General features: G+C 58.9%; 99 protein-coding genes (2 of these 99 cut by a window edge). 44 read left to right on the top strand and 55 right to left on the bottom strand.

The window, feature by feature from the left end:
• The 4 genes in view from KI614_RS06720 to KI614_RS06700 are tightly spaced (at most 6 nt apart) and all read right to left on the bottom strand, a layout consistent with a single transcriptional unit that may run on beyond the window.
• Positions 1 to 127, bottom strand: partial view of an EAL domain-containing protein gene (locus tag KI614_RS06720; RefSeq protein ID WP_319002843.1) — the beginning only. Its footprint begins 1,991 nt before the window's first position; only the first 127 of its 2,118 coding nucleotides appear in the window; its start codon is at positions 125 to 127; its stop codon lies beyond the left edge, outside the window.
• Complete coding sequence (locus tag KI614_RS06710) at positions 124 to 2,850, bottom strand: ATP-binding protein (RefSeq protein ID WP_226408743.1); 2,727 nt, start codon at positions 2,848 to 2,850, stop codon at positions 124 to 126. The genes KI614_RS06720 and KI614_RS06710 overlap by 4 nt, the downstream gene beginning before the upstream one ends.
• Positions 2,847 to 3,389, bottom strand: coding sequence for a YfiR family protein (locus tag KI614_RS06705; protein ID WP_226408741.1), 543 nt, complete (start codon positions 3,387 to 3,389; stop codon positions 2,847 to 2,849). Before KI614_RS06705 ends, KI614_RS06710 begins: the two co-directional genes overlap by 4 nt.
• A 6-nt stretch (positions 3,390 to 3,395) precedes the next feature.
• Positions 3,396 to 5,438, bottom strand: coding sequence for a TonB-dependent receptor plug domain-containing protein (locus tag KI614_RS06700; protein ID WP_226408739.1), 2,043 nt, complete (start codon positions 5,436 to 5,438; stop codon positions 3,396 to 3,398).
• A 206-nt stretch (positions 5,439 to 5,644) separates the two neighbouring features.
• Here KI614_RS06700 and KI614_RS06695 point away from each other — a divergent pair, with 206 nt between their 5' ends.
• The 3 genes from KI614_RS06695 (at position 5,645) to ppk1 (ending at position 10,506) form a co-directional block, all read left to right on the top strand.
• Positions 5,645 to 6,937, top strand: a complete 1,293-nt coding sequence (locus tag KI614_RS06695) for a class I adenylate-forming enzyme family protein (protein ID WP_226408737.1) — start codon at positions 5,645 to 5,647, stop codon at positions 6,935 to 6,937.
• Entirely contained in the window at positions 6,934 to 8,274 is a 1,341-nt protein-coding gene (locus tag KI614_RS06690; RefSeq protein WP_226408735.1) for an isochorismate synthase MenF, read from the top strand. The genes KI614_RS06695 and KI614_RS06690 overlap by 4 nt, the downstream gene beginning before the upstream one ends.
• 150 nt (positions 8,275 to 8,424) lie before the next feature.
• Positions 8,425 to 10,506, top strand: a complete 2,082-nt coding sequence (gene ppk1, locus KI614_RS06685) for a polyphosphate kinase 1 (RefSeq protein WP_226408732.1) — start codon at positions 8,425 to 8,427, stop codon at positions 10,504 to 10,506.
• 73 nt (positions 10,507 to 10,579) lie between these two features.
• Here the strand turns inward: ppk1 and KI614_RS06680 are convergent, their stop codons facing one another.
• From KI614_RS06680 to KI614_RS06670, 3 genes are all read right to left on the bottom strand, one after another.
• On the bottom strand, positions 10,580 to 11,899 hold the full coding sequence (locus KI614_RS06680; protein WP_226408730.1) for an IS4 family transposase: 1,320 nt from the start codon (positions 11,897 to 11,899) through the stop codon (positions 10,580 to 10,582).
• A gap of 114 nt (positions 11,900 to 12,013) precedes the next feature.
• A complete protein-coding gene (locus tag KI614_RS06675) occupies positions 12,014 to 13,351 on the bottom strand; it encodes a DEAD/DEAH box helicase (protein ID WP_226408728.1) in 1,338 nt (445 codons plus the stop codon).
• A 103-nt stretch (positions 13,352 to 13,454) separates the two neighbouring features.
• Positions 13,455 to 13,865, bottom strand: coding sequence for a bacteriohemerythrin (locus tag KI614_RS06670; protein WP_226408726.1), 411 nt, complete (start codon positions 13,863 to 13,865; stop codon positions 13,455 to 13,457).
• Positions 13,866 to 14,066: 201 nt separating this feature from the next.
• Between KI614_RS06670 and KI614_RS06665 the strand changes: the two genes are divergently transcribed.
• A complete protein-coding gene (locus KI614_RS06665) occupies positions 14,067 to 14,675 on the top strand; it encodes a cytochrome c oxidase subunit 3 family protein (protein ID WP_226408724.1) in 609 nt (202 codons plus the stop codon).
• 3 nt (positions 14,676 to 14,678) lie between these two features.
• On the top strand, positions 14,679 to 14,984 hold the full coding sequence (locus tag KI614_RS06660) for a hypothetical protein (RefSeq protein ID WP_226408722.1): 306 nt from the start codon (positions 14,679 to 14,681) through the stop codon (positions 14,982 to 14,984).
• A gap of 3 nt (positions 14,985 to 14,987) precedes the next feature.
• On the opposite strand, the gene KI614_RS06655 is transcribed toward KI614_RS06660, so the two are convergent.
• Entirely contained in the window at positions 14,988 to 17,210 is a 2,223-nt protein-coding gene (locus KI614_RS06655) for a RelA/SpoT family protein (RefSeq protein ID WP_226408720.1), read from the bottom strand.
• 106 nt (positions 17,211 to 17,316) lie between these two features.
• Between KI614_RS06655 and KI614_RS06650 the strand changes: the two genes are divergently transcribed.
• Positions 17,317 to 18,201, top strand: a complete 885-nt coding sequence (locus KI614_RS06650) for a DMT family transporter (RefSeq protein WP_226408718.1) — start codon at positions 17,317 to 17,319, stop codon at positions 18,199 to 18,201.
• Entirely contained in the window at positions 18,201 to 18,980 is a 780-nt protein-coding gene (locus tag KI614_RS06645) for a zinc-dependent peptidase (protein ID WP_226408716.1), read from the top strand. Before KI614_RS06650 ends, KI614_RS06645 begins: the two co-directional genes overlap by 1 nt.
• Here KI614_RS06645 and KI614_RS06640 read toward each other — a convergent pair.
• From KI614_RS06640 to KI614_RS06620, 5 genes are read right to left on the bottom strand one after another with little or no spacing between them, the layout of a single operon-like run.
• Positions 18,914 to 19,687, bottom strand: coding sequence for an alpha/beta fold hydrolase (locus KI614_RS06640; protein WP_226408714.1), 774 nt, complete (start codon positions 19,685 to 19,687; stop codon positions 18,914 to 18,916). The genes KI614_RS06645 and KI614_RS06640 overlap by 67 nt on opposite strands.
• The gene (locus KI614_RS06635) at positions 19,684 to 20,538 is read right to left on the bottom strand and encodes an alpha/beta fold hydrolase (RefSeq protein WP_226408712.1); all 855 of its coding nucleotides are present in this window, start codon (positions 20,536 to 20,538) and stop codon (positions 19,684 to 19,686) included. Before KI614_RS06635 ends, KI614_RS06640 begins: the two co-directional genes overlap by 4 nt.
• Positions 20,539 to 20,575: 37 nt before the next feature.
• The gene (locus KI614_RS06630) at positions 20,576 to 22,897 is read right to left on the bottom strand and encodes a DNA internalization-related competence protein ComEC/Rec2 (protein WP_226408710.1); all 2,322 of its coding nucleotides are present in this window, start codon (positions 22,895 to 22,897) and stop codon (positions 20,576 to 20,578) included.
• Positions 22,898 to 22,954: 57 nt separating this feature from the next.
• Positions 22,955 to 25,246 (bottom strand): PAS domain-containing hybrid sensor histidine kinase/response regulator, encoded by a 2,292-nt coding sequence (locus KI614_RS06625; RefSeq protein ID WP_226408709.1) that lies wholly within the window; start codon positions 25,244 to 25,246, stop codon positions 22,955 to 22,957.
• Between the two features lie 2 nt (positions 25,247 to 25,248).
• Positions 25,249 to 25,998, bottom strand: a complete 750-nt coding sequence (locus KI614_RS06620; RefSeq protein WP_413464181.1) for a PhnD/SsuA/transferrin family substrate-binding protein — start codon at positions 25,996 to 25,998, stop codon at positions 25,249 to 25,251.
• A gap of 354 nt (positions 25,999 to 26,352) precedes the next feature.
• Here KI614_RS06620 and KI614_RS06615 point away from each other — a divergent pair, with 354 nt between their 5' ends.
• Positions 26,353 to 26,886: a DUF2062 domain-containing protein gene (locus KI614_RS06615; RefSeq protein ID WP_226408708.1), complete on the top strand. Its 534-nt coding sequence runs from the start codon at positions 26,353 to 26,355 to the stop codon at positions 26,884 to 26,886.
• Here the strand turns inward: KI614_RS06615 and KI614_RS06610 are convergent.
• The 4 genes from KI614_RS06610 to KI614_RS06595 all read right to left on the bottom strand — a co-directional run bounded on the left by KI614_RS06610 (position 26,876) and on the right by KI614_RS06595 (position 32,986).
• Entirely contained in the window at positions 26,876 to 28,891 is a 2,016-nt protein-coding gene (locus KI614_RS06610; protein ID WP_226408707.1) for a methyl-accepting chemotaxis protein, read from the bottom strand. The genes KI614_RS06615 and KI614_RS06610 overlap by 11 nt on opposite strands.
• A gap of 121 nt (positions 28,892 to 29,012) precedes the next feature.
• Positions 29,013 to 31,028: a methyl-accepting chemotaxis protein gene (locus KI614_RS06605; RefSeq protein ID WP_226408706.1), complete on the bottom strand. Its 2,016-nt coding sequence runs from the start codon at positions 31,026 to 31,028 to the stop codon at positions 29,013 to 29,015.
• A 37-nt stretch (positions 31,029 to 31,065) separates the two neighbouring features.
• The gene (gene lolD / locus KI614_RS06600) at positions 31,066 to 31,746 is read right to left on the bottom strand and encodes a lipoprotein-releasing ABC transporter ATP-binding protein LolD (RefSeq protein WP_226408705.1); all 681 of its coding nucleotides are present in this window, start codon (positions 31,744 to 31,746) and stop codon (positions 31,066 to 31,068) included.
• Positions 31,739 to 32,986: a lipoprotein-releasing ABC transporter permease subunit gene (locus KI614_RS06595; protein WP_203469342.1), complete on the bottom strand. Its 1,248-nt coding sequence runs from the start codon at positions 32,984 to 32,986 to the stop codon at positions 31,739 to 31,741. Before KI614_RS06595 ends, lolD begins: the two co-directional genes overlap by 8 nt.
• A gap of 75 nt (positions 32,987 to 33,061) precedes the next feature.
• Between KI614_RS06595 and KI614_RS06590 the strand changes: the two genes are divergently transcribed.
• The gene (locus KI614_RS06590) at positions 33,062 to 34,099 is read left to right on the top strand and encodes a hypothetical protein (protein WP_226408704.1); all 1,038 of its coding nucleotides are present in this window, start codon (positions 33,062 to 33,064) and stop codon (positions 34,097 to 34,099) included.
• Positions 34,096 to 35,784, top strand: coding sequence for a single-stranded-DNA-specific exonuclease RecJ (gene recJ, locus KI614_RS06585; RefSeq protein WP_226408703.1), 1,689 nt, complete (start codon positions 34,096 to 34,098; stop codon positions 35,782 to 35,784). Before KI614_RS06590 ends, recJ begins: the two co-directional genes overlap by 4 nt.
• A gap of 60 nt (positions 35,785 to 35,844) precedes the next feature.
• Here recJ and KI614_RS06580 read toward each other — a convergent pair whose 3' ends face one another.
• Entirely contained in the window at positions 35,845 to 36,321 is a 477-nt protein-coding gene (locus KI614_RS06580; protein ID WP_203466249.1) for a VF530 family DNA-binding protein, read from the bottom strand.
• A 103-nt stretch (positions 36,322 to 36,424) separates the two neighbouring features.
• Complete coding sequence (locus tag KI614_RS06575) at positions 36,425 to 37,396, bottom strand: AraC family transcriptional regulator (RefSeq protein WP_203466248.1); 972 nt, start codon at positions 37,394 to 37,396, stop codon at positions 36,425 to 36,427.
• Positions 37,397 to 37,611: 215 nt separating this feature from the next.
• On the opposite strand from KI614_RS06575, the gene KI614_RS06570 reads away from it, so the two are divergent.
• The 4 genes from KI614_RS06570 to KI614_RS06555 are packed head-to-tail and all read left to right on the top strand — an operon-like array spanning position 37,612 to position 41,926.
• A complete protein-coding gene (locus KI614_RS06570) occupies positions 37,612 to 38,070 on the top strand; it encodes a (2Fe-2S)-binding protein (protein ID WP_226408702.1) in 459 nt (152 codons plus the stop codon).
• A 10-nt stretch (positions 38,071 to 38,080) separates the two neighbouring features.
• Complete coding sequence (locus KI614_RS06565) at positions 38,081 to 40,339, top strand: xanthine dehydrogenase family protein molybdopterin-binding subunit (RefSeq protein WP_226408701.1); 2,259 nt, start codon at positions 38,081 to 38,083, stop codon at positions 40,337 to 40,339.
• 1 nt (position 40,340) lies between these two features.
• A complete protein-coding gene (locus KI614_RS06560; RefSeq protein WP_226408700.1) occupies positions 40,341 to 41,339 on the top strand; it encodes an XdhC family protein in 999 nt (332 codons plus the stop codon).
• Entirely contained in the window at positions 41,336 to 41,926 is a 591-nt protein-coding gene (locus KI614_RS06555; RefSeq protein ID WP_226408699.1) for an NTP transferase domain-containing protein, read from the top strand. Before KI614_RS06560 ends, KI614_RS06555 begins: the two co-directional genes overlap by 4 nt.
• Before the next feature lie 30 nt (positions 41,927 to 41,956).
• On the opposite strand, the gene KI614_RS06550 is transcribed toward KI614_RS06555, so the two are convergent.
• The 5 genes from KI614_RS06550 to KI614_RS06530 all read right to left on the bottom strand — a co-directional run bounded on the left by KI614_RS06550 (position 41,957) and on the right by KI614_RS06530 (position 51,025).
• Positions 41,957 to 42,967, bottom strand: a complete 1,011-nt coding sequence (locus KI614_RS06550; protein ID WP_226408698.1) for a dihydroorotate dehydrogenase-like protein — start codon at positions 42,965 to 42,967, stop codon at positions 41,957 to 41,959.
• A 1-nt stretch (position 42,968) separates the two neighbouring features.
• Positions 42,969 to 46,586, bottom strand: coding sequence for a pyruvate:ferredoxin (flavodoxin) oxidoreductase (nifJ, locus tag KI614_RS06545; RefSeq protein WP_226408697.1), 3,618 nt, complete (start codon positions 46,584 to 46,586; stop codon positions 42,969 to 42,971).
• A 192-nt stretch (positions 46,587 to 46,778) separates the two neighbouring features.
• On the bottom strand, positions 46,779 to 48,941 hold the full coding sequence (locus KI614_RS06540; RefSeq protein ID WP_226408696.1) for a putative bifunctional diguanylate cyclase/phosphodiesterase: 2,163 nt from the start codon (positions 48,939 to 48,941) through the stop codon (positions 46,779 to 46,781).
• On the bottom strand, positions 48,934 to 49,833 hold the full coding sequence (locus KI614_RS06535) for a nitrate- and nitrite sensing domain-containing protein (RefSeq protein ID WP_226408695.1): 900 nt from the start codon (positions 49,831 to 49,833) through the stop codon (positions 48,934 to 48,936). Before KI614_RS06535 ends, KI614_RS06540 begins: the two co-directional genes overlap by 8 nt.
• 7 nt (positions 49,834 to 49,840) lie before the next feature.
• Entirely contained in the window at positions 49,841 to 51,025 is a 1,185-nt protein-coding gene (locus tag KI614_RS06530) for a methyl-accepting chemotaxis protein (RefSeq protein WP_226408694.1), read from the bottom strand.
• A 262-nt stretch (positions 51,026 to 51,287) separates the two neighbouring features.
• Between KI614_RS06530 and prfB the strand changes: the two genes are divergently transcribed.
• Both prfB and KI614_RS06520 read left to right on the top strand, forming a co-directional pair.
• A protein-coding gene (prfB, locus tag KI614_RS06525) for a peptide chain release factor 2 (protein ID WP_226408693.1) occupies positions 51,288 to 52,392 on the top strand; the annotation gives its coding sequence in 2 pieces (ribosomal slippage) (positions 51,288 to 51,368 and positions 51,370 to 52,392; 1,104 coding nt in all).
• Positions 52,389 to 52,727, top strand: a complete 339-nt coding sequence (locus KI614_RS06520; RefSeq protein ID WP_226408692.1) for a cupin — start codon at positions 52,389 to 52,391, stop codon at positions 52,725 to 52,727. The genes prfB and KI614_RS06520 overlap by 4 nt, the downstream gene beginning before the upstream one ends.
• Here the strand turns inward: KI614_RS06520 and KI614_RS06515 are convergent.
• Positions 52,715 to 55,012 carry a response regulator gene (locus KI614_RS06515; RefSeq protein ID WP_226408691.1) on the bottom strand — a complete coding sequence of 766 codons (2,298 nt, stop codon included), beginning with the start codon at positions 55,010 to 55,012 and terminating at the stop codon, positions 52,715 to 52,717. The two genes, KI614_RS06520 and KI614_RS06515, sit on opposite strands and share 13 nt — an antisense overlap.
• 171 nt (positions 55,013 to 55,183) lie before the next feature.
• Between KI614_RS06515 and lysS the strand changes: the two genes are divergently transcribed.
• The 5 genes from lysS to KI614_RS06490 all read left to right on the top strand — a co-directional run bounded on the left by lysS (position 55,184) and on the right by KI614_RS06490 (position 61,367).
• Positions 55,184 to 56,689, top strand: coding sequence for a lysine--tRNA ligase (lysS, locus tag KI614_RS06510; protein WP_226408690.1), 1,506 nt, complete (start codon positions 55,184 to 55,186; stop codon positions 56,687 to 56,689).
• 110 nt (positions 56,690 to 56,799) lie between these two features.
• Positions 56,800 to 57,600, top strand: a complete 801-nt coding sequence (locus tag KI614_RS06505; protein ID WP_226408689.1) for a hypothetical protein — start codon at positions 56,800 to 56,802, stop codon at positions 57,598 to 57,600.
• A 1-nt stretch (position 57,601) separates the two neighbouring features.
• The gene (locus KI614_RS06500; protein WP_226408688.1) at positions 57,602 to 58,102 is read left to right on the top strand and encodes a hypothetical protein; all 501 of its coding nucleotides are present in this window, start codon (positions 57,602 to 57,604) and stop codon (positions 58,100 to 58,102) included.
• The gene (mnmC, locus tag KI614_RS06495) at positions 58,102 to 60,000 is read left to right on the top strand and encodes a bifunctional tRNA (5-methylaminomethyl-2-thiouridine)(34)-methyltransferase MnmD/FAD-dependent 5-carboxymethylaminomethyl-2-thiouridine(34) oxidoreductase MnmC (protein ID WP_226408687.1); all 1,899 of its coding nucleotides are present in this window, start codon (positions 58,102 to 58,104) and stop codon (positions 59,998 to 60,000) included. The genes KI614_RS06500 and mnmC overlap by 1 nt, the downstream gene beginning before the upstream one ends.
• Before the next feature lie 83 nt (positions 60,001 to 60,083).
• The gene (locus KI614_RS06490) at positions 60,084 to 61,367 is read left to right on the top strand and encodes an O-acetylhomoserine aminocarboxypropyltransferase/cysteine synthase family protein (protein ID WP_226408686.1); all 1,284 of its coding nucleotides are present in this window, start codon (positions 60,084 to 60,086) and stop codon (positions 61,365 to 61,367) included.
• Between the two features lie 63 nt (positions 61,368 to 61,430).
• On the opposite strand, the gene KI614_RS06485 is transcribed toward KI614_RS06490, so the two are convergent.
• The 5 genes from KI614_RS06485 to KI614_RS06465 form a co-directional block, all read right to left on the bottom strand.
• On the bottom strand, positions 61,431 to 63,158 hold the full coding sequence (locus KI614_RS06485; protein ID WP_226408685.1) for a putative bifunctional diguanylate cyclase/phosphodiesterase: 1,728 nt from the start codon (positions 63,156 to 63,158) through the stop codon (positions 61,431 to 61,433).
• Between the two features lie 101 nt (positions 63,159 to 63,259).
• Complete coding sequence (locus KI614_RS06480) at positions 63,260 to 63,505, bottom strand: hypothetical protein (RefSeq protein ID WP_203466230.1); 246 nt, start codon at positions 63,503 to 63,505, stop codon at positions 63,260 to 63,262.
• On the bottom strand, positions 63,502 to 64,317 hold the full coding sequence (locus tag KI614_RS06475; protein WP_226408684.1) for a type II and III secretion system protein: 816 nt from the start codon (positions 64,315 to 64,317) through the stop codon (positions 63,502 to 63,504). The genes KI614_RS06480 and KI614_RS06475 overlap by 4 nt, the downstream gene beginning before the upstream one ends.
• A gap of 10 nt (positions 64,318 to 64,327) precedes the next feature.
• Positions 64,328 to 65,446 (bottom strand): cell division protein ZapE, encoded by a 1,119-nt coding sequence (zapE, locus tag KI614_RS06470; RefSeq protein ID WP_226408682.1) that lies wholly within the window; start codon positions 65,444 to 65,446, stop codon positions 64,328 to 64,330.
• An 85-nt stretch (positions 65,447 to 65,531) separates the two neighbouring features.
• Positions 65,532 to 67,751 carry an EAL domain-containing protein gene (locus tag KI614_RS06465; protein WP_226408680.1) on the bottom strand — a complete coding sequence of 740 codons (2,220 nt, stop codon included), beginning with the start codon at positions 67,749 to 67,751 and terminating at the stop codon, positions 65,532 to 65,534.
• 140 nt (positions 67,752 to 67,891) lie between these two features.
• On the opposite strand from KI614_RS06465, the gene KI614_RS06460 reads away from it, so the two are divergent.
• Entirely contained in the window at positions 67,892 to 69,364 is a 1,473-nt protein-coding gene (locus KI614_RS06460) for an IS1182 family transposase (protein ID WP_226408679.1), read from the top strand.
• A 114-nt stretch (positions 69,365 to 69,478) separates the two neighbouring features.
• On the opposite strand, the gene lpdA is transcribed toward KI614_RS06460, so the two are convergent.
• The 10 genes from lpdA to KI614_RS06410 form a co-directional block, all read right to left on the bottom strand.
• Positions 69,479 to 70,903 carry a dihydrolipoyl dehydrogenase gene (gene lpdA, locus KI614_RS06455; protein ID WP_203466226.1) on the bottom strand — a complete coding sequence of 475 codons (1,425 nt, stop codon included), beginning with the start codon at positions 70,901 to 70,903 and terminating at the stop codon, positions 69,479 to 69,481.
• 76 nt (positions 70,904 to 70,979) lie between these two features.
• Entirely contained in the window at positions 70,980 to 72,206 is a 1,227-nt protein-coding gene (odhB, locus tag KI614_RS06450) for a 2-oxoglutarate dehydrogenase complex dihydrolipoyllysine-residue succinyltransferase (RefSeq protein WP_226408678.1), read from the bottom strand.
• A 24-nt stretch (positions 72,207 to 72,230) separates the two neighbouring features.
• A complete protein-coding gene (locus KI614_RS06445; protein WP_413464180.1) occupies positions 72,231 to 75,074 on the bottom strand; it encodes a 2-oxoglutarate dehydrogenase E1 component in 2,844 nt (947 codons plus the stop codon).
• Positions 75,075 to 75,174: 100 nt separating this feature from the next.
• Positions 75,175 to 76,473, bottom strand: a complete 1,299-nt coding sequence (gltA, locus tag KI614_RS06440; RefSeq protein WP_226408677.1) for a citrate synthase — start codon at positions 76,471 to 76,473, stop codon at positions 75,175 to 75,177.
• Between the two features lie 84 nt (positions 76,474 to 76,557).
• Positions 76,558 to 76,800, bottom strand: a complete 243-nt coding sequence (locus KI614_RS06435) for a succinate dehydrogenase assembly factor 2 (protein WP_203466222.1) — start codon at positions 76,798 to 76,800, stop codon at positions 76,558 to 76,560.
• Positions 76,800 to 77,510: a succinate dehydrogenase iron-sulfur subunit gene (locus tag KI614_RS06430; RefSeq protein ID WP_066882612.1), complete on the bottom strand. Its 711-nt coding sequence runs from the start codon at positions 77,508 to 77,510 to the stop codon at positions 76,800 to 76,802. Before KI614_RS06430 ends, KI614_RS06435 begins: the two co-directional genes overlap by 1 nt.
• Positions 77,511 to 77,522: 12 nt before the next feature.
• Complete coding sequence (sdhA, locus tag KI614_RS06425) at positions 77,523 to 79,307, bottom strand: succinate dehydrogenase flavoprotein subunit (RefSeq protein ID WP_203466221.1); 1,785 nt, start codon at positions 79,305 to 79,307, stop codon at positions 77,523 to 77,525.
• Between the two features lie 2 nt (positions 79,308 to 79,309).
• Positions 79,310 to 79,657, bottom strand: coding sequence for a succinate dehydrogenase, hydrophobic membrane anchor protein (gene sdhD, locus KI614_RS06420; protein WP_203466220.1), 348 nt, complete (start codon positions 79,655 to 79,657; stop codon positions 79,310 to 79,312).
• Positions 79,654 to 80,040, bottom strand: a complete 387-nt coding sequence (sdhC, locus tag KI614_RS06415) for a succinate dehydrogenase, cytochrome b556 subunit (protein WP_203466219.1) — start codon at positions 80,038 to 80,040, stop codon at positions 79,654 to 79,656. The genes sdhD and sdhC overlap by 4 nt, the downstream gene beginning before the upstream one ends.
• A gap of 138 nt (positions 80,041 to 80,178) precedes the next feature.
• A complete protein-coding gene (locus tag KI614_RS06410; RefSeq protein WP_226408676.1) occupies positions 80,179 to 80,934 on the bottom strand; it encodes a GntR family transcriptional regulator in 756 nt (251 codons plus the stop codon).
• Between the two features lie 199 nt (positions 80,935 to 81,133).
• On the opposite strand from KI614_RS06410, the gene KI614_RS06405 reads away from it, so the two are divergent.
• The 3 genes from KI614_RS06405 to KI614_RS06395 all read left to right on the top strand — a co-directional run bounded on the left by KI614_RS06405 (position 81,134) and on the right by KI614_RS06395 (position 83,926).
• Complete coding sequence (locus KI614_RS06405; protein ID WP_203466217.1) at positions 81,134 to 82,120, top strand: malate dehydrogenase; 987 nt, start codon at positions 81,134 to 81,136, stop codon at positions 82,118 to 82,120.
• An 89-nt stretch (positions 82,121 to 82,209) separates the two neighbouring features.
• Positions 82,210 to 83,193, top strand: a complete 984-nt coding sequence (locus KI614_RS06400) for an HpcH/HpaI aldolase/citrate lyase family protein (protein ID WP_226408675.1) — start codon at positions 82,210 to 82,212, stop codon at positions 83,191 to 83,193.
• A complete protein-coding gene (locus KI614_RS06395; RefSeq protein ID WP_226408674.1) occupies positions 83,186 to 83,926 on the top strand; it encodes a tRNA pseudouridine(65) synthase TruC in 741 nt (246 codons plus the stop codon). The genes KI614_RS06400 and KI614_RS06395 overlap by 8 nt, the downstream gene beginning before the upstream one ends.
• On the opposite strand, the gene KI614_RS06390 is transcribed toward KI614_RS06395, so the two are convergent.
• The 5 genes from KI614_RS06390 to KI614_RS06370 all read right to left on the bottom strand — a co-directional run bounded on the left by KI614_RS06390 (position 83,913) and on the right by KI614_RS06370 (position 88,125).
• Positions 83,913 to 84,353 (bottom strand): cyclic nucleotide-binding/CBS domain-containing protein, encoded by a 441-nt coding sequence (locus tag KI614_RS06390; protein WP_203466214.1) that lies wholly within the window; start codon positions 84,351 to 84,353, stop codon positions 83,913 to 83,915. The two genes, KI614_RS06395 and KI614_RS06390, sit on opposite strands and share 14 nt — an antisense overlap.
• 172 nt (positions 84,354 to 84,525) lie before the next feature.
• Positions 84,526 to 84,957, bottom strand: a complete 432-nt coding sequence (locus KI614_RS06385) for a hypothetical protein (protein WP_226408673.1) — start codon at positions 84,955 to 84,957, stop codon at positions 84,526 to 84,528.
• Between the two features lie 4 nt (positions 84,958 to 84,961).
• Positions 84,962 to 86,101, bottom strand: coding sequence for a porin (locus KI614_RS06380; protein ID WP_226408672.1), 1,140 nt, complete (start codon positions 86,099 to 86,101; stop codon positions 84,962 to 84,964).
• Positions 86,102 to 86,254: 153 nt separating this feature from the next.
• The gene (locus KI614_RS06375) at positions 86,255 to 86,743 is read right to left on the bottom strand and encodes an ankyrin repeat domain-containing protein (RefSeq protein WP_226408671.1); all 489 of its coding nucleotides are present in this window, start codon (positions 86,741 to 86,743) and stop codon (positions 86,255 to 86,257) included.
• A gap of 128 nt (positions 86,744 to 86,871) precedes the next feature.
• Positions 86,872 to 88,125 carry a nitronate monooxygenase gene (locus tag KI614_RS06370; RefSeq protein WP_203469247.1) on the bottom strand — a complete coding sequence of 418 codons (1,254 nt, stop codon included), beginning with the start codon at positions 88,123 to 88,125 and terminating at the stop codon, positions 86,872 to 86,874.
• A 176-nt stretch (positions 88,126 to 88,301) separates the two neighbouring features.
• On the opposite strand from KI614_RS06370, the gene KI614_RS06365 reads away from it, so the two are divergent.
• The 5 genes from KI614_RS06365 (at position 88,302) to KI614_RS06345 (ending at position 92,313) form a co-directional block, all read left to right on the top strand.
• The gene (locus KI614_RS06365) at positions 88,302 to 89,462 is read left to right on the top strand and encodes an NnrS family protein (protein WP_226408669.1); all 1,161 of its coding nucleotides are present in this window, start codon (positions 88,302 to 88,304) and stop codon (positions 89,460 to 89,462) included.
• A complete protein-coding gene (locus KI614_RS06360) occupies positions 89,462 to 89,914 on the top strand; it encodes a YaiI/YqxD family protein (protein WP_203469245.1) in 453 nt (150 codons plus the stop codon). Before KI614_RS06365 ends, KI614_RS06360 begins: the two co-directional genes overlap by 1 nt.
• Before the next feature lie 52 nt (positions 89,915 to 89,966).
• Positions 89,967 to 91,064 carry a 23S rRNA (adenine(1618)-N(6))-methyltransferase RlmF gene (rlmF, locus tag KI614_RS06355; protein WP_226408667.1) on the top strand — a complete coding sequence of 366 codons (1,098 nt, stop codon included), beginning with the start codon at positions 89,967 to 89,969 and terminating at the stop codon, positions 91,062 to 91,064.
• 84 nt (positions 91,065 to 91,148) lie between these two features.
• Positions 91,149 to 92,000, top strand: a complete 852-nt coding sequence (gene asd / locus KI614_RS06350; protein WP_226408666.1) for an archaetidylserine decarboxylase — start codon at positions 91,149 to 91,151, stop codon at positions 91,998 to 92,000.
• Between the two features lie 7 nt (positions 92,001 to 92,007).
• The gene (locus tag KI614_RS06345) at positions 92,008 to 92,313 is read left to right on the top strand and encodes a hypothetical protein (protein WP_226408665.1); all 306 of its coding nucleotides are present in this window, start codon (positions 92,008 to 92,010) and stop codon (positions 92,311 to 92,313) included.
• Here the strand turns inward: KI614_RS06345 and KI614_RS06340 are convergent.
• Together KI614_RS06340 and KI614_RS06335 are read right to left on the bottom strand one after the other, a co-directional pair.
• Positions 92,310 to 93,545, bottom strand: a complete 1,236-nt coding sequence (locus tag KI614_RS06340; RefSeq protein ID WP_226408664.1) for a GGDEF domain-containing protein — start codon at positions 93,543 to 93,545, stop codon at positions 92,310 to 92,312. The two genes, KI614_RS06345 and KI614_RS06340, sit on opposite strands and share 4 nt — an antisense overlap.
• Positions 93,546 to 93,558: 13 nt before the next feature.
• On the bottom strand, positions 93,559 to 94,662 hold the full coding sequence (locus KI614_RS06335) for an ABC transporter substrate-binding protein (protein ID WP_226408663.1): 1,104 nt from the start codon (positions 94,660 to 94,662) through the stop codon (positions 93,559 to 93,561).
• A gap of 250 nt (positions 94,663 to 94,912) precedes the next feature.
• Between KI614_RS06335 and KI614_RS06330 the strand changes: the two genes are divergently transcribed.
• Complete coding sequence (locus tag KI614_RS06330) at positions 94,913 to 95,293, top strand: cupin domain-containing protein (RefSeq protein WP_226408662.1); 381 nt, start codon at positions 94,913 to 94,915, stop codon at positions 95,291 to 95,293.
• 151 nt (positions 95,294 to 95,444) lie between these two features.
• Here the strand turns inward: KI614_RS06330 and acnB are convergent, their stop codons facing one another.
• Entirely contained in the window at positions 95,445 to 98,033 is a 2,589-nt protein-coding gene (gene acnB, locus KI614_RS06325) for a bifunctional aconitate hydratase 2/2-methylisocitrate dehydratase (protein WP_226408661.1), read from the bottom strand.
• Between the two features lie 414 nt (positions 98,034 to 98,447).
• On the opposite strand from acnB, the gene KI614_RS06320 reads away from it, so the two are divergent.
• The 9 genes from KI614_RS06320 (at position 98,448) to KI614_RS06280 (ending at position 106,365) form a co-directional block, all read left to right on the top strand.
• Positions 98,448 to 98,843: an HPF/RaiA family ribosome-associated protein gene (locus KI614_RS06320; protein ID WP_226408660.1), complete on the top strand. Its 396-nt coding sequence runs from the start codon at positions 98,448 to 98,450 to the stop codon at positions 98,841 to 98,843.
• 135 nt (positions 98,844 to 98,978) lie between these two features.
• Positions 98,979 to 99,614: a carbonate dehydratase gene (can, locus tag KI614_RS06315; RefSeq protein WP_226408659.1), complete on the top strand. Its 636-nt coding sequence runs from the start codon at positions 98,979 to 98,981 to the stop codon at positions 99,612 to 99,614.
• Between the two features lie 434 nt (positions 99,615 to 100,048).
• The gene (locus KI614_RS06310) at positions 100,049 to 100,822 is read left to right on the top strand and encodes an ABC transporter substrate-binding protein (RefSeq protein ID WP_226408658.1); all 774 of its coding nucleotides are present in this window, start codon (positions 100,049 to 100,051) and stop codon (positions 100,820 to 100,822) included.
• 13 nt (positions 100,823 to 100,835) lie between these two features.
• Positions 100,836 to 101,594, top strand: coding sequence for an amino acid ABC transporter permease (locus KI614_RS06305; protein WP_226408656.1), 759 nt, complete (start codon positions 100,836 to 100,838; stop codon positions 101,592 to 101,594).
• A gap of 36 nt (positions 101,595 to 101,630) precedes the next feature.
• Entirely contained in the window at positions 101,631 to 102,362 is a 732-nt protein-coding gene (locus KI614_RS06300) for an amino acid ABC transporter ATP-binding protein (protein ID WP_413464195.1), read from the top strand.
• Positions 102,363 to 102,414: 52 nt separating this feature from the next.
• Positions 102,415 to 103,815, top strand: a complete 1,401-nt coding sequence (locus KI614_RS06295) for a DcaP family trimeric outer membrane transporter (RefSeq protein ID WP_226408652.1) — start codon at positions 102,415 to 102,417, stop codon at positions 103,813 to 103,815.
• Between the two features lie 67 nt (positions 103,816 to 103,882).
• The gene (locus KI614_RS06290; RefSeq protein WP_226408651.1) at positions 103,883 to 104,479 is read left to right on the top strand and encodes a MarC family protein; all 597 of its coding nucleotides are present in this window, start codon (positions 103,883 to 103,885) and stop codon (positions 104,477 to 104,479) included.
• Between the two features lie 16 nt (positions 104,480 to 104,495).
• On the top strand, positions 104,496 to 105,431 hold the full coding sequence (rocF, locus tag KI614_RS06285) for an arginase (protein WP_226408650.1): 936 nt from the start codon (positions 104,496 to 104,498) through the stop codon (positions 105,429 to 105,431).
• A gap of 34 nt (positions 105,432 to 105,465) precedes the next feature.
• Complete coding sequence (locus tag KI614_RS06280; protein ID WP_226408649.1) at positions 105,466 to 106,365, top strand: DMT family transporter; 900 nt, start codon at positions 105,466 to 105,468, stop codon at positions 106,363 to 106,365.
• 36 nt (positions 106,366 to 106,401) lie between these two features.
• On the opposite strand, the gene KI614_RS06275 is transcribed toward KI614_RS06280, so the two are convergent.
• From KI614_RS06275 to KI614_RS06255, 5 genes are all read right to left on the bottom strand, one after another.
• The gene (locus tag KI614_RS06275) at positions 106,402 to 106,605 is read right to left on the bottom strand and encodes a tautomerase family protein (RefSeq protein WP_203469231.1); all 204 of its coding nucleotides are present in this window, start codon (positions 106,603 to 106,605) and stop codon (positions 106,402 to 106,404) included.
• Between the two features lie 309 nt (positions 106,606 to 106,914).
• The gene (locus KI614_RS06270; protein ID WP_226408648.1) at positions 106,915 to 107,088 is read right to left on the bottom strand and encodes a hypothetical protein; all 174 of its coding nucleotides are present in this window, start codon (positions 107,086 to 107,088) and stop codon (positions 106,915 to 106,917) included.
• 25 nt (positions 107,089 to 107,113) lie between these two features.
• Positions 107,114 to 108,337, bottom strand: a complete 1,224-nt coding sequence (locus KI614_RS06265; RefSeq protein WP_226408647.1) for a porin — start codon at positions 108,335 to 108,337, stop codon at positions 107,114 to 107,116.
• A 495-nt stretch (positions 108,338 to 108,832) separates the two neighbouring features.
• On the bottom strand, positions 108,833 to 109,174 hold the full coding sequence (locus KI614_RS06260; RefSeq protein ID WP_226408646.1) for a hypothetical protein: 342 nt from the start codon (positions 109,172 to 109,174) through the stop codon (positions 108,833 to 108,835).
• An 88-nt stretch (positions 109,175 to 109,262) separates the two neighbouring features.
• Positions 109,263 to 109,475 (bottom strand): hypothetical protein, encoded by a 213-nt coding sequence (locus KI614_RS06255; RefSeq protein ID WP_226408645.1) that lies wholly within the window; start codon positions 109,473 to 109,475, stop codon positions 109,263 to 109,265.
• Positions 109,476 to 109,567: 92 nt separating this feature from the next.
• On the opposite strand from KI614_RS06255, the gene KI614_RS06250 reads away from it, so the two are divergent.
• Positions 109,568 to 109,996, top strand: coding sequence for a hypothetical protein (locus KI614_RS06250; protein ID WP_226408644.1), 429 nt, complete (start codon positions 109,568 to 109,570; stop codon positions 109,994 to 109,996).
• Positions 109,997 to 110,255: 259 nt separating this feature from the next.
• Positions 110,256 to 110,513 (top strand): hypothetical protein, encoded by a 258-nt coding sequence (locus KI614_RS06245; RefSeq protein WP_226408642.1) that lies wholly within the window; start codon positions 110,256 to 110,258, stop codon positions 110,511 to 110,513.
• A gap of 237 nt (positions 110,514 to 110,750) precedes the next feature.
• Here KI614_RS06245 and KI614_RS06240 read toward each other — a convergent pair whose 3' ends face one another.
• Entirely contained in the window at positions 110,751 to 112,277 is a 1,527-nt protein-coding gene (locus KI614_RS06240) for an IS1182 family transposase (protein WP_226405325.1), read from the bottom strand.
• Positions 112,278 to 112,381: 104 nt separating this feature from the next.
• Here KI614_RS06240 and KI614_RS06235 point away from each other — a divergent pair, with 104 nt between their 5' ends.
• Positions 112,382 to 113,269 (top strand): phage exclusion protein Lit family protein, encoded by an 888-nt coding sequence (locus KI614_RS06235; RefSeq protein WP_226408640.1) that lies wholly within the window; start codon positions 112,382 to 112,384, stop codon positions 113,267 to 113,269.
• A 191-nt stretch (positions 113,270 to 113,460) separates the two neighbouring features.
• Positions 113,461 to 113,793 carry a membrane protein insertion efficiency factor YidD gene (gene yidD, locus KI614_RS06230; protein ID WP_226408638.1) on the top strand — a complete coding sequence of 111 codons (333 nt, stop codon included), beginning with the start codon at positions 113,461 to 113,463 and terminating at the stop codon, positions 113,791 to 113,793.
• 59 nt (positions 113,794 to 113,852) lie between these two features.
• On the opposite strand, the gene KI614_RS06225 is transcribed toward yidD, so the two are convergent.
• On the bottom strand, positions 113,853 to 115,343 hold the 3' portion of the coding sequence (locus KI614_RS06225; protein WP_226408636.1) for a TonB-dependent receptor family protein. It continues 639 nt past the right edge of the window; only the last 1,491 of its 2,130 coding nucleotides appear in the window; its start codon lies off the right edge, out of view; it ends in the stop codon at positions 113,853 to 113,855.

Below are 115,343 nucleotides of genomic sequence, written 5' to 3'. Positions count from 1 at the left end.
AGGCTTCTTCGGCCGATTCGGCTACGATCACGTCGAATTCATGCTGGGCGAGAACGGTCTGGGTGATGGTTCGCATCACCGGTTCATCGTCGACCACCAGAATGCGCTGTTTACCCGGTGAGTTCATGATTTTTCCTTCACAGCGTCGACCGGCGACAGGATTTTGCCGACAGCTGCCTTGACGACGGCAAAGTCGTGCACAACCCGCTCGATAAAGGCCTTGGTCCTATCCTGATCGCCACTCCGTGCGGCCTGTTCGGCCTCCTTGCACAGACCGGAAAAACCCATGATGCCGAGTGCAGCACTCGAGCTCTTGAGGTTATGGACAATCCGGGTGATCCGTTCGAGATCGAAGTCGCGGTCAACGTTGTTCAAGACCTTGATATGCGCCTCGCCTTCCCTCAGATAAGACGCCAGAACAACCGGAATGACGCGCTCCGACTCGGCCCCCAGGCTGCTGCGCAATTCATTCAAATCGATCAGTGGCACACTCTCGGCGGCACCACCCGGATTCTCGGCCTGCTGCGCCGGAGTGCGCCGGACCGAAGGCAGCCAGCGCGCCAAGGCCGAGGCAACCCGGTCGATGGTCACCGGCTTGGTGACGTAGTCATCCATCCCCGCTTGCAGACACATTTCCCGATCGCCCGCCAGCGCATTGGCAGTCAGTGCAATGATCAACTGTCGGTTCTGCTGATTGCTGCGCTCCATTTCGCGGATGATACGGGTGGCCTGCAGGCCATCCATCACCGGCATCTGGACGTCCATCAGCACCAGATCGAAACGTTCCGCTTTCAGGGCTTCGATTGCCAACTGGCCGTTCACTGCCAGTTTGACGCTACACCCCAGCGTCACCAGGATCTGTTCGAGAATGATCCGGTTGGTATCGTTATCCTCAACCATCAGCACCTTGGCATCGAACTGCAGAATCCCCTGCTCTTCCTCCTGCTGAGGAGCTTCGGCCAGGACACCCCAGATTTCAGCCAGCTCGCAGAACAAATCGAGGTCACTGAACGGTTTGCGCACATCCCCGGCCACCCATGCCGGCAACGGCGTGGCATCTCCCTTGTCGGTTTCAATATTGTGGATGACCAGCACGGGGATACCGGCAAAACATGCGCCATCCGAATGGAGCAAGGCTTCGAAGGCCGCCGTATCCTCAAGCAGCACGGCATCGGGATGCAATTCACCGAGCAACCCTTCAAGCAGCCCTGGCTCATGCGCCAGGCGGGCCTTGATTCCCCCCCAGTTCAATAGCGTCAGCCAGTAATTGGCACGATCGCCAGGCGTTGCGGCCAGAACCACCGAACGCCCGGCCAGAGGCGCCAGCCATTCGGGCAGGCTGCGTACCGCCTGGGCAACCTCCAGCGGCAAATCAATCGAGAACACCGACCCCTCGCCCGGCTTGCTGCTGGCGTGGATTTCACCGCCCATCAAGCCGATCAGGTCACGCACGATCGCCAGGCCCAGCCCACTGCCACCGAAGCGGCGGCTCATGCTGTTGTCGGCCTGACGGAAAGGCGAAAAAATATCTTCAAGTGCCGCATTGTTGACGCCAATGCCGGAGTCGCGAACGGTCAGCAACAGACGCTCCGAACCTCGGCCGAGCGTTTTGACCCGGCACGAAAGACGAATGCTGCCGACTTCGGTGAATTTGACTGCGTTGTTGACCAGATTGGTCAGAACCTGACCCAGGCGATATTTGTCGCCAAAGATGTAGCCGGGTACATCCGGGTCGATATCGAACCAGAGATCGAGGCCTTTCTTGCGGGCTGCCGGGGCGAAAACCGAAATGACCTGTTCTATCGTTTCGCGTACATCAAATGGAAAACGCTCCAGTTGCAAGCCGCCGGCCTCGATACGCGAAAAATCGAGGATATCGTTCAGCAGGTAAAGCAGCGTATCGGCCGAACTGCGCAAGGTGGTCAGCTGATACTGCTGTTTCGCGGTCAACGTGCTGGCTGCCAGCAAATCCGCCACACCGATAATGCCGTTCATCGGCGTCCGGATTTCATGGCTCATATTGGCCAGAAAAGCACTCTTGGCACGATTCGCCTCTTCGGCAACCTCCTTGGCCTGACGCAACTCCTGCGTCCGCTTTTCAACCACCTCTTCCAGATGCGCTCGATGACGTACCAGTTCGGTGTCACGGTCGGCAATTTCAACCAGCATGGTGTTGAAGGCATCGGCCAGCTGGCCGATTTCATCATCGGAATACTTGGTGGCGCGCTGCAGAAAGTTTTTCGATTCGGCCACATCCCGGGCCGTCTCAGTCAACGCCCCGAGGGCATTGAGCAGGGATTCCTGCATGCGCCGGGCAATCAGCAGGGCAAAAACAAAGGCCACCAGCGAACCGGCCATAAACCACAGAAAATCGAGCCGCGTATCGTGCCAGACACTATCAAGACTGGCCGTCAGCGATACGGAGCCGATAACGCCTTCGACGGTGCGAATCGGAACAACGACCGTGACATTCGAGAAATTGATGTAACTGGCCACATCAAGATGCGCCTGGTCGGCTTGGCGAGCCTGCTCGGGAACGGGAACAGCAAGCTGGCGATAGCGGTAGCTGAAGTCGCTATCCACGCCGCGCATCGTTGCGGCGACAATTTCGCGGTGCGGCACCAGCGATGAGAACAGGCGCTCAGCCCCGCCGATATCCTGAAACTCGACCACGGCCGAGGCATTGAAGGCGATGACCTCAGCCATCGAGCGCAATTCGGTCAATTTGGCATCGCGGCGGTGATCAACCTGACGCAGCGCGAAGAGCAGAAAGGTCAGGGCCAGGCCGACGCCGACCGAAGTGGCGATAATCGCTGCCAGACGACGCCGGATGGGAAGCTTGTGAATCATCGACCGCCCCCGCTCACCTGGCGGGCCAGACGCAGCATCTGGGAACTAGCCTTCAGTCCGGCGCGCCCCAGTGCATCGGTATTAATGTCAAATTGCAACCTGCCCTCCGATCGCACCAAAGCGATTACACCACCATCACGGGTAAAAATTTCGGCATCGCTGACCGTCAGGATCGCCTGCTTGTCGGACCAGCGCAGCACTGCGGCGAAACGCGACTCCTCGGTGTCTGGCACGAACAGCAACTGACAATCGGCCAATTGGTCAGGACTGGTCACCTTGCGAATGCGCAATTCCCTGCCGATAATCTGCCGGCCCTCGTAAGACGCCAGATAGGGTCCCAGACTATCACGGCCAAACAGGCAGATCGTCGCCGTCGACCGCGACGCCGGCCACTCGACATATTTGAGGAAATTAACCAGATAGGCGGCCTTCAACTGCCCTTCGGACGCCACTTCGCCAAAGCTCGACGAGCCGGCCAGGCTGAGCAAAAGCACGGCGGCAAGGCTGCGAAGTGTGGAAAGAAGCGTCAGAGTGCGCATGATCAGTCAGAACTTCCAGCGCACGGACAACAACAGGGAAGGTGTGACTTCACTCTGCGGACTCGGGATGTAATCCGAAATGAACTCGATACGACGCGGCCCAAGCAAATTGCGGCCGCTCAGGGCAAGCTCGACGTCCTTGCCGAACTTGCGGCCATAGCGCAGGTCCAGCGTCATGTATCCCGGCACGCGAACCAGCTCGGTATAAGGCGCATTGGCCCGGTAGAAACCGGCCGAGCCACGAATCCAGGCATCGAACTGCTGGATGGGCGAGATGTTCCATTGCGAGCGCAAGGCGCCGAAATGACGTGGCCCGCTTTTTTCATCATTTTCTGCCGTTGCATTCAAGGTTGGATTAGCCGACCGGTCAAACTCAAGCCGTGTCCAGGCATAGGAAAGCTGCAAACGCCAGACTGCAGAAACCAGCCAGTCGGCGCTGAATTCGGCGCCATTGCTCCAGGCTGCCATGCAATTGCATGTCTCGACATTCTGGATGATATTCAAGGGCAACATGCTGAAATCCTGGCTTACTGGCAGCCCGGAAACCAAATTCTTGTAACGATAGCGGTAGACCGCAAGATCCGTACTGAAGTTGCTTGTCAGTTGCTTGCGATAGCCGAGTTCGAAGCCTTCCACCTCCTCCGGCTTCAGCGTGCGCGGGGAAGGACGAGTTCTAAGAAAAACCGGCAAGCCCATCGATTCGGCCGATGGACGAACCACACCGGCAAAGATGGTGACATCGCGTTCGGCTCTCGCCGGCACTCTGGGTGCCCGGGCGTATTTCAACCACACGCTGTCGCTGCGACTCGGCGTCCACATCAGGCTGGCGCTGGGTGAAAAAGTATTGCCGCCACGCATCGGATGATCCCAGCGCGCCCCGGCGCCCAGAACGAGGCGATCGCTGATCAGCGTCCAGTCGTCATGAACGAAGACTCCGGTGCTGCGATCCGTATAGTCCGGATTGGCCATCGATACCACGCTGGTCGCAGAGATCACCGAATCCGACGTTGTCCGGTGGCTCCCGCCCCACAACAGGTCGTGCCCGGCAAATGCGTAGCGCGCCTGGTAGTCGAGATCGTAGGTTGTCCGTTCTTCCTTGAAATACTCGCTGATCTCGATCCCTGAGTCGGTCATGGCCATTTGTAGCGATGACTCGACACCGCTATCGGACAACCAGCGATAACGCCCCATCAAGCTTTGGCTCGTATAGCTTTGCTGGATCAGATAGCTGTTCATCCCGAGAAAGCTACCGCCTCCCGAATATTGCGGATTCAGGCGCCACTGATCGCCAAGCGAGGAACGCACGACATTGGCCCAGAGAGTCAGGTCGTGGCCGGCGCCCAGATCCTTGTCGAGACGAAAATCGAGCACGCCGTTGTTCAGGCGATCGACGTTCTCACCGCCTGAGGCATAAAGCTGCGACGGTTCGGCATGACGTCCCTGAACCGACATTTTCCAGCTGGTGTGTTCATCCAGTTGTCCGCCATAACGGGCGTAAAGGCCGGCCTTGCCCTGCGTTCCAAGACTGGCCACCGCCTCTCCCCCACCCTGATGGCGGGTGTGACGGCTGATGATGTTGATCACGCCATTGACGGCATTGACGCCCCACATCGCAGCCCCCGGCCCGCGAATGACCTCGACGCGCTCAATATCCTCCAGCGCGATCAGGTCGGCCTCCCACATCACCCCGGAGAAAATCGGGTGATAAACACTGCGACCATCGACCAGAACCTGCAATTTATTGGCAAAGCGGCCATTGAAGCCGCGGGCGGTCACTGCATAGCGTGCGCTATCGATCTGCGCTACTTCGATCCCAGGTACCATCCGCAGCACATCGGGCAAGGCCTGCGCACCGGAGCGCCGGATGTCTTCGGCCGAAATCACGAACGCCGCAGCCGGCACATCGGACAGACTCTGGCTCTTGCGGGAAACCGAGGTGATATCGGCCTTGGTCAGCTCCTCAAGACCCATCTCATCCACTGCACTGCCGGCCAGCACATCACCCCCCCAAGCCAGCAGCATAAGCGAAAGCACTTTTTTGCAGCGCATTTTCGTTCGCCGAAATTTATCGTTATTGATGTACTGATTTTCCCCACATTAAGCCTTGCAAGCAAGGTCAAGATATCCTTTTCAAACTTATTTCTGACATCGCTGCAATACCCGGTGAAATCAGCCAAATACAGGCAATGGAAGGCTCTTTTCCTTGATCTGCGTTATCCCGAAAAAACAATCTCACTGCGTATAATGGTTCGCTCATGAAGGATGCCATTTCACTCGCCGACAGCCTCTATCTTCACGCCCGCCATGGACAGGCTGCACCAGCCCTGATCGCTGCCGGCCAATCCTGGAGCTACGCCGAACTACTGGCCGATGCCCAAGCAGAACAAAGCAGCAAGACAGGCGCACCCAACGCACCACTGATCGCCTCAGGCAGCAGCCTGGCGCTGGCTCGACAAGCGTATCGCTGCGCCATCGAAAAATGTCCTTTCTGGCCCGTCGACCGCAACAATCCGGCCAGCATCGAGAAAAACCGGGCCGCACTGCAAAACGTCGAGCTTCCTGGCGAAACAGCCTTGATCATTTCGACCAGCGGCAGCGAGGGCGAAGCCCGGGCCGTATTGCTCGGCAGCACAGGCATGGCCGCGGCCGCCCGGGCATCCAACCAGCACTTGCCGCTCCATCCGGCTGACATCTGGCTCAACTGCCTGCCGCTCTATCACATCGGCGGCCAGTCGATCCTGTGGCGCTGCGCCCAGGCCGGCGCCAGCGTGCTGCTGCACGAAGGTTTTAGCATCGAGAATATTGCGGTCGACCTCGAAAAATACCCGGTTTCACATATTTCTCTGGTTCCGGCCATGCTGGCCCAATTGCTCGACAAGCAGATTACCGCCCCCACCAGCCTGCGCCACGTTCTGGTCGGCGGCGCGGCACTCGCCCCTGCGCTGTACGAAAAAGCCCTCGGCGCCGGCTGGCCGGTCTACCCCAGCTACGGCATGAGCGAAACATCGGCCCAGATTGCGACATACCATCCAACCGACGGCCCCTGGCAACAAGGTCTGGTTGGCAAAGCATTGACCGGCAGCGAAATTGCCATCGACACGAATGGCCGAATCCGGGTTCGCGGCCAGCAACTCATGCTCGGCTACCTCGATGGCAGCGGAATCGATGCCGACGGCTGGCTGACAACCGGCGACCTGGGCCGGATCGATGCGACAGGATGCCTGACCGTGACCGGCCGGGCCGATGACATGCTGATCAGCGGCGGACGCAACATTCACCCGATCGATGTCGAAGCCTGCCTCGCCGCTTGCCCCGGCATTATCGACGTTGCCGTCACCGGCCAGCCCGACCCGGTATGGGGCGACCTGGTCGTCGCGCTGATTGTCGGCACAGCCGGTGCCGAACAGATTACCCGGCATGCCCGTCAGCACCTGCCCTCGGCAGCCGTACCACGCAAACTGGTTTTTCTCGACCGATTGCCACGCAACCCGACCGGAAAACTGGTCAGGGCAGAATTGCGGCGCCTGGCCGGCGAAAGCGCGTCATGAAGTCACTTCTGCACAAACTGATCAACGATCAAAGCTGGGCAGCGCAACTCGAAGCGCTGGCGACAGGCGCGCCGGCCTCGGCGCCAATCAGCATCAGCCGGCCACTGGCTGGCACAAGCGCCGACTGGCTGAGCCTGCTCCCCGAAAATGCACCATTCTGGTATCGGGCCCGTCCGCAACAGGGCGAATTTCGGCTCGGCATTGGCCATGCACTGCATCTCGGCACAGCCGGCAGCAATCGCTTTGCCGCTCTCGACAATGCCTTTCAGGGGCTGTGCCAGGAATGGCGGCACGAAGGGAGTGCCTACGCCTTTGCCGGCTTCGCCTTCGACCCGGAAACACATGATGGATTACCCAATGCGCTGCTCGCCATTCCATCCATCCTGCTCACCTCGATCAACGGGCAAAATTCCGTCACCCTGACGATTCCCGCAGCTCGCCGCGATCAGGCACGGGCTACATGGCTGGAGCTGATCGCCCAGCCGGCAATCGCCCGTCCCGTACGCCGACTGCCGGGACGTCCGGAAACGCTGGCCGAACAGGCGTGGATGGCCAGAGTCCGCGCCGCCTTGCGGGAAATTGAAAAAGGCACGCTGGACAAACTGGTTCTCAGCCGCCAACGCAGCATTCAGGCAAGTGCGCCTTTTTCGGCCACGACCATTCTGCGCAACCTGATCGACTGCCAACCTGACAGCCTGATCTATGCCCATGGCCAGGGCGAACAAACCTTTCTCGGCGCCAGCCCGGAGCGCCTGCTCCGACTGCAGAACGGCGAGGTTGAAGCAGATGCGCTGGCCGGTACGGCATGGGCTGAATCGCCCTCACTGAGCGATCCGAAAAACCGGCACGAGCAATCGCTGGTCGTCGATGCCATCATCGATGCCCTGGCTCCGCTCTGCCAGACCCGTCCCCAGGCCGGTGCACCGACCGAACACCCGGCCGGACAACTTCGCCATTTGCGCAGCCGGATTTCTGCCCGCATCAAGGAGCAAACCACGCTCTTCGACCTGGTCCGCGCGCTGCACCCAACACCGGCGGTTGGCGGCTTTCCCGGCCCGGCTGCCCGGCACTGGCTGAAGCAGCATGGCGAGCGGCGGCCAAGCTGGTACAGCGGTGCTTTCGGCCTGCTCGACAGCAATGGCGAGGGTGAATTTTCGGTCGCCCTGCGCTCAGCGCAGATCAACGGCTGCATGGCCGAATTCCATGCCGGCGCAGGCATCGTTGCCGGCTCCGATCCGCAGCAGGAACTGGCTGAAACGGAAGCCAAACTAAGCACCTTGCTCAGCGCCTTCGCTGCGCCGGAAACGCCCCCGCTGACCGGCACCCTGCACGACTGACAGCAAGTTTTCCGGGAAAAACCCGGCTTTTTGGGGCGCCCCCTGCCAGCCACTTGTTTTTCAGCGCCGCCTGTCATTCAAATGAAATACTTGTGCAACAAAATGACGGGCTTACGGCATATACTTGAGAAATAACGTGGAGTGCGCGCGATGACCCATCCAAAATTACAACCCCGCTTTCCGGCTGATCAATACCTGAATCGCGAGCTTGGCCTGCTTGCCTTCAATCGCCGTGTTCTCGCCCAGGCCCAGGACGAACGTGTTCCCCTCCTTGAACGACTGCGCTTCCTTTGCATCGTTTCAAGCAATATGGATGAGTTTTTCGAGATCCGCATGGCCGGGCTGAAGGAACAACTCAAGGCCAACGCTCCCGGCATTACAACCGATGGCCGCACGGCACAGGAAGCTTTCCGGCTGGTTTCAGCCGAAGCCCATGCCATCGTGACCGATCAGTACCAGCATCTCAATTCGGTTATTCTTCCGGCACTGGCCGAACAGGGCATCCACTTCCTGCGCCGCTCCAAATGGAATGAAGCACAGCGCGAGTGGATCCGCAGCTACTTCATCCGCGAAATGGTGCCGGTACTCACGCCCATCGGGCTGGACCCGTCGCACCCCTTCCCGAAAGTACTCAACAAGAGTCTTAACTTTGCCGTCGAACTTGAGGGCAAGGATGCTTTCGGGCGTAGCTCGAATGCCGCAATCGTCCAGGCGCCGCGCGTCCTGCCACGCGTCATCCGCTTGCCGGAAGAACTGGCCGGGGTCGAATACGGTTTTGTTTTCCTGTCGTCCATTCTTCATGAATTTGTCGGCGAACTATTCACCGGCATGACCGTGCTCGGCTGTTATCAGTTCCGCGCGACGCGCAACTCCGACTTGTTTGTCGATGAAGAAGAAGTCACCAACCTGCGCACCAAGTTGCAGGGCGAATTGCCGCACCGTCACTTCGGCGATGCCGTGCGTCTCGAAATTGCCGACAACTGTTCGGAAGCGATGACCGAGTTCCTGCTCGCCCAGTTTGGCTTGAAAGAACAGGATCTTTACCGCGTCGTCGGGCCGGTCAACCTGGTTCGCCTGATGCAGGTGCCGGATTGGGTCGACCGCCCGGACATGAAATTCACCCCCTTCGTCCCCGGTCTGCCCAAGGCCGTCGGCAAGGGCATGAACATTTTTGACAGCATTCGCAAGAACGACATCCTGTTGCACCACCCTTACCAGTCTTTTGCCCCAGTCATTGAATTGCTCAACCAGGCAGCAATCGATCCGCAGGTTGTCGCGATCAAGATGACGGTCTATCGCACCGGTACCGATTCGGTGCTGATGCAATCGCTGATCCGTGCCGCCCAGAATGGCAAGGAAGTCACTGTCGTCGTCGAGCTGATGGCCCGCTTCGATGAAGAAGCCAATATCGGCTGGGCCACCAAGCTTGAGGAAGTCGGCGCTCATGTGGTCTATGGCGTTGTCGGCTACAAGACCCACGCCAAGGCGCTGCTCATCGTGCGCCGTGAGGAAGGCAGCCTGAAACGCTACGCCCATCTGGGGACGGGCAACTACCATCCGCGCACCGCCCGGCTCTACTCCGACTTCGGCCTGATGACGGCCAACGAGGAAATCACCCATGATGTCAGTGAAGTTTTCAAACAACTCACCGGCCTCGGCAAGGCGCGTACGCTGAAGCATCTGTGGCAAGCCCCCTTCACGCTGCAGCCCAACGTCGTGGCCGGCATCCGGGCCGAAGCCGAAACAGCGCGGGCCGGCGGCAAGGCTCGCATCGTCGCCAAGATGAATTCACTGCTCGAAGCCGAAGTCATCCATGAACTCTACGAAGCCTCGAAAGCCGGCGTCGAGATCGAACTGATCATTCGTGGCGTCTGCGCACTGCGCCCAGGTGTTCCCGGCTTGTCCGAGAACATTCGCGTCCGTTCGATCATCGGTCGATTCCTTGAACATCACCGGGTGTTCTATTTCTACGCCGGTGGCCAGGAAACGGTCTATCTTTCAAGTGCCGACTGGATGGAGCGCAATTTCTTCAAACGGATCGAACTGGCCTTCCCCATTCTCGACCCCAAGCTGAAAAAACGCGTCATCACTGAAGGTCTGAAATTCTACCTGGCCGACAACCAGCAAGGCTGGGACATGAACAGCCAGGGAACTTACCAGCGCCGTCGCTCTCCACGCGCCAAGCCACACAATGCGCAAGGCGAACTGATGGTGACACTGGGAGAAATCTAGGCGCGGTTTGCTGCGGTCGACCTCCGGAAACCGGAAAAACAAAAATGCGGCCTGAAAGCCTAATGCAGTTCAGTTAAGGCTCTTTTAGGTGACGAACGGCGTAACGAGCCGGTCTGGCTTTGACGACACGGGGGCATTTTCGCCCCCGTCGTTTTTCCACGATAGCCATCTGCAACTGCAAACGCAGGCGCGCCAGATGGGACGGCAGTTTCCCCGGACTCATTCCCGCCGCCCAGATCAGTTCGTGCTGGATGATGTGCAGTGCGCGCAGGAAGCTCAGATCGGTCGGAGCGACGCGCGCTTCAGTGGCCGCCTTGGCGATTTCAAGTCTGATCAGGTTGTAGGCAATTAAGGCCCCCCAGATTTCCTGATTGACCCCTTCGGGCAAACGCGAGCGCAAGGTCAGCGCTTCGCCCAGCATCGATTGCTTGAGCTCGCGGTAGCTGGTTTCAATTTCCCAGCGCCGGCGATAGCAGTCCGCCAGATCCTGCGCTTTGATGCGGCGGCGATCGAACAATGAGGTCAGCAGTACCCGGCTTTGACCATTGGCCGACTCGACTCGAATGGCACGGGCCTCCCAGGCCTCGGGCAGATCAGGGGCCTTGACGCGCGCTTGAGGAGATATACGCAAACGAACCCGACAATCCTCGGGCGTTCCCGACAGGACTTCGTATTGCGTGTTGGACTTGGCGGGGATCAGGTAATGCCGCTCGGTGCCCGCAGCACTCAAGCCCAACAATATTTCCGCAGAAACAAAGCCCTTGTCGAAGACGGTCAGGGAATGGTCCTCGATCCGACCGATCAGCGCCTTGGCGTAAAGCATTTCGTTCTGGCCGTATTGGCCAAACTCGATGGCCGAGACCAGATGGGTGGGCAGTGCCGTCAGGCTGACGGCACGCACCTGAGGATAGGAGGCCACTTTGCCGCTGGCGTAGCGTTGGGCACCAAAGAATTCGCGGTTCTCGGGGCTGTCCGGCACCCGAAAGGTGGTGCCATCGACCGCCCATAGCGAAAGTCCCTTCCACTGATTCGCGACCTTCTCCTGTGCGCACCAGGCTTGGGCCGTTTGCTCGAACAACCATTGCAGCGGGGCTTGGCCAAGGCGAGCCCGCGCCTGCGTGATCGCACTCTTGCAGACCGCCTCGATTCGGGTGTCGGGCAAGGCCAGATCCAGGGTGCTGAGTACTTCTTCCATCGACTGGCGACGAAACAACGCCAGGGCGATCACCAGCCAGACCACTTGCTCCGCCGGCAAACGACGGCGGCGAACACTCGCCACCCCATGCGCGCTGAGCGCCTGCTCAATCCACTCATACGGCAAATGAGCCGCCAGACGATCGAATCCGATCGTCGGCATGACATCTGTCGTAATGGAGAGCTGGCTGGACAACATCGTTCGCCACGTTAACCATTCGGCGAACTGTCCACAAGCCCCAAAATGAAAAATGCCGCTCACCTAAGTGAACGGCATTAGGCCTGAAAGCCGCATTTTTCATTTCATCGACAATCAACGTCCGCGCGGTTTGGCCGCAGGTTTGCGCCCGGCGGGTGCGGCTGCATTCCTGGCCTGGCCACGACGCCCCCGCCCGGCTGGCTGATCGTCAAAACCAACCCAGTTGCTTGGCACGCCTTTGCCGGAAGCTTTGGGCACTTTCGGTTTTTTGGGTTTTTTCAGCACCTGACCGGCACCATTGGTCATCGGAACACGGTGATCCGGTTCAAACCCCGGCTCTTCATGACGCACCAGCGTCTGCTTGGTCAGGGTTTCGATCGCCGACAGCAGATTGACCTCATCGGCACAGACCAGTGAAATTGCCTCGCCGCTGGCACCGGCCCGACCGGTCCGGCCAATGCGATGAATATAGTCTTCGGCAACGATCGGCAGATCGAAATTGACCACCTGCGGCAAGTCGTCGATATCCAGCCCTCGGGCCGCCACATCGGTTGCAACGAGAATCTTCACTTCACCGACCTTGAAACTGTCCAGCGCGCGCTGGCGACTGGCTTGTGGTTTGTCGCCGTGAATCGAGTCGGCACTGATCTTCATCGCCATCAGGGTTTCAACCAGTTGCTCAACGCCCTTGCGGGTCTTGACGAAAACCAGCACCTGCCCCCAACGCCTTTTCTTGAGCAGATGGCAGAACAATTCGCTCTTGCGTTTCTTGTCGACCGGGACAACCCATTGCTTGACGCTCTTGACCGTCGTGTTGCGCGGGCTGACTTCGATGCTCAATGGCTTGTCGAGCAGCTTGGCAGCCATTGCCCGGATTTCGTCCGAAAAGGTTGCCGAGAACAGCAGCGTCTGACGGCGCTTCGGCAAGCCGGCGAACACGGCGTTCAATTCATTGGCAAAACCGAGATCGAGCATGCGGTCGGCTTCATCCAGCACCAAGGCCTGCACCTGGGTAAATTTCACGGCATTCTGGCGATGCAGGTCAAGCAGACGACCCGGCGTCGCGACCAGCACATCGACCCCGCGCCGCAACGCCATCATCTGCGGATTGATGCTGACCCCACCGTAGACCGCGTAAGTCCGCAGCGGCAAGCCTTCGCCATATTCGCGGAAACTGGCATGAACCTGTTCGGCCAGTTCGCGGGTCGGCACGAGCACCAGAACGCGCACGGAATTGGCATTGACCGGCGGACCTTCGCTGACTAGACGATGCAATAACGGCAGCGCAAAACCAGCGGTTTTACCCGTCCCGGTCTGGGCTGCGGCCATCAAGTCGCGGCCGGCAAGCACCGCCGGGATGGCCTGGGCCTGAACCGGTGTCGGCGTTTTGTAGTCGAGTCTTTCGAGCGTATGGAGAAGCGGGTCGATCAGACCGAGTGAAGCAAAAGTCATGGGAATGGGCTGGCCGGCAAGGGCAAAAAACGGAATGGGCAGAGTTTACCCTGTCGCGAGCCGATATCCGGTGCTCGATCCGGATTGTTCAGTAATACACCGTTTACTGCTGGGCAGCCTGCGCTTGCTGCAGGTGCCGGCCAAGATTCTTGTCCTCTTCCGAAATATGGCGCTCGAACCAGTATTCGACGAAGCGGATCAGGCTGAACACATCCATTTTCCCGGCCTGTACATCGGCCAACGTCTTGGCAATGCTCTTCAGCATTTTTCCATGCTTCACGGCATGGAGCGAAAAATCCAGCCCGGCGGCAGTCGCCAGACGCTCCTCGGTGGCACAGTGTTGGCGCAAGGCCAGCATCAAAGCTTCGGCCTCGACGACCGGCAAGGCATTCGCTGCGATGCACAGCGCCTTCAGATTAGCCAGGCGGGCAAACAGCGCAGCGTGCTGATTGTCGATTTCCGGAATATCGATATGCAGTGCTTCAGGCAGAAAAGCGGGTGCGACGGCGGACATTGCGAACTCCTTGAATGCGGGAACCGACCAACAAAGGTGAACTCAATTATTTTTATCAGTTTATTACGAATAAGCCATTTTCAGCATGTGCTGCGGTCGACGGGCCAGAAAATCCATTTTCAGAATGTTTGATCCATGCGGCAGTATTTTCTTTCTCTGCCTGCCAGACTATCCCTTTTCGAAGACCCATTGTGACGCCCCATGTCCTCTGAAGCGACGCTCGATACGATACCGGAAATACCCCCCGCCCCTGCGGCCGGCCGGATTCCCGGCAACAAGGGGATCTGGGTCGGTATCACCTGTGAATTTGTCGAGTTTGCCGTCCTGTTCATCGTGTACTTCGTTGCCCGCTCGCACTTTCCCGAAGCATTCCAACAAGGTGCCGACCGCCTTTCCCGAGTGTCCGGCACGGTCATTACGCTGCTCATGGTCACCAGCAGTTTCTTCATTGCCTGCTCGGTCACAACGATGCGCGCCGGCCGCCGCAAGGCATCGCTATACTGGCTGATCGCCGGCCTGATCGTCGCCCTCGGCTACCCGGTTGCCAAATACCAGGAAATTCAGTGGAACCTGGCGCACGGCATCAATGGCGAGTCAGGCATCTTTTTCACGGTGTATTACTACCTGACCTTCAATCATCTGGTCCATGCCACCTGGGGAATTCTTGGCATCATCTGGGTGCTGGCCCGCCATCTGGTCGGCGGCTACACGGTCGAAGACCACGTCGGACTTGAAGCGCTGGCCAGTTACTGGCACGCAACCGACATTATCTGGCTGATTATTTTCCCGTTCTTTTACGTGCTGGCCTGACCCATGGACAATCATCCGACACCGAACACTTCACTGCGCCCGCTGACCGAGGCATGGTTGGTTTTGTGCCTGCTGACCGTGCTCAGCCTCGGGCTGGGCCAATGGTTTCACGGTGCCCCCTGGCTTCCCTTGCTGGTTGCCGCAATCGTCTGGTTCAAGGGCATGCTGGTGGCGCATCGCTTCATCGAGTCCAGGCTGGCACACCCGTTCATCGCACGGGTGCTGGCCATTTTCATCGCCTTTGCGCCTGCCGCCCTGATCCTGACCGGATTTTTCGGCGCTCAGTTTGCCCGCTGGGCGAGTTTGTAGAACTCAGGCCCGGCGGACGCCGACCACCCCTTCGACTTCATGAATCAAGGCCAGCGTGCGTTGCATCTGGCGCAGGTTGGTCACTTCAACGGTGAAGCTCATGTGGGCCTTGCCCTGCTTGGACTGGGTGTTGACCCCGATCACATTGAGCTTTTCGCGCGTGAAGACTTCCGAAATATCGCGCAGCAAACCCTGACGATCGTGGGCATCGACCACGATATCGGTCGCAAAGACGCCGGTCGTCTGGACGCCCCAGTCGGTTTCGATGACCCGCTCAGGATGCAGTGCCGCCAGGTTGGCAAAATTGGAACAATCCATCCGGTGAATCGAAATGCCCTTGCCGCGCGTAATGAAGCCCTGGATTTCGTCCGGCGGGGCCGGTTTGCAGCAACGCGCCAGCTGGGTCAGCAATTTGTCGACACCAACGATCAGGATGCCCTGGTTGCCTTCGACCGGTTTGCTCGGCTTGGTCTGGACCTCGTCCGGCAACAGGGTTTCGGCCAGCAGATCGCCGCCCCGGGCAACCGACTGGAACTGACGCTGATTCAGGTCGCCCCGTGCCGCAGCGATATACAGGTCGTCGGCCTTGGAAAAACCAAGCTTGTGCGACAGTTCCTCGATATTTGCACTGGTCTGCCCGGCCCGCTGCAACTCCTTGGCGATCAGGCTGCGCCCTTCCGCCAGTGTTTCCTCCAGCGCCAGGTTCGAGAACCAGCTGCGTACCTTGACCCGGGCGCTCTTGGTGTGGATGTAACCAAGCGTCGGATTGAGCCAGTCGCGTGACGGACCGCCTTGCTTGGTGGTCACGATCTCGACCTGCTGCCCGGTTTCGAGTGCCGTGTTGAGCGGCACCAGATGACCATTGACCTTGGCGCCGCGGCAACGATGGCCGAGATCGGTATGAACCCGGTAAGCGAAGTCGACCGGCGTAGAGCCTTGCGGCAGATCAACCACCTTGCCCTGCGGCGTAATCACGTAGAGCGTTTCGTCGAGCGCCGCCTGCTTGTAGTGATTGACCCAGTCGGAACTATCGGCGACCTCTTCCTTCCAGGTCAGCAATTGACGCAACCAGGCGATTTTCTCGTCGTAATCATCCTCGGAAGTCCGCTTGCTGCCTTCCTTGTAACGCCAGTGGGCCGCCACACCGAGTTCGGCATGCTTGTGCATTTCCCAGGTACGAATCTGGATTTCCAGGCTGCGCCCGTCCGGACAACGCACCGCCGTGTGCAGCGAGCGATAGTAGTTGCCCTTGGGATTCGAGATGTAATCGTCGAACTCCTTGGAAATCGGCGACCACAGGTTATGCGCAATGCCGAGCGCGGTATAACAATCCTTCAGATCATCGACGATGATGCGCAAGGCGCGCACGTCGTACACCTCGGAGAACTCGACGCCCTTCTTCCGCATCTTGTTCCAGATGCTGTAGATATGCTTCGGTCGACCGTAAATTTCGGCCTTTTTTACACCGGCCGCTTCCAGCTCGCTGCGCACCCTGGCGACCGCATCGACGATGAATTGCTCGCGTTCCGAGCGCTTCTCGTCGAGCATCTTGGCGATTTTCTTGTAGGTCTCCGGGTGGATGAAGCGGAAGGACAAATCCTCCAGTTCCCACTTCAGTTCCCAGACCCCGAGGCGGTTGGCCAGCGGCGAATAGAGCTCCAGCGTTTCCCGTGCTACCTGAATGCGCAGGTCGTCCGGATTGGCCGCGTAAAAGCGCAGGGTCTGCGTCCGGCTGGCCAGACGCAGCAGCACGACGCGAATGTCCTCGACCATCGCCAGCAGCATCTTGCGCAGCACTTCGACCTGCGCCTTCATCTCGGCCGGATTCGCTTCACCGGCTTCGATATTGGCCGCCACGAAGCCTTTGGTGATCGGCCGCAACCGATTCAGGCGCGAAATGCCATTGACCAGATGCGCAGCCGGCTTGCCGAAATGCTCCTCGATCCGGGCAATGCCATGCTCGTCATGCGACGGTATGGCGAACATGATGGCCGCGATGCGCGATTCGACATCCATCCGCAAGCCGGCAATGATGACCGACATGCCGAGGGCGTGCGACCAGATACGTTCGCCGCTCCCCAGTTTCTTGTCACCATAAGCTTCCCAGGCGTACTCGACCGCCCGCTTCAGGCGCGCTGCATCGTCGGCAGCCAGACCTTCCGAAAGGGTGGCGAGAAACTGATCGAAGTCGCTCTGGGCAGCGACGGAGTGAACGACGGAAACCATAGGCCGGCATTATATGTCCGTTCCGCTCAGGACCAATGCAGATCAGCAATTTGGCGACACAACTGACTTCTGCCCGGCCGGCAGCTTCAGGCATAATCCGGCGACCATGCCCAAACTGCTCACCAATCCCTACACCCTGCTTGTCCTGACCACTTTATTCTGGTCCGGCAACATGGTCCTCGGCCGCGGCATTCGTGCCGACGTCCCGCCCATGGCCCTGGCCTTCTGGCGCTGGGCCATCGCCCTGATGCTGGTCCTGCCGCTGGCCTTGCCGCATTTCAAAGCACAGTGGCCACTGCTCAAAAAAGGCTGGAAACCGGTCGTCACGCTCGGCCTGCTCGGTGTCGGCTGCTACAACACCTTTGCCTACATTGCCTTGCAATACACCGGGGCGACCAATGCGGTGCTGCTCAATTCTTTCATTCCGATTGCCACCATCGCCATTTCCTGGGCCTTTCTCGGCAAACACCTGGGCCGACTCGAAGGGCTGGGCGTGATGATTTCACTGTGCGGTGCGCTGACGATTGTGGCGCGCGGTGATCTGCAGGTTCTCGCACACCTCAACCTCAATGTCGGCGACGTCTGGATGCTTGGTGCCGTGCTGGTCTGGGCGATTTACACCGTCGGCCTGGCCTGGCGTCCGTCGGGCGTTCATCCGATGCTGATGCTTGCCGCGATGACCAGTGTCGGGCTGCTTGCCCTGTGCCCGGCCTACCTCTGGGAAATAGCCAGTGGCCGACACATCAACGTTCACCTCGCTTCACTCGCCTCACTGGCTTACGTCGGCATTTTTCCGAGTTTCCTTGGTTATATTTTCTACAACCGCGGCGTGGCCGAAGTCGGCGCCAACAAGGCCAGCCTGTTCATCCACCTGATGCCGGTTTTCGGCACCCTGCTCTCGGCCGTTTTCCTCGGCGAGATACCGCACTGGTACCACTACCTGGGAATCGGCCTGATTTTCAGCGGTATCTGGCTGACGATGAAAAAATAATGGGCCTGTTCGACTGGTTTCGCCAGCGCCGACAGAAGATTCCGGAAAGCCTCTGGGCCGCTACCCTGGCAGCCCACCCTTTTCTGGCCGATCTTGCGGTCGACGAGCAAAAACAGTTAAAAATGCTCGCCGAAGCCTTTCTCGCCGAAAAAGAATTCAGCACGGCCGGCGGCCTGGTCTTGAGCGACGAGATCTGCGTTTCAATTGCAGCACAAGGCTGCCTGCCGATTCTCAAACTCGGCCTCGGGGCTTACCACGACTGGGTCGGCATCATCGTCTATCCCGATGAATTCGTCGTGCCACGCCAGATTGCCGACGAGGGTGGCATCGTGCATGAATACGACGACATCCTCTCCGGAGAAGCCTGGATCGGCGGACCACTGGTTGTTTCCTGGCACGATGTCCAGCTGGCGGGCAACGGCTACAACGTCGTGATTCACGAGTTTGCCCACAAGCTCGACATGCTGAACGGCGAGCCGGACGGCATGCCGGCGCTGCACTCCGGCTTGACCGCCGGGCAGTGGGAAGAAACCTTTTTTGCAGCCTACGAGGATTTCTGCCGGCGCGTCGAGAACGACGAAGAGACGATCATCGACCCCTACGCCAGCGAAGAGCCGGCCGAGTTTTTCGCGGTCATGTCGGAAAGCTTTTTTGAGCTTCCCGAGGTTGTTGACCGCGAATATCCGGCACTTTACGCCTTGCTCAAAAGCTACTACCGGCAGGACCCGCTCAGCCGGCGGACAAAAGCGGCCAGTGCGGCCAGCACCGCCGCCTCCTGATCGCGCTGCGGCGAATGGCCGCAGTTTTCCAGCTTGAGCAATTCGGCACCTGCCACCTGCTCGGCGATCACGTCAATCTGGCGCATCGTTGCATACTCGTCGTCGTAACCCTGAATGGCCAGTACCGGGCAGGCAATGCGCGGCAGATACGCTTCGATGTTCCAGTCACGAAACGCCGGCGACAGCCAGGTATCGTTCCAATCACTGAAGACACGCGGCGCATCGGCGTGATAACGCGCCAGCTTGTTCGGCCAGTCTGTCGCGGTCCACGTGGTTTTTGCGGCCGAAATCCCGGCCAGGGTTTCCACTTCGACAAATTCATGCGGCGCCATGACGGCAATACCGAGCGGCTGTTCCGGGAAGGCACCGGCAAAAATCAGCGCGATGCTGCCGCCATCGCTGTGGCCAACCAGGACCGGTCGCTCGATATTGAGCGCCGCCAGCAAGGCCGGTAAAGCCTTCTCGCCTTCGTGGTGCATGTAGCGCCACTGACGCGCTTCGGCATAAGGCTCGGAACCCCCGTAGCCGGCCCGCGACCAGACGATGACGCGACAACCCGTTGCCTTCGCCAGTTTCTCGGGAAAATCACGCCACATCGCTACACAACCCAGACCTTCATGCAGCAGCATCAAGGTTGGCAAAGCTGCATCCTGCGCCGGAAAATCACGGTATTCCAGCTTCAAGCCATCAACAACAATATGTTTCATACGCTGAGTAAAAAGTCGCGAGCAATCGAAATCTGCTCTTCCGTCATGAACATCGGCGCATGGCCGACCCCTTGAATTTCGGCCAGTCTGGCCCGTGGACCGCGCAATCCCATCGCCTGCCAGGTTTCGCGCGTTAACAAATCGGAGTCGGCGCCACGCAAGACCAGCGTTGGACAAACGATTTGCTCGTAGACCGGCCATAGATCGATATCCTGATCGCCAAAAGCAGCCTTGAACGGTGCGGCGATCTGCGGATCGTAGACAAAGCCCCAGCGCCCGTCAGCCCGCTGCGCGACACTGCTTTCGGTCAATGCGTACCACTGGGCCTCGCTCAGCGCCCCAAACGGCGCGCTGATCGCTTTGACAAAAGCCAGCGCTTCGTCGAAACCCGCCCAGGTGGGATCAGTGCCGACATAGCTGCCAATCCGCTTGAGCGACTCGACGGTAATCACCGGCCCGACATCGTTGAGCAGCAGTTTTCGGATTGGCGAGCCTTCCTGGCTGGCCAGCGCCATGCCGATCAAGCCGCCCATCGAGGTACCGACCCAATCGACCGTCTCGACATTGAGTCGTGCAATCAGCGTCACCATGTCGGCCGCGTACTGCGGAATGCCGTAACCGGCCGGATTGCGCAAACGACCGCTGCGACCACGCCCGACAACATCCGGACAAATCACCCGGTAATGGCTGGACATGGCTTCGGCCAGCCGGTCGAAATCGCGCGCATTGCGCGTCAAACCATGAACGCAAAGCAACACGCGGGGATTATCGCGTTCGCCCCATTCGGTATAAGCCATCCGGTGCAAACCGGACGGGCTGATGCATTGCACGCTGCGTTGAGTGAATTGCATATTGCCTCCTGTCCCTGACTTTATCATCACGCTACGCTCATCGGCCATGCCAGTAACGTTGATGCTGCTGTCGCCAGCCCGATACCGCCACACCGTCCTGAGCCAGTGCAATGTGCACGGCGCCATCACGATCTGTCCGCCAAAGCTCGACAGCCGCCGCTTCGTAGCGCCCGACCACCTCTTCCTTCGGATGCCCGAAGCGATTCCGATAGCCGACCGGAATCACCGCATGACGGGCACCAACGGCAGCAATGAACGGCGGCGTCGAAGAGGTCCGTGAACCATGGTGCGGGACAAGCAGGACATCGGCCTGCAGGTCGGCAGGATAACGGGCGAGCAGCGCGGCCTCGTCCGGCGCTTCGATATCCGAGGTCAGGAGCAGGCGATGCCCACCGCTGCTGATCCGCAATACACAGGAAATATGGTTGGCTTTGCCGTTGACCGCGTAATCCTGCAATGTCGGATGAAGCACCTCGAAATAAACGCCATCCCAGGTCCAGTGCTGGCCATCGAGACAACGCTCGCCGCCTGAATGGCTGACCGACGAAAGCAGTTGATCGACCTTGATGGCCGACTGGACGGAAGCCGAACCGCCGGAATGATCGCTGTCACGATGCGTCACCACCAGGGTATCGACACGATCGATGCCGAGCCAGCGCAGATACGGCACCACAACGCGCTGCCCGGCATCCGATTCGGCGCTGTACAGCGGGCCGGGATCATAAATCAAGGTATGGTGACGGGTACGCACCACGCTGGCCAAGCCCTGCCCGACGTCAAGTACGCTGACCCACACCTCTCCGGGCTGAGGTTTGAGCGTTGGCCAGAATATTGCCGGCATCAGCAATGCCAGGCCAATCAAGCGACCGGGTACGCCACGCGGCAGCAGAATGACCAGCACACCCAGCCCGGCGACCAAAGCAACCCAAAGCGGCGGCGCAGGTGCTTGCCAGACCGGCCAAAGGGCACACCACTCCAGAAAAACCATCAACACATCGAACACGGCATGGGCCAGGGCCAATATCGGCGGCCAGGGCAATACCGCCCCGAGCAAGGCCAGCGGCGTCACGATAAAACTGACCACGGGAATGGCCAGCGCATTGGCGAGCGGCGAAATCAATGAAAATTGCTGAAAGACCAGAAGCAACACCGGCAACGAGGCCAGCGTGGCGGCCCACTGAACCAGACTCCAGGCCGCCAGATGCTGCTGCCAGCCGACAGCCCGGCCAATGCCGGCCGATCCAACATAAAGCAGGACGCCGACCGCGCTGAATGACAACCAGAAGCCGGCGGCCAGAATCGCCCACGGATCAAGCGACAGAACGACCAGCAAAGCCAGGCACAGCGTCCGGCTCGGCGCGACGAGACGCCCCGAAAACATCGCCAGCGCAGCAACCAGCAGCATGTAGAAAGTACGCTGTGCCGGCACGGCAAAACCAGCCAGCAAGGTATAGATGAAAGCCGCCAGGCAGGCAGCCAGAAGGCCGGCCTTTTGAGCCGGCAGGCGCAAGGTAAGCGCGGGAATTCGCCGCCAGAGTGTTGAAACAAGCCAGCCGAACAAGGCCGCGACCATCGTGACATGCAAACCGGAAATACTCATCAAATGCGTCGTACCTGTCCGGTTGAAGGTTGCCCACAGATCGCCGTTGATCGCCCGCTGATCGCCAATAGTCAGTGCGACGAGAATGCCAGCCCAGGGATGGCTGGTCGCCGGCAGCATTTCAACGAGACGCTGCCGGGCCTTGTCGCGCAGCAGTTCGACCAGATACGCCGGTTGCCAGACCAGCGCATCCAGCCGCTCGGCCGCCGGACTATGCCTGACATAACCGGTCGCCCGGATGTTGCGCTCAAGCAGCCAGGCTTCGTAATCGAAGCCACCGGGATTGGCGTTGCCGTGCGGCCTTTTCAAACGAACCGTCAGGCGCCAGCGCTCCCCGGGGTGAATCGCCGGCAAACCGGCGGCGCCCTCCGCATCGTTCATCTGAAACCACGACAACATGATGCGCCGCGGCACACCGGATGCCACGGTCAACGTCTTTTCAACGACAAATTCAAAACGCGAACCGCGCCCAAAGCCTTGTGGCAATTCGGCAACGACACCAAGCACCTGGATATCCTGCCCCTCCAGCTCGGTGGCCAACTCGTCCTGCAAGCGCTGCCCAGCCGACCATGCTGCCCAGCCGAAACCGATGGCAAAGCACAGGAAAATCGCAGCAATCCGGTACGCTATTGCCGACTTTGTCCAGAGATAAGGCAGTGCGGGAACGGCTGCCAAGCAGGCAGGCATCCAGTGCAGCAAAGCAGGTTGCATTTGCAGGCACAGCACCCCGAAGGCAAAGGCAAGGATTGAACAGCGCATGACAATATAATATCCAGACATGCTGCTTTGTCCGGATATTTTGTCGGCAGATCCGAACTAGCCAGTCGATCGAACCTTGAGCAGGGAGCGATAAACCGTTGCAAACATGCGCTCCGGGTCGATCGGCTTGGGAATGAAATCCGTCATCCCGGCAGCCAGACAGACTTCACGATCTTCGGCGAAGGCATTTGCCGTCATTGCCAGGATAGGCAACGTCAGGCCATTCGGCAGGCGACGAATCTGCGCTGTGGCAGTCAGGCCATCCATCACCGGCATCTGCATGTCCATGAACACCAGCGCGTAATCATGGGTTCGACAAAGCTCGACCGCCTGCAGGCCGTTTTCGGCAAATTCCACGGTCAACCCCGTTTCGGCGAGAAATTCTCCGGCGATCTCCCGGTTAATCATCTCGTCATCGACGATCAACACCGGCAATCCGGAAAAATCACGACGAATGGCTTCGTCCGGTGGCGTTTCCTCCGCAACCGGCTCGGCCTGCAAGTGCTGTCCAGCCTTGCGCAGGCGAGCAGTGAACCAGAAAGTGCTGCCTTGCCCCGGAATACTTTCAACACCGACCTGCCCGCCCATCAACTGGGCCAGGCTCCGTGTAATCGACAGACCCAGACCGGTACCGCCAAATTTGCGGGTGGTCGAACCATCCGCCTGCTCGAAAGCATTGAACAAGCGGCCAAGCACCTCCGGCGCTATGCCTATGCCGGTATCGCTGACATTCAGGCGCAGCAGGACATCGACAGCACTTTCTTCGATGACGTCACAACTCAGGATCACCGATCCCCGCTCGGTAAATTTGATGGCATTTCCGGCAAAATTGATCAGTCCCTGCATCACACGCGTCGGGTCGCCCAGCAGATCTGCGTCATAGCGCACCGGCATCAGTGTCAGTGCCAGCCCTTTGTCAGCGGCCCGTTCAGCCAGCATCGCCACGGTGTTATCCATCAAGGTCGGCAGATGCAAGCGGGTTTCCTCCAGCGTCAGCTTGCCGGCCTCGATTTTTGAAAGATCGAGGATATCGTTGATCACGCTCAACAGATGGCGTGCGGCAGCATCAATCCGATCAAGGCGGACATGCTGCTGGACATCGATGGTGTCGCGCCGCATCAGGTGCAACATGCCCATGATGGCATTCATCGGCGTGCGAATTTCATGACTCATGTTGGCCAGGAAAACGCTCTTCGCCTGACTGGCCTCGACAGCCACGGCACGGGCCTCTTCAAGCTGGGTGGTCCGCTCGTCAACCAAGGCCTCAAGATGGTTGCGATAACGATCCAGTTCGCGAGCATTCTCGCGTTTCTCGGTAATGTCTTCTTTTGTCGCCATGTAGTGACTGATCTGGCCGTCCGCCCCGCGTACTGGAGAAATCAGGCAAAACTCGGCGAACAGTTCGCCGTTCTTGCGCCGATTGGTGAACTCACCTTTCCAGACCTTGCCGGCCAGCAGGGTTTCCCAAAGATCGGCATAAACCTCGGGTGGAGTCATGCCTGACTTGAGGACACGGGGATTTTGTCCGCGTACTTCATCGAAGGTATAGCCGCTGACTTGTGTAAAGGCGGAATTGACATACTCGATTCCCCCCTGGACATTGGTCATCAAAATACCGACCGGACTTTGCTCGACGGCAACCATCAACTGGCGCAGCGTTTGTTCGGCTTCATCGCGTGCCCGGTCTCGGGCATGAATACCATCCAGCATGGTCATGAAACGTTCGCGCAGAAGATCCAGTTCATCGCCATAGACTGGCGAAGCAGTTCCGGGCGCGACCTGCTCGCGCAATTCTTCGGCAATGATCCGGTTGGTCAGCTTGCTCAATGTGGCCAGTCGTCGCGTTACCAGGCGCGAGACAACAAAACGTAAACTCAGGGCCAGGATGACAAAAATGACCAAGGAAGAAATGATCAGGTCATCAACCCGGTTATTGACGATATGCTCGAAATGCTCGGGCGAATAGACCAGTTCAAGCTCACCGAAATAACGCTTTGGCGCATCGTGCAAACCGGGCATTTCAATTGGCACGATGAATATTTCACCCTTGGCCTGACGCTCACCGTAATGGGCCAGGACTTTGTCTTTCTGGCGAACCTCGACGTACTGGATTTGCTCCGTTGCCCGCCCCATCGTTTCCAGGGCGTACTCCAGCGCGGGATAGTCAAGGGCAACCATCGGTTCAATGACAAATGCAGCCAGCGACCGGGCAACAGCCTCCCCCTGGTTGCGCATGATGTCACGCAACTCACCGCTTTCCTTTTGTACCGAATACCAAGCCATCGGCAACAAGACCAGCGTAAGCGCCAGGATCATGCCGGTAATGATTCGGGTGGAAAGCTTGATCATGGTCAGCCTCCGAACTGTCGGGAAAGACGCATCGCCTTGCGCAACTCATCGAAATAGCTTTCCCGCCCAGGCAGGAAACCATCGCGATCGATGTATTTCAAGGCATCCTGATCGACATGCAACAGCGCTGTGCGCATTGCATCGGCCAAACGCCCGTCCAGCCTTTCATTGACGACCCAGGCTTGGGTCGGCGTGACAAATGTCTTGAGCTTTTTCAATCCGCGACTGGCGTATTTTTCAATGGTCCGCTCGTTCGTCGCGCCCACATCGAAGGTACCTGCGGCAACGGCAAGCGCAACCTTGTCATGGCGCCCCAGGTATTCGAAACCACTCAGATCGCTCGCCTTGATCCCGGCCTGAACCAGTGCCGCCTGAGCCAGATACGTCCCGGTCGTCGACGTCTGCTCGCCAAAGGCGAAACGCTTGCCCTTGATATCGGCCAGCGAGGTCAGACCGGAATCGCTCCGGGTAAATATCGCCCCTTCAAAAAACGTATCTCCCTGATGGCTTTCCATCACCAACAAACGAACCGGTGCCTTGCGTTCCCTGGCAAGTACGTAATTGGCCGGTCCGATGCGGGCAAAATCAAAGTTGCCGCTGTACAGGGCTTCCTGCGCTTCGGTGTAGGTGGAAAAAATCCGCAATTCAATCCTGAGATTGAATCCTTTGGCATTCAGAACCGCTTCAACATGCCGCTGAAAAGGTTCGATCTTGCGCAACTCCTCGCTTGGACGCTCGGCGGCGTAGGTCACGAATCGCAGTACGCGAGTTTTTTGGGTTGTTGGCGGTGAGTCGACCGCAGCAACAGGCTGGCCGAAAAAAATCGACAAAAACAGCAAAAGCAAAGGATACGTTCGGCGAAACCTGCACCGAAAATAACGGGCAACCGGAAGAAAAGGCATCAAGACAAAGATTTTTCGACCCCTTATACAGTGCTGGCTTGAACCGCAGACAGGAATCATTGCCCGCACATTGTTTCACAGACTATAAAGACAAGACTCTCGTCATACAACCATAAACTATCCGGCATCGGCACAAGGCGATCGATTCGCGATACACCGATCTGCAAAGACGATTATTCCCCCATCTGCTGTAATAATGCGCTCATGCGCCGCACCATCAAGAAATATCTGCCGGATCACGACAGCATTCGTCGCAATCCCTGGCTGAAACCATTTGCGTCTTCGCTGCTGCACCCGCGGTTATGGCACTTGAATCGCCATTCGGCCGCCGGAGCTGTGGCTGCCGGTCTTTTTTGTGGATTGATTCCTGGCCCTTTGCAGATGATCGGCGCCGCGATTTGTGCCTTGATATTCCGGGTCAACCTGCCGCTAGCCATGCTGGTCACGCTGTACACCAACCCGCTGACCATTGTTCCGCTGTATATCGTGGCTTACCAGATGGGGCGTTTGCTGCTCGGCGATCAATCGGGATTCGTCGCGCCGCCGGTGCTGAATCCGGCTGATTTCGTGGCGTGGACCGCAGCAATGCAGTCCTGGATGCTGGAAGCAGCCAAGCCGCTCGGCGTCGGACTTTTCATCCTGGCCTGCAGCTTGGCAATTATGGGCTACCTGATGACGCATGCAGCCTGGCGCATCTACCTGATACGCGCCAGGCAACGCCGCAGGATCAAGTCCTGAAGCGGGCGACCTCTTTACTCAAGGTTTCCGCCAGTTCGCGCAACTTGGTCGCTGTATTGGCATTGCCACAAGCGGCCGCGTTATTTTCTTCCGCCATCTGGGCAATTCGTTCGACGTTCTGAGCAATTTCGGTGCTGGCACTGGCCTGCTCGCGCAAGGCAACGGTAATTTCAGAAACTGAATCAACCACCTGGCGAGCCTGCTGCTGAACCTTTTCGATTGCATCACCGGCCAGTTGAGCCTGCTCCACACCGGTGGCCACGCGCTCGACCCCCTGCTTCATGCTACTCACAGCCGTTGCCGTACCGGACTGAATCGAACCGATCATGCCGGCAATTTCCTGGGTCGACTTGGCCGTCCGTTCCGCCAACTTGCGGACTTCATCAGCCACGACCGCAAAGCCACGCCCCGATTCGCCAGCCCGTGCCGCCTCAATCGCCGCATTCAAGGCCAGCAGATTGGTTTGGTCGGCAATTTCCTTGATGGTCCCGACAATGGCCGAAATCTGGTCAGACTGCTGCCCAAGCGCCTCGACTGCAGCCGCAGACTGATTGACGGTCGAGGCAATTCCCTGAATCTCGTTCACGACATTTTGCACAATGCGGCTGCCATTGGCGGCCACTTCGTCGGATTCACGCGAATAGCTCTGTGCATCCTGCGCATTCCTCGCAATATGATCGACCCCGACCGTCATTTCCTCGACCGAAGCCGCCATGCTCGAAGCCGAATCACTCTGCGCACCGGTACTGGTCGAAATTTCCTGGCTCGATGTCGCCAGCTGTTCGGCAGCACCGCGCAACTGCTGGACATCGCTCTGGATACGTCCGAGCAATTGACGGAAGGCCGCCGCCATATCGTTGAAATCAACCCCGGCAGCATGCAACTCATCCTGCCCTGCCGTTTCAAAATGGATGGTCAGGTCGCCATCCGCCAGCCGGCGTGCACCTTGCGAGAAAACATTGACGCTGTTGATGACTGAATAATAGGTACCGATCGAGAGGTAAGCCACGACAAGCATGACGATCAAGGCCGCCAAGGCGTTCAACCACAGAATCCGGCGCGACTCGTTGACCCGCTCGTTCAACTGCTTCTCGAACTGGGGAATCAGCACCTCATACATCACCTTGTAGCCCAGATCGATGACCTGGGTCGTTAGCGCAAAGTATTCCTGCGGCGGAGTGGCAAATTTCTCGCCCAGAATATCGTCACGCACCAGCGCAAACACCTTCTCGGCGCCATCCGAAAACTCTTTTGCCGGGCCGCTCAGGGACGGCTGAAGCGCCGGTGCCATGCGCATGACCTTTTGCAGGTTGTTGTTCTGAGCCCGCAGCGTGCTGGCCATCTGAGCCACCAGCGAAGCCACATCGACCCGCTGCTGCCCGGTCAACTCCTTCTTGGTCAGGATACCGGTACCACGTGCACGCGTAATCCCCAATGGCTCAAGCATGGCAGGCATCTTGGTGACCACGGTATCCATGAAGTAATAGGTATCCATGGCCGGATCAAGCGTCAGTTGGGTCTCATCGGCCACTTCGACCATGAAAACCAGCGCCTTGTCGATCATCTGGGAATGGCGCTTGATATTTTCGGCAGGGGTCCAGCTCAAGCCCTGGCTACGAACAGCTTCCCAGTCATCGCGAATGGCTTTCCAGGCTGGCATCTGACGCAAGGTGGGCGACAAGCCGGTATCGGTTGCAAGCACGGCCTCAGCGACATCTTTTTCCTTGGCGGCACGCTTTTCCTTCATCGCCTCGTTGCCATTCAGTACGCCCGAAGACAAGCCGCGATGCTGCTGCATGAACTGCACCATCTTGTTCATCGGTTTCAGCATCTGCAAACCGGTGATTTCCTGACGGGCAGTTTCGATATCCCGGTTCAATGTCACAAAGACCGTCAACAGCAGCGTCACAATGACACAGGAAACCGCCACGCCAAGCAACAGGAATTTGCTTGAATAACGAAGACGATTCATCAGCGCAACGGCCGGGCTGAACAGGGATTTCATGATCTCGGCTCCGAAAAAATATTAAATTTAACAATAGCCGGACTTTACCTGCAAAACACGACAACACTCAAGTAAAAAAGGCGGCCCATGGCCGCCTTGATCTAAGTCAATTCCAATCAAATCAAGTGCGGAAACGTGCCACCTGGCTACTCAGTGTTTCGGCCAGTTGCAGCAAACGTCCTGCGGTCGCAGCATTAACCCCCGATGCCGCATCGTTTTCTTCTGCCATTTGGGCAATTCGCTCGACATTCTGGGCAATTTCAGTACTGGCGGCAGCCTGCTCGCGCAAGGCGACAGAAATTTCGGCGACCGACTCAACCACTTCGCGCGATTGCTGCTGAACCTTGAGAATTGCCTCACCTGCCTGCTGCGCTTTCTCAACACCGCTGGCGACGCGACCGACACCGCGCTTCATGCTGCTGACGGCCACTCCGGTTCCAGACTGGATGGCACCGATCATTCCGGCAATTTCCTGGGTTGAGTGCGCGGTGCGCTCGGCCAGTTTGCGAACTTCATCAGCGACCACCGCAAAGCCACGCCCGGATTCCCCGGCGCGAGCGGCCTCAATGGCGGCATTCAAGGCCAGCAGATTGGTCTGGTCGGCAATCTCCTTGATGGTCCCGACAATGGCAGAAATCTGCTCGGACTGCTTGCCGAGCGCTTCAACTGCCATCGCAGAATCATTGACTGTTTCGGCAATCCCCTGGATTTCATCGACCACCCCTTGAACAATCGCACCGCCATCGGCAGCGACTGCGTCAGATTGGCGAGAAGAGGATTGGGCATCCTGGGCATTTTTGGCAATGTGATCGACACCGACGGTCATTTCTTCGACCGAAGCCGCCATGCTCGATGCTGAATCACTCTGGGCACTGGCGCTGGCTGAAATCTGGGCACTGGAAAGTGAAAGCTGTTCGGCAGATTGGCGCAACTGAATGGCTTCCTGCTGGATATTCCCCAGCAAATTGCGGAAAGCCAGGGCCATGGCGTTGAAATCCTCGCCAGCCGCATGCAACTCATCATTACCTTCGGTCGCAAAGCGCGCGGTCAGGTCGCCTTCCGCCAGACGCTTGGCTCCCTGGGAGAAAACACCAACGCTGCCGACCACCGAGTAATACATCCCGACAGCCAGGTAGATGACAGCCAGAAGCACCCCGAGAGACAGCAGCAGCATCAGGGAAAGAGTACGCTCAGCCTCATTCTTGCGGGTATTGATCTGACGTTCGAACTCGACAATCAGCACATCGAACATCGTTTTGTAGCCCGAATCGATAATGCCGGTCGTTAGTGTGAAATAGTCCTGCGCCGGAGTCTGGAAGCGTTCGGTCAGGATGTCTTCACGAACCAGCGAAAAAACCTTGCCGACATTATCCGAGAACTCCTTACCCGGCCCCGAAAGGGAGGCGGAAAGGGCCGGCGCAAAATGCATGACCTTGTCGAGATTGATATTCTGGGCTCGCAGCGTATTCGACATTTCAGCCAGGGTACTGGCAATGTCGATTTTCATTTGCTGGGAAATTTCCTTCTTGGCCAGCACGCCGGTACCGCGCGCCCGGGTTTGGCCCAGCCGTTCAAGCATGGCCGGCATTTTGACCACGACGGTATCCATCATGTAGAAGGTATCCATCGCCGGGTCCAGCGTCATTTCAGTCGCATCCGCCGTTTCGACCATGAACAGCAGCATCTGGTCGATCAAGGCATTGTGCGCCTTGATGTTGTCCGGCACGCTCCAGGTAAGACCCTGTGCTCGCAAACTTTCCCAGTCGGCACGAATCTTTTTCCAGCCCGCTCCCTGACGCAGTACGGGGAGCAGCAGGTTTTCTGTCGCCGTAATGGCATCGCCGACTTCCTTTTCCTTGGCAGCACGCTTGTCGCGCATGCCTTCGTTGCCCCCCAGCAATCCGGCCGACAGGCCACGATGTTGCTGGAGATACTGGGCCGAGCGATTGAGCGGCTTGAGCATCTGGACGCCCTGCAACTGATGCTCGGCAAAAACGATATCCCTGCTCAGGGTTTTGAATGCAAAAAGCAGCAGCATCACGATCACAATCGATACGGCCGCCCCCAGCAAAAGAAATTTACTGGGATAACGGATCGCATTCATCAAGCGAATCGCTGGCAGGAAAATGGTTCTCATTGGTTTCTCGATCAAATGGTTGTCATGATTTCCAGACTTATTGCCTGGTCAATATACCGTCATTCAAATGTAACACTTGCCCGGCTCGTTCAGCCAATTGCCGATCATGCGTCACCATGATCAGACTGGCATTCTGGGACTGAACCCGCTCCAGCAATAAGTCAAAAACAGCATTCGCCGTCTGGCGATCCAGATTACCTGTCGGTTCGTCAGCCAACAGACAGGAAGGTTCGCTGACCAGCGCACGGGCAATCGCCGCCCGTTGACGCTCGCCGCCGGACAATTCGCCCGGACGGTGCTCAAGGCGATGGCCAAGGCCGACGGCAACCAGCATTTCTGTCGCTTTCTCGAGAGCTTCCTGACGCTCGACACGGCGAATCAGGAGTGGCATGGCGACATTTTCCTGGGCCGAAAACTCCGGTAACAGGTGGTGAAACTGATAGACAAACCCAAGATGCCGATTGCGCCAATCGCCGCGGTCTACCTCGCCGAGTGATGAAAAATCACGACCCATCAGCCGGACATGCCCGCTGGAAGGAGAATCCAGCCCTCCCAGCAGATGCAACAAGGTACTTTTGCCCGACCCCGAAGCACCTACGATGGCGACAGTTTCACCCGGTTGAATCCTTAGATCGACTGCACTCAGTACCGCAACATCCAGGCCATTGCCGCGAAAGACCTTGCCCAACCCGGCAGCATCAAGAATCAGATCACTCATAGCGCAACGCCTCTGCCGGATTAACCCGTGAAGCACGCCAGCTCGGGTAAAGTGTGGCCAGCAAGGCCAGCACAAAGGCGATCAAGGTGACACCCCAGACATCGCCCCATTGCAGGTCGGATGGCAGATCGGAAATGTAATAAACCTCTTTCGAGAGGAAATGCACGCCGAGAATTCTTTCTATGAAGGGAACGACCACATCGATATTGAGTGCCAGAGCCACGCCGCCCAACACGCCCATGCCCAGACCAATAAAACCGACCAGCGCTCCTTGTACGACAAAGACCGCCATGATCGACAAAGGCCGGGCACCGAGTGTGCGCAAAATTGCAATATCAGCCTGTTTGTCGGTCACCGCCATAACCAGCGTCGACACCAGATTAAATGCTGCCACCGCAACAATCAACGACAATATGATAAACATCATATTTTTCTCAATTTGTACCGCACGGAAGAAATTGGCGTGGCTTTTTGTCCAGTCGTGCAAATAAGCATCGGCATCGATATAACGTACAAGTTCCCGTGCAATGCGCGGTGCCTGAAAGAGATCGTCCACCTTGAGCCGCACGCCGGTGACGCGATCATCCATCTGGTAAAGCTTCTGCGCATCCTGCAGGTGAATCAGCGCCAGGCCACTGTCGTACTCGAACATGCCGACTTCGAAAATACCGACCACCTTGAACGACTTCAGGCGCGGCACGACGCCGGCTGGCGTCACCGTGCCCTGCGGCGCGATCAGCGTCACCTTGTCGCCGGTAAAGACGCGCAAGGCCCGGGCCAGGTCCGCACCAAGCACGACCCCGAACTCACCCGGACGCAGATCGTCCAGGCTGCCGCTTTTGATCGTCTGACGAAAATCGGCGACACGATCTTCCTGGTCGGGCAGAATGCCGCGAACGAGCGATCCCTTGACGCCGCCATCGACCGTAAACATCGCCTGCGACTGGACAAAAGGCGCCGTCGCCCGCACTTCGGGGTGTTTGGCGGCCTGTGCGGCAATCGACGACCAGTCGCTCAACTCGCCGGTCACGCCGGTAATCTGAATGTGCGAAGCGACACCGAGAATGCGCGTGCGCAGCTCTTTCTGGAAGCCATTCATCACCGATAGCACGACGATCAGCGCCGCCACACCGAGCCCGATGCCGAGCATCGAAATCAGCGAGATAAACGAGATAAAGTGGTTTCGGCGTTTGGCGCGGGTGTAGCGCAAGCCGATCATCAATTCATAGGGCAAAGCCATGCGTGGTAGGCCGGTCATCAAAAGGCGCTATGGTACACTCATCCGTTCTCCCCACCCTGTCTGGCCCCGCGATCCGTGCGTCTCACCCTGCTTGTTCCTGAACTGATCTGGCCCGAGCCAGCCGACCAAATCGCCCTGGGAGAAAAGCCGACCGACGGCCTTTCCTGGCTTGAAGCGCGCGCCCGTTTTTCCCGGCAGGCACGCCAGCCCTTCGAACTGGCACTGAGCAATCTGTTCAAGCCCGGCCTCGACGCTTTCGCACCGCTACGCCTGCTGGGCGAAAAATCCGGCCAACCGGTACAGGATGGCTGCTGGCTGTGCGCTGACCCGGTTCATCTGCGCTTTCACCAGGAACGCATCATTCTGGCCGATGCCGGCGCATTCGACCTCGACGACGCCGAAGCGCAAGCCCTTGTCGCCTCGCTCAACAGCGAGTTTGCCGATATCGGCCAGTTTCATGTCGCCACCTCACGCCGCTGGTATCTGCGCCTGAACAGCGCGGTCGACCATGCCGTCAAGCCGATTTCCGCCGTGGCCGGTCGTCGTGTCGATGGCGAACTATCCGGTAAAAACTCGCCGCTCACCCGCTGGCTGAATGAAGTCCAGATGTTCCTGCACGGTCACCCGGTCAACGAAGCCCGTCAGAATCAAGGCAAGCCGGCAGTCAACAGTCTGTGGCTGTGGGGAACCGGCAGCCTGCCAACCCTCGGCCATTCGCCTTTCGATACCGTCTGCACCGACAACCCACTGGCCATCGGCCTGTCACTGGCCAGCGGCCTCAGCCCGCAAGCCTGCCCGGCCGGTCTCGATGCCTTGCTCGCCGAGCACCCGACTGACTCGTCACCACTGGTTGTGCTTGACTCATTGCAGCCTCCTGTTCTTTATGAAGACAGCAATGGCTGGCGGCGATCCAGCGAAGCGCTTGAGCAAAACTGGTTTGCCCCGCTGCGCAAGCAACTCGGCCGAAAAATTGAAACGCTGACCCTGATCGCCCCGACCGTTTACGGCCAGCTTGAATATCAGCTCAGCGCCGGCGACCGCTGGAAATTCTGGCGCAAGGGCCGCTCGCCAAGGCAGATTGCCGAACAACTGGCTGGAGAGAAATCGTCTTGACCCGCATCGTTACTCGCAACAGCGCACCACGCACGGTCTGGCAACTCGAACAGCAAGGCCTGCATCCATTGCTCGCCCGTCTTTATGCCGCGCGCGGCGTGACCGACAAGGCTGAACTCGACTACGAACTGAAATCGCTGATCCCGCCGGCAGTGCTGACCAACACCGATCAGGCGGCTCACATCCTGGCCGATGCCATCGAGGCCGAAGCCCGAATGTTGATTATCGGCGACTACGACTGCGATGGCGCGACGGCCACCGCCGTCGGCATGCGGGCGCTCAAGGCGCTGGGGGCCGACGTGAATTTTCTGGTGCCCGACCGTTTCAAGTTCGGCTACGGCCTGTCGCCGGAAATCGTCGATCTGGCGGCCGAACAATCACCTGACCTGATCATCACCGTCGACAACGGAATTGCCAGCCTAGAAGGCGTCGACCGCGCCAGGGAACTTGGCATCGCCACGCTGATCACCGACCATCACCTGCCCGCCGCGACGCTGCCGGAAGCGGATTGCATCGTCAATCCCAACCAGCCGGGCTGCGAATTTCCGTCCAAATGCATCGCCGGCGTTGGCGTCATGTTCTACGTCGCCCTCGCCCTGCGCGCCGAATTGCGCGAGCGCGGTTTTTTCAGCGACCGTCCGGAACCCAATTTTGCCGACCTGCTCGACCTCGTCGCCCTCGGTACCGTGGCCGACGTCGTCAAGCTCGACCGCAACAATCGCATCCTGGTCAGCCAAGGCCTCAAGCGCATGCGTGCCGGTCGCCTGCAACCCGGCCTTGCTGCCTTGTTCAAGGCCAGCAGCCGCGATCCGAAACGCGCCTCGGCCTTCGACCTCGGTTTCCTGATCGGGCCACGCCTGAATGCTGCCGGCCGGCTGGCCGACATGCGTCTCGGTATCGAATGCCTGATCACCAACGATGCCGGACGAGCCATGCAGATCGCCCAGGAACTCGACACCCTGAACCGCACCCGGCGCGAAATCGAAGCCGGCATGCAGGATCAGGCGCTGATCTTGCTCGAAGCCATGGACATGGACAACCCGGCGGCCGGCATCGCGCTCTTCGAGCCGGAATGGCATGAAGGTGTCGTCGGTATCCTCGCCTCGCGCATCAAGGAAAAACTGCATCGCCCGGTGTTCGCTTTTGCGCGCAGCGAAGGTGGCATCGTCAAGGGTTCCGGCCGCTCGATTCCCGGCTTGCACCTGCGCGACGCGCTCGACCTGGTCGCCAAGCGTGCCCCCGGCATCCTGCTCCGTTTTGGTGGCCACGCAATGGCAGCCGGCGCGACCTTGCGCGAAGAAAATTTCGAACGCTTCGCCCAGCTTTTCGCCGAAATCGCCGGCGAACTACTCGATCCGGCCGACCTGACCCGCACGCTGGAAACCGATGGCGCACTCGAAGGGAGCTACATCTCGCTGGAAACAGCCCGGCTGCTCGAAAATGAGGTGTGGGGCCAGGGCTTCCCTGCACCGCTGTTCGTCGATGAGTTTGATGTCGAGCAACAGCGCGTACTCAAGGAAAAGCATCTCAAATTGCGTTTGCGCAAAGGCAACGCCAAGCTTGATGCCATCCAGTTCAATTTCAGCACCCAGCCCGGCAGCCGGACCCGTGCGGCTTATCGCCTGTCGATCAATGAATACATGGGTGTCGAATCACCGCAGTTGATGATCGAATATCTGGAATGAATATACCCGGCTAAAAAATCGATCGCCGAGAATCGATTTTTAATACCGGAAAACAACGATTCACTTTCTCCACTTGGCCCATGGATCGGCATCGCCGGTCGTTGATGGCCGTGGAGAATTCGACTCCCGGTTGTTGAATCGCCGTTCACGCGGCGCATCCGAATCGTGCAGGGCAGCCTTTCGGGCACGCTTCTCCTTGAGTCGCTCGGCATCTTCCAGACTCAATTCGGCGGGAGCACCCGGTACTTGATCCGGGGGAATAACCCGATCTCTCGGTGGCAATTCAAATTGCTCGTCGGAGGCACGCGGCAAGCCCTTGAATTGATACAAATAAAAAGCTTCGACTTTCTCGCGCGCCCAATCGGTTTTCTTGAGAAACTTGACGCTGGATTCAATACTGGGATTGCTGTTGAAACAATTGATATTCAAATAGGCATATAGAATTTTAAAGCCGTAATAATTCACAATTTCGGTCAGCAATGATTTCAAACTAACGCCATGCAAAGGGTTATTTTGATAATTCACATCAGTATTCATGGATGGCAAACGCCTGAAAGTAGCAATTTCTCATTATACCTGCCGAAGCATGCACAAAATCAGCGCAGCACGCAGGCTGACGTTTAATCAAACGAATCTGCCCTTATCCTGAAACACCATCGACCGATGTGCCGGCCGCCATTAACTGGGCGACATCGCGCCCTGGTGGATAGCCAAACAAGCGACGGTATTCCCGACTGAATTGCGAGGGACTTTCGTAACCGACGCGATGCGCGGCACTGGCCGCATCATGCCGGTCGCTGAGCATCAGGCGGCGCGCTTCATGCAGGCGCAACTGCTTTTGATACTGCACCGGCGTCATCGAAGTCAGCGCCCTGAAGTGGTGATGCAGCGACGATTTACTCATGTTGGCCAGATCGGCCAGGTAGTCGATGGTGACTGTTTTTGCCAGGTTATTCTTGAGCCAGTCGATGGCCCTGACAATTTGCTGGCTATGGCTGCCGACGGTCACAGCCTGTTGCAGCAAGGAACCGAGCTGACCGGTCAGCAGGCGATAAAGCAACTCCCGCTCGATCATCGGCGCAAGTACCGGAATATCGTCCGGCGTATCCAGCAAACGCAGCAAGCGCAATGCCGCCCCCTGGATGTCGGCATCCAGAGTGCCGACCCCAAAGCCGCGGTCGACCATGTTTTTAGGCCCGTTTTTGGGGATGCTGGTAACCAGTTCGGCGATTTTAAGCGGATCGATGCTGATTGCCAGGCCAAGGTAAGGCTCGGTCGGACTGGCGATGGTGACGCGTGATGAGACCGGCAATTCGACCGAGGCAATCATGTAGTGCCGTGTGTCGTAGTCATGGACCTGATCGCCCACCAGGATACGTTTGGCACCCTGGGCAATCATCGCAAACGCCGAGTTGACCACGGCACAAGTCTGCTTGTCGGCAACACAGCCACGGAACAGCACCAGGCCGGGAATGGCCGTTTCCTGCCGGTCGACCGCGGCACAGTGACGTTCGATCAACTCGACCATCTCGCTGCGTTGCGCTGAAAAGGTCGTCATTGAGGTGCTGTTGAAACTTTCAAACGCGCTCGGCGTCACAATCGACTGATCCATTGGATGTTCTTTCTGGCGGACAAATCCGGGTCTGCAGGTTAGCCGCTTAGACCTCATTACGCGAGCCGGTTCCAGAAACTTCTGGATTATTAGGCAATAAATCCGAATTTTTATGTTATCGGCCAGAGCCACGACTGCCTGACACTAGGCCCCAGCACAATGACCCGCCCGGCAACCATCGATGCCGGCCAGCCAACCCGAAGAGGACCCCGCAGATGATCAAACTCAATATCAACGGCAAAGAGGTGAACATCGATGTCGATCCAGACACCCCGCTACTCTGGGCCCTGCGCGACACCCTGCAACTGACCGGCACCAAGTATGGCTGTGGCCAGGCACTGTGCGGCGCCTGTACGGTACATCTCGACGGCGCTCCCACCCGCTCGTGCGTGCTACCGGTTTCAGCGGCGGTCGGGCGCAAGGTAACCACTATCGAAAATGTAGATTCCGGCAAGATCGGCCAAGCGGTACAAGAAGCCTGGCGCAAGCTGGATGTGGTGCAGTGCGGATACTGCCAGTCAGGTCAGATCATGAGCGCCGTGGCCTTGCTGGCCGGCAACAAGAACCCGAGCGATGCCGACATCGATGCCGCCATGTCGGGCAATTTGTGTCGTTGTGCCACCTATGTCCGCATCCGCAGCGCCATCCACGATGCCGCCAAATCCTTGGCTTGAGGAACATCCCATGAGCAAGAAACTGAATGTAGCAAACACCGGGACCCCGGCCGGTAGCGCACTGGAAAACGTTAGTCGCCGACGCTTTCTCCAAGGCGGCACAGCCCTGACGCTGGGTTTCATCCTCCCGGCCAGCGCAGCCGACAAACTCCCGGCTGCCGGACCGGGCAAGGCGGGTATCAGCCTGGCAACAAGCGTCACCTTCGAGCCGAATGCCTTTCTGCATATCGGTGCAGACAACAGCGTCACCGTTATTGCCAAGCACCTTGAAATGGGCCAGGGCAGCTATACCGGACTGGCGACGATTGTTGCCGAAGAGCTTGACGCCGACTGGGCGCAAGTCCGTATCGAAGGCGCGCCGGCTGATGCCAAGCGCTACAACAACCTGTTTTGGGGCCCGACCCAGGGCACCGGCGGCAGTACCGCAATGGCCAATTCCTGGGAACAATTGCGCCAAGCCGGCGCCGCGGGCCGTGCCATGCTGGTCAATGCAGCGGCTCGACGCTGGCAAGTCGGCGCAGGCGAAATCACCGTCAGCAATGGCATGGTCAGCCATCCGGCCAGCCAACGGCAAGCCAGTTTTGGCGAACTGGCGGCAGATGCAGCCAATGAAGCCGTCCCCAGCGACATCAAACTCAAAGATCCGAAGGATTTCAAACTGATCGGCAAGCGGGCCAACCGCAAGGACAGTGCGGCAAAAACCAACGGCACAGCACAATTCACCCAGGATATTCACCTGCCGGGAATGCTGGTTGCCGTGGTTGCCCACCCACCGCTGTTTGGCGCCCGGGTCAAGTCATTCGACGACCGCAAGGCGCGCAAGATCAAGGGCGTGGTCGACGTGGTGCAAATTCCGCAGGGCGTCGCCGTGCTGGCCAAGGACACCTGGAGCGCCAAGAAAGGCCGCGATGCCTTGAGCGTGGTGTGGGACGACAGCACCGCCTTCAAGCTCGGCAGCGATGAAATCCTCGCTCACTACAAGACACTGGCCAAGTCGCCCGGCAAGCTTGCCAGGCAGGTCGGCAATACGGATACCGCTTTCGCCGGTGCCGCCAGGGTCATCCAGGCAAGCTACGACTTCCCTTACCTGGCCCACGCAGCCATGGAGCCGATGAATTGCGTCATCAAGCTGAACGCGGATGGTGCCGAAGTGTGGAATGGCGAACAGTTCCACACCATTGACCAGGCCGTGCTGGCCAAGGTGCTTGAATTGAAGCCGGAACAGGTCAAGCTGAACATGCTTTATGCCGGCGGCAGCTTCGGGCGACGAGCCTCCAAGGACGTCGACTATCTGGTCGAGGCGGCGCATATCGTCAAAAAAACCCATGGCCGCCTGCCGGGCAATCCGGCCATCAAACTGGTCTGGATGCGCGAAGATGACATGCGGGCGGGCTACTATCGTCCGCTGTTCCACCACAACCTGCAGGCATCGATCGATGCCCAGGGCCGGCTCACCGGCTGGCAGCACCGACTGGTTGGACAGTCGATCCTGATCGGTTCGCCGTTTGAGGCGTTCCTGGTCAAGGATGGGGTCGATGGCGTATCGGTCGAAGGCGCCGCCAACCTGCCTTATGCCATCCCCAACCTGACGGTCGACCTGCACACGCCGACCGATATCGCTGTGCCTGTGTTGTGGTGGCGCTCGGTCGGCTCGTCGCACACGGCATTTTCAACCGAGACTTTTCTCGACGAGGTGGCACAGGCTATCGGCAAGGACCCGGTCGCACTGCGCCTGGAACTGCTCGACAAACATCCGCGCCACGCGGCAGTACTCCGGCTGGCCAGCGAAAAAGCCGGCTGGGCAACGCCCCTGCCAGCCAAGCCGGGCGAGCGCCGCGGACGGGGTGTTGCGATCCATGAATCATTCAAGTCCTGCGTGGCGCACGTCGCCGAAGTCACCATCAGCAAAAACGGCGCAATCAAGGTAGACCGCATCGTCAGCGCGGTCGACTGCGGTACACCGATCAATCCCGACAACATTCGCTCGCAAATCGAAGGCGGCATCGGTTTCGGGCTAAGTGCAATGAATTTTGCAATCACGCTGAAGGATGGCAAGGTCGAGCAAGGCAACTTCGACAGTTTCGCGCCGCTGAGAATTGGCGACATGCCGCAGGTCGAAGTTCATATCGTCCCGTCACAAGCAGCCCCGACCGGTATCGGCGAACCCGGCGTACCGCCGGTACTGCCTGCCGTCGCCAACGCCATCGCGGCAGCCACCGGCAAGCGCCTGCGCAATCTGCCATTCAACACCCAAGAATTGGCGGTGTGACATGGATGGTCTGGATATGCAGGTACTCGAAGCCACCCTGCGCTGGTCAGCCGGGGGACACCGTTTCACTCTGGTGACAGTGGCCCGCACCTGGGGATCAGCCCCCCGTCCGCCCGGTGCCTGGATGGTCATCCGCGGCGATGGCCAGGTGATCGGCTCGGTCTCGGGTGGCTGTATCGAAGACGACCTTATCCAGCGCATCCTGGCCGGCGAATTTGCCGGCCAGACGATGCCGCGCATCGTGCGCTACGGGGTCAGCGCCGACGAAGCCCATCGCTTTGGCCTGCCTTGCGGTGGAACGCTGGAACTCGTGCTGGAACCCGCCCCCGAACAGGCCCTGCTGACCGATCTGGCCGAGCGCCTGACGGCCGGACAACTGGCCCTGCGCTGTGTTGACCTGGGCAGCGGCTGCGTCACGATCAGCCCTGGCAGTGCAACCGACAGCCTGGAGTGGGACGGTCAAAAACTGAGCACGCCGCATGGCCCGGCCTGGCGATTGCTGATCATCGGTGCCGGACAGATTTCGCACTATCTGGCCACGATGGCGCTGGCTCTTGGCTATCGGGTATATATCTGCGACCCGCGCAGTGAATACGCCGGCACCTGGCAAGTTCCCGGCACACACTACGTTGCCGGCATGCCGGACGACGCCGTGATCGAACTCAACCTGGACCCGCGCAGTGCGGTCGTCGCCCTCACCCACGACCCCAAACTCGACGACATGGCCTTGCTGGAGGCGCTGAAATCACCGGCCTTCTACGTCGGTGCTCTGGGCTCGCATGCCAACAATGACAAACGACGGGCAAGGCTCCTTGAATATTTCGACCTTTCCGCCTCGGAAGTCGACCGCTTGCACGGACCGGTGGGTTTGCCCATCGGCAGCCGGACCCCGCCGGAAATAGCGGTATCCATCCTGGCTGAAATGACGTCGGAGAAAAACGGAGTGTGCGCCCGTCCGCGCATTGTGATCAACGACCCTCACGCCTGCCACATCCCGTGAGCCCGGTGACCGGATTGCTGCTCGCCGCAGGCATGAGCCGGCGCTTTGGCAGCGACAAGCGCCAGCATTCCCTGCCGGACGGCACGCCGATGGCACTGGCGGCGGCACGTCGCCTGCACGCGGTTTGCCCGAACAGCATCGCGATTATTCGCCCCGATGATGATCAACTTGCGACGCAATTCAGAGAGGCCGGTTTGGCCGTGGTCGTTTGCCCGACAGCGGCTGGTGGCATGGGGCACAGCCTGGCAGCCGGCGTCGCCGCATCACAGCAGGCCGCCGGCTGGCTGATTGCGCTGGCCGACATGCCGGCAATTGCACTCGACAGTTACGCCGCCGTATTGCAGGCATTACAGGCCGGCGCCCCCCTCGCCCGGACAAGCCACGCCGGTCGACCGGGCCATCCGGTCGGATTTTCCGCCCGCTTCCGCAACGATCTGCTCGCCTTGCAGGGCGATCACGGCGGCAAGACCATCATCGACGCTCAGCGCGCCCTGCTGACGCTTTGCCCGGTCAACGACCCCGGCGTTCTGCTCGATATCGACTCACCGCTCGACGCGACACACCGCCTGATCAAGGGCTCGATCTGAACCGAGCGCCTCCGGGCAACAATCAATGACTTAGTAACGCACGCCGGCCGGCGGGGTGAACGCGTCGATGGCATGCAGATAGGCCGCGCGGGAAAAGTCGCTGGGATCAGGCAGATTCTGCTGGCTCATCGCACCTTGCAACTGACGAACCGACTCATATTCGTTGGCTTCAAGCCACAAGCGCATGCCGCGCAAAATATCGGCCAGCGCCTGCGGACCGCGCTGCAACAAGGCACTGGCCAGATGTACGACATCCGCACCGGCCAGCAGCATTTTCAATGCATCCTCGGCGCAGTGCACGCCCCCCGTCGCCGCCAATGTCAGCCGGGTCCGGCCACGCAAAATGGCAATCCAGCGCATGGTCAGCAGCACATCGGCCGAACTCGACAGCGTGACGCGGTCGACCACCGTCAAAGAGGCTAAATCGATATCCGGCTGGAAAAAGCGGTTGAATAACGACACGCCGGCTGCGCCAGCTTTTTCAACCGCCTGCACGAAATGCGGCAGCGATGAGAAAAAGGGCGAAAGTTTCATCGTGACCGGAATGGTGACCACCGATTTCAGCTCCTGCAGCAATGAAATGTAGTGATCCTCCAGCGCCTCGCCGGAAACCTTGGGGTCCCCCGGCATATACCAGGCATTCAGCTCAAGTGCATCGGCACCGGCCGCCTGCATTTCCTTGCCCAGCTCGACCCAGCCGCTGAGCGACGAGCCATTGAGGCTGGCAATCACCGGAATGGCCAGGCGCGACTTGAGCGTCTGGATCTGTTCGAGATAGGCATCGAGCCTGCTCTGGTAATCACGGGCATAGGGCAAGTGGCCTGCCGCCTCGCCGAACGAATCCGGGTTGATCAGAAAGCGATCGATCATCCGCTCATCGTTGCGCACATCTTCCTCGAACAAGGAATGCATGACGATGGCGGCCGCACCGACGTCCTCCAGATGCAGCATGGCATCGAGCCGGTGGCTGAGCGGCGTCGACGACGGAACCAGGGGATTTTTCAGTTTCAAGCCAAGATAATGGGTCGACAGATCAGACATGCTACGCTCCCTGGTCATCGGCGTCGGCCGCCGCTTGTGATTCGATCGCTGTTTCCGGCAAGGCCAGTCCGGCCAGTTCGACATATTCCTGATGGCGCACGCGAGCGTTCTGCCCGGCCATGTCCATGAAGCGCGAAGCGGCTTCCGGATGCTGCCGTTCAAGCACGGTGAAACGTGCCTCGTTACGGGCAAAATCGCGGTACGGCACGCTCGGCGCGGCGCTATCGACCGACAGCGGATTGGCGCCCTGCTCGCGCCGACGCGGATCGTAGCGCAACAAGGGCCAGTGGCCGGATTTGACGGCCAGATCCTGCTGTCGGTGGTTGTGCGACATATCGACGCCATGCGCGATGCACGGGCTGTAGGCGATGATGATCGAGACGCCGGGATAACTTTCCGCATCGAGGAAAGCCTTCAGCGTATGACCATCCTTGGCGCCATACGCGACCTGGGCGACGAAAACGTTTTCGTAGTCCATCGCGATTTTGGCCAGATCCTTCTTGCGATTCGCCTTGCCGCCGGCGGCAAATTTGGCGACGGCCCCCAACGGCGTGGCCTTGGAATTCTGGCCGCCGGTGTTGGAATAAACCTCGGTATCGAGCACCAGGATATTGACGTTTTCGCCGGACGCCAGCACGTGGTCAAGGCCCCCAAAGCCGATGTCGTAAGCCCAGCCGTCACCGCCGATGATCCACACACTGCGCCTGACCAGGTACTCGGCCAGCGCAGCCAGCGACGTGGCCGCCGGTGTGGCCAGCCGGCCAAGCCTGGTGTGCAGTTCAGCCACCCGCTCGCGCTGTTCGTGAATGCCGGCCTCGCTACCTTGGTCGGCATCGAGCAAGGCAGCGACCAGTTCCGCACCGACATCCTGAGCCAGGGCACGCAACTGCGTCCGTGCAGCCTCCGCCAGTTGATCGGTTGCCAGGCGCATGCCCAGGCCGAATTCGGCATTGTCTTCGAACAGCGAGTTGTTCCAGGCCGGGCCGCGGCCATGGACATCGGTGGTGTACGGCGTGGTCGGCAGGTTGCCACCGTAGATCGACGAACAGCCGGTGGCATTGGCAACCAGCATGCGGTCGCCGAACAACTGCGTGGCGAGGCGGATGTAAGGCGTTTCGCCGCAGCCGACGCAGGCCCCGGAAAACTCAAAAAACGGCTGGAGCAAGGCGGCACCCGGCACGGTACCGCGCTTGACGATGCGCCGGTCGTAATCGGGCAGCGTGAGGAAGAAATCCCAGTTCCCGGCTTCCTGCCCACGCAACGGCGGCTGATCGGCCATGTTCAGCGCCTTGCGCGAAACATTCGATTTGTCGCGAATCGGACAGACCTCAACGCACAGCGTGCAGCCGGTGCAATCCTCCGGGGCAACCTGATAGCTCATCTGCCAGCCGGCCGGGTAATCCTTGCTGCGCACCGGCATGCGCTTGAAACTGGCCGGTGCGGCGGCAAGCGCATCGCCGGGGAAAACCTTGGCACGGATCGCCGAGTGCGGACAAACGAAAACGCACTTGCCGCACTGGGTGCACAAGTCCGTTTCGAGGACCGGAATCTGCAAAGCCAGATTGCGTTTTTCGTATTTTGCCGTACCGGTTGGCCAGGTGCCATCGGCAGGAAAGAACGAAACCGGCAGGCTGTCGCCCTTGCCGGCGATCAGCGGCAAGGTCAGCCGACGAACGAAGTCGCTGGCCTGTCGCCCGGCACCTTCGACGACTGCCGCGGTCGACACCGCCTGCCCGGCAAAATCCACCTGATGCAGGCAGGCCACGGTCTGGTCGATCGCCCGACAGTTCAATTCGGCAATACGCCGCCCCTTGCGGCCATAGGTTTTTTCAACCGCATGCTTGATCGCCGCAATCGCACTTTCCTGCGGCAAAATTCCGGAAATGGCGAAAAAACAGGTCTGCATCACGGTATTGATCCGTCGCCCCATGTCGGCGTCGAGCGCCACCTGATAGGCATCGATGACGTAGAACCGGATATTTTTGGCCAGCATCTGGCGCTGCATTGCCGGCGGCAGCGATGCCCACACTTTGTCGGCCGGCAAATGTGTGTTGAGCAGGAAAACCGCGCCCGGCGCAGCATGCACCAGCAAGTCGTGGGTTTCGAGGAAAATCGGCTGGTGGCAGGCGACGAATTTCGCATCGCCCTCGCCGGTCAGGTAGGCCGAGCGAATCGGCTGCGGGCCGAAACGCAGGTGCGACACGGTCATTGCGCCAGACTTCTTCGAGTCATAAACGAAATAACCTTGGGCATACAGCTCGGTTTCGTCACCGATGATCTTGATCGAATTCTTGTTGGCCGAGACCGTGCCGTCCGAACCCAGGCCATAGAACACCGCGGCAAAGGTTTCATGCGCAGCCTGGGTGCGGAAAGCCGGATCGAAAGGCAACGACAAAGCGCTCTGGTCGTCGTGGATGCCAACGGTAAAACGGCGCTTGAGCGGGGCTGTCGCGGTCAACGCGGTAAAAACCGACAAAACCATGGCCGGATTGAATTCCTTGGAGCCCAGGCCGTAGCGCCCGCCGATCACCTTCGGCATGGCGGCGAAACGCGGCGCGTCGTTGGCCATGTCCTCGGCCAGCGCAACCAGCACATCCTTGTACAGCGGCTCGCCCTCGGCCCCCGGCTCCTTGCAACGGTCGAGCACGGCAATCTGCCGCGTCGTCGCCGGCAGCGCAGCGAGCAAGGCGGCCGGCGCCCAGGGGCGGAACAGGCGGACCTTGAGCAGGCCGACCTTCTCACCCTGTCGATTCAGGTGTTCAACGGTTTCCTGCACCGTTTCGGCCCCCGAGCCGATCAGGATGATGACGCGCTCGGCATCCGGCGCACCGACATAATCGAACAGCTTGTAATGACGGCCGGTCAGTTCGCCGAAGCGCGCCATCGCCGCCTGGACGACATCCGGGAAAGCATCGAACCACGGGTTCTGTGCCTCGCGGGCCTGGAAGAATACGTCCGGATTCTGCGATGTCCCGCGCAATACCGGATGCTCCGGCGACAACGCCCGGCTGCGCAAGGCGACGATCTGTTCCTGCGGCAGCATTTTGCGCAAAACCGCATCGTCGACCGTGGCAATCTTGGCGACTTCATGCGAGGTGCGGAATCCGTCGAAAAAATGCAGCACCGGAATACGCCCGGCCAGCGTCGCCGCCGTGGCAATCACCGCCATGTCGTGCGCTTCCTGGACCGAATTGGAGGCAAGCAGCGCAAAGCCGGTCGCGCGCGTGGACATCACGTCGGAGTGGTCGCCGAAAATAGACAGCGCATGCGTCGCAATGGCGCGGGCCGCGACGTGAAAAACGGTCGGCGTCAGTTCCCCGGCGATCTTGTACATATTGGGGATCATCAACAGCAGCCCCTGCGAGGCGGTGAAGGTCGTGGCCAGCGCACCGGCCTGCAGGGCGCCATGTACCGTGCCGGCGGCGCCGCCTTCGGACTGCAGTTCAACGACGCGGGGAACGCTGCCCCAGATGTTCGGTTTGCCCTGCGCCGCCCATTCGTCGGACAGTTCGCCCATGCCGGACGAGGGGGTGATCGGATAGATGGCGATCACTTCGGACACGCGGAATGCCACGTGTGCAACGGCTTCGTTGCCATCGATGGTAAGCATCTGATTCATGTGCTGTTCCCTGTTTTTGTCTGCATCTGCTCTCCGGCAGGCAGAAAAACGAACTCCGGGATAAATCGGAGTCGCCGATTGCTGCATTGCAACAATCTCATTCTACGCCGAAATGACAAAAAAATATGCGCTATCCGGGCCGCATCAAATCCAGAAAAACTGAGAAAACAGGCCACTCACGCAAGCTCTCAGTCAGCGCGGCAAAACGCCTTTGTCGAAACAGGCGGTTTTTGCCATCAGATACTCGTCGACCGCAGCACGTTGCATCGGTCGCGAAAAATAATAGCCTTGGAATTCATTGCACCCGCAAAGTGTCAGGATGTCGCGCTCGGCAGCCGTTTCGACGCCTTCGGCCACGATGTGCAAATCGAGGCTTTTACCGAGAAAAATGATTGCGTGCGGAATGGCCATCACCGCCCCACCTTGATCGCAGCCCGAGACAAAGGAGCGATCGATTTTCAGGGTATCGATCGGCAAGCGTTGCAGGTAGCTCAAGGAGGAATAGCCGGTGCCGAAATCGTCGACCGCAATCCTCACGCCCAGCGCCTTGATCGAGCGCAGCACACGAATGGTGTGCTCGACATCGCCCATGATCATGCTTTCCGTAATTTCCAGCTCCAGGCATTCGGGGGGCAGTCCCGAAACGCTCAGGGCATCGGCTACCAAGGCGACCAAGCCGGGCTCCTTGAGCTGCCGGGCTGAAAGATTGACCGCCACACTCAAGGCCCGGCCCTCAATCAGCGGCCAACTGGCTGCCGTGCGACAGGCGGCGTACAGGACCTGCTCGCCAATCGCCAAAATCTGCCCGGTTTCCTCGGCCAGCGGGATGAACCGGTCCGGCGTGACCAGTCCCTGGCCGGCACTATTCCAGCGGACCAATGCCTCGAATCCCTGAACACTGCCCAGGCTATCGACCTTCGGCTGATAAACCACGGTCAGTTCGTTATGCTCGATGGCGGCCCGCAATGCGGTTTCAAGGGCAAAACGCTCTTGTGCCGCGAGATTGAGGTCCCGGGTATAGAAACAGTATTGCCCCTTGCCGCTCTCCTTGGCGTGATACATCGCCACATCGGCGATCCGCAGCAAGCCATCCAGATCCGTCGCGTCATCGGGATAAACGCTGACGCCGATACTGCAACTCATGCGCAAGGCGTGCCCTTCAAGCATCAGCGGCGCCTGGACCGCATCGAGGACACGTTCGAGCAAATGTACCGTATCTTCGCGTACGGCCTGCTCGCCCATGATCAAGACAAACTCATCGCCCCCGTAGCGGGCTACGGTATCGACACCGCGCAGGGCTGTCCGCAAGCGATGGGCAATTTCGATCAGCAACTGGTCGCCAACCGCGTGTCCCAGGCTGTCGTTGATGACTTTGAAATTATCGAGATCAACAAAGGCCAAAGCCACTTTGCCACCCTGCCGCTCTCCGGCCAGAATCGCCTGACTCAACCGATCCTCAAGCAAATTGCGGTTAGGCAGCGCGGTCAGTGGATCGTGCGTCGCCTGATGCTGCAGGACGGATTGGTAGCGATGCCGCTCGGTAATATCCTCCACCGTTCCTTCGTAGTAAGACAAGCTTCCATCGGCAGCGAAGACGGCATGGGCATTTTCTGAAATCCAGATCCTCCGGCCATCGCGACACAATATTTCCGACTCGAAATCAATCACCCGCCCATCGCGCTGGATCATGCACTTGAACTCGTCGCGCCGCCGGGTATCGATATACAAACCGGTCGAAATATCGGCCAGGCTACTGATCAAATCTTCCGGCGTGGGGTAGCGATAAAGGGTTGCCAGTGCCTGGTTGGCGGCCAGGTAGCGCCCGCTCTCGGTGGTTTGAAACATGCCGACTACCGAGTTTTCAAAAATGCTGCGGTAGCGCAACTCCGTTTCAGCCAGCTGGAGATGCGCCAGCACCCGATCGGTAATATCTTCCAGATAAGCTTCGAGAATACGTTCTCCAGCTTCACCGGTAATGCCAACGCCGCGCTCAAGCACCCATTTTTCTTCGCCGTCACGACAAATGATCCGGTACTCAATCCGATAGCGCGAGCTTGTCTCCAAAGCAGCCATGATCGTTCCACGAACAATCGAACGATCCTCGGGGTGGGTCAAGGTCTCAAGCGAACAAAGCCGCTCCTGAATCAGTTCGTTGGCGCGGTATCCGGTGAGTTCACGGCAACCGGGACTGACCGACAGCAGGGTCCATGCCTCATCCACCCGGCAACGGAAAAGCATGCCGTCGAGTTGGGCAAACAGGGCGGCCATCTCCGGCACATCATCAACATCATCCTGGCATCCCGGACGACAGAGCACAGTACGCGACAAGGCCTTGAAAAAGCCGGCCTCAGACACGCTGCAACAAGACTGATTGCTGAACACCTTGCCTCCGGAGTGACGCCTGGGTTATCTGGGTGCCGCACTCGTCAATCCACGAGAACACGCTATCGATCGCCGCAGTGGCGAGCGCGAAATACGCCGGGGCGGGCAGCGAAATGCGGGAACTGAGCAGCATCTGGGTACGTACGACACGCGCCATTTCCTGAACGGCAACCTTTGCCTGCTCGGCCTTGCGCCCCTGTCCACCGGCTTCTGCCGCCTGGCTGAGCAAAGCCTCGGCACGCGCGATCAGAAACATCAGACGCACACGAGCGACGGCAGAGCATCCCTGCTTGGCCGCAACACTGGTACCCAGCGCTCGTGCCTGCCCCAGGCATTCGGTCAATGCCGGCAAACGGCTGGCGTAATTGCGTACCAAGCCACGCTCGCACTTTTGACCCAGTACCAGTTCGACCCGGGACTCCCCCAGCGCGCCCAGCCACTTGAGCAGTTGATCGACCAGAAAACTGTGCTGGGCAATGCTTTGCTCAACCGACAGACCACGCAGCATGTCGCGCATTTTTGTCCAGTTGAATTGAAACAAGGAGAGCTCGTTCAATGTCAGGCAAGGATGCGCCCGCCGCCCCTCTTCGCGCGCGGCATCCCGCAGCAAGGGAATCAGCTGTTCAATTTCGCGCGCCTTTGCATCAAGCCGTGGTTTGAAGCTCTGGTCACCGGCCAGCCAGGCCGAACTCATGCCCCGATGTTGTTGGATACCCGCAATCAGGGCCAGCAGGGAACGACAGGCGGCCAGGGTCTGCTCGATCGATTGACCGCTGCTCAGCCGATTGCGCTGGCGATAAATCATGAAGGAGATCAGCGCGAGGAGCAGCGCCACAATCAGCATTGAGTACAGGATCAGATCCATGGCAGGCTCACTCGTAGTGGTATTTTTTCAAGGCCGCATTGAGCAAGACCGCCAATTCGCTCAAGTAGCGGGACAGTTCGCTATTCGAGCGAACCAGGCATTCATTGGCATCCGCCAGGGTGGCTACCTGTTCGATGTCGCGCACCACGTTTTTCCCAGCCTCGCTTTGCTCACGACTGGCCGCCGCAATATCGTTGATCAGCGCCAAGGTCTGCCGGGCATTGCTTTCAACGCGATGTAGATCATCGACCGCCTCCCCGGCGTCGTGCAGGCTCGATGCCGCACGGACGCTTGTTTCAGCCATTGAATGAATCATTTCATCGACATCGAGCCGCATGCCACCGATGCGCTGTCCAATATCCCTGGTCGCATTACTCGTCCGTTCAGCCAGCTTGCGCACCTCGTCGGCCACAACGGCAAACCCACGGCCCTGCTCACCGGCACGGGCCGCCTCGATCGCCGCATTAAGTGCCAGAAGATTTGTCTGGGCGGCAATCTCGGCAATCAACTCAACAATGGCATCGACTTCACGCGAGCGCTGACCAAGACGCGCGGCACTATCCGAAGTTTGACGGACATTGGCCGTCAAATTATCAAGACTGGATGCCAGGGCGTTGACCCGGTCCACACCGGCAAACGCCATTTCGCCAGAAGCTTGCGCGGCGCCGGCAGCAACCTGCGCCCGGTCGCGGGTCGTTCCGAGACTGACAGTCAGCTGTGCCAGGGTGGCCGATGAAGACAGCGTAATGTCACGCTGCTGGCGAACACCATCGTTGCCACCATTGGCATTGACGCTGCTCTCAGCCGCCACACTGGATATTTCCTGTGCCATGCGCGAGAAAGTGAGAAAAAGTTCGCACAAAGAACGCGCCGTGCCATTCAGTCGCTCAGCCAGCGAACCAAGAGCCCCGGCCGATGCAGGATCGATCCGCCCAACCAGTCGACCGGATGAAAGCTCAAGGGCGAAGCGATCGATCGACAGCAACCCCACCCGTAGGCCACGATGCAGCTTGACCAACACGAAAAGCGAGACAAGCAGCAAGCCGATGCCCAACCACTGGATATTCCCACTATCACGCAGGCACAGACTGCCAGCCACAGCCAGCCCCCAGGCCAGCGCCTGATGAAGGGACAGTGTCTTGATACAGGCACGGACTCCAGCCATCACATCATCGTTTGCTTGATCGGTCACAAAGCACTCACACAGTCACGAAATTGTGACCATATAAGCAACTCCCTTGCCAGATTGTTAAATAACAACCAAGCCATTGAAACAAATACACAAATCAATTCAAGGAAAAGAAACAACCTGCCTGCAAACGCTTGCTCGCCCAATGAAATGCACTGCGCGGCACCAATCAGGTGCGATCCGATGCCCAAGACAAGCGGGCTGCAATAAAGGACTGGCGTAACAGCTATAATTGCGTTTTTGCTACGTATCACGAGAACAGATCATGGAAGCCGAACACATCAACAGTATCTCCAACAAGCTCGACGATCTGGCGCAGCGCGCCGCCGAGCTGCGGAGGTATCTTTGACTACGATCACAAACGCGAACGCCTGACCCTCCTGAACAAGGAGATGGAAGATCCCAAGATCTGGGACGATCCGAAATACGCTCAGGAACTGGGCAAGGAAAAGAAAACGCTGGAAGACATTGTGCTCGTCCTCGAAGCCGTCGATAACGGTGTGGGCGATGGCCGCGAATTGTTCGCCATGGGCAAGGAAGACGGTGATGACGACACCCTGCTCGCCGTCGAAGCCGACAACGCCGAACTGGAAACCAAGCTCGCCGCCCTCGAATTCCGCCGCATGTTCAACAACCCGTCCGACCCGATGCCCTGCTTCCTGGAAATCCAGGCCGGAGCCGGCGGTACCGAAGCCCAGGACTGGGCCTCGATGCTGTTGCGCATGTATCTGAAATATGGCGAAAAGAAGGGGTTCACCGTCGAGGTCATGGAAGAGTCGGAAGGCGATGTCGCCGGCCTGAAGAGCGCCACCGTCAAGTTCACCGGCGACTACGCCTACGGCACGCTGCGCACCGAGACCGGCATCCACCGCCTGGTCCGCAAGTCGCCGTTCGACTCCAACGCCCGCCGCCACACCAGCTTCACCTCCGTATTCGTGTTCCCGGAAGTCGACGACTCGATCGAGATCAACATCAACCCGGCCGACGTGCGTACCGATACCTACCGCGCTTCCGGCGCCGGCGGCCAGCACATCAACAAGACCGACTCCGCCGTCCGCCTGACCCACGTGCCGACCGGCATCGTCGTCCAGTGCCAGAACGACCGTTCACAGCACCGCAACCGCGACGAAGCCTGGCAGATGCTGCGCGCCCGCATCTACGAGTTCGAACTGCGCAAGCAGCAGGCCGAACAGCAGAAGCTCGAAGACGCCAAGTCCGATATCGGCTGGGGCCACCAGATCCGCTCCTACGTGCTCGACCAGAGCCGCATCAAGGATCTGCGCACCAACCACGAAACCGGCAACACCCAAGCCGTGCTCGATGGCGATCTCGACCCCTTCATCGAGGCCAGCCTCAAGCAGGGCGTGTGATCGACAACCTGTTTGCCGGATTGCCGTCGACCGCTGCGGTCGACGAGCAATTCAGCGAACTTTTGCGCACCCCGGCGTTGCGCATCGAACACATTGTTTCAAATGGCCAGAGCAGCCCGCCCGGTTTCTGGTACGACCAGCCCGAAGGCGAATGGGTTTTGTTGCTGCAGGGCGAAGCCCGCCTGCGCCTGGCCGATGAGCCACAGGCACGGCACTTGAGGGCGGGAGATTTCATCAATCTCGCCCCGCACTGCCGGCACCGGGTGGATTGGACACCACCAGACCAGACCACTATCTGGCTGGCGATTTACTACAACAGCACTCAAGCTGGCTGAAATTTGCCGAGCGACAACCAGCGCAAAATGGTTTCGTAAAATTCGCCGGGCTTGATCGGCTTGGTCACGAAATCGTTCATGCCGGCATCGAAACAACGCAGACGATCCTCCGAAAAGGCATTGGCCGTCATCGCGATGATCGGGACTTCAAGGCAGGTGGGCAAAGTCCGCAGATGGCGGGTTGCTTCAAGACCGTCCATGTTCGGCATCTGCATGTCCATCAGGATCAGGTCGTAATCCTTTTGCCCGGCCTGGGCGATTGCCGCAAGGCCATCCTCCGCCACGTCGATTGAAAACCCGAAATCGGCCAGCAGTTCGAGGGCAACTTCACGGTTGATGAAATCATCCTCGACAACCAGCAACCTGGCCCCCTGGTAACGCTGCATCAGCACACGCTCGGCCCCGCCGGGCTGAGTGTTTTCAAGCAACGACCCCAAGCCCTGGCCGCGCTTCAGGCGGGCGGTAAACCAGAACGTGCTGCCTTGCCCGAGCACGCTGGCAACGCCCGCTTCGCCCCCCATCAACTGGGCCAGTTGGCGGGTAATGGCCAAGCCCAGTCCGGTGCCACCGAATTTCCGGGTCGTCGAACTGTCCGCCTGCTGAAAAGCATCAAAAATATGCTCAAGCTGTGCCTTTTCAATGCCGATGCCGGTATCGCCAACCTCAAAGCGCACCGTCATGCCGTCCTCGGTTTCGTGCTCGATCCGGGTACGCAAACTGATCATGCCCTGTTCGGTAAATTTCACCGCATTCGAGACATAGTTGAGCAGCGCCTGGGTCAAGCGGGTCGGATCGCCCATCAAGTGCTTGGGCAAAGGCTCACTCTCGACATGCAGACGCACCCCCTTGGCGGCCGCACGTTCATAAACCATTGAAGCCACATTGCTGGCGATACTGCCGATTGAGACCGGAATCGATTCCAGCCCCAGTTTGCCAGCCTCGATCTTGGAAAGATCGAGCACGTCGCTGATGATGCCGAGCAGATGCTGGCCGGCACTGTCGATCTTGTCGACCCGGTCAGCCTGTTCGGCAGACAGGCCGTGTCGTTTCAGGATATGGGCCATACCGATGATGGCATTGAGCGGCGTACGGATTTCATGACTCATGTTGGCCAGGAACTCGGCCTTCATCCGCCCCGCTCGCTCGGCAGCTTCCTTGGCCTGTGTCAGGTAGGCGGCCAGTTCAAGTTCCTTGCTGATATCACGAGTCAGCAAGGCAAACTGGCGGGCACCGTTGGCCGCTTCGATTTCCAGCGAGGACAATTCGATCGGCAGGGTTTTGCCATCACCGCAACGAACCGTCAGTCGCAACTTGTTCAAGTGCCCCACATCGAGCAGTTGCCGCAACAACTGGTCGGCAATGGCCACCCCATCCCGATCTTCAATCAAGCGCGCCAGCGGCATGCCGCCATCGTGCACTTCCGGCCAGACGAACATGCCCGACGCATTGGCATCCATCGACTGGATCAAGCCCTGCTCGTCAATCACCGTCACGCCCAATGCCGTCGCTTCGAGCAGATGCTGGCTACGCTCGGTGGCACGCTTGCGGGATAGCAGGTTATGCAGGCGGGCGCGTAATTCGGGAGGCGAAATCGGTTTCAGGACATAATCGTCAATCCCGAGGTGAAACAGCTCAATCCGCCGTGCCGGATTGTCAAAAGCGGTCACGGCCAGAATCGACGTGCCGCCGCGCGGCATGGCCAGACGGCGGATACGGTTGATCAAGCGGGCGCCGGTCATGTGGCCGCCAAGACAGATATCGCACAGGACCAGATCGTATTCGTTTTGCTGGAAAGCAAGCCAGGCTTCATCGGCCGATGAATAGGCATCGACAATCATGCCCCAGTCGCGCAATTGGGTATCGAGGTATTCGCGCTGGTCGCGGGCATCCTCGACATAAAGTACACGACAGCGCATAGGCTGGTGCACTTCCAGGAAATGTCGCATGAAGGTAATCAGCTCATCGACATCCTGCTTGCGGAACAACTCGGTAACACCGGCAAGCATGGCTTCCTGGGCCAATTCGGCACTGGGGCTGGCTGTCAGCAAGACGATAGGTTCAACCGGCGCCTGCCCGGATTCGCGCAACTGGCGTGCCAGCTCGACTCCACCACCATCGGACAGTTGCCAGGAAAGAATGTAAAACTGGAAATCCAGTGTCGCAGCCTGCTTCAGGGCAGCCTCGACCGAAGCGGCAAAAACCAGATTGATCCCGCGGTAGCGACCCAGTGCCTGTTGCACGATATCGCGGTACAGCGGTGTGTTGTCGACCAGAAGAATATTCACTGCGCGGCCCCCCGCCACGAATTCGTCACAATATAGCACTCAAACATGCCCCTTCGCCGCAATCCTTTTGCATAAATGACGACCAACGCTTGTCGCTTGAAGGCAAAATCGGCGAAAATTCAGGGTTTTACGCGGTCGACCGCAGCAACCCCCATTTTCCAAGGATTCTTCATGTCCAACGCCGAACAGCAAGCCCCGGTCCAGCAAGACGAAAACCAGCTCATCGCCGAGCGTCGCGCCAAGCTGGCCGAATGGCGCAAGACCGGTCAAGCCTTCCCGAACGATTTCCAGCGTGAAAATACCGCTGCCAAATTGCACGAGGGTTACGACGAGAAAACGGCTGAAGAACTCGAAGGCATGCCGGTCGAAGTCAAGGTTGGCGGCCGCATGATGCTCAAGCGCGTCATGGGCAAGGCCTCGTTTGCCACGCTGCAGGACGTTTCCGGCCGCATCCAGATTTACGTCGCACGCGACAAGGTCGGCGAAGAAGCCTACGCGGCCTTCAAGGGCTGGGACTTGGGCGACATCCTCGGTGTCGTCGGTACGCTGATGAAGACCAAGACCGGCGAACTATCGATCCAGGCCGCCGAGATCCGCCTGCTGACCAAGTCGCTGCGCCCGCTGCCGGACAAATTCCACGGTCTGTCCGACCAGGAACTGAAGTACCGCCAGCGTTATGTCGACCTGATCATGAACGAGGAAACGCGCTTCACCTTCCGCGCCCGTTCGGCCATCGTTTCGTCGATCCGCAACTACATGACCGGCCACGGCTTCATGGAAGTCGAAACGCCGATGATGCACCCGATTCCCGGCGGTGCTGCGGCCAAGCCCTTCGTCACGCATCACAACGCACTCGACATGCAGCAGTTCCTGCGTATCGCGCCGGAGCTCTACCTCAAGCGCCTGGTGGTCGGCGGTTTCGAGAAGGTCTTCGAAATCAACCGCAACTTCCGCAACGAAGGTCTCTCGCCGCGCCACAATCCTGAATTCACGATGATGGAGTTCTACGAAGCGTATGCGAACTACCACACGCTGATGGACTTCACCGAAGGCCTGCTGCGCCACGCCGCACGCGAAGCGCTGGGCAAGGAAGTCTTCGTTTACCAGGGCCGCGAACTGGACCTCTCCAAGCCTTTCCATCGCCTGACCATCAACCAGGCGATCCAGCGCGAACAGCCGTCCTTTACCGACGAACAACTGGCCGACGCCGACTTCCTCAAGACCAAGATCAATGCCTTCGGCGAGAAGGTCAAGCCGGGCGGTCTGGGCAGCCTGCAACTGCAGTTGTTCGAAGCCTGTGCCGAAGCCCAGTGCTGGGAACCGACCTTCATCATCGACTATCCGGTCGAAGTCTCGCCGCTGGCGCGTGCTTCCGACAGCAATCCGGAAATCACCGAACGCTTCGAGCTGTTCATCGTCGGCCGCGAGATCGCCAACGGCTTCTCCGAGCTGAACGATGCCGAAGATCAGGCCGCCCGCTTCCAGGAACAGATGAAAGCCAAGGATGCCGGCGATGAAGAAGCGATGTACTACGACGCCGACTTCATCCGCGCCCTCGAATACGGCCTGCCGCCGACCGGTGGCTGCGGCATCGGTATCGATCGCCTGATCATGTTGCTGACCGACAGCCCGGCGATCCGCGACGTGATCCTCTTCCCGTCGATGCGTCCGGAATGATACGTGGCTGCGCTTGGCGATACGGCGTTACAAACGACCTTGCGTAGCACTGCTGTGCTGCGGTCGCTTGCGCCTTGTCTCGCCTGCGCTCGCTTACGTATCGGGCTTCTATGAACGAAAACCCTCAAGCCCTCGAAGCCGCCGCCCGGACGGCTTTGACGACCCACCATAGCCGCGCCCTCGTTTTCGAATTCGAGGGACAGCGTTATGTCGTCAAGAAATTGGCCGAGAAGCCGCGCAAGCTGATTCAGACGCTATTCATGCGCTGGCTGGTCAAGCGGCTGACCGGCCAGCCGCTGCCCATGCGGACGCTGGCGCTGTCGCAAGCGGCAAATGGCATGGACTTCGAGGCACGCCGTCTGCAATCGCTGGCAGCAGCGGGCATTCGCGTGCCACGCGTGGCCCTGGTCACCCCTGAATTTTTCGTCCTTGAATTTTGCGGCACGGTCATCGCCACCCTGCTTGAACAATGGACGATGGAAACATGGCGCAGCGAACTGGGCCGCCAGGCCACCGAGCTTGGTCAATTCCACAAAGCCGGCCAATGGCATGGCGGTGCCCAGATCAAGAACATCACGCTGCAGGATGGCCTGAGCTACCGCATCGACTTTGAAGAGAATTTCGGCGAATTCCTGCCGTTGACCGTGGCACAAGCTGCCGACCTCGTTCTTTTCCTTAACTCGATCTCGCTGGCCGGCCCGGTGGATGAAGCCGAATCCCGTCGCCTGCTGCCCGAATTGCTTGGCCGTTATTTCGCAGCCAATCCCGACCCGGAGATCAAGCAAGTCATCCGCCGCGCCTTGCCGCTGCTGGGCACCTTGTCGGGCATCGCCGGCTGCTTCCAGCGCTGGTCGAAAAAAGGCATTCGTCGGGTACTGATCCTGGTCGACGTACTGCGTGGGATCGACTGAAATGCCGACATTACAATTGCAGGTCACCAACAACAGTGTGCAGGATCGACTCCTCCTCCGCGTTTCAACGCAGGATAACGAGGAATATCGCATCTACTTCACGCGGCGCTATCTGCGCGAACTATGGCCGCACCTGACCGCCATGCTGGCCGGGCATCTGGCCAACACAGCCACGCCCGTCACCTCGGTCGACACCAGCGAATCCGGCGAACAGATGAGCTTCGAGCAACCTTTTCGCGAAGATAACGTGAGCTATCCACTGGGCAAGGAACCGCTGCTCGCCAGCGAAGCCTTCCTGCGCGAAAACGGCGAAGGCGCCGCCTTGCTGACCATGGCCGAAGGCCGCGAACGCAGCTTCAAACTCAAGCTGACCGCCGGCATCCTGCAGGTACTGTGTTCGATGCTGCGCGCCGCCAGCGAGAAGGCCGACTGGAATCTGGCGCTCGATTACCACACCACCGTTTCGCAAAGCTCCCATCCCGGCAAATCCCTGCTGCATTAGTGACTCCGCTCCAACCTGCCCATTTCGAACTATCGTCTTACGACACGCCTTATTCGGCGGCTTACGACGATGTTTATCACTCCGCACTGGGCGGCCCGGCACAAGCCAGGCAGGTTTTCATCGCCGGCAACCAACTGCCGCAGCGCTGGCAAGGGCGCGACCGCTTTGTCATCCTGGAAACCGGCTTCGGCACCGGCCTGAATTTCCTCGCCACCTGGCAAGCCTGGCGCGATGATCCGCAACGTTGCCGCCGCCTGCATTTCGTTTCTTTCGAGAAACATCCCTTCCGGCTCGACGATCTTGCGACCATCCACCATTCGTGGCACGAGTTTGCCGATCTGGCCGATCAATTGCGCCGCCACTGGCCGGCGCTGGTACCCGGCACGCACCGCATTCATCTGGATGGCGACCAGGTCACGCTGACCCTGATTTTCGGCGATGCCGCACAGCAGATTCGCGCGGTCGACGCCTCGGTCGATGCCTTTTTTCTCGACGGCTTCTCGCCCCCGAAAAATCCCGAAATGTGGTCGCCGGAATTCTGCAAAGGCTTGTCGCGTCTTGCAGCACCGGGCGCTACGCTGGCCACCTGGAGCGTCGCCGGCCAGGTTCGCCAAGCCCTGAGCGACGCCGAATTCGAGGTCCGCAAACAAACCGGCTTCACCGGCAAGCGCCAGATGCTGGTCGGCCACCTGCGCTCACGCCGTCCCGACCGCTACCCATGCCCGACTGACCGTCGAGCCATTGTCATTGGTGCCGGCATCGCCGGCAGCACCACGGCACATCGGCTGGCTGCCGCCGGCTGGCAAGTCACCGTTCTGGAAAGCCGGGCCAGCCCCGGTGATGGCGCATCGGGCAATATTGCCGGGATGCTGCGCCCACTACCCAGCGCCGACGACAACCGACTCTCCCGCCTGACCCGCGCCGGTTATCTGGCAACCCGCGCCCTGCTCGCCCAACTGCCCGATGCCCGCTGGTCGCCCTGCGGCGTGCTGCACCTCGGACGCGAGTCCGAGCACGAGGCGGTCCAGCGACGTACGGTCGAAGCGCTCGGCTTCCCGGCTGAAGTGATCCAGTTCATTGAACGCGACGCAGCCAGCGAGAAGCTTGGCTGGCCAGTCGATACCGGCGGCTGGTGGTTTCCCGGTGGCGGTTGGGTCCAGCCGCCGTCACTCTGCGCCGCCGCGCTGGCCGCTTTCCCGGAGCGCATCATGCTGCGCTGCAATGCTGCGGTCGACCGTCTGAACAGGACAGAATCGACTTGGCAGGCACTCGCCGAGGATGGCGAAATACTTGCCGAGGCGCCGACTCTGGTCATGGCCAGCGGTGTCGCTGCGCCGCGCTTCAGCCAGTTTTCTTGGCTGCCGCAGGTTTCGGCGCGCGGCCAGGTCAGCCATCTGCCAGCCGGCACGACGCCCGGCCTCGATGTTGTGTTGACCAAGCTCGGCTACGCCATGCCCGAAGTTGATGGCGTTCAACTGGCCGGTGCAACGCTGTCCTACGACGATGAATTCAATGACGAACGGCCGACCGACCACCAGGAAAACCTGGCCCGCCTCAACCTGATGCTGCCCGGCTTTGCCGCCGGCATCGATCCGGCAACGCTGCATGGCCGCGTCGGTTTCCGGCCGATGTCGCCCGATCGTATGCCCATCGTCGGCCCGGTACCGCTGCCGGTGGCTGCCGGCAGCAATACCCGCCTGCACAACCTGGCGCGCCACCCCGGCCTGTGGTGTGTCCAGGGCTTCGGCGCGCGCGGCATCGTGTGGTCGGCCTTGATGGCCGATTTGCTGGTCAGTCAGATCGAAGGCGCACCGTTGCCGCTGGAAAATGATCTGGTCAATGCCGTCGATCCGGGTCGCTTCCTGATTCGCCCGGCACGCCGCAATGTTGCCGAATGACAAACGCCTTGATCGCCAACACGCTGCGGTCGACGCCTGCTAGACTTGCTTTTTTACCGACCTAAAACAAAGAGAGACCACGCATGAAGATCGAAACACTTGCCGTTCATGGCGGCTACTCACCGGACCCGACCACCAAGGCCGTGGCAGTGCCGATTTACCAGACCACGTCTTACGCTTTCGACAGCACCCAGCACGGTGCCGACCTGTTCGACCTGAAGGTCGCCGGCAACATTTACACCCGGATCATGAACCCGACGCAGGACGTGCTCGAAAAGCGCGTCGCCGCGATGGAAGGCGGCATTGCCGCGCTGGCCATGGCCTCCGGCATGGCGGCCATCACCGCCTCGATCCAGACGATCGCCGAAGCCGGTGACAACATCATCTCGTCAAGCACGCTGTACGGTGGCACCTACAACCTGTTTGCCCACACTTTCCCGCAGTACGGCATCGAAGTGCGCTTCGCCGATTTCAACGACCCGGCCGCCTTTGAAAAGCTGATCGACAGCAAGACCAAGGCCGTTTTCTGCGAATCCGTTGGCAACCCGCTGGGCAATGTCACCGACTTCGAAAAACTGGCTGAAATCGCCCACAAGCATGGCGTACCGGTCATCGTCGACAACACGGTGCCATCGCCCTACCTGTGCCGCCCGTTCGAGCACGGTGCCGACATCGTCGTGCATGCGCTGACCAAGTACCTCGGCGGCCACGGCAACAGCCTCGGCGGCATCATCGTCGATAGCGGCAAGTTCCCGTGGGCCGAGCATAAAGCCAAGTTCAAGCGCCTCAACGAGCCGGACGTCTCCTACCACGGCGTCGTCTATACCGAAGCACTCGGTGCCGCCGCCTACATCGGCCGCGCCCGCGTCGTGCCGCTGCGCAACATGGGCGCCGCGATCAGCCCGTTCAATGCCTTCCTGATCCTGCAAGGCATCGAAACCCTGGCTCTGCGCATGGACCGCATCTGCGAAAACTCGCTGAAGATCGCCAATTTCCTGAAGAGCCACCCGAAGGTCAGCTGGGTCAACTACGCCGGCCTGCCCGACCACAAGGACCATGCGCTGGTCCAGAAGTACATGGGCGGTCGCGCTTCCGGCATTCTCAACTTCGGCGTCAAGGGCACCAACTGCAGCGGTATCGAAGGTGGCGGCAAGTTCCAGGACGCGCTGAAACTGGTCACCCGCCTGGTCAATATCGGCGATTGCAAGACGCTGGCCTGCCATCCGGCATCGACCACGCACCGCCAGCTCTCGCCGGCTGAAATGGCCAAGGCCGGCGTGTCTGAAGACATGATCCGCTTGTCTGTCGGCATCGAGCACATCGACGACTTGATCGCCGATCTGGATCAGGCGCTGAACGCAGCCTGATCGCACGTTGCCCCGATCAAAAACCCGGCCTTGCGCCGGGTTTTTTCTGGCTGCAAATGCGGCTTATGCCTGCGTTCCTTCGATCCGTGCATTCCACTCGAGGATGAAGGGAACCAGTTGATCGGCCGGCAGCGGCCTGCTGTACAAGAATCCCTGAAACAGGTCGCACCCAAGGTTTTGCAGGTAATCGCGCTGAGCTGCGGTTTCTACGCCTTCGGCAACCAGATCAAGCCCCAGGCTGTGGGCCAGGACGATGGTGGCAGAACAGATCGCGGCATCTTCCCGGCTGGTATCGATGTCCTTGACGAACGTCCGGTCCAGCTTGAGGCGATGAATCGGCAGGTGCTTGAGATATGAGAGCGACGAATATCCTGTCCCGAAGTCGTCGACCGCAAGAACGATGCCCATATCCTTGAGTTGTTCGAGAATCGCGATCGTTGCCGCCGGATTCTGCATCGCCGTACTTTCGGTAATTTCAAGTTCCAGCTCTTCTGGCAGAAGGTCGTAGCAAGCCAGCGCGCCGCGCACGACGACCGGCAGATTGTCGTGACGAAGTTGCTGTGTCGACAGGTTGACCGCGACACGCATGTCGGTCACGCCAGCCTCCTTGAATTCCTTGAGACGGCGGCAGGCCTCCCAGAAAACCCAGTCGCCGAGCGGCTGGATCAGGCCGGTTTCTTCGGCAATCTGGATAAAGCGCGTCGGCGGAATGGGGCCTAATTCGGGGTGCGACCAACGGGCCAGTGCCTCCAGGCCGGTAATCTTTCCGCTGGAAAGGTGTATTTGCGGCTGGAAATAAAGCTCGAATTGCGAATCCTGATCGCAGTTGATGCCTTCCAGCGCGCTGCGCAGTGCATTTTCCAGCTTGAGCCGCTCATGCGCTGCGGCGTTCATGCTGGCGGCGAAGAACTTGAAATTGTTCCGCCCCTGTGCCTTGGCGTGATACATCGCCGAATCGGCATTCTTGATCAGCACATCCGGATCGCTGCCATCGATCGGATAAAGACTGACGCCTATGCTCGGCGTCGCATAGAGCGTGTATTCGTCGACCTGATAGGCATCGGCCAGGCTGCGCTGGATCTTGCTGGCGATTGCACCGACCGACATGGCGCTTTCAATGTCCTGCAGGACCACGATGAATTCATCGCCACCGAGACGGGCCACCGGGTCATTCGCCCGCACACAGTCCTTGAGACGCCGGCCAACCTGAACCAGCAGATGATCGCCGACATGGTGGCCAAGCGTATCGTTCACCTGCTTGAAATTATCCAGATCGATCAGCAGCACGCCAACCTGATGCTTCTCCCGCTGCGCATAGACCAGGGCATTCTGCAACTGGACTTCGAGGGCGGTGCGATTGAGCAAGCCGGTCAATGCATCGTGGTGAGCCAGATGAAACATCCGGTCGGCAACCTGCTTGCGCTCGGTAATATCCGAAAAACTGGCAATGTAGTTTTCAACTTCATGGGCTGCATTGCGCACCACCGAGATGGTCAGATGCTTCGGATAAGTTGAACCATCACGCCGCCGATCCCAGACCTCGCCCTGCCAGAAATCGTTTTTTTCAAGTGCCAGCCACATGTCGTAATAGACATCCGGCGAGGTTTGGCCGGAAGCCAGCACTCGCGGATTCTGACCAATCACATCGTGCGGTGCGTAGCCGGTCATGTGCGTAAAGGCCCGGTTGACCGCGATGATGCGGTTGGCGGCATCGGTGATGAACAATGCCTCATTGGCATACTCGAAGGCTCTGGCCTTCTGAAGCAGCTGGGAATCCGTCACATCACTCATGGGGCACGCCTCTCGGTCAGTACAACGCCACTTCAACTATGTCGATTCGTCACCCGGCATCCTTGCTGGTTGCCGCGGCGACGAATCGATTTTCTTCCTGCTCAGCCGTCGACCGCAACATCTTCCTCAGGCAGAGGTGGCTGCGGCCGGCTGATAACATATAGCACGACCGCGCAAGCACCGAGAAAACCCACCGTTGCCAATGCGCTGGGTACCCAGGTGTCAGCCAGGCCGCGCTCCCACCACAGCCAGATGAACAGGCCGAACGCCGGCAAGGCCAACGCGGCGCAGAACCCCGCCGTGGCCAATGCAACCTGCTGCCCAATATGTCGTTTCAATTCGCTCATTCAACTTCCTCTACCATCAACCAGATTGAGCGATTTTCGCGGACATCACTCGTTGAAAGACTCAGCGTTCCGCTCTGATAACCACTTGCCTGGCGGCCTGTGCCGCCCACTTCAATCCATTCGCCGAGTCGTCCGGAAAGCGTGGTCGACAGGCGCTGGGTGTTGATATTACCCCGACCTTGCGCCGCCACACTGTCCGATTGCTGGCTCAGTTCCAGCGTAACGCGCTCACCATTGAGCCGCGGCACAGCGTAGAAACCCCGGCTGACATCCTGATAGACGACACTGTCTGTCACCACCGCCCCGCCCGGCCCGACCACCATCTGGCGCATCGGAATGGCAAGGGACTGGCCCACTTGAATGAATGCCGGGCTGCCCTCGACCGTCTGCACCATCTGGCCGGCTTTTTCATCGCGCAGACTGCGCGTGTCCCAGACGCGGGCATCGGCCTGGCTGCGCCGCGTACTGCCAAGCACGATCTGGCCGCTGGCTTCGCCGCCCCGCGACTTGCCTTCACTTTCCCGATTCTGGCTGACCCGGATAATCAAACGCCGCGTCGGTGTATCGATTGCCGCCAGCACACGCTTGATATCCGCCCGGTTGCGCGGCGAAGTGCGCAGGAAAAGCTGGTTGTTCATGCCATTCAGCGTTCCGCCCGGCTCAACCAGCGGCAGCAAGGCCGGCAATACCTGGTCGAGCGTTTTATGACGCAGTTCGATAATTTCCACCTGTTGTGCCGCAACCAGCCCGGTCCACAAGGCAAAGACCAGGGGCAGTAGCGCGGTCGACAGCATTTTCAGCATGGATTTCATCGAGCCCTCCTCAGGCAGACGTAATATGCGGCAAAGCCAGGTACTCGCGGGAGTGCATCTCGGTCAGGCGGCTGACTGTCCGGGCGAACTCGCTGGCTTGCGTCCCTTCGGTGTACAGCAATTCAGGCGCACAGTCGGCGGTCGCGATGAGCTTGACCTTGTGATCGTAAAAAACGTCCACCAGCCAGGTAAAGCGCCGGGCTTCGGAAGCCTGGTGCTGGGTCATTTTCGGAATGTGCGAGAGCAGCACGGTGTGGTAACCCCGGGCGATTTCGAGATAGTCATTCTGCGAACGCGGCCCGCCGCACAATGTCCGAAAATCGAACCAGATGACGCCATGTCCGCGGCGCAGGGTTTCGACCTGGCGACCGAGAATTTCAACGGTGCCGCCTTTCTTGCCCTCTTCTCCCGCCACCATGCGGAAATAATCGAGCATCTTGGTTTCCGCGGCCTGATCCGCCGGGTGATGATAAATCTCAACTTGTTCCAGCGCCCGCAAGCGGTAATCAATGCCCGCCTCGACCTCGAACACATCGAGATGCTTGTTGAGCAAGGCGATGGTCGGCAAGAAGCTTTCGCGGTGCAAACCGTTCGGATAAAGCATGTCCGGCGGGTAGTTCGAGGTCATGACGACAATCACGCCATGCCGGAACAAACCTTCCATCAGGCGCCCCAGGATCATCGCATCGGCGATATCGGAAACATGAAACTCGTCGAAGCAAAGCAGACGGGCCTCGCGCGAGATTTGTTCGGCGACCTTGACGACGGGGTCTACCTCGCCCTTGTATTGCTCCAGGTCGCGATGAATCTGCTGCATAAAGGCATGGAAGTGAATCCGCTTCTTGCGACGATATGGCACGGATTCGTAAAAGCAATCCATCAGGAAGCTCTTGCCGCGCCCAACGCCGCCCCAGAAATAGACCCCTTTGGGCGGTTTGGGGGGGGACAGCAAACGCTTGAACGTACTGCTGCGGTCGACCTTGAAAGAAAGCAGATTTCCGTAAAGATTCTGCAAGGCAGTTGCAGCAGCCATCTGGGCAGCGTCTGCAACATAACCCCGCATGTCGAGCAAGGCTTCGTAGGCATCGATCATGCCCTGAGCCGAAACATTTAATTTTTTATGCGGCATGAAATCAATTTTTCTCTGTCAGCGCCCCGCCAGCGGCGGGTCGAAGCTTCGATTATCTTACGAACAGCGTTAAACACGGAAACCTTCAACGTGACTGCTGGCGCAACCAATCCAGCAATTCATCCTCCGGCATGCCCTTGGCGTAATACCAGCCTTGGGCTTCGTCACAACCGAGATCAATCAGCGTGTTCAATTGCTCGACCTGCTCAACCCCTTCAGCCAGCACGCGCATGCCAAGACGCTTGCCCAATTGAATGACCATTTCGGCAATTCGCGCACCGGATTCGGAAGCGTCGAGGGAAGAAATGAAGCTGCGATCGATTTTGAGACAGTCGGCCGGCAGGCGATCCAGGTAACTGAGCGACGAAAAGCCCGTACCGAAATCATCGATCGCCACCGAAACCCCCATATCCTTGATGGCCTGCAAACGCTCCTGCACTTGCCCCCAGCCGTACATCGCAACCGACTCGGTAATTTCGAGTTCCAGCGCCGACGGCTCAATGCCCGACTCGGCAATCGCCTCTTCAAGCATGCCCAGGAAGCCCGGGTGGCGAAACTGGATGGCCGAAACATTAACAGCCATGCGCAGCTTGAATCCCTGGGCAAGAAACTTTTGCTGTGCCTGCAAGGCGGTACGCAGCACCCAGGCCCCCACGCCGATAATCAGACCGGAATGTTCTGCCACCGGAATGAACTGATCAGGTGGAACGAACTGCCCCTCATCATTACGCCAACGCAATAAGGCTTCAACGCCGATGATCTTGCTCTCCGGCAAACCGAGTTGAGGCTGGTAAACAACGAAAAGACGACGACTATCAAAAGCCTGCCGCAAATTTTGCAGCAGGCGGACACGCTCGCGTGTCTGGATTGCCACTTCGGCCGTGTAATAAGCCTCGTTGCCGGGCCCATCGACCTTGGCCCGCTTGAGCGCGATGGCAGCATTGCGCAAGAGATCGGCACCACTGACGCCGGCGTCGGCAACATGCACGAACCCCAGCGAGAAAGAAATCGATTGCGGCCCAAGCTCGCTATCGAAAGTATCGGCGAGAATTTCGCGCAGCAACGGTGGATTGACGACGTCTTGACCGCCGCACAGGCTGAAGACATCGCCACCAACTCGGGCTACATAGACATCCGGCGGCATCGCCGCACGCAAGCGCCGGCTGATTGCCTGCAACTGCAGGTCGCCGAAGCGGTAGCCGAAGGCATCGATTGTTTCAGAAAACTGGTCGATATCGATCAGTGCCAACACGGCGCCATGCTGCCCAGCGGCATCAAGTGACTCGATTTGTGCGGCACGGTTGGGCAGCGAGGTCAATCCGTCGACATAGGCGGTTTGACGCAACCGCTCGACCAGGTCGACGTTATCGCCGCAAATGGCGATGTTGGCACAAAACACTTCGAGCAAATGCCGATCCGGCTCATGAATGCTCTGCCCGGACTCGACATAAGCAGCAAAATTCCGCCCTTGCCGCCCGGGGAAATACAAGGCCAGGCCGCGCTCCGTGGCATGGTGGCGCTGCTCGCTGAGGCAGGTATCCAGGATGTCGCAAAGCTCGTGGTTTTCAAGTGCGGCAACGTGCTGATTGATATATTCCTGATAACGCCCGGCAGCAGCCAGAACCGTGCATTTCTGACCGATCGGAGTTTGGCTGTCCGCACCAGGCGCGGCACAGACGCACATCACGCCCTCGGGAGGAACGCCCAGCAAGGCGGCAATCTGGGTTATGACGCCGGCCGCAAAAGCCTGCAAACCCTGCTCGGCAATAAAGCGATTGGCCCCATCGATAATCAGTTCCAGACCACGCCGGCTGGCATCCAGGCGTTCAATCTGGTCGTAGGAGCGAACCGCCGCCGTTACCGCGGTGAACAGCTTGTTGCGGGTCAATTCCGATTTGGTCTTGTAATCGTTGATATCGTATGAACTGATCGCTTCAAGCTCCGGCGCATAGCCCGGCTGCCCGGTACGCAGAATGATCCGCAAGTTGAGCAGGCCCAGTTCATTCCGGATGCGCCCGATGGCTTTCAGGCCGGCATCTTCGGACTCCATCACCACATCAAGCAAGACCACCGCAACCTGCTCGGCCTGACGCAGGACGCTGATCGCCTCATTGCTGCTCCGGGCGTGCAGAAATTCAAGGCGACGTCCGAGAATTTCCACATCGCGCAAAGCGAATTCGGTGGCCTGGTGGACATCTTCATCATCATCAACGATCAGTAGCCGCCAGACCCCCAAGGTGCTGCCAGCCGCTTGCGCATCTTCTTCATCATCGAGGAAAGCAATACTATCGTCGTTACATTGCATGAATACTCCACGGGGTCTTGAACGGCACGAAAACCGAGTATGCAGATATTGTCATCAAAAAAAAAGAGCCCGGAAAGGGCTCTTCAGACTGCTGACAAAGCCTCCAAGCGATTGGGGGCTTTATTTTTTATAATGCAGGCATGCTCAAGCCTGTCTACCCCGCCCAAACGGAACTGGAGATGGTGACGTTGGAGCAATTGGTCCCGAAAGACCACTTGCTCCGGCTGCTCGACCAGCACATCCGGTTTGATTTCATTCGTGAAGCGACCCAGCACCTGTATTGCGAGAACAATGGCCGACCAGCGATTGATCCGGTGGTGTTGTTCAAGATGTTGTTCATTGGCTACTTGTTTGGGATTCGCTCCGAGCGACGGCTGGTGAAGGAAATAGAGGTCAATGTGGCTTACCGCTGGTTTCTCGGCTTTCGTCTGACGGACAAAGTGCCGGATGCCTCGACGCTGTCGCAGAATCGGCGTCGCCGCTTTGTCGGGACGGACATTGAGCAACGCATCTTCGACGGGATTGTCGAGCAAGCCATTGAGCATAAGCTGATTGGCGGGCGGGTGCTTTACACGGACAGCACGCATCTGAAGGCGAATGCCAACAAACGGCATTTTGAGGTGCATCAGGTCGAGCAAACGCCGGCGGCCTATTTGGCCGAGCTGGATGCAGCCATCGAAACGGACCGAGCCGCCGCGGGCAAGAAGTCGCTCAAGCGTGATGACGATGATTCGACACCGCCGATGAAGGAGGTCAAGGTCAGCACAGTCGATCCCGACGCAGGTTTCATGGCCCGCGACAACAAGCCGACCGGCTTCTTCTATCTGGATCACCGGACTGTCGATGGCGTGCATGCTTTGATCGTCGATACCCATGTCACGCCGGGCAATGCCCATGACAGCCAGCCCTACCTTGCCCGCCTGGATCGGGTCATGGAGCGCTTTGATCTGGCCGTGGGCGCCGTCGGGCTGGATGCCGGGTATTTCACCCCGCAAGTCTGCAAGGGCATTCTCGAGCGGGCACTGTTCGGGGTGATGGGCTACAAGCGACCCACACACCGCGATGGCTATTTCTACAAACGGGACTATCTCTACGATGCGGTCCAGGACTGCTACCGCTGCCCGGCCGGGGAGGTTCTACCATACCGGACGACCAACCGGCTGGGTTATCGCGAATACGCCTCGAACCCGGCGCGGTGTGCCGATTGCGGCGTGCGCGGGCAATGCACGCAGAGCCGGAACCATCAGACGCTCGTGACCCGGCATCTCTGGGAAGGTTTCAAGGAAGCGATCAACGCCAATCGCCTGAGCGACCTGGGCAAACGGCTGTACGCCCGGCGCAAGGAAACAGTGGAGCGCAGCTTTGCCGATGCCAAGGAGTTGCATGGCCACCGTTACGCTCGCTTCCGTGGCTTGGCCAAGGTGCAGGCGCAGTGCCTGCTCTCGGCGGCCTGTCAGAACATGAAGAAGATGGCCCTGTTGCTGGCCCGCAAGGCGGCAGCCTTATTGGCCAAAATCCTCGCACGAACCTGTTTTGCCGCCCCATTCGCCCGCCATCTTTGGCAGATCGGGGTTCCTAACCTGAATTTCAGAATCCGCCTCGCTTCGGCTTGAAGCCAGGAGTCTCCCTGATTTCCAACCAGAAAAACAAAACCCCCGAAAAATCGGGGGTTCGTCAGCAGTCTGAAGAGCCCGGAAAGGGCTCTTGAGGTCTCTGCCCGAGCTGGGTCAGAAATGCAGCGGACGCTTGTCGCAAGCCAGGGCTGCTTCGTGCACCGCTTCCGACAGCGTCGGGTGAGCGTGACAGATGCGAGCCAAGTCTTCGGAAGCACCACCGAACTCCATCGCCACGACGGCTTCGGAAATCAGCTCGGATGCATTGGCACCGATGATGTGCACACCGAGAATGCGATCGGTCTGGGCGCAAGCCAGCATCTTGACGAAGCCGGAGGTGTCGCCCATGCCCAGCGCACGGCCGTTGGCCATGAACGGGATCTTGCCGACCTTGTAGGCCACGCCATCGGCCTTGAGCTGCTGTTCGGTCTTGCCGACCCAGGCGATTTCCGGTGAGGTGTAGATGACCCATGGAATGGTGTCGAAATTGCAGTGACCGGCCTGGCCAGCCATCAGCTCGGCAACCATCACGGCCTCTTCCATCGCCTTGTGGGCCAGCATCGGACCACGGACTACGTCGCCGACAGCCCAGACGCCCGGCAGGTTGGTCTTGCAGTGGCCGTCGACTTCGACAAAACCACGGGCATCCAGCTTCAGGCCAACCGCATCGGCGTTCAGGCCGTCGGTATTCGGAGTACGACCAATCGAGACGATCAGGCGATCGGCATCGAGCTTCTCGGCCTTGCCATCCTTGCTTTCGTAAGCAATGGAAACGCCCTTCTTGGTGACCTTGATGTCGCCGATCTTGACGCCGGTCTGAATATTCAGGCCCTGCTTGGCGAACAACTTGGCGGCTTCCTTGGCGACGTCCTGATCGGCCGCGGCGAGGAAGTCAGGCATGGCTTCGAGAATGGTGACTTCAGCGCCAACGCGACGCCAGACCGAACCCATTTCCAGACCGATCACACCGGCACCGATGATGGCCAGCTTCTTCGGCACGGATTCCTGGTTCAGGGCACCTTCGTTATCCATGACGATTTTTTGGTCGACCGGGACATTCGGCAAATGACGAGCCTTGGAGCCGGTCGCGACGATAACCTGCTTGGCCAGCACTTCTTCAGCACCAACCTTGACCTTCCAGAACTCGCCTTCCTTGGCGACGAAAGAGCCATGGCCAGCCAGCATGGTGACCTTGTTCTTCTTGAACAGGCCCTTGATACCGGCGGTCAGTTGGGTAACGACCGTATCCTTGCGCCCTTTCATCACCGGCACGTCGATGCTCGGCGCAGAAACCTTGATGCCTTGGGCAGCGAAGCTATGGCCGGCTTCCTCGAACAGGTGCGAGGTGTGGAGCAGCGCCTTGGACGGAATACAGCCAACGTTCAGGCAAGTGCCGCCGAGACGCGGCTCGCCCTTCGGGTCGGCATAAGGGTTGGATTCGCAGCATGCAGCGGAGAAGCCGAGCTGGGAGGCGCGAATCGCAGCCACGTAACCGCCAGGACCACCACCGATAACGAGCACGTCAAATTGCTTGGACATGTGACAACCTTTCAGAATTCAGATGTGCAAAAGCGCCAGCCCCCGTTATTGGGGAACTGGCGCCGGCAAACGTCAATTAGACGCCGAGGAGCAAACGGGAAGGATCTTCCAGCGCTTCCTTCATGGTCACCAGACCGAGGACGGCTTCGCGGCCATCGATGATGCGGTGGTCGTAGGACATGGCCAGATAGTTCATCGGGCGCACGACCACTTGACCGTTTTCAACCATGGCGCGGTCCTTGGTGGCATGAATGCCGAGGATCGCGGATTGCGGCGGATTGATGATCGGGGTGGACATCATCGAACCGAAGATGCCGCCATTCGAGATCGAGAAGGTACCGCCGGTCAGGTCTTCGATGGTCAGCTTGCCATCCTTGGCCTTGGCACCGAATTCGGCGATCTTCTTTTCGATTTCGGCAATGCTCATCTGGTCCGCATTGCGGATGATCGGCACGACCAGGCCACGCGGCGAACCGACGGCGATACCGATATCGATGTAGCCGTGATAGACGATGTCGTTGCCGTCAACCGAAGCGTTCAGGACCGGGAACTTCTGCAGGGCGGCACAGGCAGCTTTGACGAAGAAACCCATGAAGCCGAGGCGAACGCCGTGGGCCTTTTCGAACTTCTCGCCATACTGCTTGCGCAGCGCCATCATCGGGCCCATGTTCACTTCGTTGAACGTGGTCAGAATGGCGTTGGTTTGTTGCGATTGCAGCAGACGCTCGGCGATACGGGCACGCAGACGGGACATCGGCACGCGCTGTTCGGTACGGTCGCCCAGGGCAACAGCAACCGGCGGGGTCGGCATGGCAGCCTTGGCGGCAGCCGGTGCTGCAACCGGACCAGCCTTCGGCGCGGCAGCAACGGCATCTTCCTTGGTGACGCGACCACCACGGCCAGAACCGGCGACGTCAGCGGCAGCAACACCCTTTTCGTCAAGAATCTTGCGCGCCGATGGGCTGGCCGTACCTGCCGGAGCAGCAGCGGCGGCAACCGGTGCCGGAGCGGCGGCAGCAGCCTTCGGTGCTTCGGCGGCCGGAGCAGCAGCGCCAGCCTTGGCTTCGGTGTCGATACGGGCGATCAGTTCGCCGGAGACAACGGTTTCAGCGTCGCCCTTGACGATCTCGACCAGCACGCCGGCAGCCGGGGACGGCACTTCCAGAACGACCTTGTCGGTTTCGATATCAATCAGGATTTCGTCGCGAGCAACGGCTTCGCCGATTTTCTTTTTCCAGGATGCGAGGGTGCCTTCGGCAACGGACTCGGAAAGCTGGGGAACTTGGACTTCAATAATGCTCATGGTGACTCCACTCTGCTCTAGTTATTAGTACTCGATCTTGCCCAGTGCGGACTCGATCAGTGCTTTTTGTTGCTCGTTGTGCTTGGCCAGATAGCCCACTGCAGGCGAGGACGATGCCGGACGCGAGACCAGCAGCATCTTCTGCTTGCCACTGATCTGGGTATCCAGATGGTGGCGCGAAGCAATCCAGTACCAGGCGCCCTGGTTGCGCGGCTCTTCCTGGCACCAGACGATTTCAGTCGCCTTCGGATACTTGGCCAGTTCCTTCTCGAGGTGATCTTTCGGGAACGGGTAGAGCTGCTCAACGCGGACGATGGCAATGTTGGCGATTTTCTTCTCGCGACGGGCGGCCAGCAGGTCGTAGTAGACCTTGCCGGAACACAGGACAACACGGGTAACTTTTTTGGCATCGAGGTCGTCGATTTCACCAATGACCTGCTTGAATTCGCCATTGGCCAGTTCGTCGAGCGAACAGGCGGCATCCTTGTGGCGAAGCAGGGATTTCGGTGTCATCACGATCAATGGCTTGCGCTGCATGCGAACGGCCTGACGGCGCAGCATGTGGAAAACCTGGGATGCGTTGGACGGCACGCACACTTCCATGTTCATTTCGGCACAAGCCTGCATGTAGCGTTCGAGGCGGGCGGAAGAGTGCTCCGGACCCTGACCTTCGTAACCATGCGGCAACAGCATGACCAGACCACAGGCACGACCCCACTTGGCTTCGCCGGAAGCGATGAACTGGTCGATTACGACCTGTGCACCGTTGGCGAAGTCGCCGAACTGGCCTTCCCAGACCACGAGTTCGTACGGGTTGGCCGTAGCGTAGCCGTAGTCGAAGGCGAGAACCGCTTCTTCGGACAGCACGGAGTCGTAGCACTGGAAGCCGGCCTGCTTTTCCTGCAGGTTCTTCAGCGGATGGAAAGTACCAACATCCCAGTTTTCACGATTCTGGTCGTGGAACGCTGCGTGGCGATGGAAGAAGGTACCGCGACCGACGTCTTCACCGGAAATGCGAACGCCGTAGCCGGAAACCAGCAGCGATGCATAGGCCAGGTTTTCAGCCATGCCCCAGTCGACTGGCAGCTTGCCGTCACCCATTGCAGCGCGATCTTCAACGATCTTCTTGACACGGGAATGCAGCGTGAAACCTTCCGGCAGCGTGGTCAGACGCTCAGCCAGACGCTTCAATTCCTTGGCCGGCACCTTGGTATCGCAATTTTCGATATAGGTCTTGGTCAGGAATGGCGTCCAGTCAATCATGTTCGGGTGCTTGTAGCCTGCCAGAACCGGGTTGTACAGCAGTTCGCCCTTATCAAGATGTTCGCGGTATTCCTTGATCATCTGATCCGGACCATCTGCCGGCAAAACCCCTTCGGCAATCAGCTTGTCGCCGTAAACCTTGCGGGTACCCGGGTGCTGGGCAATTTTCTTGTACATCAGCGGCTGGGTGACCATCGGCTCGTCCTGCTCGTTGTGACCGAGCTTGCGGAAGCAGACGATGTCGATCACGACATCCTTCTTGAACTGCTGACGGAATTCGACCGCAATCTGGGTCACCAGTGCAACAGCTTCCGGGTCATCACCATTGACGTGGAAGATCGGTGCATCGGCCATCTTGAAGATGTCGGTACAGTAGTGGCCGGAGCGATAGTCACGCGGGTCGCTGGTCGTGAAGCCGATCTGGTTGTTCACGACGATATGCAGCGTGCCGCCCGTGCCGTAGCCGCGGGTTTGCGCGAAGTTGATCATTTCCTGGTTAACACCCTGACCGGCAACAGCGGAGTCGCCGTGGATGATGACCGGGAGAACCTTGGACTTGCTGCCTTCGCCACGACGAACCTGACGTGCATAGACCGAACCTTCAACCACCGGGTTGACGATTTCGAGGTGCGACGGGTTGAAAGCCAGTGTCAGGTGGCAAGGACCTTGCGGCGTCGACACGTCGGACGAGAAGCCCATGTGGTACTTGACGTCGCCGGCCGAAAGATCGCTCTTCTTCTTGCCTTCAAATTCGGAGAACAGCATGGACGGTGCCTTGCCCAGCGTGTTGACCAGCACGTTCAGACGACCACGGTGGGCCATGCCGATAACGATTTCATCGATGCCGCAGTTGCCGCCGGAACGAATGGTTTCATCCATCGCCACGATCAGCGACTCGCCGCCTTCGAGGGAGAAACGCTTCTGACCGACATACTTGGTATGCAGGTAGCGCTCCAGCGTCTCTGCTGCGGTCAACCGCTCCAGCAGGCGCTTTTTCTGGTCAGCAGAGTAGGAAGGACGTGAGCGGATGGTTTCGAGACGTTCCTGGAGCCAGCGTTTTTCGCTGTACTCGCTCATGTACATGTATTCAACGCCGACAGAACCACAATAGGTCTGTTTCAGCGTTTCCATGATGTCGCCCAGAGAAGCCGTTTCAGGCACGCCCTTCAGTGAGCCGGTGCTGAATTTCTGGTTGAGATCGGAATCGGTAAAGCCATAAAACGAAAGTTCGAGTTCTTCGATCTTCGGCCGGGCCAGGCGCTTGAGCGGGTCAAGATCAGCCCAGCGAGTTCCGATTGAACGGTAGGCCGTAACCAGCTGACCTACTGCGGATTGCTTCTTGTTGTCGCTGGCACTGCTCGTTGCGGCCGGACGGAAACCACCATCCTTGCCCAGCTCGGCAAAGGCGGCGATGACAGGCGCATGCGCCACATCACGAGCAACAAAGCCTGGCATCTGGGCCAGGCGATCAAAGTAGTCGCGCCACTCATCAGGCACGGCAGTCGGATTATCAAGATAGGTTTCGTACAGCTCTTCAACAAACGGCGCATTGCCGCCGAAGAACATCGTGCTGTCGAACAGGTGATTCATCGTAGTCATAGGCATCCCCTTGAGGGTATTGTCTTTCTCTTTAGCTGCGGGTCACGGAGCCGGTCAGGCCCCGCGGGTAAAAAAAGGGCGGCCACACGGCCGCCCGTTCTTCAGCTTAGCCGCGTTGGGCAAGCGGCACGACGTCGCGACGTGCGGCACCGATGTACAGCTGACGCGGACGACCGATCTTGTATTCCGGATCGGAAATCATTTCTTCCCACTGCGTCATCCAGCCCACGGTGCGAGCCAGGGCGAAGATACAGGTGAACATTTCTGTCGGGATACCGATCGCCTTCTGAACGATACCGGAGTAGAAGTCGACGTTCGGGTAAAGCTTCTTCTCGACGAAGTACGGATCTTCCAGAGCGATACGCTCAAGTTCCATGGCCAGCTTGAACAGACGATCATTTTCCAGACCCAGCTCAGCCAGGACTTCATTACATACCTTGCGCATCAGCGTAGCGCGCGGGTCGAAGTTCTTGTAGACGCGGTGACCGAAGCCCATCAGCTTGAAGGAGTCATTCTTGTCCTTGGCACGAGCGATGAACTCGGGAACGCGAGAAACGTCGCCGATTTCTTCCAGCATCTGCAGGCATGCCTCGTTGGCGCCGCCGTGTGCCGGGCCCCACAGACAGGCGATACCTGCTGCGATACAGGCAAACGGATTGGCACCCGAAGAGCCAGCCAGACGAACCGTCGAAGTCGACGCATTTTGTTCGTGGTCGGCATGCAACGTGAAAATAGTGTCAAGGGCACGGACCAGAACCGGATTCGGAACGTACTTCTCGCACGGGTTACCGAACATCATGCGCATGAAGTTGGCGGTATAGCTCAACTCATTGTCCGGATACATGAACGGCGCACCCGTGTTGTATTTGTAAGCCATGGCAACGATCGTCGGCAGCTTGGCAACCAGGCGATTGAAGCTGACGTTACGGTGCTCGGCGTCAGAAAAGTCCATTGCATCATGGTAGAAAGCGGACAACGCACCGACCACGCCAGTCATCACGGCCATCGGGTGAGCATCACGACGGAAGCCGGAGAAGAACTTGGACAGTTGCTCATGCACCATCGTGTGATTCTTGATCGTGCTTTCGAAATCGCTTTTCTGCTTGGCGTTCGGCAGTTCGCCGTTCTTGAGCAGATACGTCACTTCAAGGAAGTTGCAGTTTTCTGCCAGTTGCTCGATCGGATAGCCACGGTACAGCAACTCGCCCTTGTCACCATCGATAAAGGTGATTCTGGATTTGCAGCTGGCGGTAGAAAGGAAACCGGAGTCGTAGGTAAACAAACCGGTCTTGGCGCCCAAGGTGCGGATATCGACGCAGTCATTGCCGTGCGTCGGGGACATGATCGGGAAATCGACGGGAGCCTGTCCATCGATTGTCAAAGTTGCCTTGCGTTCGGTCGTCATGGTCTCTTCCCTTTACAGGTGTTAGTAGTCACTGCACTGCCAAAAAAAGCGGTAAACGTTCCAAAGATAGAACGTTCACCTTACTCAACTCTTACGAAGCAACGCCACGATGGAAGTAATCCTGGGATCATCAATCTCGGCTTTTCCGGTGATGAGATCCCAAAGATCATAGTCTTCCATATCGGCTAATGCCACGAACGCCCGTTGCCCCTCTTCGTCCAGTTTATCGAAACCGTCGTCGAGAAAACGCGTCAGCGTCACATCAAGTTCGAGCAAAGCCCGACGGATGCAACGCCAACGCAGGCGCTCATAGTCTTTTCGTTCCATCAGACGGCGCGGCGAACCATCATGTCCTTGATCTTGCCGATGGCCTTGGTCGGGTTCAGACCCTTCGGACATACGTCAACGCAATTCATGATGGTGTGGCAACGGAACAGACGATACGGGTCTTCGAGGTTATCAAGACGCTCGTTGGTTGCCTGGTCACGGGTATCGGCGATGAAGCGATAAGCAGCCAGCAGGCCGGCCGGGCCGACGAACTTGTCCGGATTCCACCAGAAGGAAGGACAGGAGGTCGAGCAGCAGGCACACAGGATGCACTCGTACAAGCCATTCAGCTCTTCACGATCTTCCGGCGACTGGAGGCGTTCGCGCTCTGGAGCCGGGTCGTTGTTGATCAGGTACGGCTTGATCGAGTGGTACTGCTTGAAGAACTGGGTCATATCGACGATCAGGTCGCGAATGACCGGCAGACCTGGCAACGGACGCAACACGATCGGCTGCTTCAGACTATCGATGTCGGTCAGACAAGCCAGACCATTCTTGCCGTTGATGTTCATGGCATCAGAGCCACAAACGCCTTCACGGCAGGAGCGACGATACGAAATCGCATCATCCTTGGCCTTCAGCTTGGTCAGCGCATCAAGCAGCTTACGGTCAGTCGGTTCGAGTTCGACCGAGATGTCCTGCATGTACGGCGCGTCGTCCTTGTCCGGATCGTAGCGGTAGATACTGAATTGAACCATGCGTTTGCTCATTCTGGACTCCAATTAGTACGAGCGCGTCTTGAGCTCAACAGGCTCGACGGTCAGGGGTTGCATGTTGACCGGCTTGTAGCTGATCGAGTTATCAACCGGCGAGAACAGCGTGTGCTTCAGCCATTCCTTGTCGTTACGGCCATTCGGGAACTCGGCAGTATCCGGTGCATCGTCGCGAACGTGGGCGCCACGGGACTCCTTGCGAGCCTCGGCGGAGATCATCGTTGCCTTGGCAACTTCGATCAGGTTTTCCATTTCGAGAGCTTCGGTCCGGGCCGTATTCCAGGCCTGCGACTTGTCCTTGATTTCCAGGTTGCGCGCGGCCTTTTCAACTTCGAGAATCTTCTCGACGCCTTGCTTCAGCATGTCGCCGAAACGGAACACGCCAGCGTGGTCCTGCATCGTGCGCTGCATGGCCAGACGGGTTTCGTGCACGTTGGCACCACCCTTGCGGTTATCCAGCGCTGCAATGCGAGCCAGGGTCTTGTCGGCAACATCCTTGGGCAGATCGCGATGAGCGCGGCCAGCCTTGAGATCTTCAACAGCCGAGTCACCCGCCGACTTGCCGAAGACCAGCAGGTCGAGCAGCGAGTTCGTACCGAGACGGTTGGCACCGTGCACCGAGGCGCAGGCACACTCGCCACCGGCGTAGAAGCCCGGAACAACGGCGTTCATGTCGCCACCTTGCGGCATTACGACACGACCAGAGTAATGAGTCGGAATACCGCCCATCTGGTAATGACAGGTCGGTACGACCGGGAGCGGCTCTTTCAGGCAATCGACACCGGCGAACTGCAGGCCGATTTCGTGAATACCAGGCAGGCGCTTCATAATGGTCGCGGGGTCGAGGTGGGTGATGTCGAGCAGGACGTAGTCCTTGTTGACGCCACAGCCGCGGCCTTCCTTGATTTCAGTTGCCATGGCGCGCGAAACCACGTCACGCGAAGCCAGATCCTTGGCGTTCGGCGCGTAGCGCTCCATGAAGCGTTCCTTGCTGCTATTACGCAGGATGCCGCCTTCGCCGCGCACACCTTCGGTAATCAGCACGCCGGCACCGGCGACGCCGGTCGGGTGGAACTGCCAGAATTCCATGTCTTCGAGCGGGATACCGGCACGAGCCGCCATACCCAGACCATCACCGGTGTTGATGAAGGCATTGGTCGAAGAGTAGAAGATACGACCAGCGCCGCCGGTCGCGAAAATGGTGGCGCGAGCGTGGAAGATCACGATCTGGCCAGTTTCCATTTCCATAGCGGTAACACCAAGGACATGACCTTCTTCGTCGCGAATCAGGTCAAGCGCCATCCATTCGACGAAGAATTGGGTGTTGGCCTTGACGTTGCGCTGGTACATGGCGTGCAGCATGGCGTGACCGGTACGGTCAGCGGCAGCACAGGAACGACGCACCGGCTTTTCGCCGAAATTGGACATGTGGCCGCCGAACGGGCGCTGATAGATCTTGCCGTCGTCGGTACGGTCAAAAGGCATGCCGTAGTGTTCGAGTTCGACGACCACTTCGTTGGCCTTCTTGCACATGAACTCGATCGCGTCCTGGTCGCCGAGCCAGTCGGAACCCTTGACGGTATCGTACATGTGCCACGTCCAGTGATCTTCCTCGGAGTTACCCAGAGAGGCAGCAACGCCACCCTGCGCCGCAACGGTATGCGAACGGGTCGGAAAAACCTTCGACAGCACGGCGGTCTTCAGGCCGGCTTCGGACAATTGGATTGCGGAACGCAGACCGGCACCACCGGCACCAACGATTACCGCATCAAACTTGAGAACAGGAATACTCACGCTTACAGCCTCCAGAGAATCGCAGCAGCCCACGCCGTGTAACCCACCAGCGCAGCAATGGTCAGAACGTGCAAGCTGAGGCGAATGCCGGTCGGCTTGACGTAATCCATCCAGATATCACGCACGCCAATCCAGGCGTGGTAAAAAAGGCTGACAAAGAACAGGAAGGTCAGGAACTTGATGACGCCATTGGCAAAGATACCTTGCCAAGCTTCAAAAGAACCAGGACGAACAATCAGCAGGACAGCAACCATCAAGACAGAATAAATAGCCATGATGACGGCAGTAGCACGTTGTGCAATCCAGTCCTTGAGGCCGTAATGGGCACCGACAACAGTACGATTAATCACAGGAGCACCCCCCAGAGAACCAGGGTCAGCGGAATGCTGACTGCAAATACAACAGCTGCCGACTGACGCGCGGCCTCTTTCTCGATACCAACATGCAGATCGAGCAACAGGAAGCGGATACCGGCGCAGAAGTGGTGAACAAACGACCAGAGGAGGCCCGCCGCCACAACCTTTGCCGGCAAGGAGGCCATCACCGCCTTGAAGGTAGCAAAAGTATCTGCTGAAGTCAGGCTAGCCGAAAACAGCCAGAGCAATACCGGGAGAAACAGGAACAAACCCACACCGCTAACGCGATGAAGAATTGATACCTTGCCCGGTAAAGGCAACCTGATAGTAGTCAAGTCCAAGTTTTTTGGACGTTTCTTGATGGTCATTTCTGCCATGAACGTCATCCCTCGCGTAAAGTTGCGGTTATCCGCTTGTACGTAGTTCGAAAAGAACCATAATTATACATTCAAAATCTGCCTGGAAACGCCAGCACAGGCTATTTCCGACCTAATCCCCAAGGACTACTTCTCTCGTCAGCCCAGATCGTTCCGGTAATAGTGATGACGCGTGCAATACAAACCACGCCGCCACTCAACCGGTTTATTTCCATAGGTATAGGCGGTACGTTCAACCAGCAACAAGGGATCGCCTGCCTTAACACCCAGCAAGCCGGCACTATAAGGATCAGCCGGAACAGCCCGCAAGCGCTCCTCGGCATTGATCATCCGGACACCGTATTCACTCTCGAACAAACTATAGAGTGATCGTTCGCCACCTTGCAAACGCTCGATGGACAACCCCTCGAACTGGTCTGCGAGCAGATAAATCTGATCAAATACAACCGGCTCGCCGCCGAAGCGCAGCAAACGCTCGACGCAAACAACACGCTCACCGACCGTCACACCGAGTGCAGTAGCCACTTCGACGGTTGCTTCCCGAATAACACAGGATAACGGGTCGCTGACGGTATGCGCCACACCGCCCGCATCCGGAACCAGTCGCAGGAAACGATAAAAGGAACGCGGGTCGCTATGCGTGGAAACAAAAGTCCCCTTCCCTTGCCGGCGCACCAGCATGTTTTCTGCTGCCATTTCATCAATGGCCTTACGCACGGTTCCCTGGCTGACGTTGAAACGCGCAGCCAACTCTCCCTCACTGGGAATCGCATCACCAGGCCCCCACTCGCCAGCCTCCAGGCTGCTGATCAAAAAATCCTTGATCTGACGGTATAAGGGGCTGAATGTGGGCGACGAAGTACGGTTTGCCGAACGGGAAGCTTCACGGGTCATAGTTTCAAATTTCAGCACATTTCAAGCCCAGCGTCCACGAAAAGTTATCTTATATAAGACACAAGATGAATTGACAGCTTTGCGCCGAACTTCTAACATCAATAGTCTCTCGCGCCCGCATACGCAAGACAACAGAACGACACGGGCGCTCTCGCAGAGTCAACAATTTCAACCACGCTGTTTCATACAGGAGCGATACATGTCCAAAGCCCCCATGCGCGTTGCTATCACTGGCGCCGCCGGCCAGATCGGTTATAGCCTGCTGTTCCGCATTGCCTCCGGCGAAATGCTCGGCAAAGACCAGCCGGTCATCCTTCAGTTGCTCGACCTGCCGCAAGCTCAGCAAGCTGTGAAGGGCGTGATGATGGAACTGGAAGATTGTGCCTTCCCGCTCCTGGCTGGCATGGTTGCCACCGATGACCCGAACGTCGCTTTCAAGGATGCCGACGTTTGCCTGCTGGTTGGTGCCCGTCCGCGCACCAAGGGCATGGAACGTGCCGACCTGCTGACCGCCAACGGCGCCATCTTCACCGTTCAGGGCAAGGCCATTGCCGAGAACGCCAAGGAAGACGTCAAGGTTCTGGTCGTCGGCAATCCGTGCAACACCAACGCCTTCATCGCCGCCGCCGCCGCCAAGAAGGTTGGCCGCACCAATCCGAACAACTACCACGGCATGCTGCGCCTGGACCACAACCGCGCCCTGTCGCAACTGGCTGCCAAGGCCGGCCGTGAAGTTTCTTCCCTGAAGAAGCTGGTCGTCTGGGGCAATCACTCGCCGACGATGTACGCCGATTACCGCTACACCACCTCCAATGGCGACAGCGTAAAGGCCCTGATCAACGATCACGCCTGGAACAACGACGTCTTCCTGCCGACCGTCGGCAAGCGTGGCGCCGCCATCATCGAAGCCCGTGGCCTGTCCTCGGCCGCTTCGGCTGCCAACGCCGCCATCGACCACGTGCGTGACTGGGTCCTCGGTTCCGACGAATGGGTCACCATGGGTGTTCCTTCCGACGGTTCCTACGGCATCCCGGCCGGCATCGTGTTCGGCTTCCCGTGCGAATGCAAGGGTGGCAAATTCACCATCATCCAGGGCCTGGAAATCGACGAGTACAGCCGCGAGAAGATCAACTTCACGCTCAAGGAACTGACCGACGAAGCCGAAGCCGTCAAGGACATGCTGTAATCCAGCATTAGTTCTTAGCTGCATCGAAAGGCCGCGATAAAATATCGCGGCCTTTTTCTTTTTCTCCTCAATTGACGAAGTTGACGATCATGCGCCATCCAAAAGCTGTTCTCTTCGCCGGCGAAAAGCCCCTCCCCACCCTTCCCGCGGTCGACCACTACGCCGGGTCGGAAAAGCTGATGCGCAAAGCGCTGCAGTTACAGAAGGAACTCGGCCCGATCTTCGACATCACCTGCGACTGTGAAGATGGCGCGCATGCCGGTGCCGAGCGGGAACATGCCGAAATGGTCGGCCGACTGATCATGAGCGACGAGAATCAGTTCAATCGTGTCGGCGCACGGATTCATGACGTAACTCACCCGCACTGGCGCAAGGATCTTGAAATCCTGGTCGGCATCGCCGGCAATCGCCTGCCGTTCATTACACTTCCCAAGCCTTGCAGCGCAGGAGATGTTCTCGTCCAGATCGAAGCATTGCGGGAAATCGAACGTGAATTCAATGTCGACCGCAGCATTCCCGTCCACGTGCTGATCGAGACGCACGGCGCCTTGCGCGAAGTCTGGGAGATCGCCGCACTGCCAGGTGTCGAGAGCCTGGATTTTGGCCTGATGGATTTTGTTTCAGGCCACCACGGCGCCATACCCGGCTCCGCCATGAAAAGTCCGGGCCAGTTCGAACACCCGCTGATCGTCCGTGCCAAATGCGAAATCAGCGCCGCAGCACTGGCTTGCGGCGTCATTCCGGCACACAACGTAACCACCGAACTGAAGGATATCGAGTACATCCGGAACGATGCCCTGCGCGCGCGTAACGAATTTGGCTACCTGCGCATGTGGAGCATTCACCCGAATCAGATCACGCCCATCGTTGAAGCCATGCGCCCCGATTTCTCCGAAGTTCAAGCCGCCGGAGAAATCCTGAGCGCCGCCCAGGACAAGGACTGGGGGCCGATCCAGCACGCCGGCAAACTGCACGACAGAGCCTCCTACCGCTATTACTGGGCGCTTCTCGAACGCGCCCACATCACCGGCATGCAATTGCCGGAACCGATCAAGCAGCGCTTCTTTGGCTGAGCAACTCCCCATCCTCTTTCGGGATCAGCACCTTGTCGTCATCGACAAGCCTCCAGGCTTGCTCGTTCACCGCTCAGAAATCGACCGTCACGAAACCCGTTTCGCCATCCAGATTCTGCGCGATCAGATTGGACAACGGGTTTGGCCGGCGCATCGACTTGATCGCGGCACATCCGGCGTGCTGCTTTTTGCACTCGACATTGAAACCGCCGGCAAACTCGGCCGCCAATTCGAGGCCGGTATCGTCGACAAGCGCTATCTCGCGGTTGTCCGTGGCATCCCGCCGGAAAGCGGCGAGATTGATCACCCACTGACCCGCCAACGCGACAGCTACGAGTTCAAAGGAGAGAATTCAAGCGACGAGGCGCAGACCGCATTAACCCACTACCGGCGCCTGGCATCGGTCGAACTGCCTTTCGCGGTCGACCGCTACCCGAGCAGCCGTTATGCACTCGTTGAGCTACTGCCGGTGACCGGTCGCCGCCACCAACTGCGCCGCCATTTGAAACACATCGCCCATCCGATCATTGGGGATGCCACACATGGCAAAGGACGTCACAACCGCTTTTTTGCCGAACATTTTGGCGCCAACCGCCTGCTGCTGGCCTGCACCGAATTAAGTTTCGACCACCCGATCAGCGGCCAGCGCGTCAACGTAAAAGCGCCAGTGTCGGGCGAATTTGCCACCACACTGGCGCAACTGGGTTGGTTGCCCGAACTCAATAACCGATAGAGTTTTCCAGCTCTTCGAGACGCCGCATATCGCGCTCAAGATCAACCAGATCCTGACCCAGCGCATCGCGCGCTGAAACCATGCCCAGCGGTGCGCCCTGATCATCAACTACCGGAACATGGCGAAATCCACCTTCCGCCATCATGTGCAGGGCATAGGCCAGCGGCTTGTCGGCCCGGATTGTCTGTGGATCAGCCACCATCACGGAAGCAACCGACGTCGTGTCGGGGTCGAGACTCGCGGCCAGCACTTTGTTGAGTGCATCGCGCTCGGTAAAAATGCCGACAATTCCCTGATTTTCAAGCACCAGCAAGGCACCGATCCGCTTGCTTGCCATCAAGCGGCATGCAGCACGAACACTGACATCCTTGGTCGTCGAAATCAGCGCGCGGCCCTGAACAAGATTTCCAACCAATCTTTTAGGCATTTTTGTCTCCGTTATTGAATTCAATAGTAACGACATATTTACCAAAATCACCACAACAAGCAATAGCTGTTACTGCGATTTGATAACGGCAATCACAATCGCAATAAAGATGATGACCATGCCGATCAGCTCAGGGTTCAATCCAGTTTCGCCTTATTGTCGATGATCAATGTTACGGTTTGAATTCATAGATCACGCGGACCCGTGCATCTGCCTTCGCCAGATCGATAAATCCGATACCACCCGGCTGCGTTGCGACCCACTTGATGACTTCATCTGCATTGGCGACACGCACAGGAGGCCGCATTCGCCCGGAAAACATCTGGCGCGACCAGTAGGCATCAACATCGGCCAGATCCTTGCCGACCAGTGCCGCATAAAAACGGGCACGCTCGGGCACACCATCGACCAGGTCGACAGGCTGCGCCTCAAGCCCATTAAAGAACTGCCGGTAGCGACCAAAGAAAATATTGATCACCTCGTTGCGCGTCATCGCGGCAACACCACTTCGGGCATTGACGATAACCACCAGTTCAGCCTGGGCATGGCCTGTACAACACAAGGTCAGGCCAATCAGGAGATTTTTTATTTGGCGGAGACTCATGGCGTCAGAAAATAAAATCCATGGTCAGCGAAAAAACATCCATCTTCCCGTTCCAGGCCGGCGTCTCTTTCCGGTAAGGAAGAATCGAGGCGGACTCGCCACGAATGGCATCCCACTGGGCCTTGAGGGCAACATTGCGCACGACATCCCAGCGCGCACCGACAATGGTGGTCTGCTGGTCGGCATGACTGTCCGCCATGATCGACGCCACCACCGGGTTCAATGTCCGGCCACGGGTATCCGAAGATACGCGGGAATAGCCAAGGTACGGCGTTACGGGACCGATACGGTAGCCTGCCAGCGCATATCCCGAAGTTGAAGACTGGAAAGCCTCGCTACCCTGCTCGCAACGATTCAACATCAATTGCAACTGCCACGGTCCACGATCGTACATGGCACCAATTGAATAATAGTGACTGCGGGTATTGGCCGTTGTCAGATGCGCAGCCCCTTCCTGGGCGAGCGCTGCCGGCAAATAAGCCGATAAAACATCGTTGACCGGGAGATTGCTCCGGAAACGGATATTGGCGTAGCTCAAACGCAGCAACCAGGCACCCGTCTGGTAATCGACAAAACCGCCGGTCATCGCCGAGCCGTCGATTTTCCACTGCTTGTCGGCCAGCGGCACATTGCCATCCGAAACGCCGTAATACAGCTTGCCGCGCAAGACGGAATCGCCCAATGGCAAAGTCGCTACGGCATCCGCACCGTCGATACTGTAAAACGGCAGATACCAGAAAAAGTCACCGGGAGGCCGTACCGTCATGAAGGAATAGCCGACCAGACGCGAATCGGCCATCATGAAAAACTCGGTTCCCAGACGACCGGCACGCAAGCTGAACAAGGGCGTCGGATCGTATTTCAGGTAAGCCCAGGCGATTTCCGGGGTAAAGCTCTGGTCAAAACGATAGCGACTGACGCCCTGCACAACTGCTTCCAGTTGCGGGCTGATTTGCCAATTGGCCTGCAAGCCGAGCAGGCTATCAAGACGCCCATCCCATTTCTTTCGAACCCCGGTCGGCTGCGACAGATCGCGGACGAATTCGGCATCGTTGCTGGTCGTCCGAGCCATGCCGAGTGTCCCGAAACCATGCAGGCTGAAATTGCTGGCGGCATCGTCAGCCTGCACCGGCGAACCGGACATTGCGCTGACACATAGACCGGCAAGCGCCAGCCTTAACAACCGCGAACGGGGTGCTCGTACCTGAAAAAGGGAAAGGAGGCGGTTGCGCATGGCAAAAGAATAAAAATCAGACCTCGTGAATATATATCAGGGACAACACAAAAACCTCCCTTTTCAACAAGGTTTCCCGGCTTTGCACCCCTTGAGTATCCAAAGCGAAATCACCCCCGAAGCTTCGTTGGCCATCGCCTTGCGGGCCATCGAGGTCGGATCACGCCCGGCGTTGGTCTTGGCGTAAGGGTCGGCACCCGCCTCAAGCAGCAAGCGGGCATGACGTGCATTTTGCGAGTAAGCCGCCAGATGCAGCGGCATCGTGCCATCGTTATCCCGTGCGTTCGGATCAGCACCGGCAGCAATCAGCGTCTGCAGCGCACTAAGATCGGGATTGGTCGCCGCCAGATGCAGCGGCGTCGAACCCTGAGCGGTTCGTTGATCGCGAGCCGCCGGCTGCGCCTTGAGCAAGGCGGCCACCTGAGCCCCACTTCCTGTACGCGCCGCATCATGAATCGGCTGGTCGCGCCCACTGGCCGAGAGCTCTTCCGCCAGACCTGCGACGCAAACCGACAAACCGGCAAGCAACAATACTGTGTTCAGAAATTTCATTTTTCACTCCGGGACAAGTCTGGTGCAATTCTAGGAATCCGGCGCCGAATCAAGAATGATTCTGATCAAGCCCCCAAAAGCAAAAAGCCCGGCGACGAATCGACCGGGCTTTTCAAAACAGAAGAGGATCAGGCCTCTTGTGCCGGCAAGGCGAGTTTTTGATCGGTGCTGAACTGGTAATCCTTGAAGATATGTTCAGCCGACAGGATCTGGTAGCTGCCATCTGCCCGCTTGTGCGTCGTATCCTTCAGACGATAAGTCAGGTGACCGCAGGTCCAGAGATCGAAATTGCGCATGTGCGTGCACAGACAGGTCTTGTCCATGACCGAAATCTTGCGCTGCTCGGGATGCGCTGCTACTTCGCGGTTGTACGCCGTGACATAGGCGCATTTGCCATTGGCATCCAGCAGGTAGCCGTAGGCTTCGCAGTTCGGACGAATTCCATCGCCGATGGCCGGGCTGCCCTTGAGCATGCGCATCGGATAGCCGGTCGGCGAAATCTGGTTGACCTCGATATCGTCCTCGCTGGCCTTGAAGTATTCCTGCTGGACCTTTTCCGGCAGGCCACATTCCTTGGCGACAGTAAAGCGCGTTGCCACTTGCACCGCAGCCGAACCGGTTTCAAGGAAGGCACTCGCGTCGCTGCCGGTGAAGATACCGCCGGCCGGGATGACGGGGATGTCGAGATGTTCGTTTTTCAGGAACTGGATGACTTCGGTGACGATCGTCAGCAGATCGTACTCGGCCCAATCCATGCCGAAACCGAGGTGGCCGCCGGCCAACGGGCCTTCGACGACGATGTAGTCGGGCAGACGGTTGGTCCGCGCGGTCTTCTTCAGGAACAGTTGCAGCGCACGAACCGAGGAAACGATGATGCCCAGCTTGGCATCACGGAAGCGTGGGTGATCCTCGATCAGGCCAAACGAACCGAGATGCAGGCCGGCAGCCAGCGTAATGCCGTCGATACCGGCATCGAGCGCGGCCGTCATGCGCACCTTGAGCGTCTCTTTCGGGGCGTTCATGGTCAGCTTTTCCATGCAGTTCACGAAAACCAGGCCGGAGCCCTGCTTGCGTTCCATGGTGCTAGCCACATGCAGACGCGTGGCTTCGGCGATTTTGCCAAGGTCGAACTTGACCGGTGACTTGTCTTCGTTTTCTGCGTTGTATTTGTAGAGCGCGAGCTTTTCCTTGACGAATTTCGTCTTGTAGCGACGGTCTGTCACGGTTTTGATCATCGCGTCGGAGATGTGCCCGACGCCGCCCAGACGGGCAGCCTCCAGAGCCAGATCGGCCGTCGAGATATCAACCCCCATGCCACCGATCATGATAGGCACAAGCTCATGCTTGCCCAACCGCAAGCGGAAATCGTCCACACGCTTCATTGCTATCCTTCAGAAGAGCAGCCGGGCCTCTATGCGATATCGCAAGCACGGCTAAGGGCGGGATTTTACGCCAATGTGACGCTTCTTGCTCGCCCACTCTGGGATAAATCAAGATCAACTTGTCCCGGCGTCGTTAAACTTGCCACTTTGCAATGCACTGTACCGAAAGGTTTTCGATGTCCATGATGACCCATCCGCTGTGGCTGGTCGGCTTTCGTCCCTTCTTCGCACTGGCCTGCCTGGCCGGGATGATTCTGCCCTTTTCCTGGGCGCTGATCTTCAGCGGCAGTCTGCCGGCACCGACGACAAGCTTCTCGGCCATCCAGTGGCACGCGCACGAAATGTTCTTCGGTTTTGGCTGGGCTGTCCTCGGCGGCTTCCTGCTGACCTCGACGAAAAACTGGGTCAATATTCGTGGCTACCACGGTGCAGCGCTGATCTGGCTGACGGCCGCCTGGCTGATCGAGCGCCTCGGGATGAGTTTCGGCGGACAATGGCCGGCCCCCTTGTTCGCCCTGTCGAACAACCTTTTCCTCGGCAGCATCATTGGCATGTTGTTGTGGACGCTGCTGCGCCACCGCAATCGTGACAACTATCGCGACAACGCCTTTTTCATTGTCATGCTCCCCGCTTTCCTCGTTGCCAAGTACCTGATACTCCATGGCGACCACTTTGCCGCCGGCTACAACATGGCCATCGGTCTGTTCCGGATGGCTTTCCTGGTCATGCTCGAACGCACGCTGACCCAGTTCATGAAGGCCGCCTTCCAGGCGCAAATCCTGCGCCAGCCCAAACTCGACATGGCAATCAAGCTGCTCGGCTTGTTGATGGTCATCGAATTTGCCCTGCCCCGGCCGTTGACCGCAGCAATCGCACTGCTACTGGCCGCGCTGCTGGCTGTGCGTTTCATCTTCTGGAAACCGCAGCTGGCCTTCAAGCGGATCGACATCGGGATCATGTATGTCGGCTACCTGGCCATCGTTGCCCAATTGATCATTGAAGCGCTCGGCCAGCTTTTCAACCAGGTCTGGATCGGCAGCCTTTCAGTCCATATCTTTACTTTTGGCGCCATGGGCACGGTCATTCCGGCCATGCTGATCCGCATTTCAAAAGGCCATACCGGGCGCAAAGTCGTTTTCGACGGCCTCGACCGGATCGCGCTTTACATCACATTGCTCGGTCTGTTCGTCCGGGTCATTGCCCCTCAATGGTTCCCCGAGCGCTACCCGATGTGGATTCATCTGGCGGCAAGCTGCTGGTTGCTCACCTTCGGCATCCTTGGATGGCGGTATATTCCCATTCTTTTGCAGCCGCGAATCGATGGCAAGGAACACTGATGCAAATCTGGGTCGATGCCGACGCCTGCCCGAGCGTCATCAAGGAAATCATTTTTCGGGCGGCCGAACGGCTGAAGATAGAGACCATCCTGGTTGCCAACCAGATGCTGCGCACACCGCCGTCACGGTACATCCGGGCAATCCAGGTGCCGTCCGGCTTCGATGTCGCCGACCGTCACATCGTCGAACAACTGACTCCGGGCGATCTCGTCATCACGGCCGACATTCCGCTGGCCTCCGGGGTGATTGAACGCGGCGGCCACGCCTTGAATCCACGCGGCGAGCTGTACACCGAAGCCAATATCCGCGAGCGGCTGACGATGCGCAATTTCATGGAAGAACTGCGCAGCGCCGGCATTGAAACCGGGGGGCCGGCAGCCTTCAGCCAGGCGGATCGGCAAGCCTTCGGCAACACCCTGGACCGCTTTCTGGCCAAACACATGGCGGCCTGAGCGGCCGGCCGTGGGATACTTCGGGCATTCACGCCCAGAAAAAGAACGAAACATGTCCGCAAAAACCCCGCCGGCCGCCCCTCCGGTCAAGCCCGCCAAGCCTTCCAAACCGAAGGTCAGCAAGCCCGTCGTCGCCAAGGCCGAATTGCACCCGCGCAACAAGAATCTCAATGGCTACGACTTCCCGGCGATGCTGGAAGTCGCTCCGGCCCTGAAGCGATTCATCAAAACCACCCCGGCCGGCACGCTGAGTATCGATTTTGCCAATCCTGCGGCCGTCAAGGCATTGAACCGCGCCCTGCTGGCGCTGCACTACAAAACCTGCGGCTGGGAAATTCCAGCCGGCTACCTTTGCCCGCCGATTCCCGGCCGGGCCGATTACATCCACCATGCTGCCGACCTGCTGGCCAGTTGCAACAAAAAAGCCATTCCAACCGGTGCCGGCGTGCGCATTCTCGACATCGGCGTTGGTGCCAACTGCGTTTACCCCCTGGTCGGACACGCCGAATATGGCTGGAGCTTCCTCGGTGCCGATATCGACGAAGCGGCACTGGCCAACGCCCAGATGATTCTGGGCAAAAACCCCGGGTTGACCGCAGCAGTCGAACTGCGCCACCAGACCGTCTGGGACAATATTTTTGTCGGCCTGCTGCGTTCGGGTGAAACCTTCGACCTGTCGATGTGCAACCCACCTTTCCACAATTCGCCCGACGAAGTATTGGCCGTCAGCCAACGCAAATGGAACAACCTGGGCAAGCCCGGCGCCCAGAAAGGGGCCAGCCAGCCACGCCTCAACTTTGGCGGCGGCGGAACGGAACTGTGGTGCAACGGCGGCGAACGCGCCTTCGTCAAGCTGATGATCGAGCAAAGCGCAACGATTCCGAAGCGGGTCATGTGGTTCACCAGCCTGGTATCGAAAGCGGAGAATCTGGAGCACATCGAACTGGCGCTGAAAAAAGCCCACGTCGTCGATTCGCGCATCATTCCGATGGGCCAGGGCCAGAAACAAAGCCGCATGGTAGCCTGGACCTTTACCGGCAACGGCGACCGCGAGAAATGGCGCAAAGCACGCTGGTCGACCGCAGCAAGCTCATTTGCCGGCACCCCGGAAACGCAGGGCGAAGTCGCTCCCGAGAGCGCGCCCGACTAAGGCGAAAACAGCGCAACAGCATTACCCCCGCTGGAATCAGGGCTACCGGTATAATGGCCGGTCCCTATTTCAGCGAACTCCATCGTGTCCGATCGTCTCGCCGTACTGCCCCAATACCTGCTGCCCAAGCAGGCCCTGACTCTTCTGGCCGGAAAACTGGCCAGCACCGAAGCCGGCGCCATGACCACCGGCGTGATCAACTGGTTTGTTCGCCGCTATGGCGTCAACATGGCTGAAGCAGCCAATCCGGATACCGCCAGCTACAAGAGCTTCAACGAATTCTTTACCCGCCCGCTCAAGGCCGATGCCCGGCCGTTGGCCGAGGCAGATTTTCTCTGCCCGGTGGACGGAGCAATCAGCCAGTTCGGCCCGATCGAGCGCGACCAGATCTTTCAGGCCAAGGGGCACACTTATTCGACGACCGCCCTGGTCGGCGGCGACCGCGAACTGGCCGCACAATTTGAAAACGGCAGCTTTGCCACGCTCTATCTCAGCCCGCGCGACTATCACCGCATTCACATGCCGGTCGATGGCCGCCTGACGCGCATGATCCACGTTCCGGGGGCATTGTTCTCGGTCAATCCGACCACCGCCCGCGGTGTTCCTGGCCTGTTTGCCCGTAATGAACGCGTCGTCTGCGTCTTCGACTCAGCCGCCGGCCCGTTTGTGCTTACCCTTGTTGGCGCGACCATTGTCGGCAGCATGTCCACCGTCTGGCATGGCGTGGTCAATCCGCCCCGCCCCGGCGTCGTCCGCGAATGGCGCTACGATGAAAATACTGCGGTCAACCTGAAAAAAGGTGAAGAAATGGGCCGTTTCCTGCTCGGTTCGACGGTCGTCATGCTCTTCCCGAAGAATGCGCTCAACTTCAACCCGGCATGGGCGCCCGCCCGCCCCCTGCGCATGGGTGAGGCGATGGGCCACAAAGCGGGCTGATGCCAGCGTGGCCACAACGGAAAACGGCGTCGCCGGGCGACTGATTTCACGCTTGCTGGGGGTCGTGCTGCTCTGCGGCCTGATCGGGTATGCGCTGCACAATTCCCCGGCCCCGCTCCTTGCCTTCCTGGGCATTGCTTCGGCCCTGATCTCGATTCGTATCGGCCAACGTGGCGAACAACGCTACGGTCGACGCGTCCCGGTCACGGAAATGATTGCGCTCGGTCGGCAAGGGGATCGCGCCATGCTGGTTGGCGGCATTGCCGGCTTCCTGATGCTCGGCTTTTTCGCCGCCGCCTGGTTCGCCTTCTAGGGCGACGGCAAGGTCCGGTTACGTCCAGCCTGCTTGGCCACATAAAGCAGGCTATCCGCCTTTTGCAGCAGCACCTGAACCGAATCTCCCTCGCTATATTGGGCGACCCCGAAGCTGGCAGTGATATTCAGTGCCTTGTCATTGCAGAAAACCACTTCCTGCTCAATGGCCAGACGCAAGCGTTCTGCCGTTGAAACGGCTTCGTTAAGCCCGGTTTCGGCCAAAACGATGACAAATTCCTCGCCTCCGTAGCGAGCCACCCAATCGACATCGCTGCGCAACAAGCGCTGAAAAATGCCGGCCACGGCCTTCAGGACCTGATCGCCGGCCCAATGGCCGTGCAGGTCATTGACCTGCTTGAAATGGTCGATGTCGCAAAAAGCCACCGATAGCGGACGCTCGTAACGCTCGGCCCGCTCCAGTTCCTGCACGATGCGTTCATTGAACAGCCGGCGATTGAAGCAGCCGGTCAGCGAATCGACGCTCGACAGATGCTGGATCGACAGCATCGCCGTTTCGAGTTCCTGCGTGCGCTGGGCAACCAGTTCGTCGAGATTGGCAATATAGCCATTCACGCCATCCTGAAGCACCTTGAAACCATCGACCACCAGATCGATTTCATCCCTGACATGGCCATCGGGACGCTCCAGTTTGAGGGGCGTCGTCAATCTGTCCGGCGTCAGCGTCGCGACGAAACGTGCGATGTGACGCAAGGGATCGGCCAGTTCGCGCTTGAGAAAATAGACCACCAGGGTGCAGATCAGAAAAGTCAGGATGCCGTAGCCAAGGAGCGCGACGGCAACGTTGTAGAGCATTTCGCGATAGAAAGCCTGTGGATTTTCGTAGATATCCAGCCTGCCGAGATGCCCGGATGGGCGCCCGGGCGGTGGAATATCGAAACGCACGGCAGTCAGCTTGTCGGTCGGCGGCGACTCTCCGGCCGTAAATACCTGACCGGTTGAGACAGTCAGGGAAACAAAACCGATCTGGGGTTTTTCTGCGATGGCATCAAGCTGCCGCTGAACGATGTCGGGTTCGATATCCCAAATGCTGATCGACAGGAGCGGAATATTGGAGCGCCCGACATCCCTGACCTGCATTTCAAATTCGTTCTGAACGTGAAAACAGGAAAAAACTGCCTGAATGCTGCCGATCAGACAGGCGCAAAGCGTCGCCCAGCGCCAGATGGCGCGCATCAATGAAGTGGCAATCGGACGAAAATCGACGCTCACACGCTTTTCCCGGTCAACGCAGCAATTGCTCGAAATTGAAATCGTAGCGCTTCAGCGACGGGTTCAGGACCTTGCTGTAACGCTTGAAATCAATCCGTTCAAAATGCATGTCGCCATACCGCTCAAGAAACCGGTCAGCCAGGTGCGGCGTGAAGGAGGCGAACATCGACTGATCCAGCTCCAGACCTTCATCGGCAAAATCACGCCCGTGGTGATAGTCGTAAAGCATCACCAGCGACCATGCACCGGCAATAAAGTGCCCGCCGGACAAAGCCGCCAGCCGGCCCGACTTGAGCGCATCCATCGCCTCGTTCGACGTATTGATGGCGCTGAACCAGGCATCCTTGCCGGCTTTGCCGCCTCGGCTCTCCCAGGACTGCATCGCACCGAAGGCCATCAGATCGCTACCGGCCCAGACCAGCCGGGCATCCGGATAACGCTGGTATAACCAGCCCGCCTGCTCGGCCGCCTTGTCCTTCGACCAGGCGGCAAATACTTCCTGATCGAGCACGGCATCGGGCGCCTCGGCAATGGCCCGCCGCATCCCGGCGCTACGTCGATGCGAACTCGGTGTCGAACGGTCGCCGGCCAGCGCCAGCAGATGCAGCTTGCCATCCTTGCCATCCTTGCCTGCCGCACCGACCCGGCGCCCGGTTTCAATCAGTTTCTTGGCCGTCTGGTAACCCGCATCTTCGGCGTGAACCTCCAGCGACCCGAGCCAGCCTTTGAAGCGCGTGCGCGGTGGGCCAATGGCCAATCGGTCAGCCGGGTCTGAAAGACCGCTGTAAGCCATGAAGGTCTTGATTCCCGCTGCATCGAAAAGCCGCAATAACTCAGGCCCGGTCGCGTAATCGTTGCTGAAAACAACATAATCGGGGCGCTCCCCGGCGGGTCGGGCAATGATCTTCCGGGCGATTTCAAGCAATCGGGTGTGCTGGCGTTCGGCGTAATGAACTTCGAAACGAATGTCGAGGCTGTTCGCAGCCTGCGCCATCAAGCGCGCCGATGACAGCCAGAATGCCTCGTCTGCTTTTCCCGGATTAAGCAGTGCCACCGACATGGCCATGGCTGGCAAAGTCAATAAAAGCCCGACGAACAAAACCAGACGATGAAGCATTGTGCAATCAATTAAACATTAATTAACCAGTGTAACGCAGCTTGAACCACCTAACGGGAGAAGAAGCGCCGAAATGGGGCTTTTGCTGCGGTCGACCGCGAAAAACCGAAGAATCTCTGACCAGCCACCGAGCATCAAGTTCAAGCCTCTTTGAACAGGCAAGCTACGAACACCATGATTTACAGTACCATCATTTGCCTTGACTGCCCCGCCTCATCGCCGGGCAGCACCGACCACCCCTGGAGCCCGCATGGACAAGCACCTCAGCCGTTACGATGACGCCCAACCCTTTATCACCAAGGATGGTTCTGAAATACGCGAATTGATGCACCCGCAACGCCACGGCAATCAAGCGCAAAGCCTGGCTGAGGCCACGGTGTACAGCGGTCAGCGCACCCTGCTCCACCGCCACCACAACACGGAAGAGCTTTACCACGTCACCGCCGGCCAGGGCACGATGATTCTGGGCGACCAGCGCTTTGCAATCAGCGTTGGCGACACCATCCTGATCCCCCCCGGTACACCACACGCCCTGCACAACACCTGGCCGGTGCCGCTACGCATTCTGTGCTGCTGCTCTCCGGCATACGATGCCACCGATACAGAAATACTCGACGACCGACAAACCTGAATCAAAGCATGCTTCACGAGCTTGTCGTGAAGCATCCCAGCCAGACAAAAGCCCCCGCCGGTTTCCCGACGGGGGCTTTTCAATTTACTTCACCCCAAGGGGGCTTCCTTCGGGGCGCGGTCGACCGGCAAAACCGGCCGATTTTCGCAAATTACATCTCGACGGTCGCAGCGACTTCAACGAACTCCGGAATCTGGTCGAAATTCATGTAGCGATAGACTTCACCGGCCTTGGCGTTCACCAGCTTGATCTGCTCCATGTATTCCGCAACGGTAACGATGCGGCCGGCCAGGGCGCACATGGCGGCCAGTTCGGCGGAACCCAGATAAACCTGGGTATCGATACCGAGGCGGTTCGGGAAGTTGCGGGTGGAGGTGGAGATCGCGGTGGAGCCCTTGCGGATCTGTGCCTGGTTGCCCATGCACAGCGAGCAGCCCGGCATTTCCATGCGCGCGCCGGACTTGCCGAGGACGCCGTAGTAGCCTTCTTCAGTCAGGATCAGCGCATCCATCTTGGTCGGCGGAGCGATCCACAGACGGGTCGGGATGTCCGACTTGCCTTCAAGGACCTTGCCGGCAGCACGGAAGTGGCCGATGTTGGTCATGCAGGAACCGATGAAGACTTCGTCGATCTTGGCGCCGGCGACTTCGGAGAGGATCTTGACATCGTCCGGATCGTTCGGGCAGGCAAGGATCGGCTCGGTGACTTCGGCCAGGTCGATTTCGATGACCGCGGCGTACTGGGCGTTGGCGTCAGCCTTGAGCAGTTCGCCGTTGGCGATCCAGTCTTCCATGGCGTTGATGCGGCGCTTCAGGGTGCGGGCATCGGCGTAGCCTTCGGCGATCATCCACTTCATCAGGGTGATGTTCGAACGCATGTACTCGACCATCGGTTCCTTGTTCAGGGCGACGGCACAGGCAGCAGCGGAACGCTCGGCGGCAGCGTCGGACAGCTCGAAAGCCTGTTCGACCTTGAGGTTCGGCAGACCTTCGATTTCCAGGATGCGGCCGGAGAAGACGTTGATCTTGCCCTTCTTTTCGACGGTCAGCAGGCCGGCCTTGATGGCGTACAGCGGAATGGCGTTGACCAGGTCACGCAGCGTGATGCCCGGTTGCATTTCACCCTTGAAGCGGACCAGCACGGATTCCGGCATGTCGAGCGGCATGACGCCGGTGGCGGCGGCAAAGGCGACCAGACCGGAACCGGCCGGGAAGGAGATGCCGATCGGGAAACGGGTGTGCGAGTCACCGCCGGTGCCGACGGTATCCGGCAGCAGCAGGCGGTTCAGCCAGGAGTGGATGACGCCGTCGCCCGGCCGCAGCGCAACGCCGCCACGGGTCGAGATGAAGGACGGCAGTTCGCGGTGCATGCGGACGTCGACCAGCTTCGGATAGGCGGCGGTGTGGCAGAAGGACTGCATCACCAGGTCGGCGGAGAAGCCGAGGCAGGCCAGATCCTTCAGTTCGTCGCGGGTCATCGGGCCGGTGGTGTCTTGCGAACCGACGGTGGTCATCTTCGGCTCGCAGTAGGTGCCCGGCAGGATGCCGGTCACGCCGCAGGCCTTGCCGACCATCTTCTGGGCCAGCGAGTAGCCCTTGCCGTCGTCGGCCGGGTTTTGCGGCAGGCGGAACAGCGTCGATTGCGGCAGGCCGAGGAATTCGCGGGCCTTGGTGGTCAGGCCACGACCGATGATCAGGGGGATACGGCCGCCAGCGCGGACTTCGTCAAGGATGACGAGAGTCTTCAGTTGCGATTCGGCAATGGTGGCACCGTTCTTGGTGGCAACAACTTTGCCGGTAGCTTGATCGACGGTCAGTTCAATCTCGTCGCCCATGTCCATCTGGTCAGCCGCGATTTCGATCGGCAGCGCGCCGGCATCTTCCATCGTGTTGAAGAAGATCGGAGCGATCTTGGAGCCGAGGCAGACGCCGCCGAAGCGCTTGTTCGGCACGAAGGGGATGTCTTCGCCGGTGAACCACAGCACCGAGTTGGTGGCGGACTTGCGGGAAGAACCGGTACCGACCACGTCACCGACGTAGGCGATCAGGTTGCCCTTGGCAGCCAGCTTTTCGAGTTGCTTGATCGGGCCGCGCGAGCCCGGCTCGTCGGCTTCGATACCCGGACGCGGGTTCTTCAGCATGGCCAAAGCGTGCAGCGGGATGTCAGGACGCGACCAGGCATCCGGCGCCGGCGACAGGTCGTCGGTGTTGGTTTCGCCGGTGACCTTGAAAACGGTCAGCTTCTGCGAAGCCGGCACGGCCGGGCGGGAGGTGAACCACTCGCCGTCGGCCCACGACTGCATGACAGCCTTGGCGTTGGCATTGCCAGCCTTGGCCAGTTCGGCGACATCGTGGAAGAAATCGAACACCAACAGGGTCTTCTTCAGGCCTTCGGCGGCAACCGCACCGCAGGTGCCGCAGCCAAGCAGGTCGATCAGCGGCTTGACGTTGTAACCGCCGAGCATGGTGCCGAGCAGTTCGGTGGCTTTTTCCTTGGAGATCAGGGCACAGGCTTCTTCGCCCTTGGCAACCTTGGCCAGGAATTCGGCCTTGACCTTGGCGGCGTCATCCACACCGGCCGGAACGCGGTAGGTGATCAGCTCGACCAGAGCGGCTTCTTCGCCCTTCGGCGGATTCTTCAGCAGGCCGACCAGTTCGGTGGTCTGTTGCTTGGACAGGGGCAGCGGCGGGATACCGAGGGCTGCACGCTCTGCTACGTGGGCGCGATAGGCTTCAAGCACGGCGACTTCCTTTCGTAAAGGGTTGCTCTGGGAAAACGAATATTCTACGACAATGGCGGCGGCCCGATGGTTCGGTTTACTGCAACCCCAAGCCGGCTCGCAAGTCTTATATATTATATATTAACCATTCACGTTTTGCTAAGCGCGAAAGCGCCAAACGGTGCATTCAGGACGTGCAGCGCCCAAAAATCAGGCAGCGGCCCAAAACTGTTGTCAACTCAATGAGTTGATCGATCTGCCCAGTGCTTATCCACAGACTTACCCCGTCAAACCGGGGATAAGCACCGGGACGCATCCTCTACTGGCAAAAAATATTTCGAGAATAACGGAACATTGCTCATGTAAATCCGTCTATTTCGGAACATTGACCTGCTTTAGGATGAACTTCGTCCCAACCCGAAAAGGAAGCACATCATGCAAATCGATATTCGAGCCAAAGGTTTTGAGCTTTCTCCGGCCCTGCGCGAGCATGCCGAACGCCGCCTGGGTTTTGCCCTGAGCTGGGCGGTCTACGATGTTCGCAAGGTAGCCGTCCGGCTTTATGACATCAACGGTCCACGCGGCGGCGAAGACAAATGCTGCCGCATCCAGATCGCCTTGCCCGGCACCAGCGATGTGGTCATCGAGGATACCGAAACCGATCTTTATATGGCGATCAATCGTGCGGTCGACCGCGCCGAACGCTCGCTGGCCCGCCGCCTGGAGCGCCAGCGCGAGCACCGCCATGTACGCCAACCGGTTGTCGAAATCACCGACGATCCTTCGGCCGAAGAGTTTCAGCAGCGTGCAGACGCAGGCGTGTTTCATTGATGCGCCCTCCCCAACATCCCGCCAGGCGCAGTGCAGGCCATGCTGCGGTCAACGAACAAAATTCCACCAAATTCATCGCCCTCATGTCCCTCGGCCTGCTCATCGCGGCCTTGGCCACGCTGCTTTAAGACAACCATGAAATATCTGCCCGAACTTTTCGAACAAAACCAGCGATGGTCACTCCGCCAACTTCAGGATGATCCTGAATATTTCCAGCGACTCGCCGCACAACAAGCGCCGAAATACCTGTGGATCGGCTGCTCCGACAGCCGCGTTCCGGCCAACCAGATCACCGGCCTGAATCCCGGGGAGGTTTTCGTTCATCGCAACATCGCCAATGTGATCGTACATACCGACCTGAACAGTCTGTCCGTCGTGCATTACGCCATCCAGGTGCTGCGCGTCGAACACGTGATCGTTTGCGGCCACTACGGCTGCGGCGGCGTCAAGGCTGCACTGGATGGTCAAAGCAACGGCATGATCGACAACTGGCTGCGCCATATCGAAGACGTGATCGAACGCCACAGTGCGGCGCTGGAAAAACTGCCCGATCCCACCGCAAAATGGCGACGGCTGTGCGAACTCAATGTGATCGAACAAGTCCGCAACCTGGCCCGCTCCACCCCGGTGATCGAAGCCTGGAAGTCAAACCAGGAACTGATGCTGCACGGCTGGATCTATGGCCTGGACAACGGCCGCCTGCTCGATCTGAAAACCAGCGCACGCAACCGCCAGGAACTCGACCAGGCCTACGCTGCGGCAATCGGCTAAGCCCCGGCAAAGTCTGAAGAAGGCTGCGAACACAGGCTGCACGAATTTGGCAAGGATGCAGCCTGCTGTTCATTTTTTAAGCAGTCGATCAAAAATCCAGCTGCTTCAAGCATCTAGGCAACTTACCCAGCGCTTATCCACAGACTTACCCGACCGAAACGGGGATAAATTCTGTTTATCCAGAATTCACGACAAAATTTGCTGAAAACGCAACGCCGGAACTACGGGTAAACCACTAGTTCTTGATCTGCGAACTGGTTGCTCATTGGTGCAGCGCGTAGAATCGCGCCCCTTTATCGAAGCCCAAGATGCACACGGCGACGATACCGTGCTCACAGCACGGAACCAAAAATCCAACGAGCCGCCGAATGCATCAGCCTGCCGCAAGGCAAGCCGAAGATATTCCGGCCACAGTCCAAAACTCTGGAGGAATCATGCGCTTCACCGCCAAATTCGTCGCCGCCCTGCTGCCGCTTGCTTTTGCAATGACCACCGGCACTGCCCAGGCACGCGACTGGAACACGATCAAGGCCGCAGGTACGGTTATTGCCGTCACCGAAGGCTCTTTTTTCCCGTTCAACTATTTCGAAGGCTCCAAACTGACCGGTTTTGAGGTCGAAGTCGCCGAAGCCGTCGTCAAGAAACTCGGCCTGAACATCGAGTGGCGCGTCGTGCCCTTCGACGCCCAGGTCGCCTCGATTCGCCAGGACCGTTTCGACTTTGCCATCGCCTCGCACGGCTATACCGAAGAGCGCGCCAAGTCGGTCGACTTCACCAACCCGCACTACTGCACCGGCGGCCAGATTGCCGCGCCGAAAGATGGCGCCCTGACAATGGCCGCACTGAACGGCCGTACGGTCGGTGCACAACTGGCCACCAGCTACTACGAAAGCGCCAAGAAAATTCCCGGCCTGAAAGAACTGAAAACCTACAAGGCTGACCCGGAAGTCTTTTCGGCCCTGAAGGCCAAGAAGATCGACGCCTGGATTTCCGACAAGTGGCTGATCAAGGCCACCCTCGACAAGAACCCGGATGCCGGCATCGTTGCAGGCGAGCAGGTGTTCGTCGAACGCGTCTCGGCGATCATGCGCAAAAACAATAAGGAACTGATGGAACAGTTCAACCGCGGCCTGGCCGAAGTGGTCAAGGATGGCACCTACGCCAGCCTCAGCCAGAAATACTTCAAGACCGACGTCTCCTGCCGCTAAGCGCTGAGCCAACATGAACTGGACCAAGCAACATCCGGCCTGGGCGATGTTCGCCGCGATGATCGGCCTGCTCGTTTTTCTTTGGGGCATGGCCATTCCGCTGTCGGCCGCTCCCGAGCCGATCGGCCCGGCGGCCCAGCAATTTGCCGAAGGCGCCCGGATCACCGTGCTGCTGACGCTGATCTCCGGCACCGTCGGAATCATCCTCGGCGTGCTGGCCGGCCTCGGCAAGCTATCGTCGATTGCCGTCATCCGCTGGATCTGTGAAACCTATGTCTGGCTGATTCGCGGCACGCCGCTGCTTCTGCAGATTCTGTTCATCTGGCTGGTGTCGCCGCAAATCCTGCCGGATTCGATCCAGCTGTCGGACTTTGCCTGCGCCGTCGTCGCGCTGTCACTGAACATCGGGGCGTACAACACCGAATGCGTCCGTGCCGGCATCCTGGCCGTTCCTCAGGGGCAAATCGAAGCGGCCCGGGCGCTGGGCCTGTCGCCGATGCAGACTTTCATGGATATCACGCTGCCGCAAAGCATGCGTGTCGCCTTGCCGGCGCTGGCCAACAACCTGGCTTCGCTGGTCAAGGACTCATCGCTCGCCTACGCCATCAGCGTGGTCGAACTGACCATGATCGGCTATCGCGTCCAGGCTGAAAGCTATCAGCCGATACCGGTCTTCCTGACCATTGCCGTGATCTATCTAATCCTGACCACCGCCTTCACGACGCTGACTTCTGCCCTGGAAGCCCAGCTCGACGTTGGCCGCAAACGCTGAGGAGGCCGCATGACCACAACTCAAAATGCCCGCCCGATCATCGTTGCCCGCAACATCGACAAGCACTTCGGTTCTTTCCATGCGCTCAAGAATGTGTCGGCCAGTTTCAGCGAAGGCCAGGTAACCGCGATCATCGGCCCGTCCGGTTCGGGAAAATCAACTTTCCTGCGCACGCTCAACCGGCTCGAAGCCCACGACAGCGGCAGCATCCAGATCGACGGCATCGAACTGAACGACGACCTGAAGAATCTCGACGCCATTCGCCGTGAAGTCGGCATGGTCTTCCAGAGCTTCAACCTGTTCTCGCACCTCTCCATCCTGCGCAATGTCGCGCTGGCCCCGATGCGGGTCCGCAAGATGTCGCGCCCGGATGCGGAAGCCAAGGCCCTGGCCTTGCTTGAACGGGTCGGCCTGAAAGAGCACGCCCACAAATATCCGGTGCAACTGTCCGGCGGCCAGCAGCAGCGCGTCGCCATCGCCCGTGCGCTGGCCATGGACCCCAAGGTACTTTTGTTTGATGAGCCGACCTCGGCCCTCGATCCGGAAATGGTCAACGAAGTGCTCGCCGTCATGCGCGAACTGGCCCACACCGGCATCACCATGCTCGTCGTCACGCACGAAATGGGCTTTGCCCGCGAGGTCGCCGACCGCGTGATCTTTTTCGATCACGGGACGATTCTCGAAGATTCGACGCCGGAAGCATTTTTCACCCATCCCGATCACGAGCGCGCCAAGGCTTTCCTGACCCAGGTTCGCCACGGCTTCTGATCGCGCGGCGGCCCACGCGCCGCCCATTTTCATGATTATTTAGAGGTAGACCATGCAACTCAAACCTATCGCCCTGGCGCTGATCGCTTTCGGCGCCGCCGGCTTGGCCCAGGCTAACGACAACAGCCGCATCGCCCAGCTCGAAGCCCAGCTCAAGGCCATGCAGGCACAGATCGAAGAGCTGAAGAAAGTCCAGAAGGAAGAAATCACCCAGCTGCAGGATCAAGTCACCGCCCAAGGCAAGGAAGCCGTCGTCATCGGCGATTTGCCGAATTCCTACCGCCTGGCCAACTCCGATGTCTCGATCCGTCTCTACGGCATCGCCGAAGCCAATCTGGTGCACGAAACACGCGGCAGCAACGCCGACAGCGACTACTCGACCTTCATGCCCTACGCCCCGCTCAACGGCAGCAATGAAGCCAATCGCCGCGGCCAGACCTATATGCACGCCCGCACCTCGCGCCTCGGTGTCGAAGCCGCCATGCCGACCTCCTACGGCCAGTTGACCGCGAAAATCGAGGGTGACTTCAATAACGACCCGCGTACCGGCAATTCCGCGGTCTACGGCACGCTGAACAACATTTACACGCAACAGGCGACCAACAGCTACAACTTCCGCCTGCGCCACGCCTACGTTCAGGTCGGCTCCTGGCTGGTCGGCCAGACCTGGTCGAGCTTCATGGACGTTGATGCAACACCGGAAGTGGTCGACTTCAACGGCCCGATCGGCTCGACCTTCATTCGTCAGCCGCAAGTCCGCTACACCTACGTGACGCCGAACTACGGCAATTTCACCGCCGCAATCGAAAACTCGGTCAGCTACGTTCTGGAAAAGAAGGCCGGCGAAGACCCGGCTGCCACCAAGAACGGCTTCTCGCGCACGCCCGACCTGATTCTCCGCTGGGACAAGCCCTTCACCTGGGGCACGCTCAGCCTGCGCGGCGTAACGCATGAACACCGGATTGACAACGGCGACAGCATCGACGCCTCGCGTCGCGGCTACGGCCTGGCGGCCAGCGGCACCTACAAGCCGACCGGCGACGACACCCTGAGCTTCATCGCAACCGGTGGCGAAGGCATTGGCCGCTACTTCAACTACATTGAAGGTGCCGCCTACAACGCGAGCAACAACTCGATCGCGATAGAACGCGCCGCCGGCCTGGTGCTCGGCTACCAGCACAAGTTCAGCGATACGCTGCGCATGAACTTGGCCTATGGCACGCAACGCAACTTCAACAACGCCTACACCGACCTGGCACTGGCCCAGGGCTTTGGCGGCGGTCGTTTCGGGGTGAATCGCCGCGTCTCGCAACTGCACGTCGGCGGCATCTGGAACCCGATCAAGTTTGTTGATATCGGCGCCGAATGGATCTATGGTCAGCGTGAAACGCTGATCGGCGAGAAGGGCGAAATGTCCCGTCTCAACCTGATGGCCCGCTACAACTTCAACTAAGCCTCACTATTTTCCCGGGGCCGGCAGCACTGGTCCCGGGCCAGAGGCCAGCCCCGCAGAGAAACTCATGAATCAGGAACTGTTTTCCTCCGTTTTCATTCTGCTGCTGGTCCTTGACCCGCTCGGTAACGTGCCCTTCGTGCTGTCGCTACTGCGCGAACTGCCCACGGCCCGCAAACGACAGATCATCCTGCGCGAATGCGCCATCGCCACCGGCGTGCTGATCGCCTTTCTCTTCGTCGGTGACTGGCTGCTGGCCGCCATGCGCCTGTCCGATCCGGCGCTTGAAATATCGGGCGGACTGATTCTCTTCCTGATCGCCCTGCGCATGGTCTTTCCGGCCGCCGGCCACCATGCCGCCGAAGCCGAACCGCGCAGCGAACCGTTCATCGTGCCGCTCGCCGTGCCGATGATCGCCGGCCCCTCAGCACTGGCCATGGTGCTGCTGGCTTCCCGCCAATCCGGTGAAACGCTGCCCTGGATGACCGCCGTGCTGCTCGCTTCCGCCGCCAACACCGTCATCTTGCTGATGTCGGACCCGCTGGCCCGTCTCTTCGGACGTTCCGGCATGGCGGCGATGGAACGCCTGATGGGTCTGGTACTGACAACGATGGCCGTCCAAATGCTGATTTCCGGCATCAAGGTGGCCTTTGGCAACCCATGAAAAGGGCGCTACAACAATGATCAAAACCAATACCCGTCTGCACGTCAGCCTGATCGGCGCCCCCACCGATGTCGGCGCAGGCACGCGTGGCGGCAGCATGGGGCCGGAAGCCCTGCGCGTCGCCGGCATTGCCTCCGCCCTGAGCGCCTTCGGCGTCGATGTCCGCGACTGCGGCGATCTGGTTGGCCCGCCCAACCCCGGCTTGCCGGCGGTTAACGGCTTGCGCCACCTGCCGGAAGTCATTACCTGGAACACCCTGCTGCACGATGCCGTGTATGCCGAACTGTGCGCCGGGCGCTTGCCCATCATGCTGGGCGGCGATCACTGCCTGGCCATCGGCTCGATCAGCGCCGTCGCCCGCCATTGCCGCGAACAGGGACGCAAGCTGCGCGTCCTCTGGTTCGACGCACACGCCGACCTGAACAGCGCAACGCTGACGCCTTCGGGCAACATCCATGGCATGCCGGTCGCCTGCCTGTGCGGCCATGGCCCGCGAGAACTCAACGAAATCGGCGGCCATGTACCGGCGCTTGACGCGGTCGACATCCGCCAGATCGGCATTCGCAGCGTCGACGAAGGTGAAAAACAATTCCTTCGCCAGCTCGGGATCGAAGTCTTCGATATGCGCTATGTCGACGAGCACGGCATGCGCGCCGTGATGGAAAAGGCGCTGGCCGGCATCGATGCCGAGACGCATCTGCACATCAGCCTCGACGTCGATTTCCTCGACCCCGACATCGCCCCCGGCGTCGGCACGACAGTCCGTGGCGGCCCGACCTATCGCGAAGCCCAGTTGTGCATGGAAATGATCGCCGACAGCGGCCGTCTGGCTTCGCTCGACATTGTCGAACTCAACCCGGCACTCGATCACCGCAACCAGACCGCCGAACTTGCGGTCGACCTGATTGAAAGCCTGTTTGGCAAAAGCACGCTTTGCCGCATTCACCGCTAGACCCCGGCGGCATCAAACACTATTCAAAGAAAAAATGACGAGAACACGCGCCAACCTGACTCTTTTGCTGGTCGCCCTGATTTGGGGCACCACCTTTGTCGCCCAGCAACTGGTCATGAAAGACCTCGGCCCCTTCATCTACACCGGCTCGCGCTTCCTGCTCGGCGCTTTGATCATCGTCCCCATGGCGCTACGCGAATACGCCCGCCTGAGCGACCGCGGCGTCCGCATCAAAGCCGCCGACCTGCTCGCCTGGTGCGGCCTCGGTGGCCTGCTGTTCGGCGGCATCATCCTGCAACAGATCGGCCTCGGCGCAACCACCGTGACCAACGCCGGCTTTCTGACCGCGCTCTACATGCCGCTCGTCCCGGTACTTTCCTGGCTGATGCTCCGCCAGCGCCCGCATTTCTCGGTCTGGGCCGCCGTCATCGGCAGCCTGGTCGGTACGCTCCTGCTCAGCGGCGGCGAACTATCCGCCCTGGCTGAAGGCGATTACTGGGTGATCGGCAGCACCGCTTTCTGGGCCCTGCACGTCTTGTTTGTCGGACGCATCGCCGCCGACAAAGGCACGCCGATTCTCGTCGCCCTCACCCAGTTTCTCGTCTGCGGCGTGGTTTCGACCCTCTGGGGCGGGTTGACCGAGACAATCGACGCCAGCAACCTGTGGGCCGGTCTCCCGGCCATTCTCTATGGCGGCATTCTCTCGGTCGGCGTCGGCTTCACGCTGCAAGTCGTCGCCCAGCGCCACACCCAGGCCGCCGACGCCGCCGTCCTGCTCTCGGCCGAAACCCTGTTCGCCGGTCTGGCCGGCGCGTTGATTCTCGACGAACGCCTCACCGCCATCCAGTTCACCGGCTGCGCCCTGATCTTCATCAGCATCCTGGCCGTACAACTCCTGCCGATGTGGCTGCAAACCCGGCCTGAAACGAACTGAGCGGCTGCCAGGTTCGTCGCCAGGCAGGCCGCAGGGTCAGCTTCCCCGACTGCGGCGAACCGTCACGCTTTCGCCTCCGATCCCCCAGTTGTCGGTCTCCACTTCATCGATCACGACAACGGTGGTTTGCGGGTTCTTGCCCAGCACATCGCGCAACAACGCGGTGACACCGCTGATCAGCTCGGCTTTTTGCTCGGGCGTGGCCCCTTCGCGGGTAATCTTGATATTGACGTAAGGCATGATCGGCTTCTCCTGAATGGCTTGCCAGCTTAGCCAAGCATTGCAGCGCCGTAAATTGGATTAATTCGATCAATCGCATCTCGAAACGAGAACAAAAGCCCCTTGACAGGGCTTGCCGAATCGCCAGAAACGGCCTTGGCACAAGCGAACCAACGAAATCGCCCATTTTTTAGGCAAAGTGATTTTCATCAATTGCAACAAGCGCTTGGCGCATTCATCCCGAGCTTATCCACAGACTTACCCAAACAAAACGGGGATAAAGAACACTTATCCCCGTTTTTCCTATCAAGCGCCAAAAACGGCGCCAATCTAACGTTGAGCCGTCGCCATGCGGCTCACGACCGGCGCCTGCGACGCCTCGTTTTCCGCTGGAAAAACGTCAGGAATCAGGCAAAAAGCCAGCACCATGACCACCCAGCGCGCCATCACGGCGAGGAACGGCCCTCCGGCCGATACCTCCCACGACTCATTGAACACCATCAACGCCTCTCGGAGAGCTGTCGGTTGATCAGAAGAAAATCAGGCCGCCAAACGACAAGGTGCGATTCTTGTTATCGAAATTGGTATCCGACACATTGGTCACCTTTTCCTCGTTGACCTCACCGACCAGCGTGATGAACTTGTTCAGCGAGTGATAGACGCCCAGCGTGTAAGCCCGGTTCTTGATGCTGTTGAGCGGGCTGGTGCCGGTCAGCGCAAAACCGTCCTTGTCCTTGTTTTCACCGTAGTTCAGACCCACCTTGGTATCGCCGAACTTGTAGGTACCCTGCAGGAAATAGCCGTCCGACTCAGTCTTGTTGCCGCGATTGTTGCTGCCGCCGTAAAACTGCGCGCCGACCGTGGACAAGCCCAGACCGCTGCCGGTAAACGCGTAAGCCACCGCCTCGAAATTGCCGTAGCCGGCCTTGGCGCCAACTTCAAAACCATTCGCCGTATAGGAACTGGTCGCGCAAGGGCTGACCGCGCAGCTGGTCGTCTGGCTGACCGCGCCGGTCCATACCTTGGCGCTGGCTGCATCACGCTTCCAGTCATAGGTGGCAACGCCCTGGAAACCCGGCGCCTTGGTTTCGTCGCCGGCAAACTTGCTCGGCTGGAAGATACCGACCGAGGCCTGGAACCCACCGACATTCGGCGTCGTGTAAGTGATCTGCGGCTGGAAGCCGGTGTACATGTAACCGTGGCCGATCATGCCGAAGGTGGTGTTGTACGGAATGCCGGCATTGCTCGTGCCGCCGACGCCCAGCAGCGTCATGTCGGAAAGGATGATGTCGCGGCCGAACAAACCGATGTCGCGGCCAAACTTCAGCGAACCCCAGCTATTGTTGCCAAACTGGAAATACACATTGCGCGTATCGATCTGGCTGTAAGGATTGGTCGTCCCTGCTCCGCCAGCGTTATTGCCGATCGGCAAACCCACCGTCTGCGAGTTGTTGTTGATGCCCGGCGCAAAGCTGAAATGCGCCTTGATGTCCTGGCCGTTGGCCTGCGTCGTCGCCACAAAGTTGATCCAGCCCGGCAACAAGCCGTTGGTCAGCGCGCTGTTGGTCGTCGTCGTTGCTGCACCGGTCGAACGGTTGATCGTCTTGGCTTCACGATTGACGTAGAAACCGTTGATCGTGCCATTAATATCAAGCGTCACATCGTTGTGCGTAAAACTGACCGCCTGGCTGCCGGTACTGGCGCAAGCCAGCAAAGCCAGAGCGAGCGGACGAATGGACATGGATTTGTGCATGGAATGTCTCCGTATATTTTGATTTTGATGAACCGTTCGATCGGCAAAAAGCCGACCCTCTGCCCCATGCCATCGCGCAGATGACTTGGTGCCGGAGATACCGCGAAGCCCATGCCAGCCCCGCTAAAATCAGCCAAATTTCGCGGTCGACCGCGACGTGACGGGCGTTTCAGAAGATTGAGCAGCTGCTGCAACAAGGCAAGCAGCCCGCAAAAACCCGTTCAATTTCCGGACAGCTGTTGCTCGCCTGAGCCGAAATGCAACAGGCTGAAACAGGTGAAAAATGGGCGTTGGGAATCGATAACCCAAGGCCGACGAAGAGCCTTGTTGTCTCTTTAATTTGCCAAGCAGCCTCACAAAAATGACAAAGGCGTTACGAGCAGGCAAAATGCCGGGATCATTGGACGACGCCGCGTATGCCTGCCATCTATTCCCGTAAATATTTCCCCGACACTACTGAAATGCCCACTGGGCATACGATTCGGGGTGCCGCGTTTACTGGCGTATACGGCGCTTGGCCAGCTTATATGGCGGTTTTGCCGTCCACTTCACGTTCGGCGTCACAAAATCGCCGTCGCAGTGGCGAATATCGTTCTTGCACCGTGGGCATTCCGTCAGGGTTGGCGAACACGGCGGTGTTTCTTCGATCATGTGCAGGTCGGAGTCCAAGACCTCGCACCACACGCGGCCCGGCGCATCGACCTTCTCGAACTGATGCCAGTAGCCGTTTCCGCTCCAGTTGCGGCCGAGATATGTCAGCCGCTCGGGCTGGTTCTTCCAGTTGTATCGTCCGCCGCGCTTCATCATCTCGCGTGCCAAAGTCATCTGTCGTTCCATTGCTTTTCCTTTCTTCGTTTCAAGCTGCCGCCGAACAAATCATTCAACCGGACGTGCTGCGCACGCCGTTTAATTCACGCGTTAGAAGTCAGTAGTCGCATGTGCCAGCCCGAGATCCGCCGTCGTCTTCCATCGCATCAGCAAGCACGCCATTCGCCGCCTCGGGTTTCGCGCTTTCTTGCAGGTTGCATTCGCCGTGTTTTAGCGAGCAGAACTCGCCGCCGACAATCACGTATCCGCACATCGCACGGCCACCGCGCAAAGAGCCGCGCACGGTGCATTTCGGTTTTTCGTTTTTCATCGTTTTCTCCTGTTGACCGTAACTTCTAACTTTTCAATCAACCGGAAAGCCCTGACGGGCTTCCGGTTATCTCAGGCGTTAGGTGTCGCAACATGCTTCCGTTCTACACGTATTGCGAACAACATGCAGCGCGCCTCTTTCAACTGAAAGATGGGCGGTTTCAAATAATCGATTCAGGCCCAATTACCCCACTTATGTGCGGCCCAGGGTACGTACTACTTGAAAACCACTTGGCCGCGTTTCTTCAAGAACAAGAAATCGAGCGAGTTGCTTTCCAGCCAGCCGTTATCTGGAATCGTCGTGAAAATATTGAGTTTCAAACCCATCAATTCATGGCGGTCAATCACTACTTTTCATCAAATCAGGTCCGTGATTTAAACGTTCTCGGTGAGCGGTTTCTCACCATGGGTGACGAATATTTGTTTGTCACTCCAGCGCTGAAAGAGCGCTTGGAGAAAAGCCCTTTCAACTACTTGCGCTTTAGCGAGGGTCTCAGTGAGTTTGTCGGCAGCAACACCTAACATTGCGGTCAAAGCCGCTCCGGCCTTCGGCCTCCGCTGGACGCTGCGCGATAAACCGCCGCGCAGCGCCCTTTACCTAAAACGTTGGGCCTCTTGCTGAAACGAATCATTCCCTTCTAACCCTGCCATCCTCAGGCTGATCAAAATGCTCACATATACCGCTATCGCAATAGTCGTTCTGTTCATACTTTTCATGTGGACCCGAGGAGGTTTAGGCAAAGGTAGGAAATATGGAAACAAGATTGCGCGGCACTTAGGTATGAGCAATAACTTCTTCCACACCGTCTTGGAAAACGGCGTTACCGGGCCGTCACTACAGGTTCTCGCAATGCTCGATGGTGCGGGGCTCACGTTACAGCAATCAAGCGTTCAGCTTGCCCCCTCCTTGGAGCGCGGATTAGTCGCGCTAGAAAATAGATTTGGGCGTCAAGAAATGATTGAGGCCGCCAAACCTGTTGTCACTGCTCTCTTGAAGGAGTGGGAAGAGCTTCAGCAACAACGAGAATCAAACCAATGAGGCACTTTTCCCGAGGCCCAACCCATCATCCCACCGGACCTGCGCGAAAAACCGCGCAGGCCAGTGAATTCAAACGTTGACGCTGTAGAAAAACCCTTTTCCAGCCAGATTTCCGGCAAAGACATGGCGCAGGTTTGATCTGCGCCATTTTCGTTTTCAGGCTTTTTCCAGGTTGACCGTGTGATTCTCGATGCGAGCTGTTTCGGCCCCTTCAGGTGAATTTCCCTTCTTTTTCCTCTACTGCCCGAACCCGTGATGCGCCAGTTTCTCGATGTTGTGCACCAGGCAGTACAGCTTCCACTGCGTATCAACCTTCTTCCGCCCACGTAGCGTGAAGTGATCCAGTCGCTTGTTGTGCCTCAAGTTGCCGAACACCGGTTCGACGGTGGCGAAGCGTCGCCCATAACGGGCTCTGCCTGCTTCGCTGTCGAGGGCTTTCTTCATCCGGTCGGTCTCGCTTTCTTCGGTTGTGTCGGCTTTGCCTCGAAAGAACGCAACTTGCCGGACTTGGGTTTTCTCCGGCGTGCGCAGGCATTTGGTGCGTTGTTCGCAGGGCAGGCAGTCGCGCAGAGTGCCGCTGTATTTGGTGGCGAGGTGGCCGTTGTGGATGCAGTTCGTGCCATTGCGGTAGAGCTGCTTGCCGGCTGGACAGGTGCAGATGCCAGTTTCGGGATCGCGTGTGAAGTCCTGCGGACGGTAACGCCTGGCGGCTTTCTTCGGGTTAGCCTTGTCGTAGAGGGGATCAGGCTTCACTTTGTGTTTGCCTTGGTCCTTGAAGCGTTCGTCACGTTGGCGCATGCCGTTGTCGGCAATCAGGGCGTTGATGTTCTCTTGGGCCAGGGCTTTGAGGTTGCGTTCAGAGTGGTAGCCGGCATCAGCCGTGTAGAGCGTGTCCGGAGTGGCTTGCGCCTGAGTAGCGCGCACGACCGGCAGCAGTAGCTCTTGTTCCGAGCCGGTGCCGTGGGCCTGGGCTTCGATGATGATCTGGTGCTTGGCATCGACGGCTGCTACGCCGGTGTAGCCTTGAATGACGCCTTTGCTGGTGGCCATCTTGGCGCTCTCGGGGTCGGTGCGATTGCTTTTGCGGATGGCGCCTTTACTGCCCTTTCTGTCTTGAGGGTTGGCGGTCAGCCATTGGCGGAGTTGGGCGGCCTCTTGCTGCAAGCTTTCGGACCGTTGCCGGGATTTCTCGGCGAGGTCAGGTTCGACGGACTGGCGGTCGTTCTCGCGGTGGCGGGCCAGCATCTTCTTGGCGGCAGCTTCGAGTTTGTCGGCTTGATGGGCGAAGTCGGCTCGCGTGCCGCTCTTGGCCTTGGAGGCGTTGCTGGGCAGCTTGACGCCGTCAATGGCGAACATTTCCCGGCCGATCAGACCTTGCCGATGACAGAGGTAAAGCACCTGTGCAAAGAGGCGGGCGACTTCTTCGTCGAGGCTGGAGACGAAGGCCGCCAAGGTGGTGAAGTGCGGTGCGGAGTCGCCGCTGAGGGCGATGAAGGTGACGTGTTCGCGGCACAGCCGCGCAATGCCCCGGCTGCTAACCACGCCCTGGGCGTAGGCGCAGAGGATGACTTTGAGCAACATCCCCGGGGGATAGGCGCTGGCGCCGTTCTGATCGTTGCGGTAGCGACTGTCGAAAAGGGAAAGATCGAATTCGTGGTCGAGCAGGTGATGCACGGCATGCTCGAAACTACCGGGCAGCAACTGCTTCTCCAGATCTACCGCGAGAAACCTCGGGCTGGTGTCGATTGCTTTGTAGCGGGCCATGGCGCCTCACTGATTTCAACTTCAGGTTGGAGCCTTGTTATTCCATATGGTTCACGGCACGATGCGGGCATGAATACACTTTTTCTACACCGTCGTTAGCCAGCATGGAACATCCCCGTTCTCCTGTCCTTGAGTTGGAAAATGCGATAGCCGGATGCGCTTTTCGTATTGCACCGGAACGCGAGAGTGAACTTGCTGAATTACGGGACGTAAATAACCTGATGCTCACCGTTGTGGACGAGCCAGGATTCAATATTCGTGTTCGCTTAGTTGAGCGGGAAATCATGATAAACGTCGCTGCTCTTGAGTTTCTCTGGGCCAGCGCTCACGCGCATCTGATTCTCTACAACGAGTACGGCCTTGCGCAGCGCAGTGGCTCAAGCACTTTCGATACTGGCGGCACCGATCGAAGCAGGAGGGCTATGGAACTGCTCGCTTGGGCTGGCCGAAATGCCTTGGCGAATGGCACAGACCTATGGCCTACAGACCTTCCTAGACCGGAACGCTTCCCTGCCGAAAAAAGTGATGGGCACGTCACGAATGAGCTATTCCTCTGTGCGCTTGCCTGGATCATTCACCATGAAATCGCCCACGTTCGGCTAAATCATCAAGCACTGGTCACCACATGCTCTATTGCAGAGGAAAAGGATGCTGATGTCGCTGCCACCAAATGGATTCTAGACAAGAGCACGGTACAACAGGAGTCACGAAAGCGAACCTTCGGAATAGCAGCGGCCATACTTGCCCTGCAAGGCTTCCGTTGTCCAGATCAATTTGTCACTTTGAAGACTCATCCGTCAACATTTGAACGCATCGATTACTGTTTGACCGCCGCGGGGGTCCCGGAAGATGACGAGGTTTTCGCGTTTGCTGCGGTCACTATGCAGATTCAACTCGCATGCCGCGGCATTGACAGGAAGTTCGATGGAAATACATTTCGTGATCTGTGCTCTGAATATCTCATTGAGTTTACCCGTGCAAATGCGGGCTAACCCTGCGGTGCAGGGGACGCTGCGCGATAAAGCGTCGCGCAGCGCCCCTTACCTATAACGTAATAAACCATTTTCCGGCCCGACTTCCGGCAAGAAAATGGCACAGGTTTGACCTGCGCCATTTTCGTTTTCAGGCTTTTTTTCCAAGTCGACCGCAGCATTCTCATTGAGATCAAACGCCAGCTAACACCATGCTCCGTTACGCCGCAGCTCAAGCGATTGGTTCATACCAACGCCACATTTCCCCGAAAAAAGGGTTCGCATGTGCATTTCGCGTCCACACGGGGCATTGCTCGTGTTCTGAGTTTGCTCGGCGGTTTGTTCTTCGCGCTGGTGTGTGGCGGCTTCTGCATGCTTTGCCACGGCGTTTTATCAGGTGCAGAAATGCATCCATCGCCTTGTCGGAAAGCCAAGCCAACGAACCAGGAAAAAATGGCACTGGGCATGATCCCTACCCCAAGGATTGCGCCGTAATAGGTGCCGCAGAATGTGGCACATACGCATGTTGTTTCTGGCCATTTTGAAGCGACCGCCCAAGTAAAAAACCCGCCACCGGCGGGTTCTTCATTTCAGCCAGCAATCCTCAAAACGCGTATTTGGCATTCACCCCGAGCAGCCAGTTGCGGCCGGGGGCTGATTCGTAGAATCGGCCGTTGCCGTCGCCGACGACGACCGAGCCAACGTACTGGCGGTCGAAAATGTTGTCGAGACGGGCGAAGGCGCGCATTTTGAGCGGCCCGACCTGCTGATCGACGCCCATGCGCAGGTTGGCGATGGTGTAGGCCGGGGCGGCTTGCTGGCTGTTGCTGTCTTCGACGTAAACCTTGCTGCGTGCGATGCCTTCAGCGGCGATGTGGAAGCCGCTCGGGGCATGTCGCCAGGCCAGTTCGCCGAACAGCGTCTGGGCGGCGACGCCGGGCAAACGGCTGCCGGCATTGACCGGCGTGGCTGCGCCGAGCACCGTGGTGGTGAATGCTTCGTCGTAGCGCGCATCGAGCAGTGTGTAGGCCAGACGGCTGGTGAAACCGAGGCCCCAGCGGCTGTCGACCGCCGCTTCGATGCCTCGGCGCAGGGTCTGGCCGGCATTGCGGTAGCTGGTTCGGCCGCCTGAGCTGGAGGCGACGACCAGTTCGTCGCTCGTCCTGATCTGGAACAACGCGACATCCACCCGGCTGTCGTCGCCGACCAGCGCCTTGAGGCCGGTTTCGAAATGCGTGCTGGTCGCTGCCTTGAGGTCGAAGCTGAAGCTGCTGTTCGGGCCGGAGTAGAACAGTTCGTTCATGGTCGGCGCTTCGAAGCCACGGGAAGCGCTGGCGTAGAGATTGACCGTTGGCGTCAGGCGGTAGAGCGCGGCGAGCATCGGCGTGGTTTTTTCGTAGCTGACACTGCCGCTGTCATCGCCATTGCCGGTCGTGATGTAGCTGTCCTTGACCTTGAAGGCGACCCGGCTGTGGCGCAGGCCGCCGGTGAAGTTCCAGCGTTCGCCCTGCCATTCGGCCTGGGCGTACTGGTCGAAACTGGCCACCCGGTCTTCTTCCTTGCGGCGCAGGGTGCCGGCCAGGCCGAGCGTTGTGCCGATGTAGTTCTCGTAGCCGCGCCGCTGATCGACGGATTGCTCGTATTCGACACCGACGGTGGTCGTCAGCTTGCCGCCGGCGAGATCGTACTTGCCTGTCCAGCGACCGGAAACGCCGGAAAAATCACGATCAAAATCAATCACCCCGCCGGAATGACGACGAATCGCCGAGTTGGCCGGCGTCGCGCCGGTAATCAGCTGAACCGAACGCGGGATCGACTGGTACTGAATCACCGTGCGCTGGCCGGCATAGGCCGAAACCTGCACGCTTTGGTCGCCAAAGCGGCGTTCATAGCTCACGCCGCCCTGCATGTGGTCGATGCTCTTGCGCGTGTTGTATTGCTCGGCCACCGGATCAACGCTGCGCGGATTGCTGCTGAAGCGCGACCAGCTCGCGCCGAGCGGGTCATCCGCCGTTTGGGTAAAGGCATTGGCAACAAGCATCAGGCGGCTATCGGCATCCGGCGCGAAGGTCAGCTTGGCCGAACTCTGGTCGCG

It is taken from the genome of Dechloromonas denitrificans (assembly GCF_020510665.1).
Classification (GTDB): domain Bacteria; phylum Pseudomonadota; class Gammaproteobacteria; order Burkholderiales; family Rhodocyclaceae; genus Azonexus; species Azonexus denitrificans_B.
Note: the sequence above shows the minus strand (reverse complement) of the source record. Positions and strands in the feature narration are given on the sequence as shown.

Coding starts and splice junctions, on each gene's coding strand:
- KI614_RS06310 (WP_226408658.1), top strand. CDS start 100,049: ATGCGCTTCACCGCCAAATTCGTCGCCGCCCTGCTGCCGCTTGCTTTT.
- KI614_RS06380 (WP_226408672.1), bottom strand. CDS start 86,101: ATGTCCGGTTCGCCGGTGCAGGCTGACGATGCCGCCAGCAATTTCAGC.
- KI614_RS06565 (WP_226408701.1), top strand. CDS start 38,081: ATGAGCAAGAAACTGAATGTAGCAAACACCGGGACCCCGGCCGGTAGC.
- KI614_RS06615 (WP_226408708.1), top strand. CDS start 26,353: ATGCGCCGCACCATCAAGAAATATCTGCCGGATCACGACAGCATTCGT.
- KI614_RS06490 (WP_226408686.1), top strand. CDS start 60,084: ATGAAGATCGAAACACTTGCCGTTCATGGCGGCTACTCACCGGACCCG.
- KI614_RS06430 (WP_066882612.1), bottom strand. CDS start 77,510: ATGAGCAAACGCATGGTTCAATTCAGTATCTACCGCTACGATCCGGAC.
- KI614_RS06645 (WP_226408716.1), top strand. CDS start 18,201: ATGGGCCTGTTCGACTGGTTTCGCCAGCGCCGACAGAAGATTCCGGAA.
- KI614_RS06255 (WP_226408645.1), bottom strand. CDS start 109,475: ATGAAAAACGAAAAACCGAAATGCACCGTGCGCGGCTCTTTGCGCGGT.
- KI614_RS06570 (WP_226408702.1), top strand. CDS start 37,612: ATGATCAAACTCAATATCAACGGCAAAGAGGTGAACATCGATGTCGAT.
- KI614_RS06240 (WP_226405325.1), bottom strand. CDS start 112,277: ATGGCCCGCTACAAAGCAATCGACACCAGCCCGAGGTTTCTCGCGGTA.
- KI614_RS06630 (WP_226408710.1), bottom strand. CDS start 22,897: ATGCGCTGTTCAATCCTTGCCTTTGCCTTCGGGGTGCTGTGCCTGCAA.
- nifJ (WP_226408697.1), bottom strand. CDS start 46,586: ATGAATCAGATGCTTACCATCGATGGCAACGAAGCCGTTGCACACGTG.
- KI614_RS06665 (WP_226408724.1), top strand. CDS start 14,067: ATGTCCTCTGAAGCGACGCTCGATACGATACCGGAAATACCCCCCGCC.
- KI614_RS06400 (WP_226408675.1), top strand. CDS start 82,210: ATGCGCCATCCAAAAGCTGTTCTCTTCGCCGGCGAAAAGCCCCTCCCC.
- KI614_RS06410 (WP_226408676.1), bottom strand. CDS start 80,934: ATGACCCGTGAAGCTTCCCGTTCGGCAAACCGTACTTCGTCGCCCACA.
- KI614_RS06265 (WP_226408647.1), bottom strand. CDS start 108,337: ATGCACAAATCCATGTCCATTCGTCCGCTCGCTCTGGCTTTGCTGGCT.
- zapE (WP_226408682.1), bottom strand. CDS start 65,446: ATGCCGCATAAAAAATTAAATGTTTCGGCTCAGGGCATGATCGATGCC.
- KI614_RS06235 (WP_226408640.1), top strand. CDS start 112,382: ATGGAACATCCCCGTTCTCCTGTCCTTGAGTTGGAAAATGCGATAGCC.
- rocF (WP_226408650.1), top strand. CDS start 104,496: ATGATCAAAACCAATACCCGTCTGCACGTCAGCCTGATCGGCGCCCCC.
- KI614_RS06335 (WP_226408663.1), bottom strand. CDS start 94,662: ATGCTTCATCGTCTGGTTTTGTTCGTCGGGCTTTTATTGACTTTGCCA.
- KI614_RS06405 (WP_203466217.1), top strand. CDS start 81,134: ATGTCCAAAGCCCCCATGCGCGTTGCTATCACTGGCGCCGCCGGCCAG.
- KI614_RS06550 (WP_226408698.1), bottom strand. CDS start 42,967: ATGTCTGATCTGTCGACCCATTATCTTGGCTTGAAACTGAAAAATCCC.
- gltA (WP_226408677.1), bottom strand. CDS start 76,473: ATGACGACCGAACGCAAGGCAACTTTGACAATCGATGGACAGGCTCCC.
- KI614_RS06480 (WP_203466230.1), bottom strand. CDS start 63,505: ATGAGCGAATTGAAACGACATATTGGGCAGCAGGTTGCATTGGCCACG.
- KI614_RS06505 (WP_226408689.1), top strand. CDS start 56,800: ATGAACGAAAACCCTCAAGCCCTCGAAGCCGCCGCCCGGACGGCTTTG.
- lolD (WP_226408705.1), bottom strand. CDS start 31,746: ATGAGTGATCTGATTCTTGATGCTGCCGGGTTGGGCAAGGTCTTTCGC.
- KI614_RS06320 (WP_226408660.1), top strand. CDS start 98,448: ATGCAAATCGATATTCGAGCCAAAGGTTTTGAGCTTTCTCCGGCCCTG.
- KI614_RS06625 (WP_226408709.1), bottom strand. CDS start 25,246: ATGATCAAGCTTTCCACCCGAATCATTACCGGCATGATCCTGGCGCTT.
- lpdA (WP_203466226.1), bottom strand. CDS start 70,903: ATGTCCAAGCAATTTGACGTGCTCGTTATCGGTGGTGGTCCTGGCGGT.
- can (WP_226408659.1), top strand. CDS start 98,979: ATGAAATATCTGCCCGAACTTTTCGAACAAAACCAGCGATGGTCACTC.
- KI614_RS06705 (WP_226408741.1), bottom strand. CDS start 3,389: ATGCGCACTCTGACGCTTCTTTCCACACTTCGCAGCCTTGCCGCCGTG.
- yidD (WP_226408638.1), top strand. CDS start 113,461: ATGCTCCGTTACGCCGCAGCTCAAGCGATTGGTTCATACCAACGCCAC.
- KI614_RS06365 (WP_226408669.1), top strand. CDS start 88,302: ATGTCCATGATGACCCATCCGCTGTGGCTGGTCGGCTTTCGTCCCTTC.
- KI614_RS06575 (WP_203466248.1), bottom strand. CDS start 37,396: ATGGATCAGTCGATTGTGACGCCGAGCGCGTTTGAAAGTTTCAACAGC.
- KI614_RS06370 (WP_203469247.1), bottom strand. CDS start 88,125: ATGAAGCGTGTGGACGATTTCCGCTTGCGGTTGGGCAAGCATGAGCTT.
- KI614_RS06610 (WP_226408707.1), bottom strand. CDS start 28,891: ATGAAATCCCTGTTCAGCCCGGCCGTTGCGCTGATGAATCGTCTTCGT.
- KI614_RS06275 (WP_203469231.1), bottom strand. CDS start 106,605: ATGCCTTACGTCAATATCAAGATTACCCGCGAAGGGGCCACGCCCGAG.
- KI614_RS06675 (WP_226408728.1), bottom strand. CDS start 13,351: ATGACTTTTGCTTCACTCGGTCTGATCGACCCGCTTCTCCATACGCTC.
- KI614_RS06595 (WP_203469342.1), bottom strand. CDS start 32,986: ATGGCTTTGCCCTATGAATTGATGATCGGCTTGCGCTACACCCGCGCC.
- KI614_RS06465 (WP_226408680.1), bottom strand. CDS start 67,751: ATGCAATGTAACGACGATAGTATTGCTTTCCTCGATGATGAAGAAGAT.
- KI614_RS06390 (WP_203466214.1), bottom strand. CDS start 84,353: ATGCCTAAAAGATTGGTTGGAAATCTTGTTCAGGGCCGCGCGCTGATT.
- ppk1 (WP_226408732.1), top strand. CDS start 8,425: ATGACCCATCCAAAATTACAACCCCGCTTTCCGGCTGATCAATACCTG.
- KI614_RS06305 (WP_226408656.1), top strand. CDS start 100,836: ATGAACTGGACCAAGCAACATCCGGCCTGGGCGATGTTCGCCGCGATG.
- sdhC (WP_203466219.1), bottom strand. CDS start 80,040: ATGGCAGAAATGACCATCAAGAAACGTCCAAAAAACTTGGACTTGACT.
- KI614_RS06295 (WP_226408652.1), top strand. CDS start 102,415: ATGCAACTCAAACCTATCGCCCTGGCGCTGATCGCTTTCGGCGCCGCC.
- KI614_RS06260 (WP_226408646.1), bottom strand. CDS start 109,174: ATGGAACGACAGATGACTTTGGCACGCGAGATGATGAAGCGCGGCGGA.
- KI614_RS06245 (WP_226408642.1), top strand. CDS start 110,256: ATGAGCAATAACTTCTTCCACACCGTCTTGGAAAACGGCGTTACCGGG.
- KI614_RS06535 (WP_226408695.1), bottom strand. CDS start 49,833: ATGGATCTGATCCTGTACTCAATGCTGATTGTGGCGCTGCTCCTCGCG.
- KI614_RS06670 (WP_226408726.1), bottom strand. CDS start 13,865: ATGTCCGCCGTCGCACCCGCTTTTCTGCCTGAAGCACTGCATATCGAT.
- KI614_RS06250 (WP_226408644.1), top strand. CDS start 109,568: ATGCTTCCGTTCTACACGTATTGCGAACAACATGCAGCGCGCCTCTTT.
- KI614_RS06485 (WP_226408685.1), bottom strand. CDS start 63,158: ATGAGTGATGTGACGGATTCCCAGCTGCTTCAGAAGGCCAGAGCCTTC.
- KI614_RS06385 (WP_226408673.1), bottom strand. CDS start 84,957: ATGAGTCTCCGCCAAATAAAAAATCTCCTGATTGGCCTGACCTTGTGT.
- KI614_RS06330 (WP_226408662.1), top strand. CDS start 94,913: ATGGACAAGCACCTCAGCCGTTACGATGACGCCCAACCCTTTATCACC.
- KI614_RS06360 (WP_203469245.1), top strand. CDS start 89,462: ATGCAAATCTGGGTCGATGCCGACGCCTGCCCGAGCGTCATCAAGGAA.
- KI614_RS06700 (WP_226408739.1), bottom strand. CDS start 5,438: ATGCGCTGCAAAAAAGTGCTTTCGCTTATGCTGCTGGCTTGGGGGGGT.
- lysS (WP_226408690.1), top strand. CDS start 55,184: ATGTCCAACGCCGAACAGCAAGCCCCGGTCCAGCAAGACGAAAACCAG.
- KI614_RS06635 (WP_226408712.1), bottom strand. CDS start 20,538: ATGCAATTCACTCAACGCAGCGTGCAATGCATCAGCCCGTCCGGTTTG.
- KI614_RS06655 (WP_226408720.1), bottom strand. CDS start 17,210: ATGGTTTCCGTCGTTCACTCCGTCGCTGCCCAGAGCGACTTCGATCAG.
- KI614_RS06640 (WP_226408714.1), bottom strand. CDS start 19,687: ATGAAACATATTGTTGTTGATGGCTTGAAGCTGGAATACCGTGATTTT.
- KI614_RS06445 (WP_413464180.1), bottom strand. CDS start 75,074: ATGCCTATGACTACGATGAATCACCTGTTCGACAGCACGATGTTCTTC.
- KI614_RS06435 (WP_203466222.1), bottom strand. CDS start 76,800: ATGGAACGAAAAGACTATGAGCGCCTGCGTTGGCGTTGCATCCGTCGG.
- rlmF (WP_226408667.1), top strand. CDS start 89,967: ATGTCCGCAAAAACCCCGCCGGCCGCCCCTCCGGTCAAGCCCGCCAAG.
- KI614_RS06710 (WP_226408743.1), bottom strand. CDS start 2,850: ATGATTCACAAGCTTCCCATCCGGCGTCGTCTGGCAGCGATTATCGCC.
- KI614_RS06650 (WP_226408718.1), top strand. CDS start 17,317: ATGCCCAAACTGCTCACCAATCCCTACACCCTGCTTGTCCTGACCACT.
- KI614_RS06475 (WP_226408684.1), bottom strand. CDS start 64,317: ATGAAATCCATGCTGAAAATGCTGTCGACCGCGCTACTGCCCCTGGTC.
- KI614_RS06690 (WP_226408735.1), top strand. CDS start 6,934: ATGAAGTCACTTCTGCACAAACTGATCAACGATCAAAGCTGGGCAGCG.
- odhB (WP_226408678.1), bottom strand. CDS start 72,206: ATGAGCATTATTGAAGTCCAAGTTCCCCAGCTTTCCGAGTCCGTTGCC.
- KI614_RS06500 (WP_226408688.1), top strand. CDS start 57,602: ATGCCGACATTACAATTGCAGGTCACCAACAACAGTGTGCAGGATCGA.
- KI614_RS06605 (WP_226408706.1), bottom strand. CDS start 31,028: ATGAGAACCATTTTCCTGCCAGCGATTCGCTTGATGAATGCGATCCGT.
- KI614_RS06660 (WP_226408722.1), top strand. CDS start 14,679: ATGGACAATCATCCGACACCGAACACTTCACTGCGCCCGCTGACCGAG.
- KI614_RS06290 (WP_226408651.1), top strand. CDS start 103,883: ATGAATCAGGAACTGTTTTCCTCCGTTTTCATTCTGCTGCTGGTCCTT.
- KI614_RS06375 (WP_226408671.1), bottom strand. CDS start 86,743: ATGAAATTTCTGAACACAGTATTGTTGCTTGCCGGTTTGTCGGTTTGC.
- KI614_RS06280 (WP_226408649.1), top strand. CDS start 105,466: ATGACGAGAACACGCGCCAACCTGACTCTTTTGCTGGTCGCCCTGATT.
- KI614_RS06560 (WP_226408700.1), top strand. CDS start 40,341: ATGGATGGTCTGGATATGCAGGTACTCGAAGCCACCCTGCGCTGGTCA.
- KI614_RS06695 (WP_226408737.1), top strand. CDS start 5,645: ATGAAGGATGCCATTTCACTCGCCGACAGCCTCTATCTTCACGCCCGC.
- KI614_RS06580 (WP_203466249.1), bottom strand. CDS start 36,321: ATGAATACTGATGTGAATTATCAAAATAACCCTTTGCATGGCGTTAGT.
- KI614_RS06460 (WP_226408679.1), top strand. CDS start 67,892: ATGCTCAAGCCTGTCTACCCCGCCCAAACGGAACTGGAGATGGTGACG.
- KI614_RS06680 (WP_226408730.1), bottom strand. CDS start 11,899: ATGTTGTCCAGCCAGCTCTCCATTACGACAGATGTCATGCCGACGATC.